Below are 115,343 nucleotides of genomic sequence, written 5' to 3' on the forward strand. Positions count from 1 at the left end.
GTTCAGGCCAAAGCTCTGCTGGGCCTCGTCGGCGATCAGTGCGCGTTGACCGGCCAGGTTGTGTGGGTTGCCATAGACCTCGTCTGCCCGTTCACATAAGCGTTCCGGTAGCTGATTACGGCGCATCATCACCAGGGCGCGCTGCAGATAGTGTGCAACGCCTGCCTCATAGGTGCTGCCCTGGACGAAGCAGGCTTGCAATCCGCGCAGGTGCGCCGAGACAGCCACGCTGACGTATTGATTTTCGCCAAGATGAGCCGCCAGTTCATCGGCCTGGAACCCGAGAAACTCGGTCAGTAGCGGCCAGCGCTCTTCAAGGTGACTGACCAGCACGTCGTGAATATCGATGTAGGTCGTGCGACGACAGGCTTCAAACTGTTCTGCCGGACGCCAGGCCTCCTGGCCGTAGTCGGCATAAAACGCCTGATAACAGTCGCTGCCAAATTCATCGAGCAACTTGAACAACCCCCCGTAATCCGCCTCGTGACGGTTCGACGTCGCAAGGCCCGCCTTGGCGGCCGCGCGCTTGAGCCCTTCGATGAATCGCCTCTGCTGGCGCGGTGGGTCGCCACTGACCAAGGCATCGACGCCGTTGTTCCAGCGGGCTATTTGCCCATGGAACTCGCCTATGGCCAGGTACCCGTCGGCCCACAGGTCCAGCGGTCCGTCGACGACGCGACGATGGCCGATCATCAGCAGGTTCGTCCGATTGGATTCACGTCCGGCGCTGGATACAGGTGCCTGGTGATCGAACGGCAGTACCTCCCTGTTATCAACCATCAGCACTTCGACCCGGGGATCGTCGTAGACGAACAAGGCGTTGTAGCTGTGATGGATGTTATCCAGCGCCAGTTGGCTCATGCCATTGAGCCGCAGGGTCGCTACCCGCAGCTGGAATGTCGAGGGTGCCCGAGTGGCGATCGTCAACTGCGCGGCCCGCAGCAGGGCCAGGGTGTAGCAACTGTCACGCGATCCGCACTGGACCGCCAATACCTTGTAGTCACCAATCCGATCCATCCCTCCGGCGGCGACAGCCAGGCGCTGGATCAACAACTGCAATGCCGTGCGCTCGGCCCGTGAAAAAAAGCTCAACAAACGTTGCAGCACTTGTTGATAGACATAGTTCATCGCCTGATCATGGATATGGGTCATTTCTATTACCTGATATTCAAAGTTCGATATAGCGCAAACAACTGCACGCAAAGCGCAAGGGATGCCCGAAGGGAGATTAATTACTGAACTTTATTACCAAATGCTAACAATTAAGTTTTTTGTCATCATTTGAAATAATTGATCACTACAGGCTACGCAGGCCAGCAAGGGCTGACCCACAGCACCTTGGCGGGGGCTTGTTGCGATTGCCTTCGGCATCCTAGGAAATGTCCGACAGCGTCCCACAGACATTTAATACAAAAAATGAGGAAAGTAGCTTCTCGTAATAATGTGGCGACCACACAAAAAATCACTAGTTGTCGAACATGCGTCAACGACGCGCATTGAAAAGTATCGGCTAGATACCTGGCCATGACTCATTCCTTGAGATGAAAGTAATCATGCAATTATCAGTACTTGGATGTTGATTAGAAGCTACAGATCGAGAGCAAAAACCGGTTCAGTTGCTGAACCGACCCACCTTCTGGCTGGTGGGACGTCTCATGTCGGGGGCAAAGAGCGCAAAACGCAAGAGTCCGTGCACGCACGGACTCTTAGGGAGGGGTCAAGCAGGTTCGACTTGCAGGGCAACCCTTTCGCGGCATGGGCATTCGTCCATGTAGCGGTGCGCTTCGACAAACTCGGCGAACGGGAAGACCCGGGTCTTGAGCGGCAGCAGCACGCGATCGGCGGTCAGCTGGTTGATGTCGCGCAAGGCACGTTGCAGTGCGACCTGGTCCTGGATGATGCCCAGTTCCGGCTTGCCGGTGAAATTGCCGATGCAGTGCACGAAGAACTGAATGTTCTTCTGGAACGCCGCACACGCCGGGAATGGCGTCTGGTTGCCGCCCTGCAAGCCGTACAGTACCAAGCTGCCACGAGGCGCCAGTACGTCGCCGAGCAACGACATCTGCGGGCCACCCAAACCATCGAACACCACATCCACACCGCGGTTGTCGGTGATCTTGTTGATCCGCATCAGCAGATCTTCTTCCTCGGTGACGATGACTTTCTCGGCACCCAGCGACAGCAGGTATTCACGCTCGTCTGCAGTTTTGGTCGCGGCGATCACTCGAACACCCAAGGCCTTGCCCAATTGTACGAACGAAGGGCCGGCGCAGTGGCTGGCGTCGGTGACCAGGGCAAATTGCCCGGGTTTAACCCGCGCCAAGTCGACGTAGCCAAAATAGGCAATCAACAGCGGTGTGTAATGCACGCTGGCTTCGATCGGGCTGAGCACGTCCGGGTAACGGGACACCGACGAACGCGGCAGCACGATCAGCTCGCCGTAGACCGGATAATCGTTCGGGCTTTGCGCCGGGAAACTGGCGACCTTGTCACCGACCGCCAGGTCGTCGACACCCTCACCGACAGCGGTGACGATACCGGCCATTTCCTGGCCAATACCGGCAGGCAGCCGAGCGTGGGACGACGCCAGGTTCTGGCGCCAGAGTGTGTCATACCAGCTGATTCCAATGGCTTCGACGCGCACCTGCACTTCGCCCGGAGCAGGCAGAGCCGCCGCATGCTCTTCGCATTTGAGCACCTCGGCTGGACCAAACTTGTGAAAACGGATCGTGCGGGACATCGCAAACCTCGCCAATTGAACCTCTAATGCCTTGAACTCTAGCTGGGCTTTCAACCCAACACTATCAGTGGCTATTAATAGTCGACATGCCTGTCATTGATTCCGCAGCTGCAGCAACATCGTCAAATGTTGTAGGAAACTGAAGCAGCCGATGTGGGAAAATTGAATTACTCGGTGCAGAGTACCAGCCTTTCCCCGTAATATTCCTGCTGGCCATTGTTCTCATATGGCCGCTCACGTCAAGTTTGCTGACTCTGCCAGGACTCAAGATGAATCGTAATGACCTGCGTCGTGTCGACCTGAACCTGTTGATCGTATTCGAAACCCTGATGCACGAACGCAGCGTGACCCGCGCCGCGGAGAAGCTGTTCCTCGGCCAGCCGGCTATCAGTGCGGCGCTCTCGCGCTTGCGCGGGCTGTTCGACGACCCGTTGTTCGTGCGCACCGGTCGCAGCATGGAGCCGTCCGCGCGGGCGGTCGAAATCTTCGCCCTGCTCTCTCCGGCGCTGGATTCGATTTCCACCGCCGTCAGCCGTGCCGCCGAGTTCGACCCGGCCACCAGCACCGCGGTGTTTCGCATCGGGCTGTCGGACGACGTCGAATTTGCCCTGCTGCCCATGCTGCTCAAGCGCCTGCGCGCCGAGTCGCCGGGCATCGTCCTGGTGGTGCGGCGGGTCAACTACATCCTGATGCCCGGCTTGCTGGCCTCCGGCGAAATTTCCATCGGCGTCAGCTACACCACCGACCTGCCCGCCAATGCCAAGCGCAAAGTGTTGCGCCGCAGCTCGCCAAAACTGTTGCGCGCCGACACCATGCCCGGGCCAGTGAGCCTGGATGACTTCTGCGCGCGCCCCCATGCGCTGGTGTCGTTCGCCGGTGACCTGAGCGGTTTTATCGATGAAGAGCTGGAAAAGCTCGGTCGCAAACGTCATGTGGTGCTGGCAGTACCGCAGTTCAACGGGCTGAGTTCGCTGTTGAGCGGTACCGATATTGTGGCCACCGTACCGGACTATACCGCCGATGCACTGACAGCAGCTGGCGGGGTGCGGGCTGAAGACCCACCGCTGCCGGTGCGCAGCTTTGAATTGCACATGGCGTGGCGTGGGTCTCAGGATAATGATCCGGGGGAGCGCTGGCTGAGGTCGCGGATTCAGATGTTCTTTGGGGATCCGGATAGTCTGACCTGATCCTGATTATGTGTTGAGGTCGATGGCCTCTTCGCGAGAGGCTCGCTCCCACATTTGACTTGTGTAATTCCTGTGGGAGCGAGCCTGCTCGCGAAGGGCCACGACTCGATCCCAAACCAGACCATTGCCAATCTGGAAACACACAATTTCCATCAATCCAGTTGATCACCGCCCGACACAAGGCGCAGGCTAGAGAGCTGGCCAGGCCTCTCATATCATTCCGAATGATAGTTACCTTCGCCTCATTCGATTCGTGCGATACAACCCTGCCGAGCATCATTCGCCCAATCTCAATACATTGGCGGATGCATCCATGGAACAGTCACTCAAACATTTGCGCTTGCCGTTGGCCGTGTTGGCCGTAGTGGTGATGAGCGCTTGCGGCAAGGCGCCAGAGACTGCCGCCACCCTGCCCGCAGCCAAGGTCAGCGTGGCCAAGGTGCTGGAGCAACCGGTCAACGAGTGGGACGAATTCACCGGGCGCCTTGAGGCGCCGGAAACCGTAGAAATTCGTCCACGGGTCTCGGGCCAGATCGATGAAGTGGCCTTCACTGAAGGCGCCCTGGTCAAGAAAGGCGACCTGCTGTTCCAGATCGACCCGCGTCCGTTCCAGGCTGAGGTCCGTCGCCTCGAAGCGCTGGTTGCCCAGTCCCGCGCCAACGCCACCCGCAGTGAAAATGAAGCCCAGCGCGGTGAGCGCCTGCGCACCAGTAATGCGATCTCTGCCGAACTGGCCGACTCGCGTACCAGTGCCGCACAAGAAGCCCGCGCCGCCGTCGGTGCCCTGCAGGCGCAGCTGGATCTGGCCAAACTGAACCTGAGCTTCACCCGCGTCACCGCACCGATCAGCGGTCGCGTCAGCCGTGCCGAAATCACCGCCGGCAACCTGGTGACCGCCGATACCACCCCACTGACCAGCGTGGTTTCCACCGACAAGGTCTACGCCTACTTCGATGCCGACGAGCGTGTGTTCCTCAAGTACACCCAGCTCGCCCGCCAGGGCAAACGCGGCGCCACCACCCCGGTGTACATGGGCCTGTCCAACGAAGACGGCAACCCGCACCAGGGCCAGATGAACTTCGTCGACAACCAGGTCAACCCGAAAACCGGCACCATCCGCGGTCGCGCCGTGTTCGACAACAGCGACGGCAGCTATACCCCGGGCCTTTACGCGCGCCTGAAACTGGTGGGTAGCGGCACCTACAACGCCATGTTGATCAACGATGAGGCGGTGGGTACGGACCTGGGCAAGAAGTTCGTGCTGGTGATGGATGCCGACAACAACACGGCTTATCGCGCCGTGGAGCTGGGTCCGAAAATCGAAGGCTTGCGCATCGTGCGTAACGGCCTGAACAAGGACGACACCATTATCGTCAAGGGTCTGCAGCGGGTACGCCCAGGTTCCCCGGTCACCCCTGAAGTGATCCCGATGGCCACCGAGCAAACCCTCGCGGCCCTGGCCCAACAACGACAAGCGCTGGAAGCCAGCAACCTGCCCCAAGTCGCGCCTGCCAAGGTCGCGCCGGGTGTGGTTGTGAAAGTGGCTGCTGCGACCCCACGCGGTTAAGGGATAACGACTCCGATGAATTTTTCCCAATTCTTCATTTCACGGCCGATCTTCGCCGCGGTGCTGTCGCTGCTGATCCTGATCGCCGGTGCCATCTCGCTGTTCCAGCTGCCGATCAGCGAATACCCGGAAGTGGTGCCGCCGACCGTTGTGGTCCGTGCCAACTTCCCGGGTGCCAACCCCAAAGTCATCGGTGAAACCGTGGCCGCTCCCCTGGAGCAAGCGATCACCGGCGTCGAGAACATGCTGTACATGTCCTCGCAGTCGACCGCCGACGGCAAGATCACCCTGACCATCACCTTCGCCCTGGGCACAGACCTGGACAACGCCCAGGTACAGGTGCAGAACCGCGTGACCCGCACCGAGCCGAAACTTCCCGAGGAAGTGACGCGCATCGGTATCACCGTGGACAAGGCGTCGCCCGACCTGACGATGGTCGTGCACTTGACCTCGCCGGACAAACGCTACGACATGCTGTACCTGTCCAACTACGCGATCCTGAACATCAAGGACGAGCTGGCGCGCCTGGGCGGTGTCGGTGATGTGCAGCTGTTCGGCATGGGCGATTATTCGCTGCGCGTGTGGCTCGATCCCAACAAGACCGCTTCGCGCAATCTGACCGCTACTGATGTGGTCACTGCCATTCGCGAGCAGAACCGCCAGGTCGCGGCCGGCCAACTGGGCGCTCCCCCTGCCCCGAATGCCCAAAGCTTCCAGCTGTCGGTCAACACTCAGGGCCGTCTGGTTTCCGAGGAAGAGTTCGAGAACATCATCATTCGCTCTGGCGATGATGGAGAAATCACTCGCCTCAAAGACATCGCTCGCGTCGAGCTGGGTTCCAGCCAATACGCCTTGCGCTCGCTGTTGAACAATCAACCGGCGGTGGCGATCCCGATCTTCCAGCGCCCGGGTTCCAACGCCATCGAAATCTCGAACGAAGTTCGGGGCAAGATGGAAGAGCTGAAGAAGAATTTCCCGCAAGGCATGGACTACAGCATCGTCTATGACCCGACAATCTTTGTGCGAGGCTCCATCGAGGCCGTGGTTCACACCCTGTTCGAAGCGCTGATCCTCGTGGTGCTGGTGGTGATCCTGTTCCTGCAAACCTGGCGTGCCTCGATCATTCCGTTGGTGGCGGTACCCGTTTCGCTGATCGGTACGTTTGCCGTGATGCACTTGTTTGGCTTCTCGCTCAACGCCCTGTCGCTGTTCGGGCTGGTATTGGCCATCGGTATCGTGGTCGACGATGCGATCGTGGTGGTAGAAAACGTCGAACGGAACATCGGGCTGGGTTTGACCCCGGTTGAAGCGACCAAGCGCGCCATGCGTGAAGTGACCGGCCCCATCATCGCCACGGCGCTGGTGCTGTGTGCGGTGTTTATCCCGGCGGCGTTCATCTCCGGGTTGACCGGGCAATTCTATAAGCAGTTCGCCCTGACCATCGCCATTTCCACCGTAATCTCGGCCTTTAACTCGCTGACCCTGTCGCCAGCACTGGCGGCGGTGTTGCTCAAGAGCCACGACGCGCCGAAAGACCGTTTCTCCAGAGTTCTGGACAAGATCTTCGGTGGCTGGCTGTTCCGTCCGTTCAACCGCTTCTTTGACAAGGCCAGTCATGGTTATGTCGGCACCGTTACTCGCGTGATCCGCAGCAGCGGTATTGCCCTGCTGCTGTACGCCGGCCTGATGGTCCTGACCTTCTTCGGTTTTTCCAGCACCCCGACCGGTTTCGTGCCCGGCCAGGACAAGCAGTACCTGGTGGCGTTCGCACAACTGCCGGATGCGGCGAGCCTGGACCGTACTGAAGACGTGATCAAGCGCATGTCCGACCTGGCCCTGAAACAGCCTGGTGTGGAAAGTGCGGTGGCCTTTCCGGGCCTGTCGATCAACGGTTTCACCAACAGCCCGAACGCCGGCATCGTGTTCGTGACCCTCAAACCGTTCGACGAGCGTAAAGACCCGAGCATGTCCGCCGGGGCGATTGCCGGTGCATTGAACGGCCAGTTCGCCGGGATCCAGGAAGCCTACATGGCGATCTTCCCGCCGCCGCCGGTACAAGGCCTGGGCACCATCGGTGGTTTCCGCCTGCAAATCGAGGACCGGGGCAACCTGGGCTACGATGAGCTGTACAAGGAAACCATGAACATCATTGCCAAGAGCCACAGCGTTCCGGAATTGGCCGGGTTGTTCACCAGCTACACGGTGAACGTGCCCCAGGTCGATGCCGCCATCGACCGGGAAAAAGCCAAGACCCACGGCGTGGCCGTCAGCGACATCTTCGACACCCTGCAGATCTACCTGGGTTCGCTGTATGCCAACGACTTCAACCGCTTCGGTCGCACCTATCAGGTCAACGTCCAGGCCGAGCAGCAGTTCCGCCTCGAATCCGACCAGATCGGTCAGCTGAAAGTGCGTAACAACAAGGGCGAGATGATCCCGCTGGCGACCTTTATCAAGGTCAGCGACACCTCGGGTCCGGACCGCGTCTCGCATTACAACGGTTTCGTCACCGCAGAAATCAACGGTGCAGCAGCCCCCGGCTACAGCTCTGGCCAGGCGGAAAAAGCCATCGAGAAACTGCTCAAGGAAGAACTTCCGAACGGCATGACCTACGAATGGACCGACCTGACCTACCAGCAGATTTTGTCCGGCAACACTGCGCTGTTCGTGTTCCCGCTCTGCGTGCTGCTGGCGTTCCTGGTGCTCGCGGCGCAGTACGAAAGCTGGAGCCTGCCACTGGCGGTGATCCTGATCGTACCGATGACCCTGCTGTCGGCCATTACCGGGGTGATTGCCTCCGGTGGCGACAACAACATCTTTACCCAGATCGGTCTGATCGTATTGGTGGGGCTTGCCTGTAAGAACGCGATTCTGATCGTCGAGTTCGCCAAGGATAAACAGGAAGAAGGCATGAACCCGCTGGCGGCGGTGCTCGAAGCTTGCCGCCTGCGTCTGCGGCCGATCCTGATGACCTCCTTCGCGTTCATCATGGGTGTGGTGCCACTGGTGTTCTCCAGCGGTGCCGGTGCCGAAATGCGTCACGCCATGGGTGTAGCGGTGTTCTCCGGGATGCTCGGGGTGACCTTCTTCGGTCTGCTGCTGACGCCGGTGTTCTACGTACTGATCCGCAACTTTGTCGAACGCGGCCAAGCGCGCAAAGCCGCCAAGGCGCTGAAACTGGATAAGCAGCTGGAGTCGCATTCATGAGTTTGAAAGCTTTCCTGCCGAGCCTGCTGGCATTGGCGCTGAGCGCCTGTGCCGTGGGTCCGGACTACAAGACCCCAGCCACTGCGCCTGCGAATATCACCACGGCCACCGATGGTGCTGCCGGCCAGAAGAACTTCGACCGCTCGCGTTTCGAAGGCATCTGGTGGCAGCAGTTCGAAGACCCGACCCTCAACCAGTTGGTGACCGAGTCCCTCAAGGGCAACCGTGATCTGCGCGTCGCGTTCGCCCGCTGGAAGGCGGCCCGGGCGATCCGCGACGACGTCAGCAATGACGCCATGCCAACCATCACCAGCCGGGTCAGCAGTGACCTGGGCAAAGGGCAGATCCCTGGCCAGACCACCGACCGGGTCAACAGCGAGCGCTACGACCTGGGGCTGGACATGGCGTGGGAGATCGACCTGTTTGGCCGAATCCAGCGCAATCTGGAGTCGGCCAACGCCGAGCAGCAGGCGTTCGAAGCCGACCTGTACCAATTGCAAGTGACCATGATTGCCGAACTGGTGGATGCCTACGGTCAACTGCGCGGTGCGCAACTGCGGGAAAAGATCGCCCTGGCCAACCTGCAGAACCAGCAGGAGTCGCGCAAGATCACCATCAGCCTGCGTGATGCCGGTGTCGGCGATCAGCTCGATGTGGAACGTGCCGATGCGCGCCTGGCCTCGGTCGAAGCCAGCGTGCCGCAGTTGCAGGCCGAACAGGTCCGGCAGAAAAACCGCATCGCCACGCTGTTGGGCCAGCGCGCGGACAAGTTGACCGTGGACCTGGGCCCGAAAGACTTGCCGGCGATTGCCAAGGCCCTGCCGATTGGTGATCCGGGCGAGCTACTGCAACGCCGTCCGGACATTCGCAGTGCCGAACGCCAACTGGCCTCGGCCACGGCGCGTATCGGCGTGGCCAAGGCGGATCTGTTCCCCCGCGTCAGCCTCAGTGGCTTCCTCGGTTTCACTGCCGGGCGCGGTTCGCAGATTGGTTCCTCGGCGGCGAACGCCTGGGCACTTGGCCCGAGCATCACCTGGGCGGCGTTCGACCTGGGTAGCGTGCGCGCCCGTTTGCGCGGCGCCGATGCCGATGCCGAAGGCGCCCTGGCGAGCTACGAGCAGCAAGTATTGCTGGCCCTGGAAGAATCGGAAAACGCCTTCAGCGACTACGGCAAACGCCAACAGCGGCTGATTTCGCTGATTCGCCAGAGCGAATCGAGCCGTTCTGCTGCCGACCTCGCCGAGATCCGCTACCGCGAAGGCACCGCCGACTTCCTTGTGCTGCTCGATGCCCAGCGTGAGCGCCTGGCGGCCGAAGACACCCAGGCCCAGGCCGAAGTCGACCTGTATCGCGGCATCGTCGCAATCTACAAGGCCCTCGGTGGCGGCTGGCAGCCACAGACGGTCGCCAGCAAGTAACAGTCTTTAAAGCGCTCCTTTGGTTGGCCGCAACCAACCAATTCTTTGCCCTGCGCCCCATTCGGTCGCGGGGCTTTTTTTTGCCTGTCTGAAGACACTGTAAATCCCTGTGGGAGCGAGCCTGCTCGCGAAGAGGCCATTACATCCAACATCAATGCTGACTGACCCACCGCTTTCGCGAGCAGGCTCGCTCCCACATTTGGTCAGCGGTGATCTTGGGAATTGTGGTTTTCCCGGACGGTCACGGTGGCCGTTGTCCCCGCCCGCAATTTGTCTTTACCAGCATAATCCTCGTCGATCCTGATCCGCACCGGCACCCGCTGCGCCAGTTTGACCCAGGTGTAGCTGGGGTTGATGTTCGCCAGCAAGCGTCCGCCCGGCAGGTTTTCCCGGTCGGCAATGGCGAAGGCGATGCTTTGCACGGTGCCACCGAAACGTTCGCCGCTCATCAACTCGATGTCGACCCGATCACCCTCGCCGATTCGCGGCAGTTTGGTTTCTTCGAAATAGCCGCTGACGTAAAACGAATCGCTGTCCACCAGTGCCACCAGTGCACCGCCTGCGGTCGCGTAGTCGCCCTGGCGGGTCAGCAGGTTGGTGACGTAGCCGCTGACCGGCGATTCGACCCGGGTGCGCGCAAGGTCGTGTTCAGCCTCGGCCAAGGCGGCAATGGCCAGTTGCACGTTGGCCTGGGCAAACCCCAGGTTGGCCTGGTTGCGCAGCAAATCGGCCTCGGCCACCGAGACATCGGTGCTGGATTTTTCCCACTCTTCACCCGAAATTGCCGAGCGCTCCTTGAGGGTCCGCCGGCGCCGCTCCTCGCTCTGACGCTGCTTGAGCAGGGCCTGGCTGGCAACAATGGTTGCCTGCGATTGCCCCAATGATGCCTTCGCCACTTCCACTGAACGTTTGGCATGCTCCACCGCCAGGACGTAACGCGAGGGATCGATTTCCAGCAGCAACTGGCCCTTGTCCACATGCTGGTTGTCGTGCACACCGAGTTTGACGATGCGGCCCGCAACATCGGCGGACAAGGTCACCACATCGGCACGCACCCGTGCATCGCGGGTCCAGGGGGCGCGGGTGTAGTGCTCCCAGGCAAACCAGCCGAGCACAAAAGCCAGCACCACCACCGCCACCGTGGTGAGATGGGCAAGGATCTTCTTCACGGCATCAGGCTCCCATCACCAGGATCAACGTCGCGCACACGCAGACGTACAACGCGCCTTCGAACAAGGCCTCATGCCAGACGAACTGCAACACGCCGAGGCGCCGCAGAATCCAGTCCAGCACCAGGAAAACCGGCACCCCCAGCAGCAATGCCTGGGCGATCGGCGGCAGGTAGACGCCGCCTATTTCCAGATCAATGGGCAAGCTCGGGGACTCCTTGCAAGGTGGCGGGTTCGAAGTGGCCACGGTGGCGTTCCAGGAACGACACCACGATCAACAGCGCCACGCGCATGCGAAACACCGACCAGAGGTGTTCATGAACGCTGGAATGCAGCGCGTCCAGTTGATCGCCCAAGGCGTGCAGGCTATCGACCACGCGGTCCACCTCAATGTCGGGCCGGCCTGCGACCAGCCTCCCGGTTTCGCGCACCGTGGCGAACAACCGACTTTGCATCTGCGGGCTGAGCAATGTGTTTTTCTGCCCCTGTTGCCGGAGCTGGTTCAAGGCGATGCCCAGCGCCATGCACCCCAGGCTGACGTCGAACAGGTCGCGCGATGGCTTGTCCTGGATGGCGGGCAACAGTCCCAGCATCGTGGTCAGGCGGTCAACCATGCGGCTCTCGAAGGCAAACTGGTTTTCATCGGTGGCCGGGGTTTTCAGCAAGGCGTAGACCTGCTCGCGGTTCTCCTTGAACAACCGGCGAATCCGCAGCACCGGCCTGAAGGGGAAGATCAAGGCATAGACACTCAACGCCAGTGTGGCGGCGCACACATAAGCGCCCGCAAACTCGAACCACTGGATTGCGCTGTTTTGCCCTGTCCCGGTGTTTTGCGGGCCCAATAACAGAAACGTCATCAGCCCCAGTCCAATCCCCGTGCCCGTAGTGGCCGGGCTGGACAACCCCACCGCGACGGCATACAGCAATGGCGCCAGCAGCAGCGCCAAGAGCTCAAAACTGCTGATCATCGGCACCAGCGCGAACTGCAGCACCGACGACAACACCAGCGCCAGCGCCAGCCCCCGGGCAAAGCTCTGGGCAGCCAGCAGTGGCCGGGGAAACGTCGCCATCAGCGAGCAAAGAATCCCCACCACGACCATCCCGCCCCGGGCGCCGTCCCATCCGGTTTCGATCCAGATCAGCCCGGCCACCATCAGTGCGCAGTAAGCGCGGATGGCATTCATCGTCGCCAGGGTGAAATCCAGGTGCAACGGGTTGGCCTGACCGCGAAAAACGCTACTGGCCTTGCGCCCGCTCTGGATCACATCGCTCAATTCCAGAATCGTTTCAAGCTGCTGCAGCATTCGCGCCTGTTCCCAGCGCAACGACCATGACAACGAGCGCAAGGTGGCCTTCAAGGGCTCGATCAATTGCTCCGAGCGGTACGCCAGTGCATCGAAACGCTGTTGCAACGCAGCAAACTGGCGCCGCTGCTCGCTGGGCATCGCACGCCCCTGCCGGGCCAGTTCATCGAGCAAGACCAGTTCTTCGCTGAGCAACTGCTGGATTTCCCCGGGTATCTCGCCTTCCCAGCGTTCGAGCAACAGTTCGCGCTGATGGCGCAATGCGGTGAGCCTTGCCGTCAGTAGCACCAGTTGGTTGCCGAGCAATTGCACCAGGTCGTCGGCGCTGCGCAAACGCGGCGCGTCGTAATACAGATGCCGGCGCACCCCCTCCAGCGCACTGATCTGCCCCAGCAACTGCATTTGCCGACGGTGGAAGTCGGCCTCGCTTTCCTCGGTACGGATGACGGCGCTGGCATGGGTCGCCAGCAGCTTGATCACCTGGTCGATCCTGTCGAAATACTCCTTGGCCACGGCCTCCGGGCGCGCGGTCAGCAGGCTGACGACGCAGACGCAGGCCACCGCCAGCAGCGTCTCGGTCACGCGGGTCACGGCCAGCAGGAAGGTACCGTCCTGATCGGGGACCGCCAGCAGTCCCACGACCACTGCCGTATACCCGCTGAGGACAAATGCCTGGGAACTGGTATAGCGCAACAAGGTGCCACCGGCGGTGCACAGCGCCAGCCACAGGGACAAGGTCATGATGAAAGGCAGCGGCGCCTGGGGGAAGATCGCCATGATCACCACGGCCACCGCCGCCCCCAGGGTGGTGCCGATGACCTGACCGAAACTGCGGGCCAGCACCATGCCGGCCAAGGGTTGACTGATGATGACCACGGCCATGATCGACCACTTGGGTTGCTCGAGGTCGAATACAAACGCCAGGTACAGGGTCAACAGCCCGGCCGCGATGGTTCTCAAGGCGAACAGCAGCACGCCGCGCCCGGGGTTGAGCATCGCCTTGAAGTATTGCAGCAGCGCTTGCATGGGAACGCCCGTCCAATCCACTCCAGCAAGCGTAGTCACAGCCGCGGGGTCTGGACAGGTTTGAGTATCGCAGTCAGGGTTTGACTCCAGGCCCTGCCTGACCGAAGCTGACAGCTTTGCCAAAGCCTGCCAGCTTCCGGATTCTGCATGCCCCAGTCCCGCCGCTACCTGCTCATCAGCCTCTGTGTCCTGTTTGCCATCGGCCTTGCCTGGATGTTCCTGCGCAGCAGCACCCCCGTGGTGCCCGAAGCGATCAAGCGCGGTTACAGCGAAGCACTGGCGGCGGCCCGAAACGGCCAACCGGGGGCCGCGCGGGTGCTCTACCAGCAATTGGCCCGCCCAGACATTTCGCCCAAGCGGCGCGTCTGGCTGCATGCCGAACTGCCCAACTACCCTAGTTCCGTAGCGCTGAAACTGGCGGATGCGGACTTGCAGCATGAGGCGCCCGAGGTCCGTATCGCGGCGATCAAAAGTATCAGCGGGCTGGTGCCCAGCGGCCAGCGCAGCCTGTTGCTTGGGCCGTTGCTCGATGACAGCGAGCAAAACGTACGCCTGGCCGCCGTCAATGCGCTGCTGGGCTTGTCGCCCGATGATCTCGGCCTGTATTTCGGCGCGCTGGAGCAGGCCATCGACGCCTGGCAGCTGGTTCTGAAAAACGCGCCTGAAAGCGCCGACAACTACTTTCAGCTGGCGCGGCTGCATCTGCACAACGCCCAATTGAAAGAGGCGCAACAGGCGCTCGACCACTCCTTGCGCCTGGCCCCTGGCAATCTACCGGCACTGGTGATGCAGATTGATGTACTGGACAAACTGGGCCAGAGCGACGCCGCCCGCCAACTGTTGGCCAAACAGCTCAAAGCCCAACCCGACTCGGCCTATCTGCAACATGCGCTGGGGCTTTGGTTGCTGCATCACGGCCAAAGCGAGTTCGCCCTCCTCGGATTATCCAAGGCCGTGGAGCTTGAACCGAACAACAAGGATTACCGCTACGACCTGGCCACCACGCTGCATGGCGAGCAGGAATTGGAAGCGGCGCAGAAACAGCTGCAGGAAATCGTTCAGCGGCATCCGAATGATCGCAAGGCGCGGGTATTGTTGATCAATTACTGGAAGGAAAGCGGACAGCTACAGAACGTGCAGATTCTGTTGGCGCAGCTCGAACAAATGAATCCGGATGATCCCGCATTGCAGCAAGGGCTATAGAAGATCTCTGTGGGATCTGGCCTGCCGGCGATGGCAGCCTGACAGCCGACCTGGATTCTGTTGACCGTGTACATATCCATAGCTGCGGTAACGGCCACTTATGGTTTCGCCCTTACGGCGAGTCACTTGGAAAAACGGAACGCCGCCCGGCCTGTAGGAGCGAGCCTGCTCGCGATGGAGGTCAACGATGACGCGGGGAGCCTGACACCCCGTGGTGCTCTCAGGTTTTTCGCGAGCATGCTCGCTCCTACAGGGCCCGCCGCCATCGGCCATCCATGGCCGGCGGCGGCTAACCCGGCATCCATGCCGGGTTGCCCACTGCGCAGAACCTCCACTCGGCCTCTCGGCAAGAAAATCAAAAGCCAAAGCAAGGCGAGGCGGCCTTAAAGCCGACCTGATTGCAGGTCTGTCCGCGATCCAACTGTGGGAGCGAGCCTGCTCGCGAAAAACGTCCAGACAACGTGTTCATCCAGACAGGGCGCGTTATCGTTGACGTCCATCGCGAGCAGGCTCGCTCCCACAGGGTGTTGGGGGTATCCGCAAAAGTCAGGTCGGCTGTCAGGCCGCCTCGCTTTAGCTTTAGATTTGGACGCCCCGTTAAACCACGATGGCCGAACGCAGGCATTGCTCCGTGGGTAAACCGGCAGGACGCCGGTTTACCCACGGAGCAATGCCGGAGAGAGGGCATGCCGAGCCACAGCGAGGCACCGAGTGGTGGGGCAAAGCCTTTTGCTTACTTTTCGCTGGGCCGGCATTCCGGCGTTTGGAAAAGTGAGTCTCCGTAAGGGCGAAACCCTAAGTGGCCGTTACCGTAGCAATGGATATGTACGCCAAAAAAATCCAGCAAAAAAAACCGGTCCTCTCAGGCCGCATGCGCAGAACCTGCGCTCGGCCTCTCGAGGAGCAAGAAGATCAAAGCCAAAGCAAACGGCCGGCCTGTTCGCAAGCTGTACGCATCCCCCCTGTGGCAGCTGGTTTGCCGGATCGCCGCATCGCCGCATCGCCGCATCGCAGCGATGGCGTCATTCAGATCGCCCCTCAACAAAAAGTTGAACGCTCATTGCCGCCAAAGGTCAAGAGAACAGGCAGCCCGTCACGCGTCGCCAGCTGCCTCGTTTCCCCTAGTCATGAGAGGGCATTTTTTGTCTACATCCAACGAGTTGATCAGCGTAAAAGCCGCCACAGGGATTGATGGTCTCGATGACATCCTCAATGGCGGACTGTCCCGCGGCCATGTGTTCTTGCTTGAGGGAGAACCCGGGACCGGCAAAACCACGGTCGCCTTGCACTTTTTGTTGGCCGGCGCCCGAGTCGGCGAGCGCTCGTTGTACATCACCCTGTCCGAAACCGAACGCGAATTGCGCCAGGGTGCGCGCTCCCATGGCTGGGAGCTGGACGATAACGTCCATATCTTCGAACTGACGCCCCCCGAAAGCCTGCTGACTGCCGAGCACCAGCAATCGCTGCTGTACTCCGCGGACCTGGAACTGGGCGAGGCCACCAAACAGATTTTTGAAGTCGTCGAACGCGTCAGGCCGACCCGCGTGGTGCTCGATAGTCTCTCGGAGATTCGCCTGCTGGCGCAAAGCTCGCTGCGCTACCGTCGGCAGATCCTCGCCATCAAGCACTACTTCGTGCGCTACGAGGCCACGGTGCTGCTGCTCGACGACCTGACCACCGAATCCCTGGACAAGACCGTGCACAGCGTTGCCCACGGAGTGATTCGCCTGGAGGAACTGACGCCCAACTATGGCGCCGAGCGCCGACGCGTTCGTGTGGTGAAATACCGTGGCCAGAAATACCGCGGCGGCTTTCATGATTTCACCATCATGGGCGACGGCGTACACGTGTTCCCGCGCCTGGTGGCCGCCGAGCACCGTGGGGACTACTTGCGACAACAGTTGACCAGCGGCATCCGCGAAATGGATGCGCTGCTCGGTGGCGGTATCGAGACGGGGTCAAGCACGCTGATCCTTGGCCCGGCCGGCACTGGCAAGTCGCTGATCTCGATGATTTTCGCCGCCGCTGCCGTGGCCCGAGGTGAAAAAGCGGCACTGTTTATCTTCGATGAAGAGCTTGGCCTGCTGTTCGCACGCATGAAGAACATCGGTATTGATTTGAGTGTGCTGCAAGACAGCGGCAATCTGCTGATCGAGCAAGTGGATGCCGCCGAACTCTCCCCCGGCGAGTTTTCCCACCGGGTCCGTCGCTGCGTCGATCAGGGCGACATCAAGACCGTGGTGATCGACAGCATCAACGGCTATCAAGCGGCGATGCCGGAAGAAAACGCCCTGGTGCTGCACATGCACGAGTTGCTGCTGTACCTCAATCGCAAAGGGGCGGCGACATTCATGACAGTCGCCCAGCATGGCCTGGTCGGTGACATGCAAGCCCCGGTAGACATCACCTACCTGGCCGATACGGTCGTTCTGTTGCGCTACTTCGAAGCCGTGGGCAAGGTACGGCGAGCCATTTCGATCATCAAGAAACGCACCGGCAGCCATGAATCGACCATCCGCGAATACAAAATCAGCGCCAACGGCATGACCATCGGCGAGCCGCTGGAAACCTTCCAGGGCGTATTGCGCGGTGTCCCGACCTACCTGGGCGCCAGCAATCCCCTGCTTGGGGATGAAATACCGTGACAGTCAATGAAGCGACGTCCGAGCGTGCGATCATTCTTGCACCCTTAGGAAGGGACAGTCAGATCGCCTTGATGCTGCTCAATGAAGCGGGCTTCAGCGGTGTCGTCAGTACCGACCTGCCGGGGCTTTGCCACGAACTGGAGCAAGGCGCCGGCTTGTTGCTCATGTCCAGCGAAGCCTTGCTGCGCAGCGATCTTGAGCCGCTGCTGGGCCTGATCGAGCAACAACCGGCCTGGTCCGATTTGCCGATCGTTCTGCTGACTCACCATGGTGGCCCGGAACATAATCCGGCGTCACGCTTTGGCCCCCTGTTGGGCAATGTCACGTTCCTCGAACGCCCCTTCCACCCGGAAACCTTGATCAGCCTGGTAGGGGCCGCCCTGCGCGGTCGCCGACGACAGTATGAAGCCAGGGATCGGCTGGTCGACTTGAGCCAGAGTGAACTGCGCCTGCAAACCACCCTCGAGACCCTGGAGCAACAGGTCGAAGAGCGCACCGCGCAACTGCGTCATAACGAGGAGGTACTGCGTCAATCGCAAAAGATGGAAGCGGTCGGCCAACTCACCGGTGGCATTGCCCACGACTTCAACAACATGCTGACCGGCATCATCGGCAGCCTGGAGTTGTTGCGCCGGCGTCTGGCCCGTGGGCGTACGGAGGATCTGGACAGCCTGATCGACCTCGGCGTGACGTCCGCCAATCGCGCGGCAAGCCTGACTCACCGTCTGCTGGCGTTTTCCCGTCGCCAGTCGCTCGACTCCAAGCCCGTGGAAATGAATAACCTGGTGGTCTCCATGGGCGAACTGTTGCAACGCAGCATCAACGAAAGCATTCACTTGGACATGCAGTTGAGCGAGCAACTATGGGTCGCCGAAGCCGACCCCAATCAACTGGAAAGTGCCCTGCTCAACCTGGTCATCAATGCCCGTGACGCCATGCCTGATGGTGGAAAACTGCTGGTGCAGACCTCGAACCGGCAGTTGGACGCCGATTTCACCAGGCCCCACAGTAACCTCGAGCCAGGCGACTACGTGGTGCTGAGCGTCACCGACAATGGCTGCGGGATGCCGCAAAACACGATCAATCGAGCCTTCGACCCGTTCTTTACCACCAAGCCCATCGGCCAGGGCACCGGCCTCGGCTTATCGATGATCTATGGCTTCAGCAAACAATCGGGCGGGCATGTCGCCATTCAAAGCGAAGTCGGCGAAGGTACCACGGTGAACCTGTATTTGCCGCGCTTTGGCGGTGACCTGCCCCAGGACAACCTGATCGACATCGAACATCCCCCCTACGCGCAAAATGGCGAGACCGTGCTGATCGTCGAGGACGATCCGGCGGTGCGGCTGTTGGTCAGCAACGTGTTGAGTGATCTGGGATATGCCTTTGTCGAGGCCAGCGATGCCGACAGTGCGATGCCGATCCTCGACTCGGCCCAGCGCATCGATCTGCTGATCAGCGACGTCGGCCTGCCCGGAATGAATGGTCGGCAACTGGCGGAAATCGGCCGACAGCTGCGGCCAGACCTGAGGGTCTTGTTCATTACCGGTTATGCCGAACATGCCGCGGTGCGCGGCGGGTTCCTGGATCCGGGCATGCAGATGATCACCAAGCCGTTTACTTTCGATCTGTTGACGGCGAAGGTGCAGGAGATGATTCGCGTCTGAAGGATTGCGTGTTGAATGTGATGACGCCATCGCGAGCAAGCTCGCTCCCACAGGGTAGAGGTAACGACGCCCACCCAATGTGGGAGCGAGCTTGCTCGCGATGGTGTGCCGGCCAGCATCAATGCAGGATGATTCGCATCTGTCAGGAGAGCATGTCCTGCATCAGTTCCTGCAACCTGTCCAGATCGAATGGTTTCTCCAGAATCGGCGCCGTACGTGTAATCGGGCTGTCCGTCTCGCGGATTTCCTGGGCGTAGCCACTGATGAAAATCACCTTGAGCTCGGGCCGCAGTTTCACCGCGGGCTCGGCGATCTGCACGCCAGAGATCCCGCCGGGCAGGCGGAAGTCGGTGATCATCATGTCCAGGTGTGGTTTGCTGGCGAGGATCTCGAAGGCCTGCTCGCCGTTTTCGGCTTGCAGGACCCGGTAACCCTCCCCCGACAGATAGGCCGACAGCACCATCAGGATTGAGGGATCGTCCTCGACGACGAGGACTACATCTTGTGCATCTTCACTCATGGGAAGCCTTTGTTCGGTCAATAGCTGCTGATACGACCCTGGGGTCGATCAGAGGTTGCGTTTATCTGGCTGTTTTCCTACAGCGGCAGACAAACGCGAAACAGGGCGCCTTCGCCAATCCGGCTTTCGACGGTAATGGTACCGCCATGGGCGGTGACTATCTGTTCGGAAATAAACAACCCCAAGCCCAGCCCGGCAGCAACATGGTTGGCCGAGACGCGCTCGAATTGCTGGAAAATCCGTTGCTGGTTCTCTTCACTGATGCCGATTCCGAAATCACGGACTTCCACCCGTGCTTCACCGTTCTCACTGTACACCTTCAGGGTGATCGGGCTCTTGGCGCCATAACGCAGGGCGTTGGTCAGCAGGTTGGAAATCACCTGTTCAATACGAAATTCATCCCAATCGCCCATCACCGGGCGCTCGGCCTCCAGGCTGACCGACGCTTCGGCGGCTTCGATCTGCTGGGCGAAATTGTGCAGCAAACCGCGAGCCAGCGCCGCCAGATCAAAGTGTGTGGGGCGGATCGACAGCTTGCCGGTACGAATGCGTGACACATCGAGCATGTCTTCGATCAGGCGGATCAGGCTTTTGATCTGCCGTTCGTCGCGATCGACCATGGCGTGCATCTTGTCGAGGGTAAACGCCGCGGCGTTGTCCCGAGCCAGATGCATCTTGCGCAACTGGGTTTCGAGAATCAGACCGTTAAGCGGCGTGCGCACTTCATGGGCAACGATGGACATGAAGTCATCGCGCATGCGCACCGCCTGCTCCAGCTCAAGCTGGGTACTCTGCAACTGCTTGAGCAGCGCTTCCTGCTCCCGGCGGCTCTGCTCCAGCGCTTCGACCTGTTGCTTCATGGCCTTGCTCTGGCGATAGAGGTCGACGAAGACATTGACCTTGCTCTTGACCGCCTGGATATCCAGGGGCTTGTGCAGGAAATCGACGGCGCCGCTTTCGTAGCCCTTGAACGCGTAGTTCAGTTCGCGACCGGCGGCACTGACGAACACGATCGGGATGCTCCTGGTCTTTTCCGTGCCTCGCATCAACTCGGCCAGTTCAAAACCGTTCATGCCCGGCATCTGCACGTCGAGGATGGCCATGGCGAATTCGTGTTGCAACAACAGCGACAAGGCTTCGTCGGCTGACAGCGCCTTGTAGACGATGCGATCTTCACGCTTGATCAGCGCTTCAAGTGCCAATAGGTTTTCTGGCAGATCATCGACGATCAGCAGTTTGGCCTGGATATTTCTTAGCATGCGATTCTTTCCAGCTCGACTAGCAAACGGCCGATGCCGCGTATGGGGAGTATGTGATCGGGTTGCACGATATCCAGCGCCGCTTGGGGCATGGTCGCGACTTGGGCGTCGTCTGGGTCCTGGACGATGGTCAGCCCGCCACGCTGCTTGACTTGGGACAAGCCCTTCGCGCCATCCTGGTTGGCACCGGTTAGCAACACCGCGGCCAGGGTCGGTCCGTAGGCATCGGCGGCCGATTCGAACAGATAGTCGATGGCCGGCCGCGAATGATGCACACGGTCTTCCAGGCTCAGGGAAAAGCTGCGGTCCTGTTCAACCGACAAGTGATACCCGGGTGTGGCGAAATACAGGGTTCCGGCTTCGACCGGGGTTTTGTCCCTGGCCTCCAGGACCGGCAGCGACACTCGCCGGGCGAAGACTTCCGCCAGGTGGCTGCGGCGCTCGTCGGGCAGGTGCAGGACCACGATGATCGGCAGTACGAAACCCACCCGCAGCGGACCGAGGATGTTGAGCAGCGCCTCTACTCCGCCAGCCGATGCGCCGATCACAATCGCTTCTATGGAAGGTAAGCCCGTTGCGCTGTTCATGATTTGCGATAGATCCGTTCCTGTTTGACCAACGGCTCGAACTGGTTGCCGAAGGCTGAAAAATCCGGGGTTTCCTTGCTGCCAAGCACCAGGAAGCCGCGGTGGCAAAGCGACTCATGAAACAACCCGAAAGCGCGATCCTGAAGCTTTTTATTGAAGTAAATCAATACATTACGACATGAAATTAATTGAGTTTCTGAGAACACGCTGTCCGTTGCCAGGCTGTGATCGGCGAAGGTGACGTTTTCACACAACGACTTGTCGAAAATCGCGTACCCATAGGCCGCCGTGTAGTAGTCGGCGAAGGAGCACTTGCCCCCGGCCTGCTGGTAGTTGGAAGTGTAGGCGCGGACATTCTCCATGGAGAAAATCCCTTGCTTGGCTTTTTCCAGCGAACGCGGATTGATGTCGGTAGCGTAGATAATGGTGCGCTCGAGCAGGCCTTCCTCGCGCAGCAGGATGGCCATCGAATAGACTTCTTCACCGGTGCTGCACCCGGCGATCCAGATCTTGATCGATGGGTAGGTCTTGAGCAACGGCACCACCTCGCGGCGGATTGCCAGGAAGTGCGAAGGGTCGCGAAACATTTCACTGACCGGAATCGTCAGCAGTTGCAGCAACTGCATGAACGCCGTCGGGTCGTGCAGGACCTTTTCCTGCAACGCCGAGATGGTGTTGCACTCAAATTGGCTTAAGGCGTGCGCTACCCGGCGCTTGATCGATGCGCCGGAGTAATCGCGAAAATCGTAGCTGTACTTGAGGTAGATCGCCTCGATCAACAAGCGCAATTCGATTTCGCTGCTTCGCTCCCCTGAATGATTGCTCTGCACTTAAATGCGTTCCATTTTCGGTAACCACACACGAATCAGCGAGAACAGGCGATCGAGGTCGATGGGCTTGGCCAGGTAATCGTTGGCGCCGGCCTGCAGGCAGCGCTCCTGATCGTCCTTCATGGCCTTGGCCGTCACCGCGATGATCGGCAGTTTGCGCCAGCGCGGCTCCTTGCGGATCAAGGTGGTGGCTTGGAAACCATCCATCTCCGGCATCATCACGTCCATCAACACCAGATCGATGTCTTCGAATTCATTCAATCGCTCAATCGCTTCACGACCGTTACGGCCGATGATCACGACGGCGCCCTTTTGCTCCAACGCACTAGTGAGGGCGAAAATGTTGCGCACATCGTCGTCCACCAACAGCACCTTGCGTCCCTCGAACACCTTGTCGCGGCTGCGGGCGGTCTTGAGCATCCTCTGCCGGTCATGGGACAACCGCGATTCGACTTTGTGCAGAAAAAGTGTCACTTCGTCCAGCAGGCGTTCGGGTGAGCGCGCGCCCTTGATGATGATCGAGCGCGAATATTTGCGCAGTTCGGCCTCTTCGTCCCGGGTCAGGTTGCGCCCGGTATAGACAATCACCGGCGGGAACGAGCAGATGTCTTCGGTGGACATGCGCTTGAGCAGGTCGTTGCCGAGCATGTCCGGGAGCTTGAGGTCGATGATCATGCAATCGAACACGGTGGTGCGCAGCAGTGCCAGGGCGTCCTGCGCCAGGCCGACGGCGGTGATCTCGATGTCTTCATCGCCGATCAGCCGGGAAATGCTATCGCGTTGCAAGTCGTCGTCCTCGACCAGCAACACGCGCTTGACCTTCTGGGTCAGCTTGGCTTCCAGGCGCGCGAACACGTCCTTGAGTTCTTCGCGGGTGGTCGGCTTGACCGCATAACCGATGGCCCCCATGTGCATCGCCGCTTCGACCCGGTCTTCGACCGAAATCACATGCACGGGAATATGCCGGGTCTCGGCGTGTTCCTTCAGGCGTTGCAGCACAGTCAGCCCGGAGTGATCCGGCAGGCGCATGTCGAGCAGGATGGCGTCCGGAATGAATTGCCTGGCCAGGTCATAGCCTTCGTCGGCGCCATGGGCCACCAGGCACTGGTAACCCAGCTCATGGGCGAGGTCATAGAGGATGTGGGCAAAATTCGGCTCATCCTCTACCACCAGGATACAACGCACGGTGAAGGGTGCCTTGAGACGGTCATCGTTAAAACGCGCAATGTTCTCGACCATCGACGGCGCTGTCGGGACGGGTGCGACACTGGTGGCCGTGAGGGCCGGCAAGGCGCGCAACGGCTCGATGGGTTCGTCGCCCGGTTCGACGTATTGCTGCGGCAGGATCAGGCTGAACGCGCTGCCCTGCCCCGGCGTGCTGGCCACATTGATCGAGCCGCCAAGCAGCGCGGCAAGGTCGCGGGAAATCGACAGGCCCAGCCCCGTCCCGCCGTAACGACGATTGGTGGTGCCATCGGCCTGGCGAAAGGCTTCGAAAATGCTCTCCTGTTGATCGTCGGCAATACCGATCCCCGAATCGCTGACGATAAAGGCAATGCCCTGATTCGGCGCCGCGGTCACGGTCAGGCTGACACGGCCTTTCTCGGTGAACTTCACGGCATTGGACAGCAGATTCTTGATGACCTGCTCCACACGCTGGCGGTCGGTATAGATCATCGTCGGCGCACCGTCCTGCAACTCGACCTGGAACTCCAGTTGCTTGTCCGCAGCCAAGGGCTGGAACATCCCGCGCAAGCCGTCCACCAGGCGCGCAACACTGGTGTTTTCCGGGCGTATCTCCAGTTTGCCGGCTTCGACCTTGGAAATATCGAGAATGTCGTTGATCAGGTTGAGCAAGTCGTTGCCGGCCGAGTAAATCGATTCGGCGAACTTGACCTGTTCGGCACTCAGGTTTTCCTGCGGGTTTTCCGCCAACAGCTTGGCCAGGATCAGCGAGCTGTTCAACGGCGTGCGTAGCTCGTGGGACATGTTGGCGAGGAATTCGGACTTGTACTTGCTCGAACGCTGCAATTCTTCGGCGCGCTCTTCGAGCTGAGCCTGGGCCTGATTGAGCTCGGTATTCTTCAGGTCCATGGCATCGCGTTGTTCGGCCAGCACCTGCGCCTGTTCGGCGAGCTGTTCGTTAGTTTGTTCCAATTCGACCTGCTGGGTTTCCAGATGCGCCTGGGATTCCTTGAGAATCCGCGACTGCTCTTCCAGCTCTTCGTTGGCGGTCTTGAGCTCTTCCTGCTGGACCTGCAACTCTTCGTTGAGTTGCTGGGTTTCGGCCAGCACCTCCTGCAAACGCTGGCGATAACGCGCCGCCTCGATGGAGGTTCCGATATTGCCGGCGATGAGTTCCAGCAAATCGATATCACGGTCGGTCAGCGGGCGCAGGAAGCCCAGCTCGATGACGCCATTGGTCCGCTCGTCGTCGCTGGTCGGCACCACCAGCACGCTGCGCGGCAAACCTTCACCGAGACCGGAACTGACCTTGAAATAGTCGCTTGGCACCTCGTCCAGGCGAATCAGGCGGGCGTGTTGCGCCACCTGGCCGACAATGCCTTCGTCACTGTAGATCTGCTGCTCACGCTCCTGCTGCTCGCGGGAAAACCCATAGGACGCCACGCGGCGCAGACCGCCATGTTCTTCGCGCACATAAATGGCCGCCACGGCACTGCCCAGGTACTGCGCGCAGAACTGAAGAATGTTGCGCCCCAGCAAGTTGAGCGATAGCTGCCCCAACACCTGTTCGGCCAGTTGGGTCTGGCCATTGCGCAGCCAGGCCTGTTGCTCCAGCCGCTGGGCACTGGCCTGTTGCGCCGCCAGGGTCGTGGCGTAGCTTTGCGACAGATTGATCAGATCGCGGCGGCCGATGTACGCCAGCAACCCGCTGATACCGGCAATGAACAACAGATAAAGGGTGATGCTCCAGATCGTGGTACGGCGCACTTCCTCGTTACGCGTGGCGCGCAACTGCTGCTCCATGTCGATCACGTCTTCGTACTGCTTGCGGATTTCATCGGTCAGGCGCTTGCCTTTGCCGGCCTTGACCACCCCACGGTAATCACCGTTGCTGCGCTGCAGTTCGATCATCGATTGCGCGTAACCGGCCCACTCCTGCTGCAAGGACTCCAGCCTGTGCAAGCGGTCGGTCTGGACTGGGTTGTCGGCGGTCAATTCAAGCAAGGTTCTGAGCACGACCTGGATGCGTGGCTTGGCCGTTTCGTAGGGCTCGAGAAATTTATCGTCGCTGGTGAGCAGATAACCGCGCATGCCGGTTTCCAGGTCGACCGTCAGTTTGACCGCCTCATTGGCGTTATTGATCACCCGGTCGGTGTGCTCCACCCACTGGATCGTCGACAGCAGATAAGTGATCAGCGACACGAAGAAAACCGCACTGATGGCACCGACGCCCAGCGGCAGGCTGATGTTGCGGCTCAGGAGCTTACGGAATCGTTGCTCATCAACCGAAGACTCAGAGGTCATAGTTAAGCCTTGTTGAACGGGTGAAAACCAAGGAGTTTGCCCCAAAACTGACGCACTGATCCAATTTTCTCACGGGTCTGGCCGCAAAATGCACATTCGACTGCTGCCGCGTCAAAGCAGCGGTTATCCTTTGCCCATACGCGTGCCGCCATTCTTTTTATAGCGTATCGGGAACTTGTCGGGACCCGTCACTTACTCATGCAAGAGAGCCGGCGATTCTGATCGGCCGAAAAACCCACCCACCCTTCTCTGAGAGCGCCATCATGACTGCCAACGCCCCCACCCTCCTGGTCGTCGAAGACGATAGCATCGTGCGCATGTTGATTGTCGACGTGTTGGAGGAGCTGGAGTTCAAGGTCCTTGAGGCCGATGGCAGCGAGCAGGCGCTGGAGTTGATCCGGGACCAGGACCTGCACATTGACCTGATGATGACCGATGTCGGTCTGCCGGGCATGGACGGCCGGGAACTGGCCATTGTAGCGCGCAACCTGCGTCCTGCCCTTCCGATCCTGTTCGCCAGTGGTTATGCCGAAAACATCGATGTGCCCGAAGGCATGCATCTTATTGGCAAACCGTTTTCCATCGATCAGTTGCGGGACAAGGTCAAGGGCATACTTCGCTGAAAGCTGATGCAACGCGACTTGGATGCACTGCAATTCAGGGCTGCGCAAATTTTCAATCAGGGCGAACGCTGTTGTAGCGGCTGTTATGGACAGACAGCCTACATGAGCAAGAAACAATACGTAGAATATAATCCCTGGCCAATCGTACTACTACAACAGTAACTTAGCGCCTGACCAACCCAAAAATCTCTCATTTAAAAAGGATTTTCAATGAGCACCATACTTGCTTCCGACAGTGACCTGAACACGTTAAAAGCGGACACTCAAAACGTCCTGCTCGCAAACAACACGGAAAAACAATCCGTCATTGCAAAAATCGAACACTGGCTGGCGACCACATTGCAACGCCCTCAAGAATTAAAACTTTCCAGCCTGACGTTCTCGACCACACCGAACAGCTCGCTCACAAGAAAACTTGGGATCAGTGAAAGCAATGTTGAGCAGTGGCTGGGATTTTATGGCCACCCGACCCCTAACACCTCAAACCAATTGAAATACCTCGCCCGCCTTCTCAAGCTTGAATTCCCCAAGACTCCCGCAACCGCTAACTACGGCGAATTACTTGCAAATCCAGAACATAGCCCGAACGCCCTGACTACTCAGCAAAGAAATGAGATCAAGAACATAACACGTCAGTTTGGAAAGTTGAATGGCAAACTCATCAATCATTTGCGTGAGAGTACTCTTGGCACAGTAACTGTTGCCAGCTTGAGAGCATCCCCACACAAGCAAATAGTCCATCTGACAAATAGCTCAATTGCCCGCATCTGGGCAAATGGCTACCTGCAAGCCTTGGGATGGTATGGCTCAATCCCGGGCCAGTCAGCCTTTCAAGGTGACCTTCAGCAACTTCTCATGTCAGCCATGTTGCTGGATATTCATCCAAACACCGGGCTCGATGCACACAAAAGACAAGTACTGGGCTACGAGTTGTACAACCCCAAGAATGCAGAGCGACCAGTTTCCGAGATTCTGCTCGATGTGGAAACACATCTGGTGCAGAAAAAATACATCGATGCCCTGACAGCACCGCTGGTAGCGCATATCTACCTGGCCACCGCAGCCCCCGAGTTTCTCGTTCAAAATCTGCCGCAGACCTTGACAGTAGGTTCGCCAGGCTGGGTGACGCTGACATTTACCGTCGCCAAGCTCGAAGCCATTGCGGCGGGATCTTCGCGCTTGATGACCTATGAGCAAGTCATTGCTTACGCCGACATTGAACCGTTCACTGAAGAACTTGAACAGCTGTTCGGGCTTGCCGTGATGGAGCCCCTCCTGAACTGGGGCGCTATGAACGGCGTAATACCCTATGATGTTTCAGGCGAATATTCGGTCGATGACTACACCGCTGCCAACGCTCGCTACATCGAGTACACCGAAGCATTGCAACAGTGCAGTGATGCGTTGAGCACGCCTCTTCCAACGCGCCAAGAGGTGGCAATGAGGGAACTTGAACGCGTCATGCCAGGCGATGTAGATCTTACCAAAAAGTACTACCAGCATAACGCATATGGTTATAATCACCTCAATGAAAAATATTCGATTTGCGACTTATTCATGTCTGGAGACTTCCTTTCTGAAGGCACAAAGAAAAAAAATATTTCACCATTAATATTCTCCACCAGAAACAACGACCCACTCTACACAGAACAGGCTCAATCCAGCCTGCAAAACTTGAAAAACCCGATAGAGCTCTACGGCAAATGCTTCGATGAGTATTTTAAACAGCTCAACCTCGGTTTTTTAAGCACTTTAAAACTCGCAATTTCCAAAGCAGATCCGATTGATCGAACCGCACTGATATTTGGCTCTGTGGAATTTTACACCGTCCGCAAACAAGCTTTATCAACCAAAGAAACCCAAAGATTTCGTAACAAGTACAGGGGGCGCTTCGGAGTGCTTATCCGCGCCGAATACAAAGGCACACCCTATTATTTTGAGTTTTTTACACTGCGCGCCGAGTTAATCAGGCGCATGGATATTGATCTTGACAATACTTGGTGCACCACTCACTTTGAGTATCCTAGATCCACAAACGACACAAATGAAAAGCAGTGGACAACTAAGCACAGGGAATGGCCCATCGATCTCGACGCCTATTTGAACGGTTCTGCGCCAGTCAAAGGAACGAGGTCTATGGTTGTAGTTGAAAAGGTATGGGAGTTGCCTGCAAACAGTCGCGCCGACCAGACCCCACTCGGACAACTGAATACATTTTATTTCCAGCGCACCGCAGATATCGTTAAAAAGGTACTTGAATACTGCCCACCGGCTACTCGTGAGGAGCTATATCCTGTCGGTTTTGGCGTGACCGCCATCGAGGCCGTGCGGAAGAATCGAGAAGAGAATCTCGAAATCTTGCTTAACTTGATCATACCTTTCAAGAGTTGTATCGAGGATTTGACCTCAGGTGATCCCGATCGTGAGGCCTCAGGTGTTGTCGGTTGCGCATTGGATGGCCTTTCAATGATAGGTGCTATCGCTGGTGCTGTGCCGAAATTTGCAAGTATTGCGCTGAAGTCAACGAGCCTGTTGAACAAATCCCTGAAACTGGTCACGTTCAGCGCCAGTTTTGCGTGCGGCCTGGTGAACCCCCTGGACGGTGTTCCGTGCCTGGTAAAAAAGGGGGCCAAAATCACCAAGGGCGGCGCCCTGCTCCTGACCGGGCAAGGATACAAAACATGCAACAAGGCTTCTGGTCAGCTCCGAGCCTTGAGCGGAACATTTGACACGCTTAATGCAGCCAAATCCGTGAAGTGCCCTGGCGTTGTCCCGGCTCGTTTACAGGACATTGGCGAACTTTCAAACGCGAGCGAAATGTTGCTCTTTAAAAGAGGCGTTGATTGGTACATGTTAGAGCTCGATGGCTTCGAACCTCGGGGGCCAAAAGTTGTGAACTTCCAAAACGCAGATGTCTAAGGGCTTTGTCTTTCATCCGGCAGGTGGTGTAGAGCGCAGGTTTGCTTGACTCACTGCTTGCTGGTGCACATTGCATAGCGAAGGCGATGCCGGGCGCGAGACGACTATCCACTATGGTTTAATAGCGCCCTTTTTTACCCCTTTCCAGTGCCCGCTCCAAGGAATTCCGTTCATGAATCAGCCCCGCGCAACCAAAGTCCTGGTCATTGGTTACGTCTGGCCCGAGCCCCGCTCTTCTGCGGCCGGTGGGTATGTGATGCAACTGCTCGGTGCTTTCTTGCAGCAGGGCTGGGACGTCACCTTCAGCAGCCCCGCCGGGGCTGGTGAGCACCAGGAAGACCTGACGGTGCTGGGCATTCGTGAAGTACCGATCGAGCTGAACAACAGCAGTTTCGATACGTTCATCAGCGAACTGGCCCCGGATATCGTGCTGTTCGAACAATTCATGATGGAAGAGCAGTTCGGCTGGCGGGTTGAAAAGCACTGCCCGAATGCCTTGCGCGTGCTCGGGACCCAGGATTTGCAAAGCCTGCGCCACGCCCGCCATCAACGGCTCAAGGATCGTTTGAAGGCCAGTGACGACGACAATGACTTCAACGAGCTGTTCGCGCCGGCGTTGCGTGAGGAGTTTGAGTTCATGGCCGATACCGATCTGGCCAAGCGGGAAATCGCCGCGATCTATCGCTGCGACTTGAACCTGATGATCTCCGAAGTGGAGATCGAGTTGCTGGTCGAGCACTTCAAGCTGCCGCGCAGCCTGCTGCATTGGTGCCCGTTGATGGTGGATTTGCCCCCCCATGCGCTGACGCCGTTCGAAGACCGGGCGCACTTTCTGCACATCGGCAATTTTCGCCATGCCCCAAACTGGGATGCGGTGCTCTGGTTGAAAAGCACTATCTGGCCAATGATTCGCCAGCAATTACCCACGGCTCAACTGCACATTTACGGCGCCTATACACCGCCCAAGGCGACCGCGCTGCATAACGCGGCACAGGGGTTTCATGTGATGAATTGGGCGCAGGACGCCTTGCAAGTGATGTCAGCTGCACGAGTGTGCATGGCACCGTTGCGCTTTGGCGCGGGCATCAAAGGCAAAATTGTCGATGCAATGCTCTGTGGCACGCCCAATGTCACCACGCCCGTCGGCGCAGAAGCCATGCACGCACACGAACCATGGCCGGGAGCGATCACCCGCACAGCCAGGTCCTTTGCCGATTGCGCCGTGCAGCTCTATCAGGACAAGGCGCAATGGCTCGATGCCCAGGCAATGGGCCTGGACCTGCTGGCGAGTCGTTATCAACCACAGGTTCATGGTCCGGCACTGATTGCACGACTCGAGCATTGCCGCCAGCACCTGACTTCGATCAGAAGAGACAACTTTACCGGCAGTATGCTGCGTCATCATCAACACAAAAGTACCCAATACATGGCTCAATGGATTGAAGCCAAGAATCGTCATACAGCAGTTAGCTGACAGGACAATCGATAACTGCAGCAAAAGACATTTTTTGCATCAAGCCTTAGTTGGTTGAAATCCTGAACGTGGTTATAAGTAGCGGGGAAGTTGTTCAGATCCGTTTGAACGATTTAATCTACTGCTATTTATTACTCCAAGCAAGGATGCAATATGAAGGGCATAACCAATAACGATCTTCGCTACTTCGATGGCGACCCTGATGACATCACGCTCAGCAACTGGATGAGCCACACGCCTTTGATTGATTCCCGCCCCCTTGCCGCCCTGATACTTCCGGGTGCCCACAATGCCGGCGTGGACAAGAAAGCCTCTTATATAGCACCCGGAATCAGTCATTGGGCAGCGTGTCAAAACAACAGCTTTTATTATCAACTGTCTCAGGGTGCGCGGGCACTGGATGTCCGGCTGGAGTATGAAATTGCCGGCAATGGCGTCGGCACGTTCTGGTGCCTGCACAACTTTATCCGGTCCTCTCGATCCCTGGAAAACCTGATCACCGCGGTCATCCGCTTTCTTCAGGAAAACCCCGACGAATTCATTGTTCTCGACTTTCACCAGTTGGAGTGGGGTGACAAGGGGTTTGACTACCGGGAGTTCAACAGGATGATAGTGACCCATTTGGGCGACCTGATCATCCCTTCACGCAACGCTGACCTGCCCCTCGGACAACTCAAGCAGGCCAGTCATGCGCAGCGGGTCCTCGTGGCCGCCGAGCGCCACCCGCACCTCGACTCGAATTACTTCTGCCGATCAATCGCCCATAAATGGAGTGGCATCGATACCACGAGTATCGCCGAGCTGGATGCTCATATCACCGAGGTCATGAAGCACCCACCCCAGGGTTTGATGCCATGGTCTCTTTCCGCGACCAGTTATCATATTGCGGCAGGTCCGGTGAACATCAGTGAAACCCTCGATCAATGGTTTGACCCTGCGAACAACGACTGGATATATAAGTGCAGCATTATCAACGTGGACTTTTTCGAAACGTCGAGACTGGTAAAGCATTGCCGAATCGCCAACGTCATCAAGGCTGATTCCAGTGCGAACTGATGCCAGACGAGAACTGTCGGCAGAAGATCAAGGACCAGCACGTAACACGCTGGCCTATTCGCCCGTGAAAGAGGCATGATCGACGTGCGATAACAATAAAAGCGTCCCGACATGAGCCGATCCACCCGCGTTACCGATCCTTCCTATGAGCTGATGGACGACCATAACGGGTTGTCCATCATCTATCGCCAGCACGGATTCCCCTGCCCCCTGGTGCGCTGGCATTTTCACAAGGAATACGAGCTGCACCTGATCGTCGCCAGTTCAGGCAAGGTGTTCATTGGCGACTACATCGGCAATTTCTATCCGCAAAGCCTGTTTCTCACTGGCCCCAACCTGCCCCACAACTGGATCAGCCAGGTGGCCGAAGATGAAGTGGTGCCCAAGCGCGACATGCTGGTCAACTTCACGGACGAGCTGTTCGACAGCGGCTATCAGGTATTTGCCGAGCTCAAGAGCCTGGCGCCGCTGTTGGAACGAGCGCAGTACGGCATCGAGTTTCGCTGCAAGCACACGATCGGCAAGGCCATGGACCTGATGCAGCGCATCGCCGACACCCAAGGCGTGACCCGCCTCGGGCATTTTTTCATTCTGCTGGAGTTGCTGGCGGCCTCCGATGATTACCAGTTGCTGTCCGGCGCAACGACGCCGCAACTGGCCGACGAGCACAACATCGATCGCACCAACCGCGCAGTGGATTACATCTTCGCCCACTATGCCCGCGAGTTGCCGCTGGAGGAGGTCGCCGAGCATCTGGGTATGAAGCCGACCTACTTCAGCCGCGTGTTCAAGCAGGCCACCGGGCGCTGCTTCATCGAGTTCGTCAATCGCCTGCGCATCAGCAAGTCCTGCGAGCTACTGGCGGATGGCGACAAACCGGTCACGGATGTGTGCTTCGAGTCAGGCTTCAACAATATCTCCAACTTCAACCGGCGTTTTCAGCAGCTCAAGGGCATGACGCCTTCGCATTACCGGCGGTTGGTGGTGCAGCGGTTGACCGAGCAAAACCTGGGTTAACCCCAACCCCCTTCTGTAGGAGCAAAGCTTGCTCGCGATGGCGCCCGCAAGATCGCCATCGCGGGCAAGCCATGCTCCTACAAGACCGGTGAGCCGCTAAAAAACCTGTACGTATTCGATACCGCTCTCTCGCTGAAAAGCCCTTCTCTACGTTCATCACTCCAAAGTCAAGTGCAAAATAGTATCAATCCAAGTGCGATGGATGATTTGTCTCGCCCTCAATTGAAGGCTGTAATCAGCGCACATTCTTCCAGCCGTCGGAAGACACAAAAACAATAACTGTCCTTCTGTGGCCCACCGGGTGCAGAAAAGGAGTGCACGATGCAACCTTCTGTAAAAGCTTTGCTTGCCCTCACCTGCATGACCCTCAGCAGCGTCAGTCTTGGCGCCCAGACCCTGACGATTGCCACCGTCAACAACAGCGACATGATTCGCATGCAAAAGCTCTCGAAAACCTTCGAGACCGAGCATCCGGACATCAAGCTCAACTGGGTGGTGCTTGAAGAAAACGTCCTGCGTCAGCGCCTGACCACTGACATCGCCACGCAAGGTGGACAGTTCGACGTGCTGACCATCGGCATGTACGAAGCAGCACTGTGGGGCGCCAAGGGCTGGCTGGAGCCGATGAAGGACTTGCCGGCCAGCTACGCCCTCGACGATGTCTTCCCCTCGGTGCGTGAAGGCCTGTCAGTCAAGGGGTCGCTGTATGCCTTGCCCTTCTACGCCGAAAGCTCCATCACCTATTACCGTACCGACCTGTTCAAGGACGCCGGCCTGAGCATGCCCGAGCGCCCGACCTGGACCCAGATCGCCGAATTCGCCAGCAAACTCACCAACAAGGATAAAGAACAGTACGGTATCTGCCTGCGCGGCAAGGCTGGCTGGGGCGAGAACATGGCGCTGGTCACCACCGTGGCCAACGCCTATGGCGCACGCTGGTTCGATGAGCAGTGGAGACCGGAATTCAACGGCCCCGAATGGAAAAACGCGTTGAACTTCTACGTCGACACCATGAAAAAATCCGGCCCACCGGGGGCGTCGAGCAACGGCTTCAACGAAAACCTGGCGCTGTTCAACAGCGGCAAATGCGCGATCTGGGTCGATGCCAGCGTCGCCGGCTCGTTCGTCACCGACAAGACCCAGAGCAAGGTCAGCGATCACGTCGGTTTCACCTACGCGCCCCATGAGGTCACCGATAAAGGCTCGGCCTGGTTGTATTCCTGGGCCCTGGCGATCCCCACCAGCTCCAAGGCCAAGGAGGCGGCGAAGACCTTCAGCGCCTGGGCGACCTCCAGGGAATACGGTGCATTGGTCGCGGAAAAATACGGCATTGCCAACGTGCCGCCAGGCACCCGGGCCTCGACTTACAGCGAGGCTTACATGAGCGCTGCGCCGTTTGCCAAAGTCACGCTGGAATCGCTCAAGGCGGCGGACCCGAGCAAGCCGACGCTCAAACCGGTGCCCTATATCGGCATTCAGCTGGTGACCATCCCGGAGTTCCAGGGCATTGGCACCCAGGTTGGCAAATCGTTTTCGGCGGCGCTGATTGGCCAGACCACGGTCGACCAGGCACTGGCTGCGGCCCAGTCAACCATCGAACGCGAGATGAAGCGCGCGGGGTATCCCCAGTAACCCGAACCCTGCTCTCGCCTTCTGTGGGAGCGAGCCTGCTCGCGAAGAGGTCGGTACAACCGGCGCATTTTCGTGACTGAAACATCGCTTTCGCGAGCAGGCTCGCTCCCACAGTTGATCTTCATTGTCTGTACACAATCGGTTTAACGCCATGAATACATCAACTGCCAAAGCTCACATGGACATTGTCCAACCGCAGCGCAAAAGCCGCGCGACCAATCCCGGCTGGTTCCTGGTCAGCCCCTCGGTGGCGCTGCTACTGCTGTGGATGATCGTGCCTCTGGGCATGACCCTCTACTTTTCGCTGATTCGCTACAACCTGCTTAATCCGGGTGAAAACGAATTCGTCGGGCTGGAAAACTTCAACTACTTCCTGACCGACTCCGGTTTCATGCCCGGCGCTACCAATACCCTGTTGCTGGTGGGCAGTGTACTGCTGATCAGCGTGGTGCTCGGCGTATTGATCAGCGCCCTGTTGGAGGCCAGTGAGTTTCTCGGGCGCGGCATCGTGCGAGTGCTGCTGATCTCGCCGTTCTTCATCATGCCCACCGTCGGCGCGCTGATCTGGAAGAACCTGATTTTCCATCCGGTGTCGGGGATTCTCGCCTACGTCTGGAAACTGTTCGGCGCGCAACCGGTGGATTGGCTGGCGCACTATCCGCTTCTGTCGATCATCATCATTGTCTCGTGGCAATGGCTGCCCTTCGCGATCCTGATCCTGATGACGGCGATGCAGTCGCTGGACCAGGAGCAGAAGGAAGCCGCTCGCCTCGATGGCGCCGGGCCGATCGCCATCTTCTGGCACCTGACCCTGCCGCACCTGGCGCGACCGATTGCGGTGGTGGTGATGATCGAAACCATCTTCCTGCTCTCGGTGTTCGCCGAAATCTTCACCACCACCAACGGCGGCCCCGGCTACGCCTCGACCAACCTCGCTTACCTGATCTACAACCAGGCGCTGGTGCAGTTCGATGTCGGCATGGCGTCGGCGGGCGGCTTGATTGCGGTGGTGATCGCCAACATCGCGGCCATCGTGCTGGTGCGGATGATCGGCAAAAACCTGACTGACAAAGCCTGAGGCGCGCACCATGACCCTTCAACAACCCCGTCGTCTGCAAAGCCTGCTGCTGGGCACCCTGGCCTGGGCCATCGCGATCCTGATCTTCTTCCCGATCTTCTGGATGGTGCTGACCAGTTTCAAAACCGAGATCGATGCCTTCGCCGCACCGCCGCAGTTCATCTTCACCCCGACACTGGAAAATTACCTGCACATCAACGAGCGCAGCGACTACTTCAGTTTCGCCTGGAACTCGGTGGTGATTTCGTTCAGCGCCACGGCCCTGTGCCTGCTGATCGCGGTGCCGGCAGCCTACTCCATGGCGTTCTACGAAACCCAGCGCACCAAAGGCACGCTGCTGTGGATGCTCTCCACCAAGATGCTGCCGCCGGTGGGCGTACTGATGCCGATCTACCTGCTGGCCAAGAGCTTTGGCCTGCTCGACACGCGGATCGCGCTGATCGTGATCTACACCCTGATCAACCTGCCGATCGTGGTCTGGATGATTTACACCTACTTCAAGGACATCCCCAAGGACATCCTCGAAGCCGCCCGCCTCGATGGCGCAACGTTGACGCAGGAAATGCTCCGGGTGCTGCTGCCGATCGCCAAGGGTGGCCTGGCCTCGACCGTGCTGCTGTCGCTGATCCTGTGCTGGAACGAGGCCTTCTGGTCGCTGAACCTGACCTCATCGAAAGCCGCGCCACTGACCGCGTTGATCGCCTCGTACTCAAGTCCCGAAGGGTTGTTCTGGGCCAAGTTGTCGGCGGTCTCGACCCTGGCCTGTGCACCGATCCTGATCTTCGGCTGGATCAGTCAGAAACAACTGGTGCGCGGGCTGTCGTTCGGCGCCGTGAAATAAAAAAAACAACAATTGGAGGCCCATCATCATGGCCAACCTGAAAATCAAGAATCTGCAAAAAGGCTTCGAAGGTTTTTCCATCATCAAGGGCATCGACCTGGAAGTGAACGACAAGGAATTCGTAGTATTTGTCGGCCCGTCGGGTTGCGGCAAATCCACCCTGCTGCGCCTGATCGCGGGGCTGGAAGAAGTCAGCGGCGGCACCATCGAACTCGACGGCCGCGACATCACCGAAGTCAGCCCGGCCAAGCGCGACCTGGCGATGGTGTTCCAGACCTACGCCCTGTACCCGCACATGAGCGTGCGCAAGAACATGTCGTTTGCCCTCGATCTGGCCGGTGTGCCGAAAGCCGAGGTCGAGAAAAAAGTCGGTGAAGCGGCGCGCATCCTTGAGCTGGGTCCGATGCTCGAACGCAAGCCCAAACAGCTGTCCGGTGGCCAGCGGCAACGCGTAGCGATCGGCCGGGCGATCGTGCGCAATCCGAAAATTTTCCTGTTCGACGAAGCACTGTCCAACCTCGACGCCGCGCTGCGGGTGCAGATGCGTCTTGAACTGCTGCGCCTGCACAAAGACCTGCAAGCCACCATGATCTACGTGACCCACGATCAGGTCGAAGCGATGACCATGGCCGATAAAGTCGTCGTGCTCAATGGCGGCAAAATCGAACAGGTCGGCTCGCCGCTGGACCTCTATCACCAACCGGCCAACCTGTTTGTCGCGGGCTTTCTCGGCACGCCGAAAATGGGTTTCCTCAAGGGCCAGGTCAGCCGGGTCGACGGTCAGGGCTGCGAAGTGCAACTGGACGCCGGCACCCGCATCAGCCTGCCGCTCGGCGGCATCAACCTGAGGGTCGGCAGCGCAGTCACCTTAGGCATTCGCCCGGAACATCTGGAACTGGCCACACCCGGCGACTGCACGCTGCAAGTCACCGCCGACGTGAGCGAACGCCTGGGCAGCGATACCTTCTGCCACGTGCGCACAGCAAACGGCGAAGCCTTGACCATGCGTGTTCGCGGCGACCTGGCCAGCCGCTACGGCGAGACCTTGAGCCTGCACCTGGACGCCAGCCACTGCCATTTATTCGATGCCGACGGCGTGGCAATGACCCGCCCGTTGCGCGTCGCTGCCTGATTCAGAGAGCCTGTGATGAAACTCGATAAACACAACCTGCAGCGCCTCTCACCCAAGGTGGTCCTGCCCGCCTACGCCCTGAGCGACATTCGACAAGGCATCGCGCACATTGGCGTCGGTGGTTTCCACCGCGCCCACCAGGCGTATTACACCGACGCGTTGATGAACAAGGGTGAAGGCCTGGACTGGGCCATCTGCGGCGTCGGCTTGCGCGGCGAAGATCGCCGCGCCCGGGATGATCTGCAACAACAGGACTACCTGTTCACCCTGTTCGAACTCGGCGATACCGACGACACCGAGGTGCGGGTCATCGGTGCCATTCGCGACATGCTGCTGGCCGATGATGACGCCCAGGCGCTGATCGACAAACTCGCCAGCCCCGAGATCCGTATCGTTTCACTGACGATCACCGAGGGTGGCTACTGCATCGACGACAGCAACGGCGAGTTCATGGCTCACTTGCCGCAGATCCAGCACGACCTGGCGAACCCGCACGCACCGAAAACCGTGTTCGGTTTCCTCTGCGCCGCACTGGCCAAACGCCGCGCGGCAGGCACGCCGGCATTCACCTTGATGTCCTGCGATAACCTGCCGCACAACGGGGCGGTCACCCGCACGGCCCTGCTGGCCTTCGCCGCCCTGCGTGATGCCGAGCTGCGGGACTGGATCGAGCGCAACGTGAGCTTCCCCAACGCCATGGTCGACCGCATCACGCCGATGACCAGCACCCAACACCGCCTGCAACTGGCCGACCAGCACGGGGTCGAGGATGCCTGGCCGGTGGTCTGCGAACCGTTCGTGCAGTGGGTGCTGGAGGACAAGTTCGTCAACGGCCGCCCGGCCTGGGAAAAGGTCGGCGTGCAGTTCACCGATGACGTCACACCATACGAAGAGATGAAGATCAAACTGCTCAACGGCAGTCACCTGGCCCTGACCTACCTGGGGTTCCTCAAGGGTTACCGCTTCGTCCACGAGACCATGAACGACCCGCTGTTCGTGCGCTTCATGCGAGCTTACATGGACCTGGATGTGACGCCGCAGCTGTCGCCGGTGCCGGGGATCGACCTGAGCGAATACAAAAACACCCTGGTGGCACGCTTCTCCAACCGGGCTATTGCCGATCAGCTGGAGCGCGTGTGCTCGGACGGATCGTCGAAGTTTCCGAAATTCACCGTGCCGACTATCAACCGCCTGATTGCCGATGGCCGGGAAACCAAACGGGCGGCGCTGGTGGTGGCGGCGTGGGCCTTGTATTTGAAGGGTGTGGATGAGAATGGCGAGACTTATGCCATTGCGGACCCGAGGGCGGCGTTCTGTCAGGCGCTGGTGGCGGATGATGCGTTGATTACCCAGCGGTTGCTGGCGGTTGAGGAGATTTTTGGGGTGGCGATTGCCCGCTCAGCGGAGTTTGTCGTGGCGTTTGAGTGGTGTTGCAACAGTTTGCGGGAGGTTGGGGTGACGCGCACGCTGGAGCGGATTCTGGCGTGATGTCGGTGGTGTAGCGACTGCCGTCTTCGCGAGCAGGCTCGCTCCCACATTGGATCGTTGTGAAGTACATAATTTGTGTCCGCTGAAGATCTCCTGTGGGAGCGAGCCTGCTCGCGAATGGACTCACCGAAATCGATCTGACACACCAAGGATGTTACATGGCAAACCAACAACTCTACCTCGGCATCGACTGCGGCACCCAAGGCACCAAAGCCATCGTCCTCGATGCGGCTAGCGGCAAGGTCCTCGGTCAAGGCGCCGCCGCGCACACGCTGATCAGCGCCGCCAACGGTCGCCGTGAGCAAGACACCGCGCAGTGGCTGGACGCATTCACCCTCGCTACTCGCCGTGCATTGCTGGCGGCGGATGTCGATGGCCAGGACATCCTCGGCATCGGCGTTTCCGGCCAGCAACATGGCCTGGTGCTGCTCGACGACCAAGGCCAGGTCCTGCGCCCGGCCAAGCTCTGGTGCGACACCGAAACCACCGCGCAGAACGATCGACTGCTCAAGCATCTGGGCGGCGAAAAAGACTCGCTGGAACGCCTCGGCGTGGTGATTGCTCCGGGCTACACGGTTTCAAAACTGCTTTGGACCCAAGAACAGCACCCCGATGTGTTTGCGCGCATCGCACACATCCTGCTGCCCCACGATTATCTGAATTTCTGGCTCACCGGTCGCAGCTGTAGCGAGTACGGCGATGCCTCGGGCACGGGTTACTTCAACGTACGCACCCGCCAATGGGATTTGCAGCTGCTGCGCGACATCGACCCCAGCGGACGTCTGCAAGCCGCATTGCCCGAACTGATCGATGCCCATCAAGCCGTCGGCACCGTGCTGCCGGGCATCGCCGAACACCTGGGCATCAATCCGCATGCGCTGGTATCCAGCGGCGGCGGCGACAACATGATGGGTGCCATCGGCACCGGCAACATCAAACCGGGCGCGATCACCATGAGCCTTGGCTCATCCGGCACGGTGTACGCCTACGCCGAGCAACCGAAAGTCAGCGCGGACGCAGCCGTCGCTACGTTCTGTTCATCCAGCGGCGGTTGGTTGCCGTTGATTTGCACCATGAACCTGACCAACGCCACGGGGCTGATCCGAGAATTGTTCAATCTGGATATCGAGTGTTTCAATGCGCGCGTTGCCCAGGCCCCCATCGGCGCCGAAGGGGTGAGCATACTGCCGTTCCTCAACGGTGAACGCGTCCCTGCCCTGCCCCACGCCACCGGTAGCGTGCTGGGACTGACCATGACCAACCTGACCCAGGCCAATCTATGCCGCGCCGTGGTCGAAGGTACGACCTTCGGTTTGCGTTACGGACTGGACCTGCTGCGCCACAATGGCTTACAAAGCCTGCGCATCTGCCTGATCGGTGGTGGCGCCAAGAGCGCGGTGTGGCGGCAGATCGTCGCCGACACCATGAACATGAAAGTCGTCTGCCCCGAGCAAAGCGAAGCCGCCGCCCTTGGCGCGGCGATTCAGGCGGCGTGGTGCACGTCGCGGGCAAACGGGCATGAGGACAGCCTGGCGGATCTGTGCGAGCGATGCGTGAAGCTCGACCCGGCCAGTGAAACCCTGCCGATTGCAGAAAACGTGGCGGCCTCGCAGTTGGCCTACGAACGCTATCGACAACATGTCGCAACCCTATAAAGAGCGAACAACTATGTATCTGGTGTGTGGCGAAGCGCTGTTCGATTTCTTCAGTGAAAACGACGTCAGCGGCCTGGCTTCAAAAGTGAATTACAAGGCCATCGCCGGTGGCTCGCCGTTCAACGTCGCCGTGGGCCTGCGCCGTCTGGGCGTGGAGGCTGCATTGTTGGCCGGGTTGTCCACCGACTACCTCGGCCGGCGCTTGCTCCAGGTGTTGGAGGAGGAAGGCGTACGGACGGACTATCTGGTGGATTTTGCCGCACCGACCACCCTGGCGATGGTCGCGGTCGGGGCCAATGGCTCGCCGCACTACAGCTTCCGCGGTGAAGGCTGCGCGGATCGACAACTCAAACCCGAGCATCTTCCGGCGTTGGGGCCGCAAGTGCGCGGCCTGCACATCGGTTCGTTTTCGCTGGTGGTGCAGCCGATTGCCGACACGCTGCTGGAGCTGGTGCTTCGGGAAAGCGGCAAACGCCTGATCAGCCTTGATCCGAACGTGCGGCTAAATCCCCAGCCGAACATCGAGCTATGGCGTTCGCGGGTAGCCACTCTGGTCGAGCATGCCGATCTGATCAAGGTCAGCGATGAGGATCTGAGCCTGCTGTACCCCGAGCAGGACCCGGCGCGGGTGATCGAGGGCTGGCTGCAACACCGCTGTCAGCTGGTGTTCCTGACCCGTGGTGGCGAAGGTGCGACGGTGTTCAGTCGGGTCCACGGTTCGTGGTCGGTGCCGGCCTGCGCGGTGGACATCGCCGATACCGTGGGCGCCGGCGATACCTTCCAGGCTGCGTTGATTGCCTGGCTGACCGAACAGCGGCTGGATTCGGTCGAGGGGGTACGGCAACTGAGTCGCGAGCAGATTGATGGGATGGTGAGGTTTGCGGTGCAGGCGGCGGCGCTGACGTGCAGCAAGACCGGGCCGGACTTGCCATATCGGCATCAGATAGAGTTGCGCTGAATTTGATGGCCTTATCGCGAGCAGGCTCGCTCCCACAAGGTCCCCGGTCGTTCACGGAATTTGTGTACGACGCCGGACCAATGTGGGAGCGAGCCTGCTCGCGATGGCAATCTTTCAGGCGCTACAGGATCGAAAAGTTGTAGCTGACGATCAGCCGCGTCTCATCCACATCCCGGGCATATTGCTCGTAGTTGGTGCGGTAGGTCGCATTGCGCAGCCGCAGGCTGACATCCTTGAACGTCCCGCCCTGCACCACATACTTGAGCTCGCTGTCGCGTTCCCACTCTTTGCCTTGCTGATCGCTGCCCGGCACCTTGATGTGATCACCGTTCACATAGCGGGTCAGGAACGTCAGGCCGTTGATGCCAATGGCCTTGAAGTCGTAGTCGTAACGCAGCTGCCACGAGCGTTCCTGCGCCGCGGCGAAGTCGTTGACCTGCACGTAGTTGACCAGATACGGATTGGTACCATCCAGGTACGGCATCGAGTTGTCGCCGTTCATGCGCTGCCAGCCAGCGCTGAACGTATGGCCGCTGATGGTGTAAGCGAGCATTGTGCTCAGGGCGCGGTTGTCGATGGTCCCGGCGCGGGCAGCGCCGCTGTCGGCACTCTTGAGCAAGCGCAGATCGGCCTTGAGCACGCCGCCACCCAGCGGTTGGTTGGCCAGCAAGCCGAGGAAGTGCTGACGGTAGATATCTTCAAGTTCCGCGTAGTGATACTGACCGGTGAGCCGTTCGTTGATCTTGTAATCGAAGCCGTACATGTCGAAATGATCGGCAGTGATGTAGCAGGCATAGCGCTTGTTCTTGCAGTGCACGCGGATGTCCTGGGAATCGGTGGAATCCCGGGCGGTGTACTTGTCCAGGCGCGCGGCCATGAAACTCAGATCCTGCACCTCTCTGGAGGTGAGCATCGCGCCATTGAACAGGGTCGGCAGCAAGCGACCGTCGTTGTACTTGAGCAGCGGCACATCCGGCAGCAGAGCGCCGTACTTCAGCACGCTTTGCGAGACGCGCACCTTGGCGGTCAGGCCGAGCTTGGTGTATTCATCCGCCGAACCACGCGGGTCACTGCCGCTGGACGGCAGCAAGCCGCTGTTGCTGCTGTCAGGGCTGGAATCGAGCTTGAACCCCGCCATGCCCAGTGCATCGACACCGAATCCTAGCGTGCCCTCGGTGTACCCCGATTGCAGGTTGAGAATGAAGCCCTGGGCCGTTTCTTCGCGTTTGGACGCGCCCTGGTCCGTGGAGGTGTGCCCGTCACGAAAGTCGCGGTTGAAATACACCGTCCGTGATTCGATTTTCGCTGTGGTGTCATCGATGAAACCGCTCGCTTGAGCCGGCCCGGTAAAACCGGCGCACAGGACTAAAGCGCCGAAGCCGAGTGACTGGCGCGCGAAGATCAACGTAAATGGGGGACGCATTAAAAAGCTCCAACAATGCAGCGTTTGCGCCAGGACGCAATCAGCCAGAAATAGCCTTCATCCGGTACCGTAAAGGACCGGTCTGAAGTGAACACGCGGGGTGAGCGGCAATGATGGCAGAGGGTTTTTTCTCAATGCAGACGACTTTAGTCTGAAAAATGATCGTAGTTTGTCCGCCGAACGGTAGTGGCTTAACGACAGGTGGCGTTCAGCCGGGTTAACCAATACTTAATCGCGCAGTCCAACACTCTACTGGACCGCACGCCCTCAGAGCTCTCTGACGCCCAGTGCGGCAGGTTCGACGACACGTCGAGCTAACTTGCATCTGCACTGGAGATTGCCCCCATGAACTCGCGCGCCCTGCTCGTTTCAATCGCCCTTGTCTGTGCTTCATCGACCGGCGTTGCCCAGGCTAATGAAACCACCTCTACGCAAAACGTGCCTTCCTATCACTACGGCATGCCGTTGCACGTGGGTAAGGTGATTGCGCTGAGCGAACCCACCACCCTGGATTGCGAGGTTATTACGGCGACGATGAAGTACATCGATTCACAATCGGGCCAACCTGCAGAACTCGCCTACCGAAAACTTTCTGACGCTTGCAGTTATCAGAACTGACGGAAACGTCTGAAATAACGCCTTGCGGTATTCGTGGGGAATCCTGTGGTGAGGGGATTTAACGAAACGTCGCACCGCCCCGTCCGGCTGCGAAGCAGTCGTTAATCCGAACCACTCAGTCAGGTCAGTCTGAATGGACGCAGGGGGTCACTTCGCGACCCAACGGGGATAAATCCCCTCGCCACAAATGTGTGGCCCGCGCCTGACCAATGGCTTTGTGGTGGGCTGCTGGGGGTTGGCGATACTGGGTTTCGGCGAATGGCTCAATGGCCATACCGGTCTGGGCATTCTGCTGGCTGTTGGTGTTGAACTGGCGCTGGGCCTGGCGTTTTTCCAGACCCGGCGCGCATCGGCGGAACTTGAAACTACAGCTTGAACTACTGCTAAAAACAATGGCTTAAAGTGCTTTACGCATCCCCTGGCTATGCCCGGGTTCTGTGTAGTGATTCTGAAGATCGGAACGCAGAACGGCTATCAATTCGTTGATTTCCCGACAACCATTGAGTTGCTGGGCGTTGATTCCGGTTTTCAATAGATCGAGTTGATCGGTTGCATCATCGGCAAACACTTTCACGGTCATCGACAAGTCCGGCGACAGCGTGCATTGACAGCGTTTCGGCAGAAAACTGCTTTCGATAATATTGCGTAGTTCCAAGGCAGAAAGAAACATGGCGACCCTCTCCGTTGTGAGACTGCCAATTAACAATCGATGCTGACTCAAATGGAATCCCGGTCAGCTTAAGAACAGGTACAGCATAAAACATGCCCTGAATTTCGCTATGCAGCTCATCGGTAAATCAAGGGCTTATTGTAAGTGCTCGTAAAAACAACCATGCAAATTGCAAAAAAGGCCTCTTACGGCCCCTGCAAATTGCAATCTCAGGCGAAGGATTTGCATTGACCGGCGACGCCGTCGAGAATGGCGGCCATCAGATCCAGTATCCGCTCACCCCACACATACGCAAGGAGGCATCATGGGTTTATCGACCATCAGCACCACCGTCGGGCTGATCGCTGTCACGCTGTCGGGCATTGTCCACGGGGCAAAACTCGAAGAAGTTGCGCCCTTCCCGAAAGCGCAAAGTGGTTTCACCCGCCAGGTCATCCACCTCGCCCCGCAAACTCGTGAAGACGACTTCCAGGTGGAGATCCTTGCCGGCAAGACCCTGGCAGTCGACTGTAATCGCCAACGCCTGGGCGGCATTCTCGAAGAGAAAAACCTCGAAGGTTGGGGCTATCCGTACTACCGGCTGGAAAAAGTCATCGGTCCGATGAGCACGCTGATGGCCTGCCCGGATGGCAAGACCCAACAGGATTTCGTGCCGGTGGTCGGTGACGGCTTCATGCTGCGCTACAACAGCAAACTGCCGATCGTGCTTTACGTGCCCAAGGACGTCGAGGTTCGCTACCGGGTCTGGTCAGCCTCGAGCAAGGTCGATAAAGCCATCGCAGAGTAACCCTGAAGCGGACCTGATAGCCTCCGCTTGCCGGCCTGACATCTTCAAGCCAGCGTGTCGCATAACGCGGCGCGTTCGGCTACATGGCGCAAACTGTCGAAATTGATATTGGCTCCCGAATCGATAGCCACGAACGTCTGGCCACGGGCAGTGTTTTTCGCCACGTACTTCTTGATTCCAGCCACCGCCAACGCACCGGAAGGTTCTGCGATCGAGCGGGTATCGTCATAGATATTCTTGATTGCGGCGCAGAGTTCGTCATTGCTGACGGTCAGCACTTCATCGACGCAAAAACGGCATACCTCGAAACCATGGGCACCGATCTGTGCGACCGCCACACCATCGGCGAAGGTCCCGACATGGGGCAGAACAACGCGCTTATCCGCCTGTAATGCCGCCTGCAGGCAAGCGGAATGTTCCGACTCGACACCGATGATGCGTACCTCTGGACGAAGGTATTTGACGTACGCCGCGATGCCGGCGATCAAACCGCCACCGCCCACCGGTACAAAAATCGCATCCAATGGACCTTGGTGCTGGCGCAGGATCTCCATGGCCACGGTGCCCTGCCCCGCAATCACATCCGGATCGTCAAAGGGCGAAACAAAGGTCTTCCCGGTTTTTTCGGCCAGATCCAGCGCATAGGCCAGGGCAAACGGAAAACTCTCGCCGTGCAACAACGCATCCGCGCCACGGCTGCGCACCCCGTGCACCTTCAGTTCCGGTGTGGTGGCGGGCATCACGATCGTCGCGTCGATCCCCAGTTCACGCGCCGCCAACGCCACCCCTTGGGCGTGATTGCCTGCCGAAGCCGTCACAACACCCCGCGCCTTTTGCTCGGGGCTCAGTTGTACCAGCTTGTTGTAGGCACCACGGATCTTGAAAGAAAAGGTCGGTTGCAAGTCTTCGCGCTTAAGCAGGATGTGATTGCCCAAGGCTACGGACAGCGCCGGGGCTGGTTGCAGGGGTGTGCGCACCGCCAGCTCATAGACCGGTGCGGCAAGGATTTTTTTGACGTAAAGCTCAAGCAGGGCTTGTTGGGCGGGCACGCTGGTCATGATCGTCTCCTGACATTGATCAGAGCCCAGAGACAGAAAATGAAAACCCGCCTCTAGGGCGGGTTGGGTGCTGCAGTCGTGAGCTAGCCCGCCAAGTGAGGAATGGCGGTAATAATGCTTGGCTGGCAGCGCAATACGGTGGTAGTCATGTCCGGAAAGTAGCCGGGCGCTGCTGGCAAGTCAATGGCCAATGTTCACTCATCGCGGTAGTCTGGCCGACCTGCTCATTGTCCCAAGGAAGGAAACCATGAAGTCAATCGCCCTGCCCCTTATTGCCCTGATCGCCTTCGCCGGCTACACCGTTTCGGTGATGCTCCAGGCCGAACAGTCGCTGATCGATTTTGGCATCAGCCTGATGTCCCGCCCGGATACCGCGCAGGTGGTGATCGACCTTTACCTGCTGGCAACGCTGGCGGGTGTGTGGATGTATCAGGATGCGCGTAAACGCGGGCAGTCGGCGTGGTCGGTGGTGCCGTATCTGTTGATAACGGCGGTTTTTGTATCGAATGGGCCATTGTTGTATCTGGTAGTGCGGGGAATTCAAGATCGCAAGAGATCTGTCGCTACGGCTCAACAGATCTGATCCGGCCCCATTCAGACTCGATCGTTCCCACTCGCGGGAACGATCGGGTGAGCGTTATTTCAGCCCTATCTTGTACAACGCCCCATCCTCTTCGTCGGTCAACACATACAAATACCCATCCGGTCCCTGCCGCACATCGCGGATACGCTTGTCGAGTTCGCCCAGCAAGCGTTCTTCGTGAACCACCTTGTCGCCCTCGAACTGCAGGCGAATCAGCTCCCGGGTGACCAGCGCGCCGATAAACGCGTTGTGTTGCCAGGCTTTGAAGCGGTCGCCGTCGTAGAATGCCAGGCCGCTCAGACCGGGAGATTTTTCCCAGACATGATGCGGCCCGAGGGTACCTTCGGCGGTTTTGCCTTTGGCTTCCGGGATTGGCTGACCCGAGTAATTGATGCCGTGGGTGGCCTGCGGCCAACCGTAATTCTTGCCGCGCTCGATGATGTTGACCTCATCGCCACCCAGAGGACCGTGCTCGTTTTCCCAGAGCGTGCCGGTCCAGGGGTTGAGCGCCGCGCCTTGCGGGTTGCGAACGCCGTAGGCCCATATCTCCGGGCGCACACCGGCCTGCCCGACAAAGGGGTTGTCGTCGGGCACCTTGCCGTCCGGATAGATCCTTACGACCTTGCCTTGCAACTTGTCGAGGTCCTGGGCGGTCGGCCGGTCGTTGTTTTCCCCCAAGGTAACGAACAGATAGCCGTCCCGGTCAAACACCAGCCGCGATCCAAAATGGTTGCCCACCGAGAGCTTGGGCTCCTGACGGAAAATCACCCGGAAATCCTTCAGCGTTGTCAGGTCTTCGGACAGCCGTCCGCGGCCGACCGCGGTACCCGCCTTGTCACCCTGGCCGCCACCTTCGGCATAGGACAGGTAGATCATCCGGTCCTGCTTGAAATCGGGTGACAGCGCCACATCCAGCAAGCCGCCCTGTCCCTTGGACCAGACCTTGGGCACGCCGTTGAGCGGCGCCGACAATTTGCCCGCGGCCGTTACCACACGCAGGTTGCCCGCACGTTCGGTGACCAGCATCCCCTGACGGTCCGGCAGAAAGGCCAACGCCCAAGGGTGCTCAAGTCCGGTTGCGATCGGAGTGACCTCAAGGGTGCCCTGCTCGCTTTGCATGTCCTGGGTAGTTGCTGCCCAAACAGGCGCGCTGACGGCTAACAAGGTGCTGGCGCAAAAAGTGGCCAGGAGGGTTTTACGCAACATGCACGATTCCTTTTGTCATGAAGATGGCGACAGAACTGTTGTCCTACCGTTCAAGGGCTGCGGGGAGGTGGATTGGGGATGAACTTCGGCGGACTGGCGGGGGCCGAGGGATTCTGGGGATAGCGATTGCCAATGCCGCCGTTATCGAGCGTCGGGGGTCGTGGTACCGGCACGGTGTTCGGTCCACGGATAGCCGGGGCACTGGGCTGAGTGCCTTGCATGCTGTTTGGATTGGCCCGGCGGATCGGGCTGTTGTAGGGATTGTTATTCGTGCCGCCCGGCAGGTTTTGCGCCACGGTCAACGGTGCGCCAGACGCAACGACGTCGGCCTGGGCCAGATGACCGAGTACGCCGCTCAATGCCAGCACGATAAGGCCAGGTACGTATCGGTTCATGGGGAAGCCTCGCGACGTGTGCGTGAATACAGTCTTCGATAGCACGCTACGCCTGGGGTTCGGATTTGTTAACCCAAACCTTCCCGGCAAGATGTAACACGAAGTTGATGCGCTGCCGGTACCTGCCTGCAGACCGCTGAAACTTTTGCGCAACGCTCAGGGTCACCTGAACATCACTTTCGGGAAGACGATCATGGCACGGGCAATCTGGAAAGGCGCGATCAGTTTCGGACTGGTGCATATCCCTGTGGCGCTGGTTTCGGCAACGTCCTCCCAAGGGGTGGATTTCGACTGGCTCGACAGTCGCAGCATGGACCCGGTGGGCTATAAGCGCGTCAATAAAGTCACCGGCAAGGAAGTCACCAAAGAGCACATCGTCAAAGGCGTGCAGTACGAAAAAGGCCGCTACGTGGTGCTCAGCGAAGAGGAGATTCGCTCGGCGCATCCCTTGTCGACCCAGACCATCGATATTTTCGCCTTTGTCGACGCCGAGCAGATCCCGTTGCAGAACATCGACACGCCCTACTACCTGGCACCGGATAAACGCGGTGGTAAGGTCTATGCCCTATTGCGCGAAACCCTGACCAAAACCAACAAAGTCGCGCTGGCCCGCGTGGTGCTCCATACCCGTCAATACCTGGCGGCCTTGATGCCGCTGGAATCGGCCATGGTCCTGGTGAAACTGCGCTGGCCGGCGGAAGTGCGCGGCCTGGACGAGTTGGCGTTAGGACCTGACGTAACCAAGGCCGAGTTGGCCAAGGGCGAACTGGACATGGCCAAGCGCCTGGTGCAAGACATGAGTGTCGAGTGGTCGCCGGACGATTATCGGGACGAATTCGAAGACAAGATCATGGCCTTGGTGGATAAGAAAGCCCATGAAGGGAAGATTGAGGATGTGGAAACGGCCACTGGCGAAGAGGAGCGCAAGACGGCGGATGTCATTGATTTGACCGAGTTGCTCAAGCGCAGCCTGGGGGGCAAGGGGGCGAGCAAGGAGACTGCCAAGCCCAAGTCGACTACCAAACCGGCTGCCAGGAAAAAAGTCAGCAAATGATGAGTTGGATGTTCCGGCCACTTCGCCTGTAGGAGCCAGCGGTGCGGCGATCCGACTTGTCGGCGAACAGGGCGCCGCGGTGTATCTGTCTAACCGCGTCATCGTTTTTCGCCGGCAAGCCTGGCTCCTACAAGGCGAAGGCGTGTTCAGACCAGAACGAAGATCGCCAGCAACCCACCAAAGAATGCCCACTTTTGCAGGTAATAAAGCTTGCGATTACGCTTCTTCAACGCTTTGGCGCGCAGGCGAATCTTGTAGATCTTGCCGAACAACCGGTTGATGCCCCCGGTCTTGTCGCCCGCCTCGTTAGGCGCACCGGCAGCCGACATCACGTTGCGGCTGAACCAGCCATTGAACGCGGCCGCCCAGCGGTATTTCATCGGGCGCTCGACATCGCAGAACAGAATGATGCGGTTCTGCTCAGTGGTGTTTTCCGCGTAATGAATGAACGTCTCGTCGAACATCACCGCTTCACCGTCGCGCCAGTGATAGTTCTCGCCATCGACGTTGATGTAGCAACCGGCATCATTGGGCGTTTCCAGGCCCAGGTGATACCGGTAGGAACCGGCATACGGATCGCGATGGCGAACCAGTTTCGAACCCGGCGGCAATTCGGCGAACATCGCCGCCTTGATCGAGCCGATGCTCTGCACCAGTTCGGTGGTGCGCGGGCAGAGTTTTATGGCCGATGGGTGGCTGTCGCCGTACCACTTGAGGTAGAAACGCTTCCAGCCGGTCTTGAAGAAGGAGTTGAAGCCGACGTCATCGAAATCGTTGGAGCGCTTGATCTCCCCCGTCTTCAGCAGCTGCTGGCCTTCGGCGCGAATTTCTTGCCAATGCGTCTGCAGCGGTGTCAGGTCGGGAAAATCCGCCGGGTTGAGAAACGGTTTGTTGGGGATTTTCGAGAACAGATAAAGGAAGCAATTGATCGGCGCCAGGAACGTCGAGTGGTCGCTCAGTTGGCGACCCAACTTGTGGCGCACCCGACCGCGCAGGTGGACATACGCGATGGATACAACGTAGACAGCGGCAATGATGAGTTTCACGGAAATCGTCACACGTCAGAGGTGAACAAACTGCGCTCCCTGGCAACCAATGGCCTGTGAAGCTTGCGCAGCGTCTGAAAACCAGACAGCGGGCCCGGCGGCCCGTCCTTGAGCCGATGCCGACGTTCGGCATCGAGTGAAAGATGGCATTTTAGCCATCGTCTGTAACCAATTGTTAGCTTTCAGATGTGAAAATCTGTCCGTTGATACCGTCAATGCGTCGGTGCGACCTTAATGCCCTATCGTTTATATAGCCAGACCAGTACAATCGCCGCCAAACTTTACGCGCCCCCCTTGGTTGATGACGGGAACGACCCCGACCTCAGCGCACTTCGACTCGGGCCAAGCGCTCCTTATGCTGCTGTCCACTTAATGCCAAATGGATCTTGCGCTGTTGACCGGGATGTACTGCCCATGGTCGAACAGCGTGAACGGGTACTGAATCGGTACTGCCGCAACCCTAGCTACTCTGAATGCTTCGCAGGAAAAACCTTTGATTTCTACAGCTAACATCACGATGCAGTTCGGCGCCAAGCCGTTGTTCGAAAACGTTTCGGTCAAATTCGGCGCGGGCAACCGCTACGGCCTGATCGGCGCCAACGGTTGCGGCAAGTCGACCTTCATGAAAATCCTCGGTAGCGACCTTGATCCATCCGGCGGCCAGGTCATGCTGGAACCGAACGTGCGCCTGGGTAAATTGCGCCAGGACCAGTTCGCCTACGAAGAATTCACCGTAATCGACACTGTGATCATGGGTCACGAAGAGCTGTGGAAGGTCAAGGCCGAGCGCGACCGCATCTACTCGCTGCCGGAAATGACCGAAGAAGACGGCATGGCAGTGGCCGAGCTGGAAACCGAATTCGCAGAAATGGACGGCTACACTGCCGAATCCCGTGCCGGTGAACTGTTGTTGGGCCTGGGTATCGGCATTGAGCAGCATTTCGGCCCGATGAGCGAAGTTTCCCCAGGCTGGAAGCTGCGAGTATTGCTGGCTCAGGCGCTGTTCTCCGACCCTGAAGTGTTGCTACTCGACGAACCAACCAACCACCTGGACATCAACACCATCCGCTGGCTGGAAAACGTTCTGACCCAGCGCTCCAGCTTGATGATCATCATCTCTCACGACCGTCACTTCCTGAACAGCGTGTGCACGCACATGGCTGACCTGGACTACGGCGAGCTGCGCCTGTTCCCGGGCAACTACGACGAGTACATGACCGTGGCGACCCAGTCCCGCGAGCAACTGCTGTCGGACAACGCCAAGAAGAAAGCGCAGATCTCCGAGCTGCAATCGTTCGTCAGCCGCTTCTCGGCCAACGCCTCGAAAGCCAAGCAGGCGACCTCCCGCGCCAAGGCGATCGACAAGATCCAGCTGGCCGAGGTCAAGCCTTCGAGCCGTGTGAGCCCGTTCATCCGTTTCGAACAGACCAAGAAGCTGCACCGTCAAGCGGTCATCGTCGAGCGCATGGCCAAAGGCTTCGACGGCAAGCCGCTGTTCAAGGATTTCAGCTTCGTTGTTGAAGCCGGCGAGCGCGTGGCGATCATTGGCCCGAACGGTATCGGCAAAACCACCCTGCTGCGTACCCTGGTCAACGAACTGACCCCGGATGCCGGCACCGTCAAGTGGACCGACGCGGCAGAGCTGGGCTACTACGCCCAGGATCACGCCCACGACTTCGAAGACGACGTCAGCCTGTTCGACTGGATGGGCCAGTGGACTCAGGGCGAGCAGGTCATTCGCGGCACCCTGGGTCGCATGCTGTTCTCCAACGACGAGATCCTCAAGTCGGTCAAGGTCATCTCCGGTGGTGAGCAAGGTCGCATGCTGTTCGGCAAGCTGATCCTGCAAAAGCCCAACGTGCTGGTGATGGACGAACCGACCAACCACCTGGACATGGAATCCATCGAAGCGCTGAACCTGGCGCTGGAAAACTACCCGGGCACGCTGATCTTCGTCAGCCACGACCGTGAGTTCGTGTCGTCCCTGGCTACCCGCATCATCGAGTTGAGCCCGAACGGCGTGACCGACTTCAGCGGTACCTATGACGATTACCTGCGTAGCCAGGGTGTGGTGTTTTAAGGGCAGCTGCTAGTTTCAAGTTGTAAGCTACAAGTAAAAGCCCTGTCCTTTGTGACGGGGCTTTTTGCATTCAGACTCATGATTTTCTGTGGTGTCGAGACCTTCGCGAGCAGGCTCGCTCCCACAGGGGAATGCATTTCAAATGTGGGAGTGAGCCTGCTCGCGAAGAGGCCTTCAAGAACAGCGATAATTAGTTAGCCTGCTTTCTTTTATCCCACAGCCACGCCATCATGCAGTTCTCCCACCGCCGCCCGCGAACGAGCCCTCATGTCTGCGCAAGAACAGCCACCGCAAAGCTCCATGGCGATCACCTTGCAGATCGTATCCATCGTTTTCTATACCTTCGTCGCCTTCCTCTGCATCGGCCTGCCGATTGCGGTGTTGCCGGGGTATGTCCATGAACAGCTCGGGTTCAGCGCCATCGTTGCCGGCTTGACCATCGGTTCGCAGTACCTCGCCACCTTGCTCAGCCGCCCAATGGCCGGGCGCATGTCGGACAATGTCGGCACCAAGCGCGCAATCATTTACGGGCTCGTGGGGATTGTCTTGAGTGGTGGGCTGACATTGCTGTCGGTGTTGTTGCAAAGCTTGCCCCTTCTCAGCCTGCTGATCCTGATCGCCGGTCGCCTATTGTTAGGGATCGCCCAAGGCCTGATCGGTGTTGGCACGATTAGTTGGTGCATGGGCCAGGTAGGCGCGGAACACACTGCGCGTTCGATCTCGTGGAACGGCATCGCATCCTACGGCGCAATTGCCATTGGGGCACCGGCAGGCGTGGTGATGGTAGACCAGCTGGGGTTCGCCAGTCTGGGCATTGCACTGTCGCTGATGGCTCTGGCGGCGCTGCTATTGATTCGCAACAAACCGTCGGTTCCGGTCATTCGTGGCGAGCGCCTTCCGTTCTGGGCGGTATTCGGGCGCATCGCACCGTTTGGTGCCAGTCTGAGTCTGGCCTCGATCGGCTACGGCACCCTCACCACCTTTATTACCTTGTATTACGTCAATCGTGGCTGGAGCGGCGCGGCGTATTGCCTGACGGTGTTTGGGGTGTGCTTCATCCTGGCCCGGTTATTGTTCATTTCCAGCGTCAGCCGCTTTGGCGGCTTCAATTCAGCCATTGCCTGCATGACCATCGAGACCATCGGCCTGCTGCTGCTGTGGCTGGCGCCTTCGACCGGCTATGCGTTGATCGGTGCCGGCCTGACCGGATTCGGTCTGTCGCTGGTGTATCCGGCGCTGGGCGTCGAGGCTATCAAGCAGGTACCCAACTCCAGCCGCGGTGCGGGCCTGAGCGCTTATGCGGTGTTTTTCGATCTGGCGCTGGCGATTGCCGGTCCGTTGATGGGCGCGGTGGCGTTGAACCTGGGGTATTCGTGGATTTTCTTCAGTGCGGCGTTGTTGTCGGTTGGTGCACTGGGTTTGACACTGTTACTGAAACGCCGCGCGACGGATTGACGCCAACTCCCTGTAGGAGCTGCCGCAGGCTGCGATCTTTTGATCTTGATCTTAGAAAGCAAAATCAAAAGATCGCAGCCTGCGGCAGCTCCTACAGGGGTATGTGATATGGCTATTGATCGGCGGTTTGCATCCCGGCCCGCGTGGACTTGCCCAACGTGCGAGAGAAGAAGCGCCCGGCTTCAGAGATGAGGTTACGGTGAATGTCCGCGCGATCGACACCCTCGGCATCGGTGCACAGGGCCGGCATGATGACGATCTGTTCGTCATTGCACGGTGCCATGAATACGAAGTGCCCGGCCCCGGCGAGCAGCTTGAAGTCGGGGGCGACGGGGAGCTTGCGCGCCAGGGCGGCGGCGTTCTTGTCGGGATACACCAGTTTGTCGCCATCGCCGCTGTAAAGCAGTACCGGAACATGCACATCGGCGAGGGTATGACGGCCGAACTTCAGGCTCAGCGGCGCCATCAGCAGCAATGCATGGACGCGCGGGTCGGCCACCGGTTGCAAATCGTCGCGGTCGACGATCAGTTCGCCCTGGGTATTACAGGCATCACGGTCGTCCGGGCGTTCCTGGCAGTAACGGCGCAGACGATCCAGGTCCGGGGTCGCGCCGGACAGTATCAACGCCGTCTCCCCGCCCGCCGAATAACCGATGACCCCGACCTGCTCGGCATTGACGAAGGGTGCGAGCATGGGGTCGCCCAGCGTCGCGGTAATGGCTTCGGAAATCTGGATCGGCCGTCCGTACAGGTTGCTCAAGGTGCCGAGGCGGCTGTGGTCTTTGGAGTTGTCGCCCGGATGAATCACCGCCACCACCACAAAACCCTTGCGGGCCAGCGACGTGGCCAGGTCATGCAGGGCCAGCGGTGTGCCGGTGTTGCCATGGGACAGCATCAGCATCGGAAAACGGCCCATGGCGACTTTGGTGTCTTCGCCGGCTTCGACGCTGTAACCCTCAAGTATACTGGCGTGTTCCTTTGCGCTCGAAGGATAGAAGGCAATGGCACGCATCGGTTGCAGATCGAGCGGATCGAGAAAGCTCAACTCGTGGAAACCGACGCTCCAGTGAGTATGCGGCGCAGTTGCTGCGTGCACTGAATTCAGGCTGGCGAGCAGACAGATCAGTAAACCTGCACAAAGACGCACCATGGGATGCCCCACCTTGTTACCGGAACGGAGACGTTAAGCCTCGACTGCATAACTCAGGCCACAATTTTGCAACAGCATCTTGCAACAGTCAGAAACAAAAAACTCCGCATCTGCCGCTTGCGTGAACAGAATACAGAGTTTTTTGGGGATTGCCTGCAGCGGCAGTGGGTCTTTACCCAAGCCTTACGCGGCGGCGAACAACTGCTCACTGATTTGCGTCTGGGCATCGCTCATGGCTTTGCCGCGCACTTCGTCACCGTAGGCCAGGCCATGGGCGCGGACGAACTCGATGTCGGTAATGCCGATGAAACCGAACAGCACCTTCAAGTAATCTTCGTGGGCAACACCGGTTGCCTGACCGGCGTGCAGGCCACCGGAAGTCGAGACGATCACGACTTTCTTGCCACCGCACAGGCCTTCAGGGCCGGCTTCGGTGTAGCGGAAGGTCTGGCCGGCCACGGCGATGCGGTCGATCCAGGCTTTCAATTGGGTCGGGATAGTGAAGTTGTACATCGGCGCTGCAATGACCACGGCATCGGCGGCGAGGAACTCGGCCAGGGTCGACGCGCTTAGCTCGGCTTCGTGCTGTTGAGCGGCGCTGCGCAGTTCGGCAGTCGTACCTGCTGCAACCAAGGTGGCCCCGGAGAAATGGCTGATAGCGTCGGCAGCCAAATCGCGGTAGGTCACCACGGCGGACGGCTCGGCGGCTTGCCAGGCTTTTACGACTTCGCTGCTCAGCTGACGGGAAGCCGAGTTGTCACCAAGAATGCTCGAATCGATATGCAGCAGTTTCATATGGGATCTCCAGGTGAGGATCGCCGCCAGGGCGATCTGATGGAAACAATCCTACAGATGAAACCAATAGCTGATTAGTCTGCAACAATGCGATAGTTTGTCTCAGTGATAGAACGATCGAGAAAACGCTTATGCAAGACCTTAATGACCTCTATTACTTCGCCAAAGTCGTCGAGGCCGGCGGCTTCGCGGCCGCCGGGCGTTTGCTGGGGATTCCCAAGTCGCGACTGTCGAGGCGCATTGCCGAACTTGAGGAGCGCCTGGGTGCACGGTTACTGCAACGCACCACCCGCCAGTTGAAACTCACCGCCGTGGGCGAACGTTATCTGCGCCACTGTCAGGCGATGTTACTGGAAGCGGAAATGGCTGACGAAGCCGTGGCCAGTATGTCCAGCGAACCTCGCGGGCGCTTGCGGGTATCTTCCCCGGTCGGCCTTGCACACGAAATGCTGCCAGGGGTGATTAGTAACTTCCTGGAGAAATACCCTCAAGTACAGCTGGAGGTGATGCTGGTCAATCGTCGCGTCGATCTGGTGACCGAAGGCGTGGACGTTGCGTTGCGCGTACGCGAGCCGGGTGATGAAGACCCGCTGCTGGTGACCCGCCGCCTGCGCCAGGCGCAGATGTTGATGGTCGCCAGCCCCGCATTCCTCCAGGGACTCGAGATCAATCATCCCGACGACCTGAAAAACCTGCCGGTGCTCGGCGCCCTCGAACCCGATCGCCTGGTGCACATTGGCCTGGTCGATCGTCTGGGCAAAAAACACGACCTGGCCCTTGAAGCGCGATTGGGCATCGACGACTTCATCGTGCGCAAGACCTGCACCCTCGCCGGCCAGGGTTTTACCACACTGCCGATGATGTATTGCGAGCAGGAACTGGCAGAAGGCTCACTGGTACAGTTACTACCCGAGTGGTCGTTGCCCGGGGGCTGGCTGCAGGCGGTCTACCCTCATCGACGCGGCGTGATGCCGGCCGTGCGTGCCTGGCTCGACCATCTGATCGAAACATTCAATGCCTGTGGGGATCGTTTGATATGAAGGCAGGACGCATGAACGAGGCCGACGTGGCGGCTTTTTGCCTGGCATTGCCAGGTGCCCGTGAAGACTACAAATGGGGTGGCGTGCGGGTGTTTTCGATTGCCGGTAACAAGATGTTCGCCTTGCAGAACCTGCGCGGCGACTCCCTGGCGTTCAAAGTCGACAAAGACCTGTTTCTCGGCCACTGCGACCGTCCGGGCATTCACCCGGCGCCTTATCTGGCGCGGGCACAATGGATCATAATGGCCACGCCCTACCCGCTCGGCGCCGAGGAACTGCAAGGCTTGCTGCGACGCTCCCATCAGCTTGTAGCCTGTAGGTTGCCCAAGCGCACGCAGGTCGGCTTACTGCTCTAGAACCTGCAGGATCAAAACAGTGCGAACAGCTGCGCACCCAGGAACAACCGGTCGATCCAGAACACCTGGTGCAGCAGGACGATGATCCAGAACACCAATTGGAAGGACACCTTGCGCGTCTTGTGCCGAAACACTTGCTGCGCGAGCAAGGCGCCCGGCCAGCCGCCGGCGAATTCCAGCGCATGCAGGACGTTTTCCGGGGTACGCCTTTGATCGGCGCGCGCCTTACGCTTGTCGCTCCAGTACAGCAAGAACGCCAGCACGCTGACGATGCTGTAGGCCGCCAGGGGAATCAGCGAAACCCCTTGCAGCCACAACGACATCGAACCGAACAGCGGCAGCGCGCACAACATCGCGAACACCAGCACTTTCAGGCGCAGGTTTTGTATTTCTCCCCCGGATTGGCGTCCGGAGTTGTTGCGCGCGCTGACATCGTTCATGGCTTGGCCGCGGTCCAGTCGACCCAGCCAAACTGCCAGGTGGCCAGGATGAGCAAGCCGAATGCGATGCGGTACCAGGCGAACGCTGCATAGCTGTGGCTGGCGATGAACTTGAGCAAACCTCTGACCGCTATCATCGCGAAAATGAACGCAGTGACGAAGCCGATCGCAAACACCGGGAAGTCAGACGGCACGAACAGGTCGCGGTACTTGTAGCCCGAGTACACCGCCGCGCCCACCATGGTCGGCATGGCCAGAAAGAAGGAAAACTCGGTAGCGGTCTTGCGCGACAGGCCGAACAACAAGCCGCCGATGATCGTCGAGCCGGAGCGCGAGGTGCCCGGAATCATCGCCAGGCACTGGGCCAGGCCAACTTTCAGGGCGTCTTTCCAGGTCATGTCATCGACGCTTTCGGCATGGACTTCGTGCTGGCGCTTTTCAGCCCACAACATGACGATCCCGCCCACTACCAATGCCGTGGCCACCGTGATCGGGTTGAACAGGTAGTGGTGAATCAGGTCGGCGAAAATCACCCCCAGTACCACCGCCGGCAGGAACGCAATCAGCAGGTTGGCAGTAAAGCGCCGGGCACTTGGTTGCGTCGGCAAGCCGACGACCACGTCGAAGATCTTGCGGCGAAACTCCCACACCACCGCCAGTATCGCACCCAGCTGGATAATGATGTTGAACGCCATGGCGCGCTCGCCACCGAAGTCGAGCAAGTCGGCGACAATAATCTGGTGCCCGGTACTGGAAATGGGCAAGAACTCCGTCAGCCCTTCTACAACGCCAAGAATCAAAGCCTGGAAGGCCGTCCAAAGATCCATCAATCCCCCAAAAGGCTATGCGCCGCCGCATGCCTCGTTAATATATTCAAAGCCGTTTACTGCAATCAGCGTCGTTAAGTCCCGCGCGCACAAGCCTACCCAAAAAACTATCAGAGTCTTGTGAAAAATCAGTTTGATTTCAGGTTTTTGCGTGCGGGGGCGAAATCCTAGCAGACAAGTTCGCTTTACGCTGCCGAGTTACCGAGTTATCGGCACCGAGGGAATCGCTGCAACAAGCCTCTTTGCCATAATCCGGTTACAATCCGCACCCTCTTCGATTTCCCCCAAGGAACCTGCATGTCCGGGCTTGAACTGTTTGCCGCCACCCTCGGCGTCATCGCCGTCTGGTTGACGGTCAAACAGAACCCCTGGTGCTGGCCGATCGGCCTGGTCATGGTGCTGATCTACAGCTGGATCTTTTTCGAGGTCAAGCTGTATTCGGACATGTTGCTGCAAGTGATCTATGCCGCGCTGCAGGTCTACGGCTGGTGGCAGTGGACCCGCGCTGGCCAGGCGCATCATGGGCGCGAAGTCAGCCGGCTGGACGCAAAAGCGGTGGCGTCGGGGCTGGCCCTGGGCGCGCTCGGCAGTCTGTTGCTGGGCGCCGCTATGGCGCACTGGACCGATGCTGCGCAACCCTGGCTCGATGCCGCCCTCACGGGCTTCAGCCTGGTGGCGCAATTGTGGATGGCGCAAAAACGCCTGCAGTGCTGGCCGCTGTGGATCGTCCTGGATTGTGTCTTCGTCGGCTTGTTCCTCTATAAAGGGATGTACCTGACGGCTGGCCTCTATGGCCTGTTTACCCTGCTGGCCATTCAAGGCTGGCGCACATGGCGCAGCGATCCGCTGCTGTGCCCATGAAGGTGCTGGTGCTGGCAGGACCGGAATCGAGCGGCAAAAGCTGGCTTTCGAACGAGATTCACGCCAATTTCGGCGGCATATTGGTCGGTGAGTACGTTCGGTATTTCATCGAAAATGAAGCCCGCGTAACCTGCTACGATGACATTACGCCAATAGCACTTGGCCAGCTGTCTTGGGAGGATCAAGCCCGTGCCAAACAGCCGTCCCTGTTGATTCTCGATACGCACCTGTTAAGCAACATCCTTTGGAGTCAGACTCTGTTTGGCGCTTGCCCGTCGTGGATCGAGCAGGCATTGCTGGTACGTCACTACGACCTGCATCTGCTGCTGAGCGCTGAGACCGTGGACTGGCATGACGATGGGCAACGTTGCCAACCGCAATTGGCAGAACGCCAGGCGTTTTTCCAGGCCAGCCGCCAATGGCTTGACCTGCATGACCAGCCTTACCAGGTAATGCAAGGTGACTGGCAACAGCGCAAGGACGCGGCATTCGAGGCAGTGACGCGCTTGCTCAAGGCCTGACAGGGCGGCCCCGCCCTGCAGAAAATGTCCATTCCTGAAACACCCTCCCCTGCGCAAACCCGCGAGCTAAAGCGGTCCAAGCATTTTCGCAAGAAAATGTTAAGCCACTGATACAAATTGCCTTAAACGCCCTTAACTAGCAATGCCGCCTGCATGGAGGGCGCTTTTGCGTGGTTCTGTCTCAGCGCCGTTACAAAGTGTTTTTCACCACCTCAACAGTTAAAGCCAAACCACTGTTATTCAAAGCAAAACGAAAACCGGCACACCTTCTGCTCTCTTCCCCTGCAACGCTGATAAGGGCCAGCGTTCCACTTACAGAAGGAATTGCCGTCGTGGGGAAATTTGACAACAGTATCTATAGCCTCGTGCTGGTCGGATGTGCACTGAGTTCAACGGTTTGCCTGCCTGTACAAGCGGACAACGGCATCATCATCATCAAGCGTGATGTCCAGGTGCGTAACGCGACGATTCCGCCGCTGGTTCCCGATCCTAACCCCACGACCGTCAACGCCAACCCGTCCAAACAAGTCCTCGCTCAAACCAACGAGTTGAGCGACGGTGACTTTGCCGGCGTCGCCAGTGGTGCAGGCATCTCCCGCCTGGTGACGCAAAACACCAACAACCTGGGCGGCAACATAAGCACCCAGAACCAGCTTTCCAACCAACCCGCCGGGCGGTCGGGCAATTCCGGCAGTGGTATTGCCAACATGGTCAATTCAAACGTCCAGCAGGGCCTGGGTGCTCTGAGAATGATAACGGGAGACCGTTAAGATGAATCGTTCGCTGCTGATGATCGCCATGTTTTGCAGTGCATCGACCTTCGCCCAATCCCCCGTCATCAACAACGCCGACATCGACGGTTCGGGCGCGCAGTACCAGGGCAACTTCGCGGTCAACCAGGCGGCCGGCGACCTGCAGCAACAGGCCAACGCCCGGGCCATCGCCGCTGGTCATAACGCCAGCGCGACCACAGAGATTCGCCAACGGTTGCGCACCATTGTCGACCCCAATATGGATGCCCACTCCAGCATTCAAGGCGATTCCTTCAGTCATGGCAATGGCGTGTTGGGCGTCAACCAAAGCGCGGGCGCCAGCAACCAGCAAGCCAATGCGCTGCGGATCAGCACCAGCGCACAGCCGCAAAGTATCGATGACAGCGTCCTCAGGCAACAGAACGTGACGCTGCTCAACAACTCCGATCCAACTGACTCTGCACCAGGCTATCGCCAGGTCACTACCAGTGACCAGGCTTTCACCGGTAGCCGTGGGGTAATTCAGTTGAATCAGAGCGCCGGGGTGGGAAACCGAATGGCCAACACCCTGAGCGTACGGGTCGTGGATTGACCCAAACAGGTAATAACAACACTTAACCTAAAATAAGTACGGAGAATCACCATGAAACCTTCGATGGCATTAAAGCCTCTGGTTTTCGCAATTGCTGCGGTCATGGCTGTTGCTGTACAAGCTGGGCAAAACGATAGGCGTGGCAACCACCATAACAACGGTGGCCAACAACAAACCCCTCCTGCAAGGATGGTCCCCATCAGCGCGACTGCCAATGCTAACGACAGACAGAGCAATACCGGCAACCGCATCTGGAATGAAGGGGTAGAAAACTCGGCCGAGATGAGTAGTTCGGCCGCAGGCGCGAGCGGCAACGTCGGTGTCAACGTGGCGGCAGGTAACGGCAACCAGCAAGACAACGCCGCCGCCATCGCCAACGCAGCTTCCGACAACGCCGCGATCGATAACAGCTTCGTGTTCGGCACTGCCAGTGCCACCGCTGACGTCAGGCAAACCAGCAACCGTAACGTCGTCAACAACTTCGGCGTAACCAACTCTGCCGTGATGAGTGGGTCTGCCGACGGCAGCAGCGGTAATGTGGGTGTCAACATTGCTGCCGGCGATCTGAACCAACAGAAAAACACCATGGCAATTGCCAATACCAATGCTCCACTCGGTAGCGCAAGAGCCACTGCCTCCGCCAATCAAGACGGTCCTGGCTTGATCGTGAATAACACCGCTGACCGGACCTATCGCGTGGATACCATTACGGTTACCAAAACCGCTAGCGGTAGTTCCTCTCGCGAGAAGTCCTTCGAAGCCAGCGGCAGTCAAAGCAATTCGTCTAGCTGGGCCGCTGCCGGGTCCAGGAGCTCTGAGGCCAGCGGTTCCTTCAGCCTGGATGCAAGTGGTTCCAAAAGCAGTAATGCCAGCGGTTCCAACAGCAGCAGCGCAAGCGGTTCCAACAGCCTTGCTGCAAGCGGGTCCAATAGCAGCAGTGCAAGCGGGTCCAACAGCAGCAATGCGAGCGGGTCCAATAGCAGCAGTGCAAGCGGTTCATCGAGTGCTTCTCTGAATGCTTCCCTGGATGCTTCCCTGGACGCTGCTGCGGCGGCTTCCAGCTCCACTACCTACAACAATGGTTTTGGCGATCGCACCCGCAGCAGAGAGTCCGACGCATCGCTTACCGCTTCGCTTAGCGCAACGCTTGACGTGTCAGTAGACAAATCGTTCGACAAATCGCGCGAATCCTCGTACGACAAGTCTCGCGATTCGTCGTTCGACAGGTCTCGCGATTCCTCGTTCGACGTAACTCGCGACTCCTCGTACGACAAATCCCGTGAATCGGCGTACGACAAATCGCGCGATTCCTCGTTCGAAAAATCGTTCGATACTTCGTTCGAGAAAGCGAACGCGTCGTCGTACGATAAATCGGGCAGCAAGTCGTCCGAATCCGAGTATGCAAAAGCGAAAAGCTGGAGTGAAAGCAGCTCTTATGATTTGAGCAACACCTACTCTTATCAAGTGCTGACTCCAACTGGCTGGGCCAACCCTGTGACCAACACTGCAACCCTGAGCGGTTCGGTGAACGGCGGCAGCGGCAACCTGGGCGTCAACGTGGCTGCTGGTGTGGGCAACCAACAAAGCAACTCGCTGGCCATCTCCAACCAATCGTTCTAATGCTGTCTGTGGAGGCCCCCTTTCGGGGGCCTTTTTCAACCCGACCAGAAGGCGTCCCCACCATGCGTATTATCGCCTTGGCAGTTTTGCTTTGCGTGGCCAGTGTGATCGAGGCTGCACAGCTGCCGCTGTCCGTCCTGCCGGGCGGTGCGTTGGTGTACAAGCCGATCCAGAGCGTACGCGAGCGCAAGTTTGCCGACCTGGTGCAACAGAAAACCGACTTCAGTTGCGGCGCCGCGGCGCTGGCGACCATCCTGCGCCAGGCCTACTGGCTGGACGTAGACGAAGAACAAATCATCGAAGGCATGCTGTCACACTCCGATCAGGATCTGGTCCGCGTCCAGGGCTTCTCCATGCTCGACATGAAGCGCTACGTGGAAAGTATCGGCATGCGGGCCCGTGGCTACCGGGTATCACCGGAGTCCTTGAAGGAGATCAAAATTCCGGTGGTGGTACTCTTGGACATCCGTGGCTACAAACACTTTGTGGTCATGCAAAGAGTCCACAACGACTGGGTCTATATCGGCGATCCGGTACTCGGGCATAAACGCTACAAAGTCGATGACTTTATCAAAGGCTGGAACGGCATCATCTTTGCCGTCATCGGCCAGGGCTACGACAAGACCAATGCGTTGCTCGACCCGCCCCTGCCACTGACCGCCAAGAACCGCGTCAACACCTTCAGCCCGGTGCAGGACGCCGAGTTGATGGATTTCGGCTTCATACAAAGCGACTTCTTCTAAATAACTCTTCTAATAACAATGGAGCACGATGCTCCGGGAGTATCCAATGAAGACTCCAATCTGGCTGGCCGTGGTATGCCTGGCCGCCAGCCTGCCGACCCATGCAGAAATATTGAAGCCCATTGAACTGAACGACCAGGAATTGGCAAGCCTGCGAGGCCGCTATGTCATGCCGGGACGGATCATCAGTTTCGGCATTGCCATGACCAGCACCTGGCAAAATGCCAACGGTGAAGTGATCGGGGCAACTTCCAGGATGCAGATTCAACAATCGACCATCAAGCCACAGTTCTATGTGACGATGATCGACGAAAAAGGCTATGGCTCAGCGCGTAGTCAAACCACTGGTACTGGCACAGGGACCGTCACGGGCGGCGGCGGCCTCAACAGCACCGAAGGCGTCACTCAAGTCGTGCGGGCTGCCGGCGACAACAACACGGCCTACAACAACGTTGATATCAACGTCACCAAGGCCAACCAGGCCCCGGTAACGCAACAGCAGGGCCAGGCATTGGCCGCAGGCTCGACGTTGGTTGGCGCCAATGGCGCGGGCTCGCTGAGCGTTTCCTCGAGCGGTACGGGTGTGCAACTCAACATCGTGGCCAACAACAACCAGGGCAGTACCGTACAACGCCTGGCCCAGGGCGGACTGATGCAGAACACGACTTTGCTCGGCAGCAGCAACCAGGTCAGGAACTTCACATCCTTCAATGTCGTGCTGCGTGACAACGTGGCAACAGCCGGATCGTTCAACGGCAACCTGGACCAGCTCAAAGGTCTTCGCACTCAAGGATTCTGATCTACGCTCAGTCTCATCATCTGTAGTCAGAAGGGACGGCTAACCCATGCACCGATCGTTAACGTTTAGAGTTATCGTCTGTTTGAGTAGCCTGGCACCGGCCCCATTGCTATACGCAGCACCGGACCCCCAGGTCGAAGCACTAAAACAAGAACTCATGGAGTTGAAACAGCGTTACGAAGCACAACAGAACGCGCTGATGGTACTCGAACAGCGCGTTCGCCAAGTCGAAGAAGCACCGGCGACACCCGCTCCCAAACGCCTGACCAAGTCCCCCGCCGAAACGCCCAGTAGTGGCCAGACGGTGGCTGCCGGCGCGCCCGGAACCACGGGCAGTTCCTACGGGCAGTCGCTCAAAGATGATTCGGAACCGGCACAAAGCGTTTCCAACCTGTACGACGAAGCCAGCGGGTTCTTCGGCGGCGGCAAGTTCAGCGTCGAAACCGGCCTGACCTACACGCACTACGATACCCGTGCGCTGACGCTCAACGGCTTCCTGGCGCTGGACTCGATTTTCCTCGGCAACATCAACCTTGACCGCATCAAGGCCGACAACTGGACACTGGACCTGACCGCCCGCTACAACGTGGCCCAACGCTGGCAGTTCGACATTAACGTCCCCGTGGTCTATCGCGAATCGACGTATTCCTCCGGTGGCGCCGGTGGCGCGGCCAACGGGATTTCAGACGCGAGCGTTACCCGCGACCCGGCCATCGGCGATGTGAACGTTGGCGTTGCCTACAAGTTCCTGGATGAGTCGGCCAACCTGCCCGACGCGGTGGTGACACTGCGCGTCAAGGCGCCGACCGGGGATGACCCTTACGGCATCAAGCTGGTCGAGGTCCCGGGCAACGATAATCTCGCAGTACCCGAAGACTTGCCTACCGGTAATGGTGTCTGGGCGATCACCCCGGGTATCTCGCTGGTCAAGACCTTCGATCCAGCCGTACTGTTCGGCAGCCTGTCCTACACCTACAACATGGAAGACTCTTTCAGCGACATCAGCCCCACGGTCAACACCAAGGTGCCCGGGGACGTGAAACTGGGCGATTCCTGGCAGGTCGGCGCCGGCATTGCCTTCGCCTTGAACGAGAAGATGAGTATGTCGTTCTCGTTCACCGACCAGTTCGCCCGCAAGAGCAAGATCAAGCCGGACGGCGGCGATTGGCAATCGATCTCCAACAGCGACTACAATTCGGCAAACTTCAACATCGGCATGACCCTGGCCGCCTCCGACAATCTGACGATCGTTCCCAACCTGGCCATCGGCCTGACCGACGACTCGCCAGACTTCTCCTTCAGCCTGAAATTCCCGTACTACTTCTGACCCACAACAAAGCCCCGTTGCGACTTCAATCGTAACGGGGCTTAGGTATTTATTATTTGTAGATCAAAAGATCGCAGCCTGCGGCAGCTCCTACAGGGGGAACGCATTCACTTGAGATCAGGCCGGCCGGCAGGCCGCCTCGCTTTTGCTTTGGCTTTTGATTTTCTTGCCCCCTCACGCCCTGAGCCTGTCTGTCAACCTGTGACGACCGCCATCGGCGCCTCTACCAAAGTTGATCCATGCCGCGTCGAAGCCTCTGGGAGATTGTTGTCGGAGTACATATCCATTGCTGCGGTAACGACCACTTAGGGTTTCGCCCTTACGGCGACTCACTTTTCCAAACGCCGGAATGCCGGCCCAGCGAAAAGTAAGCAAAAGGCTTTGCCCCACCACTCGGTGCCTCGCCTAGGCTCGGCATGCCCTCACTCCGGAATTGCTCCGTGGGTCGCCGCGATGGGCCATCCATGGCCCAGCGCGGCTAAACCGGCGTCCTGCCGGTTTACCCACTGCGCAATGCCTGCGTTCGGCCATCGTGGTTTAACGGGGCGCCCAAATCTGAAGCCAAAGCGAGGCGGCCTGACAGCCGACCTGACTTTTATGGCTGTACCTGATCCCCTGTGGGAGCGAGCCTGCTCCGGGCGGCGTTCCGACGATGGACGTTAACGATAACGCGCCCTGTCTGGATAAACGCGTTGTCTGGACGTTTTTCGCGAGCAGGCTCGCTCCCACAATGGGATCGCGGACAAGCCTGCAATCAGGTCGGCTTTAAGGCCGCCTCGCATTTGCCGTTGCTTTGGCTTTTGATTTTCTTGCCCCCTCACGCCCTGAGCCTGTCCGTCAACCTGTGACTACCGCCATCGGCGCCTCTACCAACGTTGATCCATGCTGCGTCGAAGCCTCTGGGAGATTGTTGTCGGAGTACATATCCATTGCTGCGGTAACGACCACTTAGGGTTTCGCCCTTACGGCGACTCACTTTTCCAAACGCCGAAAAGTAAGCAAAAGGCTCTTGCCCCACCACTCGGTGCCTCGCTTAGGCTCGGCATGCCCTCACTCCGGCATTGCTCCGTGGGTCGCCGCGATGGGCCATCCCTGGCCCAGCGCGGCTAAACCGGCGTCCTGCCGGTTTACCCACTACGCAATGCCTGCGTTCGGCCATCGTGGTTTAACGGGGCGCCCAAATCTAAAGCCAAAGCGAGGCGGCCTTAAAGCCGACCTGACTTTGCAGATACCCCCCAATTCCCTGTGGGAGCGAGCCTGCTCGCGATGGACGTCAACGATAACGCGTGCTGTCTGAAGGATCGCGTTGTCTGGACGTTTTTCGCGAGCAGGCTCGCTCCCACAATGGGATCGCGGACAGACCTGTAATCAGGTCGGCTGTCAGGCCGCCTCGCTTTTGCTGTTTGCTTTGGCTTTTGATTTTCTTGCCCCCTCGAGAGGCCGAGTGGAGGTTCTGCGCAGTGGGCAAACCGGCATGGATGCCGGTTTAGCCGCGCTGGGCCAAGGATGGCCCATCGCGGCGGGCCCACGGAGCAGGACCGGAGCGAGGGCATGCCGAGCCACAGCGAGGCACCGAACGCCAGGGGCAAGAGCCCTTAGTTACTTGGGGCTCTTCCAAGTGACTCGCTGTAAGAGCGAAACCATTAGTGGCCGTTACCGCAGCAATGGATATGTACACCTGAAAGAGAATGGTCGGCTGTCCGGCCGCCTTCGCCGGCAAGCCTGGATCCTACAAACGGTTAGCGGATCTGATGCTTGTGCAACAACCGGTAGAAGGTCGGCCTGGAGATCCCCAGCACCTTGGCGGCGATGCTCAGGTTATCGCTGTGGCGGTTGAGGACATCACACAAGGCCTGGCGCTCTGCCCGGTGCTTGTAGTCTTCCAGCGTGCCCATTGGCGCGGCAATGGCCTGATGGCTGATCAACCCCAGGTCTCGCGCTTCGATCTGCCGGCCTTCGGCCAATACCAAGCCGCGACGTACCCGGTTGGCCAGCTCGCGCACATTGCCCGGCCAGTCATGTTTGCCCATGGCTACCAAGGCGTCTTCACTGAAGCTGCGCGGACGGCGGCCGGTTTCATGGCTATAGAAATGGGAAAAATGGTTGGCCAGCATCGACAGATCGCCATTGCGCTCACGCAGGGGCGCGGTCGCGACTTGCAACACGTTCAAACGATAATACAGGTCTTCGCGAAAGCTTTTCTTCTCGATCGCCGCCTCAAGATCAACATGCGTCGCAGCCAGCACCCGCACATCCACGGGAATCGGCTGACTGCCGCCCACCCGCTCGATGTGCTTATCCTGGAGGAAACGCAACAGGTTCGCCTGCAGCTCCAGGGGCAGATCACCGATCTCGTCGAGAAACAGCGTGCCGCCGTTAGCCGCCTCGATCCGCCCGACCTTGCGTTGATGGGCGCCCGTAAAGGCACCCTTCTCGTGGCCGAACAGTTCGGACTGGATCAAGTGCTCGGGAATAGCCCCGCAATTGATCGCGACAAAGGGTTTACTGTGGCGCAGGGATTGTCGATGCAGCGTGCGGGCCACCAGTTCTTTACCTGTGCCGCTTTCACCGCGAATCAGCACCGGTGACTCGGTGGGCGCCAGCTTGCTCAGTAACTTGCGCAATTCGCGTATAGGCTTGCTGTCGCCCAGCAGTTCGTGCTCGGGCTGATTGATATGAACCGTGCCCTGCCCGCGCAGGCGCGCCATGCCAAAGGCCCGCCCCAGTGTGACCTGGACCCTGGAGACATCGAACGGCAAGGTGTGAAAATCGAAAAACCACTCGCAGACGAAGTCCCCGACATTCTGAAGCCGCAGGACATCCTGATTGAGCACGGCGATCCACTCGGTTCCGCTACGGCTGATCACCTCTTTGACAGTATCCGGGTGCTCAAGGTGAAAGGGCTGTAATCGTAACAAGCCCACGTCACAGCTACGATCGGCGGCGTTCTCCAGCGAGCAGCTGTCAACGTCCCAACCCACGGAGCGTAATCCCGGCAATAGACGATGGCAGTCGTCGCAGGGATCCACCACTAGTAAACGACGTAAAGCAGGCGCTTCGCTCATGAGATTTCCTTGACGCCAAATTTAAGGATTTTTTATTAAAAACAGTCATTTGGCGGACCTGGCTGTAACATTAGCAAGAATTTGACGGGCGCTTGTACCGTTTGACTATAGGCCTGCTACGCAAAGAGTTATAAGAAGCGGGCTTTTCCAGCGACCTGACGAATGTTTTCTTTCATTACGCTTTCAACGCGCGCCTGTTTTCCCAGGATATAAAAGAAAGTTGAATTTTCTTTTGATTGTGTGTGACCTGAACCCCGGTTGCGGGCATCAGTACAAGTAACCAGCCGAACGGTTAGCCCAACCGACGGCAATGGACTTGATTGGGCCTATAGAGAGACGACCTATGAACGCCCCGCTCCGTGTCAACGAAGCTCTTCTGATTGCCGACCGTGCATTTAAACCTTTCAAATGCGTGGCCTGGGCCCCACAGGATGGTAATGGCGAACTGACCCTGACCGTTATCGACCGCACCAGTAACAATATAGGGCGCAAGCAGATCCCGAGCAGTGCCTATACCGATCCAGCGCAGCTTGAATGCTTGCTGGAACAGGCCCGCGCCGAATTGAGCGAAGAAGGCTACACGCTGCAATCGTGGTCTATGCCACAATAATTTTATTGCGGATTACTCCGGGGTAATCCGCGCCTCCCGCTGTCGTTAGTTGGCTGGTTTTTCATGCCAGTTGCACTGAAGACGCTTTCTTACTGGAACTTCGGCGCGCCCCGGATTCTTTGCTGGCTTGCCTTTGGTTCGAAAAGACACTGTTGTGGCACACAACGACTCTCCGCCTGTTAGTTCTGACAGTTGTACATTCAATCATTCAGGGATTGAATATTCTCTTAATAGTCGCCGCCGCCCAACTTCTGGATCAGGACGACTCGCAAGGAGATGCGTGCATGTCAATCCAGTCCGTTCTGGCTTTCCCCGCAACAGTCCATCATGCCGGAAAGCTCGACACCACCTTCGCTGCCAAAGGCACCGCCCAGGTGTATTTCTTCGGCAGCACTTCAAGCCTGGCCAACGACATCGCGATTGATTCACAGGGCCGGGTACTGGTGGCGGCAAAGGTCGCAATGCCTGGCGGCAGCCGCTTTGGCCTGGCGCGTTTGCTGAAGGACGGTTCGGCGGACCTGGCCTTTGGCAATCAAGGCAGCGTCATCGGGCAATTCGAACCGGGCTTCGAAGCGATGGCGGGCAAGGTGCAGGTGCTGCCCGATGGGCACATTGTGATCGCCGGCCTGCATTATGAAAGCGAACATCGCACGCTCCCCGCGCTGGCGCTGTTTGACCCGCAGGGTCAACCGGTCCAGCGGTTTGGCGACAATGGCCGCTGTGTGGTACGGCTGCCAGGCAATTTGTCCCGGGGCATGCGCGACCTTTGGCTGCCCCCGGGCGTACCAGGCGCCGAGGCCTGCAGTGTCGACGTTCAAGAGGACGGTCGAATACTGCTGGTGGCCAATCATCACTTCGAACTGGCCGATCATGCCGCCGTGTTGATACGGCTGAACGCCGATGGCACGCTGGACAACACCTTCAATGGCCGCGGGTTTGTAATGGTCAGGCACCTGCTGATGAATACCTGGCTCAGCAGCGTGACGGTGCAACGCGACGGTCGCATCCTGGTGGGTGGTTCGATCAATTTCCCGGAAGAAGGCCTGCTGGCCCGCTATCACGTCGATGGCAGCCTGGACACCAGTTTTGCCCTGGACGGCTTCATGAGTTTCAAGGCAAGCGGACACGGTGCCCAGGTCAGCCAAATCGTCCAGCAGGGCAACGGCGACATACAATGTTTTGGCAGCAGCCGCGACCCCATGCGCTGCCTGGCCCTGAAAGTGCACGCCAATGGTCGCCCGGATCATCATTGCAATGGCGGCCAGGCGCAATTGCTGGAAGTCGGCCACAGCGGCAGCCAGTGGACCGCCGCCCAACTGCAACCGGACGGCAGCGTGTTGACAGCCGGCGCCACCATTGGCGGCGTCGAGGCCGACTTTGTAGTGGGTCGATACCTGCCAGGCGGGCAACTCGACAGCGATTTTGGCAACGGCAGCGGCTGGGTGCGCACCCGCCTGGGTCGTAGCCTCGACACAGCCACTTCGGTCGCGGCACAGGACGACGGTAACATCCTGGTAGGCGGCTATTCGCTGGACGGTAGCTATCGGGCGATCGTCGCACGCTACTTGGGCTAATTCGATGGACTTTTCCTACGCTTGATCTTCTGTCCGGCTTACGGCAAGTTGCGCGCTTCTTACATACAAGGAGTAGCCGATGTCCGGCTCGATGGCCCAGGCGTTCGCGCACAATTTTCTCGGCAACTCACCGCGCTGGTACAAGGCCTGCATTGTCGGTTTTCTGCTTCTCAACGCCGTGACGTTATGGACCGCCGGCCCGGTGGTGGCTGGCTGGTTGCTGGTGCTGGAGTTCATTTTTACCCTGGCCATGGCACTCAAATGTTATCCGCTGATGCCCGGCGGCTTGCTGTTGGTCGAAGCGCTGCTGCTGAAAATGACCACGCCCCAGGCGCTCTATGACGAGTTGCTGCACAACTTCCCGGTGATCCTGCTGCTCATGTTCATGGTCGCGGGTATCTACTTCATGAAAGACCTGCTGTTGTTTCTGTTCTCGCGCCTGCTGCTCGGGGTACGCAGCAAGGCCCTGCTGGCGCTGATGTTCTGCTTTTTGTCGGCGTTCCTGTCGGCGTTTCTCGATGCCCTGACCGTGACCGCGGTGATCATCAGCGCCGCCGTCGGGTTTTACTCGGTGTACCACCGCGTCGCCTCGGGTAGTGATCCGCGTCAGGACAGCGAGTTCAGCGATGACCAGCACCTGCCCACCCTGCATCACGCTGACCTCGAGCAGTTCCGCGCGTTTTTGCGCAGCCTGCTGATGCATGGTGCCGTGGGTACGGCACTGGGTGGTGTGTGCACGCTGGTGGGCGAACCGCAGAACCTGCTGATTGGCCATGAAATGGGCTGGCACTTCGCCGAATTCTTCCTGAAGGTCGCGCCGGTTTCCTTGCCGGTGCTGGTCGCGGGCCTGGTCACCTGCTTCCTGCTGGAAAAACTGCGCTGGTTTGGCTATGGCACGTTGCTGCCGGACAACGTCCGCACCGTGCTGGCCAACTATGCCGCCCAGGACAATGCCGAGCGCACCTCACGCCAGCGTGCAGCGTTGCTCGTGCAAGGTGTGGCTGCACTGATCCTGATTGCCGGGCTGGCCTTTCACGTGGCGGAAGTGGGCCTGATCGGCCTGATGGTAATCGTGCTGATCACGGCGTTCACCGGCATCACCGACGAGCACCGTCTGGGCAACGCGTTCAAGGACGCCATGCCCTTCACGGCGTTGCTGGTGGTGTTTTTCGCCGTGGTGGCGGTGATCCACGATCAACAGTTGTTCTCGCCATTGATCCATTGGGTGTTGGCCCTGCCGGCCGACCAACAACCGGGCATGCTGTACATCGCCAACGGTCTGCTCTCGGCCATCAGCGACAACGTGTTCGTGGCGACCATCTACATCACCGAAGTGAAACAGGCCTTCCTCTCCGGGCACATGAGCCGCGAGCATTTCGAGACGCTGGCGATCGCGATCAACACCGGCACCAACCTGCCCAGCGTGGCGACGCCCAATGGCCAGGCGGCGTTCCTGTTCCTGCTGACCTCGGCGATTGCACCGCTGATTCGCCTGTCGTATGGGCGCATGGTGTGGATGGCGTTGCCGTATACGGTGGTGATGGGGGTTCTTGGCTGGTACGCCGTGAGTTATTGGCTGTAACCGCAATCCCCTGTAGGAGCTGCCGCAGGCTGCGATCTTTTGATCTTGTTTTTAAAAAGCAAAGTCAAAAGATCGCAGCCTGCGGCAGCTCCTACAGGGGATCAGCGTTTCAGGATGTATTGCTCGATCGCCTGCGCTGCACCGTCTTCGTTGTTGGTGCCTGTGACCACATCGGCCTGATGCTTCACCGCTTCCTCCGCCTGCCCCATGGCAATCGACAACCCGGCCACGTGAAACATCGCCGGGTCGTTGCCGCCGTCGCCCATGGCCGCCGTCTGTTCCAGCGGCACACCGAGAAACTCCGCCAGCGTCGCCAACGCCTGCCCCTTGTTGGCCTGCATCGCAGTCACGTCCAGATACACCGGCTGCGAGCGCGAGACCTGGGCCTGCCCTTGCACTTTGGGCAATAACTGCGCTTCCAGTTCAATCAGCAATTGGGTGTTGCTGCTGGCCGCGACGATCTTGTCGATGCGTGACAGAAAAGGCTCGAAGCTTTCGACCGTCACCGGCGGATATCCCAGGCCCTGTTGTTCCCTTGGCACCATCGGGCCGCCCGGATCTTTCACCAACCAGTCGCCGCCACTGAACACCCAAACCTCGATGTCCGGTTGATCGGCAAACAATGCCAGCGTGGTCAGCGCAGCCGTGGCGGGCAAGTAATGCGCGACCAGCAGACTGCCGTCCGGGTTTACCAGGGTGCCGCCATTAAAGGCTGCCGTCGGCAGATCGACACCCAGGGCTTCAATGACCTGCAACATGGCCTTGGGTGGGCGGCCGGTGGCCAGGCTGAACGACACCCCGGCTTCGCGCAACGAGCGTACTGCGTCAATGGTGCGTTGGCTGAGGCTGTGATCGGGCAACAATAACGTGCCGTCCATGTCACTGAGCAGCAAGCGGATGGGTTGTGGCGACACTTCACTCATCCGAGGCCGTGCCAGACGCGACCGTCGCGAGCCAGCAGTTCTTCGGCGGCTTGCGGTCCGTTTTCACCCGCGGCATAGCTCTGCACGCTGGAATCCTGCTGCAAGGCGTCCAGGAAAGGCTGCACCGCACGCCAGCCGTTCTCGATGTTGTCGGCGCGCTGGAACAGCGTCTGATCGCCGGTCAGGCAATCGTAGATCAAGGTTTCATAGCCGGTGGACGGCTGCATTTCAAAGAAATCCTTGTAGGCAAACCCCAGTTCGATGTTGTCCATCTTCAGGGCCTGGCCGGGCCGCTTGGCCAGCAGGTCGAACCACATGCCTTCGTTGGGTTGAATCTGGATCCGCAGGTACGTCGGCGCCAGCTCATCGACTTCGGTATCGCGGAACTGCGCATAAGGCGCAGGTTTGAAGCAGATGACGATCTCGGTGTCGCGCACGCTCATGCGCTTGCCGGTACGCAGGTAGAACGGCACGCCGACCCAGCGCCAGTTGTCGATCATGACTTTCAGGGCGACATAGGTTTCGGTGGTGCTGTCGGGCGCCACCTTGTCTTCCTGGCGATAACCGGGCAGTGGCCTGCCATCGACTTCGCCAGCGGCGTACTGGCCGCGCACCGAATTGGCCCGCGCCTCCTCCACCGACCAGGGACGAATCGCGCCCACCACCTTGGCTTTCTCGCCGCGAACCGCATCGGCGCCAAACGCGGCCGGAGGCTCCATGGCCACCATCGCCAACAACTGGAACAGGTGATTGGGCACCATGTCCCGCAGGGCGCCGGTGTGTTCGTAAAAACTGCCACGGGTTTCCACGCCGACGGTTTCGGCGGCGGTGATTTGCACGTGGTCGATGTAATGATTGTTCCAGAACGCTTCGAACAGGCTGTTGGAGAACCGGCTGACCAGGATGTTCTGCACGGTCTCCTTGCCCAGATAGTGGTCGATCCGGTAGATCTGCTTTTCCGTCATGACCTTGAGCAAGCAGGCGTTCAAGGCTTCGGCGGTTTGCAGATCGGAACCGAAGGGCTTTTCGATCACCACCCTGCGGAACGCCTCGGGGCTTTCTTCCAGCAAGCCGGACGCGCCGAGACGGCGCACCACTTCACTGAAAAAGCGCGGCGCGGTGGCCAGGTAGAACACCGCGTTGCCAGTGCCGCTGGCGGCAATTTTTGCCGCCAGCGCTTGATAAGTGCTGTCGTCCAGGAAGTCGCCCTGGACGTAGCTGATGTTTTTGGCGAGCTTGGCCCACACAGCCGGATCAAGGGCCTGATCGCCCTTGCCGACCTTGGCGGCCACCTCGCTGCGAATGAAGTCTTCGAGTTTTTTCGCGAAGCCTTCATCGCTGATGGCGTTGTGGTCAACGCCGATGATCCGCAGGCCATCCCCGAGTAAACCGTCGCGCTTGAGGTTGTACAGCGCCGGCATCAGCAGGCGCTTGACCAGATCACCGTGGGCGCCGAACAGGAACAGCGTGGTGGGTGGCGCGGGTTCAGTCTTGGATTTCCTGCGGATCCCATGGGTCATTTTTTCGCAGTCTCCACGTGGCCGCCGAAGCCGAAGCGCTGGGCCGAGAGAATCTTGTCGCCAAAGGTGCCCTGGCCGCGGGAACGGTAGCGAGAGAACAGTGCGGTGGTCAGCACTGTTGCCGGTACTGCTTGTTCCATGGCCGCTTCGACGGTCCAGCGACCCTCCCCGCTGTCCGCCACCGAACCAGAGTATCCGTCGAGTTTCGGATCGCTGGCCAGGGCGTCGGCAGTCAAGTCCAGCAGCCAGGACGAGACCACGCTGCCACGACGCCAGACTTCGGCGATGTCGGCGACGTTCAGGTCGAAGCGCTGGTCTGGCGGCAGGATCTCGCTGGACTTGGTTTTCAGGATGTCGAAGCCTTCGGCAAAGGCCTGCATCATTCCGTACTCGATACCGTTGTGGATCATCTTGACGAAATGCCCGGCACCGGCCGGACCGGCGTGGATGTAGCCGTGCTCGGCACGATCGTCATCGGATTTGCGGTCCCTGGTGCGCGGAATGTCACCCATGCCCGGCGCCAGGGTCTTGAACAGCGGATCAAGACGAGTAACCGTCTCGGTATCGCCGCCGATCATCATGCAATAGCCGCGCTCCAGGCCCCAGACGCCGCCGGAGGTGCCGACGTCGATGTAGTGCAGACCTTTTTCCGAGAGGGTCTTGGCCCGGCGGATGTCGTCCTTATAGAAGGTGTTGCCGCCGTCGATGATGGTATCGCCGGCTTCGAGCAAGGTGCTCAAGGTATCGATGGTGTCTTCGGTCGGTGCGCCTGCCGGCAACATGACCCACACCGCTCGTGGTTTGGCCAGGCCAGCGACCAGCGCAGGCAGATCGGCGACGCCGGTGGCTCCCTCTTCACTCAAGGTATCGACGAAGGCGGTATTGCGGTCGTACACAACGGTGGTATGTCCGTTGAGCATCAGGCGCCGCGCAATATTGCCGCCCATGCGGCCCAGTCCAATAATCCCGAGTTGCATGTGCTGATGCTCCCTACTACAAATAAAAGTGTGTCAAAGGTTATAGCCCAACGCGACTCATGAGGTTAGTCCAGAGCGTTGGCATGAAGTTTCCGGGCATTGTGCCCGATCCTGATGGATAACGTCGGGAATCGTGCCGAAGACACAACGACCATGAAAAATAAAAAAGTTCCCTTCGGGGGCAAAAGAAATCAAAATTGGCGCCGATAGTAGATCAGCCACCGATTTCGGCGGCCAACCTACAGTTGAGACACGCCATTTGCGAGGTGAGCAATGGGCACAGTACACAACGCACTGCCAGCACAAACCCTTTACGTCACTATCCGTCGCGATGAATTGCGTCAGTTGAAAGACGAGCGCGACCAGTTGAAACAGGAGCTGGCGCAACTGCGCTTGCTGATCCAGGGCCAACAGCCCTTGCCACTGCCTCAGCGGGCACCTCACGCCTGACCTCCTCGCCGAAATCGGAAGCAGCCTTGCCCTGCTTCCGACACGCCATCTAGCCGTTACCCCCGGCAACTCACAAAGTTTTCACATCCGCTTGTTGATACTCCGGCGCAATCTGCGCCGCTTTGGACCGCGCGCGGCCGCCGTTCTTCGGTGTCCGTGTGGCCTGGCGGCGCTAGTAATTACTGGCTGGAGCGTTGAATGACTTGGTTTAAACGCAGCGATACGTCTGCGAAAGGTTTCGATTGGGCAGGATTTCTCTGGTTATTCCTGTTCTTCTGGTATTTTTCCGGCATCACCCAACTGCTGATCCAGTTGACCGGCACCTCCGGTTTCACCGGTTTTCGCCAGGCGTTCGTGATGAGTGCCATCTGGCTGGCGCCGATGCTGTTGTTCCCCCGGCAAACCCGAGTGATGGCCGCGGTCATCGGCGTGGTGCTGTGGGCGTGCTCGATGGCCAGCCTCGGTTACTTCTTCATCTATCAGCAGGAATTCTCGCAAAGCGTCATCTTCATCATGTTCGAATCGAACGTGTCCGAAGCCGGCGAGTACATGACCCAGTATTTTGCCTGGTGGATGGTCCCGGCCTTCCTCGCGCACACCGCGGTCGGCTATTTCCTGTGGACACGCCTGCGCCCGGTGTACCTGCCTCGCGCCAAGGCCCTGGTGGCGGCCACCGCCATACTGGTCGGCGTGGTCGGTTATCCGCTGGTCAAGCACACCTTGCGCACCGGCAGCTTCGCCGAGGGTTTCGAGAAATTCGAAACCCGTATCGAGCCGGCGGTGCCGTGGCAGATGGCTGTGGCTTATCACCGATACCTCGATACCCTGGCCAACATGCAGCAGATGCTGCACAGCGCGAGCAAGGCTGCGCCACTGCACAACTTCAAGGATTCTACGGCCAATCAGCCCGCCACCCTGGTGCTGGTGATTGGCGAATCCACCAACCGTCAGCGCATGAGCCTGTACGGCTACCCTCGGCAAACCACCCCGGAACTGGACAAGCTCAAGGACCAACTGGCGGTCTTCGATAACGTCATCACGCCGCGCCCCTACACCATCGAGGCGTTGCAACAGGTACTGACATTCGCCGATGAAGAAAACCCAGAGCTGTACCTGTCCACGCCGTCCTTGGTCGCCATGATGAAACAGGCCGGCTACAAGACGTTCTGGATCACCAACCAGCAGACCATGACCAAGCGCAACACCATGCTCACGACCTTCTCCGAGCAGGCCGACGAACAGGTGTACCTCAACAACAACCGCAACCAGAATGCCGCCCAGTACGATGGCGACGTGATCGAGCCGTTCAACAAGGCCCTGACCGACGCGGCACCGCGCAAGCTGATCGTGGTGCATCTGCTTGGCACGCACATGAGCTACCAGTACCGCTACCCTGCGACCTTCGACAAGTTCAAGGACCGCAACGGCGTTCCGGCCGGTGTACGTGACGATCAGTTGCCAACGTACAACAGCTATGACAACGCGGTGTTGTACAACGATTTCGTGGTGTCGAGCCTGATCAAGGACTTCGCCAAGTCTGACCCGAACGGCTTCCTGTTTTACCTCTCCGACCACGGTGAAGACGTGTTCGACTCCCCTGGCCATGGCACCCTCGGGCGCAACGAGAACAAGCCGACGGCGCCGATGTACACCATCCCGTTCATTGCATGGGCCTCGCCAAAATGGCGCGAAACCCACGACTGGAACTTTGCCGGTGAGCTGGGGCGTCCATACAGCAGCTCGCACATGATCCATACCTGGGCAGATCTGGCAGGTCTGAGTTTTGATGAACTCGATCGCAGCAAGAGCGTGGTCAGCGACAGCTTCAAGCCACGGCCATTGCTGATCGGTAACCCTTACGAGCGGAAACAGCGGCCATTGATTGATTTCAGTCTGATCAAGCCAAAAGCGCCAGTCGCGGCGGAAGTCGTGCAAAAGTAATAGAACCTGTGGGAGCGAGCCTGCTCGCGATAGCGTCGGCACAGTCAGCATTGATGTTGATTGATCCACCGCCATCGCGAGCAGGCTCGCTCCCACAGTTGTTTTGTGTTGTAGCAAATATCACCAAAATAATAATTATTCTCGTTTACCCCTAAATCCCCCCCGCCTCCTTCGTCTTTGCATAAACGGATTTTTCCCTCGACGACAAGGAGTCGGCCGCGATGTTCGCGCCTATCACCCGTTCCATGACTTTTACCCTTGGCCTGTGCAGTGCTGCACTGAGCCCGGATCTGCTGGCGGAAACCGAGACCGAGAGCGCGCCATTGGCGCCAACCCTCATGCTCGGTGCCACCAACGTCACCGCCCAGAGCCTGGGCAGCACCACTGAAAATACCGAGTCGTACACCACCGGTGCCATGAGCACGGCCACCCGGCTGCCCATGTCGATCAAGGAAACACCGCAATCGGTTTCCGTGGTCACGCGCCAGCAAATGGACGATTTCAAACTCGGCAGCCTGTCCGAAGCCATGAGCCAGACCACTGGCATAGTGGTCCAGCACAACGACTCGGACCGGGTCAGCTATTCCTCGCGCGGCTATTCCATCAACAATTTCCAGGTCGATGGGATGCTGAATACCTTCAGCTACATGAAGTCCGATTCCGACACCATCATCTACGACCGCATCGAAGTGGTACGCGGCGCAACGGGCTTGACCACCGGCGCGGGCGATCCTTCGGCGACCATCAACATGGTGCGCAAGCGGCCGACTTCGCAGTGGGAAGCCAAGACCGGTGTCAGCGGCGGCAGCTACGACGACTACTACAGCTACCTGGACGTCGGCGGTCCGCTGGCCTTCGACGGGCGACTGCGCGGTCGTGGGGTGGTGGCCTATCGCGATAGCGATTCGTTCCGGGACAAATACCAGCAGCAGCGGGAAGTCGGGTACGGGGTGCTCGAGACCGACCTGACCGACGACACCCTGCTCGCGGTGGGTTACGACTACCAGAACAAACACGTGCAAGGCACGTCATGGGGCACGGTGCCGTACTGGAATTCCGACGGCAGCAAGGCCAACCTCGGGCGCTCGACCAACATGGCCACGTCCTGGAGTTCCTGGCCGATCAAGGACAAAACCGCGTTCGCCAACCTCGATCACCAACTGGGCGGTGGATGGCAGCTCAAGGCGGCGTACACCCACCGCGAAAGCGATACCGATGGCAAGATCTACTATGGCGGTGGCGGCTTCCCGAATGCCGATCGCAGCGGCATGATCGCCAATGTCAGCCATATGATCGGCACGCAAAAAATGAAGGCCTATGACTTCAACGTGTCCGGTCCCTACACGCTGCTGGGGGGCGATCACGAAATGATGGTCGGCTATGGCGAGGCCGAACGCAGCGATGAAAGTCCTTACACGCAAGACGGCCTAAGAGCAGCGGATTACGAAAACGTCCCTGACTGGAAATACATGGGCAACATCGGCAAATTCCCCGACACCGTGACCAGCCTGACCGGCTCGAAAGACTATACCCGGCAGAAAGCTGGCTACCTGGCCACGCGCCTGAACCTCACCCATGAACTGCACGCCGTCCTCGGCAGCCGCTACGGCAGCTGGAAAACTTCGACCACCACCAACAGCTACGACGCCAACCTGCAACTGAGCGGCGTCGATCACAGCAGCCAGCAACAAAACGACATGTGGACACCCTACGCCGGACTGCTCTACGACCTGACCCCGGAGTACACCGTTTACGTCAGCTACACCGACATTTTCAAACCGCAGACCAACCGCGACAGCAGTCGCCAATACCTCGAACCGGTGGTGGGCAGCAATTATGAATTGGGCCTCAAAGGCAGCCTGCTCGAAGAGCGATTGAACCTGGCCACCGCGTTGTTCTGGAGCAAGCAGGACAACGTTGCGGAACTGGACGACTCGGTGCCGCCGGACCCGGTGACCGGCGAGGAGTTCTACAAATCCAGCGGTAAAGGCAACAAGGTGCAAGGCTTCGAAGCCGAGCTGTCAGGCGAAGTCATGGAGGGCTTGAACATGACCGCCGGTTACACCTATACCCATTCGGTCGACGGTGAAAAACAACGAATCAACACGGTTCAGCCGTTGAACATGTTCCGTTTCTCCACGGCCTATCACTTGCCCGGCGAGTGGCAGGCGCTGACCGTGGGGGCTGCGGTGAACTGGCAGAGCGACATTTACCGCGGCGCCAGTCGCCCGGTCGGACGCCGCGCCGATGGCAGCCTGATCACCGAGCGCACGGACATCCAGCAGGAGGCCTACACCGTGGTCAACCTGATGTCGCGCTACGAATTCGACCGGCACCTGTCGGCCTCGTTGAACGTCAACAACCTGTTCGACAAGAAGTATTACGACAACGTCGGGTTCTACAACGGTGTGTATTGGGGCGACCCGCGCACGGTGACCCTGAGCCTGGACTGGAAACTCTAGGCGATGGTAATTCCCATTTAACGGAATCGGCGGATAATGAGCGCTCGACTTTGATTCATTGACTCATGGACGAAAGGCATCCGACATCTGTAAGTGGGAGGCACACCATGAAAAGATCTACCTTGATCCTCGCTGTCCTGATGACACTGGGCTCTGCCAGCGCCTTTGCCGAAGGCGGGGCCGAACGCATGCGCTACTACTACGAAACTTTGCACTACAACCAGCAAGTGGCGCTGGGCAACATCACGCCAAACCAGGCGAATGAGCTGCGGGTACCGGACGATCAAACCGCACAAATGACCGAGTCCTACAGACCGAAAGATTGACCTCTGACCGCATGTCTGTCTGTAGGAGCGAGCATGCTCGCGATGGATTCAAGGATAACCAGGGGTATCTGGTGCCCCGCGTCATCGTTGACCTCCATCGCGAGCATGCTCGCTCCTACACAGGAGAATTAAAGTGGCTTGATCCAGAACATCATGCGCCCGTGCGCCGGATCGAACTCGCCCGGGGCAAAGCCGAACTTGGCGTAGGACGACTGCGCAACCGCATTGCCTTCCAGCACCTCCAGGGTGATCTTGCAGCAGCCACGCTGACGGGCGATGTCCTCTACCTTGTGCAGCATCCGCTGACTCAGACCCAAGCCGCGAAACTTCGGCACCACCGCCACGTCGTGCACGTTGACCAATGGCCGGCAGGCAAAGGTCGAAAACCCTTCAAAGCAATTGACCAACCCGGCCGGCTCGCCGCCGACGAAGGCCAGCACGCTGAACGCATGGGGGCGCTTAGCCAACTCACCCGGCAGATGTTCCAGCACCGTAGCAGGCAGGGAGTGACCACCGCCCATTGGATCTTCGGCGTAACTGTTCAATACCAGGCCAATCGCCTCGGCATGCACCGGATTGGTGTAGCTGGCTTGAAGCACAAGAATTTCTGCGGAATCCATTTCCATCCTCGATCACATGAAGTAGTCCCGATGCATAATTGGCATCGGACTGCGACCCTATCCTGAGCGCTACGCGTGTTGCAAGATCAAAAGATCGCAGTGTAGGAGCTGCCGAAGGCTCGGGCCGCGTTCGGACGATCTTTTGATCTTAATGCCCCCAAATCAACGCTTCAGTCCATCCCAGCTCAGCAAAATCCTCTGCTCGCAAGCGCGACTCGCTGGCACAGAAAAATTCGTCCAGCTGTGGCGGCTTGACCGAAGTACCGCTGAGCATCGCGTGGACCTGCCCGCGATGGTGAATCTGATGTTCGAAAAGATGCGACAGCAGGCGCAAGCGGGTGTCGTATTGCGGCGTGTCCCGGGCGATGGTCACGATCCTGCCCAGGTCGGCATCGCGCATTTGCTCGCAGTAGGCAATCAGGCGTCGGTCGACCTGCGCCTGTTCGCGCTTGAGGTCGGTCGCATGGGTGAACGGCTCGTCGTCCTTGAAGAACACGTAGCAATCAGGATGGGGATCATCACCGCGCAGCTCGCGCTCAAGGGCATCCACGTAGAACCAGTCGCAGGTCAGGATGTGGTTGAGGGTCGCGCCGAGACTGGGAAAGAAGCTGACCCGGGGCGCCGCCAACGCCTCCTGGCCCAGCTGACACCAGGCCTTGGCCAGTCGGTGATTGGCCCAGGCATTCTGATAGGCCATGGTCAACAAATGGTGCGACAGAGGTTGATTCATGTTCACTCCTCCTGGATTTCACGCCTCGGCGAAACGTTGCAGCTGCATTTCCTGCAGGCGGCTGAGGGTTCGGCGGAATGGAAATTCCAGGTAGCCCTCAGTGTAAAGCGAGTCCATGGGCACCTGGGCTTCGAGGTACAGCGGCACTTTGCGGTCGTAACACTCGTCCACCAGCGCGATGAAACGCCGTACACCGTCGTCGTGCACCGACAACTGCGGCAGTTCGCGGTCGCCTGCCACCACGCGCTCGACCCCGTCCTCAGTGCCCCGGGCAATGCGCCCTGCACGCTTTTGCGCGCTGAGGTTGGGCACGTCACCTAGAAGAATAGCGCTGAAGGTGTCGCAGAGGGTCATGAAATCCATCGCGGCGAAAGGCTGTTCACAGAGATCAAAGTATCGGCACCAGAGCACGGTCTGGCTGGCCTGCACCACATCGAGCGAACGAAAACCGACCTTGATCGGCGCGCTGGAAACCGTTTGGCCCAGGGTCAGCACCTTGAATACGTCACCCAGTGCACTGGGCTGTCCCGGCGCGGCCACCCAGTAACGTTGCAAGCCCTGCCCCGGATGCAGGCGATGATCTTCGCCGCCGTCGACCGCGATCACCTGCATGTGCTGCTTGATCGCGGCGATGGCAGGCGTGAAGCGGTCGCGGTTGAAGCCGTCGGCGTACAGCTGGTCCGGGGGAAGGTTGGAGGTGCACACCACTACCACGCCCTGTTCGAACATCACCTGGAACAAGCGCCCGAGAATGATCGCGTCACCGATGTCATTGACGAACAACTCGTCAAAGCACAGCACGCGCACTTCTTCGCTCAGTTCGCGGGCCAAGGCCTGCAACGGGTCGGCGGTGCCGGTCAGCTGAAATGAACGCTGATGCACCCAACTCATGAAATGATGAAAGTGCTGACGCCGGGCCGGCACCCGCAGGTGTTGGTAGAACTGGTCCATCAACCAGGTCTTGCCACGCCCGACCGGGCCCCAGAGGTACACGCCCATGATCGGCTTGCGACCTTCATGCAGCGCTTCATGGCATTTCTGCAGGGCCCAGACAGCATGTTCCTGGGCTTCGTCCTGGACGAAACCCTTCTGTTCGATCGCGTGCTGCCAGGCACTGAGGGGAGAGTCGACATTCATGCGCGGCAGTATGCCATCCGTCGACGCCGCCTTCTGTGAAATTTCACGCCGTTTCGGGGCTTTTCAGCCGAGAAAAAAGCGCCTTGACGGAAGTAATGCTGTTCACTTTAGGTTGGGGTGGCATATTTGGATTGGGTGTATATCCGTCGCTGCGGTCACGGCCACCTAGGGTTTCGCCCTTACGGCGAGTCACTTGGAAGAGCCCCAAGTAACCAAGGGCTCCTGCCCCTGGCGTTCGGTGCCTCGCTAGGGCTCGGCATGCCCTCGCTCTGGTCCTGCTCCGTGGGCCCGCCGCCATCGGCCATCCATGGCCGGCGGCGGCTAAACCGCCATCCATGCCGGTTTGCCCACTGCGCAGAACCTCCACTCGGCCTCTCGAGGGGGCAAGAAAAGCAAAAGCAACAGCCAAAGCGAGGCGGCCTAATAGCCGACCTGATTACTGGTCGATCCGCGATCCCTGTGGGAGCGAGCTTGCTCGCGATGGAGGTCCGAACGACGCGATCATTCAGACAGGGCGCGTTATCGTTCATGTCCATCGCGAGCAAGCTCGCTCCCACAGGGAACAGGTACACCCTTAAAAGTCAGGTCGGCTATCAGGCCGCCTCGCTTTGGCTTTGGATTTGGGCGCCCCGTTAAATCACGATGGCCGAACGCAGGAATTGCGTAGTGGGTAAACCGGCAGGACGCCGTTTAGCCGCGCTGGGCCAGGGATGGCCCATCGCGGCGACCCACGGAGCAATGCCTTCGTTACGGCATGCCGAGCCTAAGCGAGGCACAGAGTGGTGGGGCAAGAGCCTTTTGGTTACTTTTGGCTGGGCCGGCATTCCGGCTCTTTTCAAAAGTGACCCGCCGTAAGGGCGGAACCAATAGCGGCCGTTACCGCAGCAATGAATATCCCCCCCAATCCAGTTCTTACATTCAACCCCATGCTTAACTGAAAAGCATTACCTTGACGGATGATATTATTAGCATCATATTTAATAGATTACGCACAACATCCAAGTTCATTCAGACGTTTCCACAGGAGTCTCCCCCCATGCACTACAAAGTTTTTGGCCGTAAAACCGGCTTGCGGGTTTCCGAACTGGCGCTGGGCGCCGGCAACTTTGGCACCGGCTGGGGTCATGGTGCCGAGCGCGATGAAGCCAAGGGCATTTTTGATGGTTACCTTGCCGCTGGTGGGAATTTCATCGACACCGCCAACGGCTACCAGGCTGGCCAGTCGGAAGCAATGCTCAGCGAATTCATCGCTGCGGAACGCGATCATTTGGTCATTGCCAGTAAATACACGCTGGGCACGACGCCGGATGCCGGCATTTCCCACACCGGCAACAACCGCAAGAACATGGTTCGCGCCGTGGAAGAGAGCTTGAAGCGGCTGAAAACCGATCACCTGGATCTGTTCTGGGCGCACATGAGCGACGGCGTGACGCCGATGGAAGAAATCCTGCGCGGTTTCGACGACCTGGTCCGCGCCGGTAAGATTCATTACGCCGGGCTGTCGAATTTTCCGGCGTGGCGCATCGCCCGTGCCGATCTGCTGGCCGAGGTGCGCGGCTTTGCGCCGATTGCGGCGATCCAGGTCGAGTACAGCCTGGCCGAACGCACCGCCGAACGCGAACAACTGCCCATGGCTGAAGCCTTGGGCCTGGCCGCGACCCTGTGGTCGCCGTTGGGTGGAGGCTTCCTCACCGGCAAATACCGCACCGGCGATGGCGACAACCGCGCCAGCAAACTGGGCATGCTGGTTCACGCCGAGAAAAGCGCCCGCGAAACCGCCCTGCTCGACACCCTGCTGGCCGTCGCCGCGGAACTGGGTGCGAGCCCGACCCACGTGGCCATTGCCTGGCTGCGCGAACAAGCCAAGCGCTCGACCACCACGCTGATTCCGATTCTGGGCTCGCGTACCCGTGAACAACTGGATGCGACCCTGGGGGCGTTGAACGTGGAATTGAATGCCGAGCAGTTGTCGCGGCTTGATCGCGTCAGCCATGTGCCCAAAGGTGTGCCGCATGAATCCATTACCGGGTCGACCGCGCGGTTTAGCGGTGGCGTAACGCTGGATCTGCCGATAATCCCCGTGGCCTGACACCCATTAACTGTAGGAGCGAGGCTTGCCCGCGAACCGGACACCTCGGTGCTACTGCTGGACCGAGGCGATCCCTTCGCGGGCAAGCCTCGCTCCTACAGGGTGTGTGTGTTACCGATCGACCTTATGCCTGGCCGCATACAGGCACAGCATCTCCATCGCCAGCGTCGCCGCCGCCAATGAAGTGATGTCCGCATTGTCGTAGGCCGGCGCCACTTCCACCACATCCATGCCCACCAGGTTGATCCCGCGCAAGCCGCCAAGGATTTCCAGCGCCTGCACCGTGCTCAAGCCGCCACACACCGGAGTGCCGGTGCCCGGTGCGAACGCCGGGTCGAGGCAGTCGATGTCGAAAGTCAGGTACACCGGGTTGTCACCCACCCTTGCGCGAATGGCTTCGACAATCGCATCGACGCCACGCCGGTGCACTTGCCGTGCATCCAGCACCTGGAAGCCCTGGTGATCGTCGTTGGTGGTGCGCAACCCGATCTGCACCGAACGCGACGGATCGACCAGTCCCTCTTTGGCCGCGTGCCAGAACATGGTGCCGTGGTCGATTCGCTTGCCCTCTTCGTCCGGCCAGGTGTCGCTGTGGGCATCGAAGTGAATCAGCGACAGCGCACCATGCTTGCGCGCATGGGCCTTGAGCAGCGGATAGGTGATGAAGTGATCGCCGCCGAAGGTCAGCATCGCGCTGCCAGCATTGAGGATGTGCTCGGCGTGGGCTTCGATACTTTCGGGTGTCGACTGCGGCGAACCGTAATCGAAGTCGCAATCACCGAAGTCGACTACGGCCAGATGATCGAAGGGGTCGAAGGTCCACGGCCAGTGGCGCTCCCAGGCAATCCCGGTGGAAGCGGCGCGGATCCCCCGTGGCCCGAAGCGGGCGCCGGGGCGGTTGCTGGTTGCGGTGTCGAACGGCACGCCGCTGACCGCTACGTCGACGCCGCGCAAGTCGCGGCTGTAGCGTCGACGCATGAAACTGGTGATGCCGGCGTAGGTGCTTTCAGCGGCGGTTCCATAAAGGCTGTCACGGGTGATGGCCTGATCGTTCTGCATGGGGACGTCCATTGAAGGATCCTTGTTATTGGCGGCTACGGAAAGTGGTCCACAGGCGGGTACGCTGGCGCATGTCCTTGAGGCTCATACTGCGGTCGGCGTACAGGCGCTGACGAATGTCGGCGGGTGGATAGATGTCCGGATCAGTGCGCACCGCCTCGTCGACCAGCGGCGTCGCGGCCTGGTTGGCGGTGGCGAAGAACAGGGTGTTGGTCAGCGCGGCGACGGATTCGGGGCGCAACATGAACTCGATGAACTGGCGCGCGGCTTCAGGGTGCGGCGCGTCCTTGGGGATCGCCAGGTTGTCCTGCCACACCAGGGTGCCTTCCTTGGGAATCCGATAGGCGATTTCATAGGGTTTGTTGGCCTTGCGCGCTTGATCGGCGGCCATGCTCGCATCACCGTTGTAAGCCAGCGCCAGGCAGACGCTGCCATTGGCCAGGTCGTTGATCTGCCGGCCGCTGGCAACGTACAGCACCGAAGGCTGCAGTTGATGCAGCAACGCTTGCGCCGCGTCGAGATCCTTCTTGTCGGTGCTGTAGGGATCCTTGCCCAGGTAGTGCAACGCCAGGCCGATCACCTCCTGGGGTGAGTCGATGATCGCAACGCCGCAGTCCTTGAGCTGGCTGGCGTATTCGGGTTTGAACAGCAGGTCCAAACTGTTGAGCGGTACGTTCGGCAGGCGTTTTTGTACCGCCTCGACATTCATCCCCAACCCCAGGGTGCCCCAGGTGTAGGGCACACCGTATTGATTACCGGGATCGACAGCAGCCAGTTTCTCCAGCAGATCCGGATCAAGGTTGGCGTAGCCCTTCAGACCCTCGTGGGGAATGGCCTTCAGGGCGCCTGCCGCCAGGCCACGGGCCAGGACGCTGGACGACGGCACCACCACGTCATAGCCACTGCCGCCGGTGAGCAATTTGGTTTCCAGCACTTCCGGCGCATCGAAGGTGTCGTAGCGCACGTGAATACCGGTTTCCTGCTCGAAGCGCTGCAAGGTCTCGGGGGCAACGTAATCGGCCCAACTGTAGAGGTTGACTACCTTTTCCTCGGCCTGGGCCGCGGCGGCCATGGCAAGGAACAGCGTGGGGACACACAACTTAAACACGGGAGCCATGACGAACACCTGACCGGGGGAAGTGGTTGCAGGATGCGTCGTCGGTTACATTGGTAAAATATCAAGTTTATTAACCTGACATTATCTCGGAGTAATGTTTGATGCTCGGTCAACTGCATGATCTGGACCTGCAACTGCTGCGCCTGTTTGTCAGCGTCGTCGAGTGCGGCGGTTTCAGCGCAGCCCAGGGTGAACTGGGACTGAGCCAGTCGAGCATCAGCCAGCAAATGGCCAAGCTGGAGACCCGCCTCGGCTATCGCTTGTGCAGCCGTGGCAAGGGTGGATTCCGGATCACCGCCAAAGGCGAACAATTACTCAGCGCGACGCGAAGCCTTTTCCAATCCATCGAAGCGTTCCGTCACCAATCCAACGGCGTGGCCGGGCGCTTGATCGGCGAGGTTCGCCTGGGCGTGTCCGAAGCGCTGGATCAATCGGTGCTGCAGCGGGTGGCCGAGGCGATCCGGCGTTTTCGCGAGCGTGACGAATCGGTGCGCATCGAGTTGATGAGCGCCATGCCCGGCGACATGGAGCGTTTGCTGCTACAGCAGCGGCTGGACCTGGCCATCGGCTATTTCTCGCAGATCCAAAGCGCTTTTGACTACCGCGAGCTGTTTACTGAAACCCAGCACCTGTACTGCGCCGTTGGCCATCCGCTATTCACCGATGAGGCGCCGGATGACCAGGCACTCCAGGCCTGCGACCGGGTCGATCACCCCTACCGTTTCCTTCGCAGCGACGAGCCCTTTCAAGGAAAGATCTGCTCGGCGCGTGCGGAGCAGGTCGAAGGCACCCTCGCCTTTATCCTGTCCGGCAAGCATGTGGGGTATTTGCCCAGTCACTTTGCCCGCAGCTGGGAAGACAAGGGGTTGCTGCGGGTGGTACGCCGGGAAGGCATGAGTTTCGAGGTGGCATTTCATTTGGCTCGTCATCGCGCGCAAGTGCCGGGGGATGCGCAGAAGGCGTTTGAAGAGGATCTGCTGGCGGCGTTTGCCTGATCACCCCGTGGCGAGGGGATTTATCCCCGTTGGGCAGCGAAGCGGCCCCAAATCCATTCAACGCAGTATATCTGACAAAACGAGCCGCCTGGGTTTAGGGGCGCTGCGCACCCCAACGGGGATAAATCCCCTCGCCACAGATAAATCCCCTCACCACAGATATATCCCCTCACCACAGATGAATCCCCTTACCACAGGGTTGGGCCAAACCCGAGTTTCTGTTTCAGAGTCTTTCTGGCATCCTGCGCCTCCATTTTCTGACCCGGCCCCGCCTCCCGGCACACAAACCACCATGACTTCCCCTGAAAAAACCCCGCGCCACAGTGACCTGCTCTACGGTCTCGACGACCGTCCGCACCTCACCGCCACGGTGTTCGCCGCCCTGCAACACGTGCTCGCCAGCTTCGTCGGGATCATTACCCCGACTCTGATCATGGGCAGTGCCCTGGGTTTGCAGAGCGAAATCCCCTACCTGATCAGCATGGCGCTGTTCGTCTCCGGCCTCGGCACCTTCGTCCAGGCGCGACGCTTCGGTCCGGTGGGCTCGGGCCTGTTGTGCCTGCAAGGCACCAGCTTCTCGTTCATCAGCGTCATCCTCAGTGCCGGTTTCATGGTCAAGGCCCGGGGCGGCGGCACCGATGAAATCCTCTCGACGATCTTCGGCGTGTGCTTCTTTGCCGCTTTCATCGAAGTGGTATTAAGCCAGTTCATCGGCAAGCTGCGGATGCTGATCACCCCGGTAGTGACCGGCACCATCATCACCCTGATGGGCCTGTCGTTGATCAAGGTCGCCATGACCGACATCGCCGGCGGCTTCGGCGCCCCCGACCTCGGCGCGGCCAGTCACCTGGGCCTGGCGGCCCTGGTGCTCGGCACCATCGTGGTATTGAACCGGGTGGACGTGCCGTTTCTGCGCCTGGGCGCGATTGTCATCGGCCTGACCCTCGGCTACGCCGTCGCCTGGCTGCTGGGCCACGTCGATTTCGCCAGCCTGCCCGCCGTGCCGCTGATGAGCGTGCCGGTACCGTTCAAGTATGGCTTCGCCTTCGACTGGGTGGCGTTCGTCCCGGTGGCGGTGATTTTCCTGGTGTCGCCGCTGGAAGCGGCCGGTGACCTGACCGCCAACTCGATGATTTCCCGTCAACCGGTCAAAGGCCCGGTCTACATTCGAAGGATCAAGTCCGGTCTGCTTGCCGACGGCCTCAACTCAGCCATGGCCGCGGTGTTCAACAGCATGCCGATGGTGACCTTCGCGCAGAACAACGGGGTGATTCAGCTGACCGGCGTGGCGAGTCGTTATGTGGCATTTTTCATTGCCGGCCTGTTGGTCGTGCTGGGGCTGTTCCCGATGATCGGCGCCGTGCTGCAGCTGATGCCCAAACCGGTGCTCGGCGGTGCGGAGCTGGTGATGTTCGGCACCGTCGCCGTGGCCGGGATCAAGATCCTCGCCGAAGCCGGATTGCATCGACGCAACATGCTGATCGTGGCGATTTCCATCGGCATGGGCCTGGGTGTGGCGGCCGTGCCGGAGGTGTTGCGCGAGCTGCCGAAAGCGCTGCATAACATCTTCGAATCGCCGATTACCGTTGGCGCGTTGTGCGCTATCGTGCTGAATATCTTTCTGCCCGAGGAATTCATCGAACTGGAAGAAGACGATTTCGACCCGGAAGCCTCGATTCTCCAAGTCATGGAAAATCCGGATGTGCCGGCCAAAGCTGACCCCACCACGCCAGCGGTTGTCGCACAGTTGAACCGCTAGACAGGCTCAAGGCCGAGCCAGCGGTGGTTCGGCCTTTTCTTCAAGAGAGCATGCATTCGCGTGCAAAACCCCAATGGCACCAACATCAACTACAACGGCGTCGCCCTGGACCTCAACGGCCAGCCCTTCGCCTCTGGTGTCAGTGATCAATCCGGGTCGATGGGCGTTTCTCCGACGCCGTGCTGAGTGTGCCGGTGAGCGTGTCGGCATTCTCGGTGTTTCGCCAGACCATTGGCCTGAGCCAGACCCAAGACCTGAACAACATGCCCTACGTTTTGCGCGGAAAACTGGGCGCAGGCTTGTTCGGCACCAGGCGTTTCGTCGATAGTGGCAAGCTCAACCTGCCGGGGCCATCCACCGGTAGCCGCTGAGGCCGATGTCAAGGAGCTGTAAACACATGGACCCGATACCCACGCTTTACACCGCGCGGTTGATTCTGCGCCCGCTGGAACTGGCCGATGCCGACGTCATCCAGCAGCAATTCCCGCACTGGGAAGTGGTGCGCTACCTGAACGCCCTCGTTCCGTGGCCCTACCCCGCCGACGGCGCATTGGTTTACCTGCGCGACATTGCCTTGCCGGCGATTGCCCGTGGCGCAGAATGGCACTGGTCAATCCGCTTGAAGTCGGCGCCCGAGCAACTGATCGGCAATGTCAGCCTGATGAATGAACAGGACAACAACCGCGGTTTCTGGCTCGGCCCCAAGTGGCAGGGTCAGGGGTTGATGACTGAAGCCAGCGAGGCTGTCACTGCGTACTGGTTCCAGATCCTCGATCGCGCCGTGCTGCGTGTCCCCAAGGCGGCCTCCAACATCGGCTCGCGCATGCTTTCGCAACGTACCGGCATGCGCTTGATCCGCACGGAGGAAGGAAACTTTGTCAGCGGTCGCTGCGCGAAAGAGATCTGGGAAATCACCCGCGAAGAGTGGCAGCAGCGGCGCTGATGACTCTGTATGTACCGTCTTGAGACTGATCGTGTTGCTGCGGCCATTTTCTTGCGGGTGCCCATTCCATTGCTGCGGTAACGGCCACTTAGGGTTTCGCTCATAGCGAGTCACTTGGAAGAGTCTGTAGGAGCGAGCATGCTCGCGATGGAGGTCAACGATGACGTGGGGCGCCTGACACCCCGCGGTGCTCTCAGGTTTTTCGCGAGCATGCTCGCTCCTACAGGGCCAAGCGCGGCTAACCCCTGTAGGAGCCGGCTTGCTGGCGATGGCGCCCGAAAGAGCAACGCAATACTCAAGGACGCCTTCGCCGACAGACCAGCCCCTGCAAAGATTTACGAAGTGAATCTAACGCCTGGTTTAGCCCGCTCATCCACGGTTAACTCGAACACATCCGGACGCGCGTAATGCCCTACTACATCGAAATCGTAGCGAGCGCGGACCAGATCGTCGGTGTCAATTTCAGCACAAAGCAGACCTGGGCCATCCCGCAGCGGTCCGGCCAGAACATCCCCCATCGGCCCGACGATCACGCTGCCGCCGGCAATCAGCGGCCGGTCCGCCGGCCAGTTGGCGATCTCCACGCCCAAGGCTTGCGGCGAGTCCTGGACCTGGCACGCGCTGACCACGAAGCAGCGCCCCTCATGGGCAATATGGCGCATGCTCACCTGCCACATCTCCCGCTCGTCCACCGTTGGCGCGCACCACACCTCCACGCCTTTGGCGTACATCGCGGTGCGCAGCAGCGGCATCATGTTTTCCCAGCACACCACCGCGCCGATCCGCCCGACCTGGCTGTCGATTACCGGCAAGGTCGAGCCATCGCCCTTGCCCCAGATCAGCCGTTCGGTGCCCGTGGGCATCAGTTTTCGGTGTTTGGCGACCAGTCCAGCCTGCGGATCAAAGTACAACGCGGTGCAATACAAGGTGCTGCCGGCGCGTTCGATCACACCGATCACCAGATTAGCGCCCGTACGCGCCGACAGCCCGGCCAGCGCTTCGGTTTCCGCGCCAGGCACATCGATGGCATTGGCGAAATACCGGGCAAAGGCTTCACGACCTTCCGGCAGTCGATAACCCAGTTGGGTGCCAAAACCTTCACCTTTGGGGTATCCGCCCAGCAATGCTTCGGGCATGACCACCAGCCCCGCGCCTGAATCAACAATGGCGTTTTCATACGAGAGGATCTGTTCCAGCGTCTGTGCCTTGCCGCCGGGCAAGGCGCCGATTTGCAGTGCAGCAACGATTGACTTGGGCATCGCGGTCACTCCGTTCACATCAGGTGTTGCCCATTGTCAGGCGTCACGGGATCATGAATAAAGCCCATCCTGCTGATGAATGATATGAGCCAAATGAATATCGCCGCCGTTGATCTCAACCTGCTCAAAGTCTTCGAAGCCTTGCATGAAGAGTCCAGCGCCAGCCGTGCGGCATTGCGTCTGGGCGTGACGCAGTCGGCGGTGAGCGCGGCGTTGCGCCGGCTGCGCGAGGTGTACGGCGATCAATTATTCGTACGCACTGGCCGAGGCCTTGCGCCGACGCTCAAGGCCAATCAGTTGAAACCTGTGGTCAGCGACGCCCTGAACAAATGCCGACAGAGCCTGGCGATGGTCGATCCGACCGCCAATCACTACGACGGCCGCTCGGTCACGGTGGGTTTGTCAGATGATTTCGAAATCGCCTACGGACGTCGCTTGATCGAGGAAATCGCCCGCTGCGCGCCGAAGCTGCGGCTGATCTTCCGCCAGACTCACAGTCAGATCGTCGCGCAGGCGTTGATGGAGCGCAGCATCGATCTGGCAATCACGGCCGGCGGGTTTGCCGAGCGGTTGCTCAGTCGTCAGGTATTGGGTGAAGGCGATTATCTGTGTCTGGTTGACCCGATGAGTCTGGCCGCGGGACAGCAAACCATCGACCTTGAAGAGTTCGTCAGCCGTGAACATATTCTGGTGTCATCGGGTGGCTTTATCGGGATCACCGACGAAGGATTGGCCGCGTTGGGCTTGAGCCGGCGGGTGTGCGCTTCGACCACGCATTTCGCAGCGTTGCCGCATCTGCTCAAGGGCAGTCAGGCTCTGGCGACCATTCCGGCCCATGCCGCCCGAAGCATCGCAGCGCTCAGCGGCCTGGCGCTGCTGCCCTGCCCTTTGGCGCTGCCGCGTTACCCGATCGAACTGGGTTGGCGCACCAGCACGCAACTCGATCCGGTGGTGTTGAAAGTGCGAGAGGCGATTGTCGCGAGCTTTGCGTGAAGCCCTGGGTTATTTAGCCGCCATCAATCGATTGACTTCACTTCGCACCATGTTCGCGAATTCCGGGGGCGACATACCGTCGAGTTCGGAACGGACCCACTCGGCCCATTTGCCCTTGCGCTTGGCGCGCTCGCCGAAAAGACGCGCGGCTTCGCCCTTGGCTTTGCCCAGGTTGTTTTGCCAGAGATCGAACAGACGGGATTTCTCGTCTTCAAGCGCCGCGCGCTCGGCAAGGGGTTTGTCGGCCAGATTGAAGCTCATGGGAAGTTACCTGCTGCGTAAATAGGCTACATCTTACACTGTAGGAAGAAATGTCCTGCGCTGGATTTTTCGACACGATGGCGTCCGCACGCAAAATCACTGCAACTTTTTCCGTCGCGGCAGACTCCATTGTTCACTGCTTATTCACTTGCAAGGAGTACCTCAATGGCCCGGAAAACCGCCGCACAAATCGCCGAAGACCAAATCAAGGACCAGGCTTTCAGCGATCTTCAGGCGCTGATCGAAGAGTCGGAAAAGCTGCTCAAGAGCAGTGCGTCACTGGTCGGTGAAGAAGCCGACACGCTTCGCGGACAAATCGCCCAGAAACTCCAGCAGGCACGGGACTCGGTCACCAGCGTCCGCGACCGGACCCTGCCGGCGGTCGAAGCCACTGAAACCTTCATTGGCGGGCACCCATGGCAGACCGTGGCCATTTCCGCCGGTTTTGGCTTGGTGGTTGGGTTGCTGTTGAGTCGTCGTTAATCCGCCTCGGGTTTTTAACGGGGGGTACTGGCTAGACGTAATCCACTGTAGGAGCCGGCTTGCTGGCGATGGCGTCCTTGAGAGCGCTATCGCCAGCAAGCCGGCTCCTACAAAGTTCGTGTTCGACGCTAAATTCCTGCCAACTCCCGCAAATTCGCCAGCGTATCCGCATCAAGCGCAATGCCATCCGCGCTGGATTTCGCCCGCTGATGATGCCGCCGATCCCCCGGCAATCGCTTAAGCCCCACACCATGCATCTGCCGCACCAGCTCCTGGCTGCGCTCGGCAAAGCTCTGCCCGGCCGCCTTGCTCGGATCGATCACGATCAACAGTTGGCCGGTCCATGGTGTCTTGGCCCCCGGGTGGTTCTTCCAGTCGAACTCGAACGAGAAGTTGCCACCGGTCAACGCCGCCGCCAACAGCTCCACCATCATCGACAGCGCCGAACCTTTATGCCCGCCAAACGGCAGCAACGCGCCCCCCTCCAGAATCGCTTTCGGGTCCTGGGTCGGCTGACCGAGGCCATCCACGCCCATGCCTGCGGGCAAGCGCTCACCCTTGCGTGCGGCGATCTGCACATCGCCATGGGCGATGGCACTGGTGGCCAGGTCGAAGACAATCGGATCACCGTCTGCACGCGGGGCGGCGAAGGCAATCGGGTTGGTGCCGAACAGCGGGCGATCGGCACCGTGCGGCACCACGCAGGTCATGCTGTTGACCACGCTCAATGCCACCAGCCCTTCATAGGCGAACGGCTCGACATCCGGCCACAACGCCGCAAAGTGATGGGAATTACGAATTGCCAACACCGCAATGCCGGCACTGCGAGCCTTTTCCACCAGCAAGGCGCGTGCGGCGGCGAGTGCCGGTTGGGCGAAGCCATTGCCGGCGTCGACCCGGACGAAACCCGAGGCCACGTCCTCGACCACCGGCACGGCCTGGCCATTGACCCAGCCGCTCTTCAGCGTCGACACGTAACCGGGAATGCGGAACACACCATGACTGTGGGCACCATCGCGCTCGGCACCGGCGCAGTTGAGGGCCAGTGTCCTGGCGACCTTGGTGGAGGTGCCGTGACGAACGAAAATGCGTTCGAGCAAAAGGACGAGAGAATCAAAATCCAGGGTTGAGTTGGCCGAACTGACTGCCATTTCAGGCGAAGCGGTCATCTGAAGCTCCAGTTTTATTTTTAGAGGCGGGCGACAGGTTGATTAAGCCCTTTCTTACCGGCGTCCTGTCAAGTCTCTCGCAGAGCAATATGTACCGCACCCCGCCTTTTCCCCGCCCCTATTGTTGCTCCTCGACCCACCGCCCTGCGCTGGACACCGTCGCAGCCCAACGAGGAAGCATCATGACGACACCTGCATTGCCGTATTTTTTTGACGAAGCCGAGCTCGCCGCCGCTGCCAGGCAACCGGGAGAGCGGGAAAACGCGCTGGGCTTTACCCTGGACGACCTGAACTGGTTGAAGGCGGTTTATCTGCCGACCCAGGCCGCCCGCAAAACCCATGTAAAACCGATGCAGGCCTTCCAGTTGCTGTTGTCTTTGACCGGCAAGGCCGGCATTCCATTGGCCGGCGCCTTTGCCATGAGCCGGCCCAACGATGGCGAAGTCACGCTCTATACACCGTGGAAAGGCTTGATCAAATTCGCAGACATGGCTGACCTCAAAAGCAAACTCAAAGAGTGGTTGGCGCAGGCCACTGGCAAACGTGAACTGTTGCGCTTCCTTTCCATCGAAGAACGCCTGCCCTTGGCCGCCGCCTCGGCACTCGACCTCTCCACCCGCGAGATCGAAGGCGGGGTATTCGAAGATCAGGAACTCACTCTCAAGCAACAGCAGGAGCAAAACATCAAGTCGATGGCGGGCGAGCTGGTCAAGATGCCCACCTTGCAATCAATGCTGGACGACACCCTCAAGCACGCGTTGTACAAGCCGTTCCCCAAACTGGACCAGCGCCTGACGCGGCTGAAAAGTTTTGTCAGTACAGGTTCTGCGTTTGATGACCACGAATCGCCGCATACGATTGTATCGATGCCACTGAGCGAGGCCCTGCTGCATTTTTACCTGACAAATCAGTGGCCGACGGGCGACTCCAGGGTGTTTGCCCATCCCGAGCACGTCATAAGCAGCGATGCCGACAACCAGACCTGGGAAAGCGCTGTAAAAGAAATCGCGCAAAGTTTTACGCCCCACCTGAACAGCCTGCTTGAGACGTTCTGGAACACGCCCATGGGCAATGGCTTGTCGCGCCAGGCTTTTTTCGCCGAGGGCCTGCGCGACACTTTTCACACTACGCTGTTACGCCAGCGCCAACAGCGCACTTTGACGACCGAGGAATACCTGCGACTGATGAATGTCAGCCTCGCCCCGGCCAAGGACGATCCCCTTCGCATCGAAAAAGTGAGGGTCACCGCCCCCTTCAAACATTTCGCGGAGCTTGCCTCGACCTTGATGATCGGCGGCGCGAACACGCTGGGTTTCCTGTACAGCCCGTCCCGAGGCATCGAGGCCACGAGCAACCTGCCAGCGGTGAAAGAAATCGTCCTGCAAATGCTCAAAAGCGAAGGGCATGAAGACACGCTGCTCAATTTCATGTCATTGGACGAACGCGGCACTTTTCTTGGGCTGGAACCGGACGATCGGGTGATCGTCGGCGAACCCATCGTCGGCTCGGTGTTCGCGCGCGTGATGTCTGACATCATTGATAAACAAAGGCAAAACCTCAGCCATGCCTTGAGCCGTTACCGTGAAAGCGAAGGTATGCTGGACCCTCACGCCTTGCTCGACAATGCCCTGGACGTCCGGGGATTGATCGATCACCTCTTGCTGCTGGCGCAAACCGCAGGACGCTGGAGTACACGACCGGACCGACGCGTGAACGCGCGACCGGCCACCGTGCGCGCGGAGTCGGCCAAACACGAGCTGTCGCTGCTGAACTCGGTCGAACAGGCGCTCGATCAACTCCTTGAAAAACACCCGGCCATTCCCACGACAACCCGCACATTCGCCGACGCGAAAAGCCTCGTCAGCTCATCATTGGCGGGTTTGCAATCGAGTTTTACCCATACCCTGTCAACGGCACTGCGCAGTGAATTGAAGCTTCGCGCCGTCTCACGCACCCTGGGTGCGACGGAACAGGCAATCATCAAAACCGTGCTCGATACCCCAATACACTTGCAGCGAGCGGCATTCAACGGTTTTTTACCCGAGGTCTTTTCCCTGGCTTTGAAGGCTGGCGCCGCTGCAACCCCGCTGAAACTGGCCAGTTGTTTTGTCCTGACTGAACGGGGCGGCCAGGACCCGGTGCACTCGGGCAAGGCCATTTTGTGGACACCGGCACTGGGATTTGAAGCCTTCAAGGCACTGACACCGCTACTGGAGGAGCTTGAGCAACGTCTCAAGGACGATACTCATCGCTTGATGCTTCTGGAAAACCTCGGCCGTAGCCAGCGATCGCCAGGCAAGGCTTACACGCTGGCGCCACTGCAACGGGTTCATGAGCATTTTCTCGATGATGTGCAAAAAACCTTTGTCGAACTGGACCAGACCTCCGTTACCCGAGCGCTGACCACCCCGCTCTCTCCCGCGCCGCTGGCCAATCTGCTGAATCTGGTGGCCCTGCGTGAGCCGATGACCGGGCTGAGTCGTGCGACCGACATCGCCCAGTCCCTGACCACCCAGCAAAAACTGCCGGCCTGGCTGGCCAAGGCGCCGATCAAAGAGCTGATCCTGCATGGCGAACTGCTTGAGCAATACCTGAAAAACGTCAAAGACGACCAGGATTACCTCACCGGCATCCGCTCATTGCAGCGCACCGCCCACCATGAACTGGAAAAACAACTCAAGGCAGACGACTTCAACATTGATCCGGACAAGGTCCAGATCGAAATCAGCGCGAGCCCCAGGTCTGCGTCCAGCAGCCAGACCCTGACCGATTTTGCGTTGGCTCACCTCAAGGACCTGGACACTGTCTTGCTCAAACTGACGTCGCTGGACACCACGGTCATTCCAGAGGGCATGGACGAACGCTACATCAAGGACCTGATACGCAACCTGAAACCGGGTGAGCATCAGCAGAAAATACTCAGTAATGCCCTCGCAGACACCGTGGCAAACGCGGATCGCAGGCAACGTTTTTACACGCAACTGCCCTGGCAGCTGATGCACCACGCCCACACGGAAAAACTCCAGGAGCGCCTGAGCGAAACCGGGTTTGACCTGATCCGCCAGGTCATGGACATGCCTGACGCCATCGCCCGTGCGGCGGTCGATGGTGCCCACGCAATCATCCGGCCCCTGGAGTTCCTTGGTGTCAGGAGCGGACAAACCGTCAAAGTGCCAGGTGTCTATCTGATCGGTTCATCGGCCGATAGCACAGCGCCGCAGGTGCTTGTCGCCCCTCACAGTCCACGGCACGGGATAAAGGAATACGAAAGCGAAACCCAGCTGCTGGCAGAACTGAAGACGCGCGGCGCACTGCTCGATTGGGTCCTCATGAACCTGGAGAATCCTGACCGGATATTGCTGGAGACCCGGATGGCGACGCGCACCAACCGGGTTGCAAGAGCCGCGTCGGCGACCCCAGGCAATACCGATGCCGAGGTCACGCTGGCGTCCAATCCCGTCAAGGGTCACCTGTTCGGGCACTTGTTCAAGGACAATGCCGCGCTGTTGGGCCGTTTGCTCGGTTGTCAGTCCGACGACAGAAAGCAGAGTGAATGGGCAACCATCAAGCACGTTCTGGGTGAAGACCTGCACGAGGCGTATTCGTTTTTCATGGGCAAACTCGCCTATCCCCTCACGGTGTGGAACAGTTACCGTGACATCAAGCAATCCGCCGAAGACCTGCAAACGCACAAATGGGGTGCGGCCATCAGGGAGTTCATCAGCGGCATTGCTCAACTCGCTTCGTTGCGCCAATCGCTGGACACTCACGCGCTGCCGACTTCTACGCCAGCCGCTGCGGCGCAGGAAAAACCCGAAGCCACCTGCAAATGGCAGGACATCAAGGTCACCGCCCCCGAGCGCACAGGCTTGAAGCGTCATGAAAGCCTCCACGTCGACCTGGCTTCGCTCAAGCCCGACTCAACGCCCGGGCTCTACGTGCACGCGACGACCAAACAACTTTACGGGCCGGTGGAAGGCAAAGTGTTTCCGGTGACAAAACGCGGCACTCGCTGGCGCATCGCCGACACACAGACGCTCGGCCCTTATCTGCGGCAAAACGTATCGAAACAATGGGTGCTCGACCGGAATACACCGACACCGCAATTCGGCCTTATCCGTCGGCTGGATGCTCTGGCAGCGGCTTGGGACGGCATGAACATCGACGCCCAGGGAATGCCGCAGATTCGACGAATTTTCCCGCAAAAGGCTCGGCAGATCGACCAAGCGCTGGACCAGGCAACGAGCTACGCCTGGAACAGTTTTCAAAACCTGCAGTTGCTGAAGAACTCCGACGACACGGACACCCCCGTGCATCAACTCATCAAGGGTTTTATCGATGTGCCAGAGGTGCTGCCCGCGCATGTGGAACAGCTGGAAAAGGTCGTGGGTGACATGTTTACCGCCTTGTTGGACCCAACACTCAGAAATACCAAGTCCGATCGTTTTGTCGTCGGCAGGGTAATCGATGGTGCAGACAGTACATTCGGTTTTATCGTTCCGAAGGATGCAAAGAAAAAAATCTATCTGGGAGAAAGATTCTTCGATCCCGGTTTCGAGCATTACCGCAAACATCTTACCGATACGGCCTTCCCGATCAACACGCATGCCCGGGCGGTAACTCTCCTGCATGAGCTTTCACACATTGCTTGTAAAACCGAAGACATTTCCTACATGGACCCGGGCAGACCTTTCACCGATCTGATCGGCACCACCAGCGTGACCGGCACTGATCTAAAGAATGCATTGACCAACATTCAGGACACTGCACTGTCGATCAAGACACCTTACACACTACTGTTCATGACCCAGGATCCCGACACCGGCGAGTGGGAAGACCCGGGAAGTTCTACTCTTGAAAATACTGATCGGGTAAAAACGCATATTTTGACGTTGACCGCTGCAGAAAACCTGAGCGGTGCTCGCGAAACCTTTAAAAAAAATTCACTGACCAGGCTGGAGGTACAACTCGGAAACGCCGACAGCGTGGCCTGGTTAATCAGTCAGCTCGGACGGGAGTTACACGTCAATACTCCTTGACTACAGAAAATAAACAGCCGTTTGATGGTTAAATGCCATGACGGCTGTTCTCGCAGACTTCCTCTCAAGGTTAGAATGCAGGAAATCAGGATGAGTCAATGACCGACAGCCCTCTCTCGCCAGCCCAATATGACGCCATCACCGATGCCGCAGCGCATTGGTGCATGCGCCTGCATGAACCTGACTGCACCGCTGCAGAGCGGCAGGCGTTCGAGCAGTGGCTGGATGTTCATCCGCTGCATCTGGTCGAATACGAGGCCATGCTGGAAATTTGGGAAGTTGCAGGCGATCTGCCACGACCAGAATCCAGCATTGTGCCAATGGTTCGTCGCACCCCGACATCCTGGCGCACGTTCGGCATGGCAGCGGCGGTGTGCGCACTGGCGCTGCCGCTGGCGGCATACAGTGGCTGGAACCTGGGCTGGCTGCCGAATTCGTACCAACACTTCGAGGCAACCGGCAATGTGCGTCAGATCACCTTGAAGGACGGCAGCCAGGTCGAACTGAACCTGGGCAGCGAGCTGACATACAGCAATTACAAGGATCGACGTCAGGTCACCCTGGGAAAAGGCGAAGCATTCTTCAGCGTCAGTCACGACACGTCCCACCCGTTCGTCGTCAAGGCGGCCGAAGGCCGGATCCGCGTCACCGGGACCCAATTCAACGTCTGGATGTATGAAGACCAGGTGAAAGTGAACCTGATCGAAGGCTCGGTACTGGTCAGCAGCAATGATGACCTGCCGGGGGACGGCTTGAGGCTCGGCCCTTCGATGCAAGCGAGCTATCGCCATGGCGATTACATTCCGCGGATCAGCCAGACCTACGACGACGACAACTCGCTGGCCTGGCGCAGTGGCAAACTGGTGCTCGACGATCTGGCGCTCAACGATGCCCTGCCGTTGATCAACCGTTACCTGGAAAACCCTTTGGTAGTCGCCGACAACAACACCGGCGCGATCCGCATCGGCGGCATCTACAACATCAAGGAACTCAATACCCTGGTAACGTCCCTGCCCAAGGTGCTACCGGTCTACCTGACCCGCAACAAGGATGGCAACCCGGTTCTCAACTCCATTCCGCAGCAAACCCCGAAAAGCTGAAGGCCGCGACCCTTGCGGGGTGCGGCCTTCGTGCTTCGATCAAATACACTAAAGCCTAGTGAGCCGCCACCTTTGCGTCCTGCTCGCGGATGGTTTGCGCCTGATAGGCCGGATCGGACTTGATTTGCTCTTCGGTGAACGGCAACACACTCAGCTGCTTCTTCGAAAAAGCCAGCGTCTGGTCCCGGGAGTATTTCGAGGCCGGATCACTCGACAGCGAGAACGCCAGCAGTCCCTTGGCCTGCGGGCCCTTTTCATCGAACGTCACCACTTGCAGATAGCTGGTACCGCTGACCACTTCGCGTTTGCCGTCGGTTCTCGGCACGCTCTGGATGGCGTTGTAGACGCCCAGCGTTCCCGGCCCGCCGTGGATCGGCGTTTGTTCCCCACCGCTGCTGACCACCTGGACATCGCCCCAGCGAGCATCTTTCTTCAGCCCTGACGCCTTGACCTGCTCTACCGATGCCAGCATCGCTTGTCGCAGCGCCTGCGCTACTGGCGGACGCTCAACCGCCAAGCCTCGCGGTGTGTGTTGCGGATCCAGCGGATCGAACGCCACGCGCCAGACATCGGGCGCCTGTTCCAGCGGCTCCATGAGATTCTGGAAATGCACGAAGCCCAGGCCGCTGTCGAGATTGGCCTTGCGATCCCAGGTCTTGAGGCTGGCACACAGCGGCGCCAGCGCCTGCGCATCGGCACCCAGGTCGGCCGCGCAGAATTGCAACAGGTCCGGCATCACTTGTGCCGCCTGATACACCTGATCATCCATCACCATGTGTTGCAGATCCGCCGCCGCGATCGGCCCGGACTTGGCCAGTGAACCCAGGCGATCGAGGGCGAACCGCGCGCGCAGCCCCAAGGGTTGGCTGTCCTGGCTGATCAAGGGCGAGAACCCGGTGAGCGGCTGCGCCGGGTTGGCCATCCATGCCGAATCATTGGAATGCTGCACGAAGTCCTTGCGCAACAATTGCGGCAATTTGTCCGCGGCATAAATGCCTTTTTGTGCAGCGTGCGGGTCGATATCCCAAGCGCAGGCGCTGCTGGAACCGTCGAGGACGATCATCTGCAAGCCGATCCGTGGATCACTGCACTGCGCGAGCTTTTCGTTGCTGACGTTCGGCACCACCGACAGGTTCATGTACAGCGTTTGCCCCTGATCGTCCGCCGCCAGCGTGTTGACCCACGGGATGCCCTGGAGCTGATGCACGCTGGCCGCAAACGCCTTGAGGCTGTCGGCACGATTCATGGCGTACCACTGCTGCAACACCCGGTCATTTTCCAGGTTGGCGTCGCGCAAGCTGTAGGCGAACTGATTATCCCAGTCCAGTTTGCCGGGCCATTGCACAATCGGGCCGAATTGCGAGCTGTACACCACGTGGGAAACCGCTTTGAGCGAGCCGTCCGACTGCTTGAGGTTAACCGTCAGTGTCTGTTTCTGCATCGGCAGGGATTTGCCATCGAGCAGGTAACGGGTCGGATCCTTGGGATCGAGCTGCAGCCGATACAGCGTGAAGTGCTTGGACGAATCCACGGTGTGGGTCCAGGCCAGGTGTTGGTTGAAGCCAATGTTGATCATCGGCAGGCCGGGCAGCGCGGCGCCCATGACGTCCAGTTTGCCAGGGATGGTCAGGTGCATCTGGTAGAAACGCATCCCGCCGACCCACGGAAAATGCGGGTTGGCCAGCAACATGCCGCGTCCGTTGAAGGAACGCTCGCTGCCCACCGCGACGGCGTTGCTGCCGCGATCGAGGGCGAAGCGCTGCCTGCGCACATCGGCAACCTGGAACGACGCGGACGCGTTCGCGTTTCGAGCGACGGCTGTGGGTGGCATGGCGCCGGCCAGCGCTTCGGCAAATTGCCCGACGCCCCCTTCGACCAGCAGGCGCCGGGTCAGCTTGACCAGATCCATCGCGGTGATTTCCCGCACCCAATCGCCCTGGCACTGCTGTGGCAAGCCCTGGACCCGACGCTCCGTCAGGGAGCGGTTGTAGCCGGCCACATAGCCTTCAATCAGTTCCCGTACTTCAGGGGTTTGCGCCTGCCAGAAAGCATCGACGGCCTGCGCGGTGTTCAACCAGGTGAAAAACAGATCGCTGACGCGATTTTCACGCTCTTCGACAGTGAACTGATCCGGGCCGAAGAACCGTGAGCGTTGACCGTTCACCGTGGCGATCTCATTGGCCAGCAAACACAGGTTATCCTGAGCGTAGGCATAGCCGATCCCGTAACCGAGCCCCCGCTCGTTCTCGGCACGAATATGTGGCACACCGAAACTGGTCCTGCGGATATCGGCACTCGCCTGCTCAGGCTGACTGCGCGCATGCACCGCAAGACTCAGCCCCAGAAACACACCCGCCAGGCTCAACCTGGTCAACTGGCTGGAAATAATCACATTCGCTCCTGATCGAAAAACGATGGTCACAGTTCTGCGTACTGACACGCACTGCGCATCCTTTTAGGGACGAAGCACACGACGAAAATTTAGGAGATTGGATGGCGGTCCTGGACCGCGTTACAACGGCGCTTTACAGAGTGGTCACGCAATGACGACGAAATTTCTACATTTAAGTCTTCATGATTTGTGTCGCTCATACGTCTCATCAGGTAAGAGCGCCCCATTTTTCCCGATCAGGCTCTGAAAAGGAGTTTTTGCAATGTACAACTCGCAACTGCCAACGGACGGTAGCAACGCGCCAAAGAGCACTTCCATTGGGGTCGGTGTTTTCGACCAGCGTACCGAGCGCCACGGCAACGAACGGATCCGCATCCTGCTCAAGAGCTTTGGCCTGCGAACCAGTCTGATTCGTCTGAAAGTCATCGACGCCTTGCTGTCGGCCGCCGAGAACGACCGCAGCCTGGGCGTGCGCGGCGTGCACACTCACCTGCTGGAGCTGGATATTCCCCTGTCGTTCCTGAGTGTGCGCGAAGTGTTGAAACGCCTGTGCGGCGAAGGCGTGATTGTCCTTAATCCGGACAAGAGCTACAGCCTGCACCCGCGGGCCGTCGCCCTGCTGCACAACGACTGATCGAGCCAGGCCCGGGGTTGCGGCTCAGGGCTTGACCTTGCGGCGCATCACGCCGTTGATGACCACCACGACCACCGCCACGCCAATGGCGATGTACTGGAACAGTTTTTCGCTGATGACGCCGGTGTTCTGCAAATACGAAAGGCCAAACATGGTCCCCAGTACCACGAGGGAGATCAGAATCGAGTATTTCAAACGTTGCGACTGAGTCATTGGCAATTCCTGAACCTGAAAAATGTGTGCGCGATGTATCCGCCTGCAGGCCAGGCCCCTAGCGTTTTGTGGGGATGGACGGCTGCGAACGGGGGCTTATGTTACAGCCGATGAAGATTTTTAGCTTTATCGCGGGGACGATGGCCTGACAGCTGACCCTTTTTCGGCGTGCATATCCGTTGCTGCGGTAACGGCCACTTAGGGTTCCGCTCTTACAGCGGGTCACTTTGAGAAGCGCAAAGTAACCAAACGCTCTTGCCCCTGGCGTTCGGTGCCTCGCTTTGGCTCGGCATGCCCTCGCTCCGGTCCTGCTCCGTGGGCCCGCCGCGATGGGCCATCCTTGGCCCAGCGCGGCTAAACCGGCATCCATGCCGGTTTACCCACTGCGCAGAACCTCCACTCGGCCTCTCGAGGGGGCAAGAAAATCAAAAGCCAAATCAAAAGCGAGGCGGCCTTAAAGCCGACCTGATTGCGGGTCTGTCCGCATTCCCCTGTGGGAGCGAGCCTGCTCGCGATGAACGTCCAGACAACGCAATCATCCAGACAGGGCCCGTTATCGTTAACGTCCATCGCGAGCAGGCTCGCTCCCACAGGGGATCCAGGTACAGCCGTAAAAGTCAGGTCGGCTGTCAGGCCGCCTCGCTTTGGCTTTGGATTCGGGCGCCCCGTTAACCACGATGGCCGAACGCAGGCATTGCGCAGTGGGTAAACCGGCAGGACGCCGGTTTAGCCGCGCTGGGCCGGGGATGGCCCTTCGCGGCGACCCACGGAGCAATGCCGGAGTGAGGGCATGCCGAGCCACAGCGAGGCACCGAGTGGTGGGGCAAAGCCTTTTGCTTACTTTTCGCTGGGCCGGCATTCCGGCGTTTGGAAAAGTGAGTCGCCGTAAGGGCGAAACCATAAGTGGCCGTTACCGCAGCAACGGATATGTACTCCGTCAACAAACAACAAGCTGCCAGCCTTACAAACTTGTCATCTTCCCCTCATCCACCTGACAGCCTTGATCTACGATAATAAGGCCGAGCAGCTCTGTAGCACTTCGAAACACACCATGAATATCTGCCCGCAAAAAACGGTCAGAATATATGTTTGCCCGCAATCCGAGACCCCTTCCGTCATGCGAACCCATCTACGTCTGGCTGCCCTGGGCGCCCTGTTCATTTCCTCCCTGGCCCAAGCCGCCGACCTGATCCCGATCGAGGTCCACCGGGATGCCAATTGCGGTTGCTGCAAGAAATGGATCAGCCATCTTGAGGCCAATGGTTTCAAGGTCGAAGACCACGTTGAAAGCAATATGAGCGAGTTCAAGCAACAACACGGCGTGCCACCGCGCCTGGCGTCCTGCCACACCGGTTTGATCAACGGCAAATTCGTCGAAGGCCATGTGCCGGCCGATCAAGTGCTGGCCCTGAGCAAGCGCGATGACCTGCTGGGCGTTGCCGCCCCTGGCATGCCCATGGGCTCACCGGGCATGGAAATGGACGGCATGAGTGATGCCTACCAAGTGATCGGCCTGAAAAAGGACGGCACGGATGTGGTGGTGGCGGACTACCCCGCCCATTGATTTTCGGTGCCTACATCGGTTTGTTCCTGGCTGCATTCGGTGCAGCGACCTTGCTGCCCTTGCAGTCCGAAGCGGTGCTGGTGGGACTGATACTCAGTGATCGGTACTGGCTGTGGTCGTTGTTGGCGGTTGCCACGCTGGGTAACGTCCTCGGTTCGCTGGTGAACTGGTGGCTGGGGCGCGCCATCGAGCGATTTCGGGACCGGCGCTGGTTTCCGGTCAGCGCCAAACACCTGGAACACGCCCGCGGTCACTATCAACGTTACGGCCACTGGTCGTTGCTGCTCAGCTGGCTACCGGTGATCGGTGATCCACTGACCCTGGTGGCCGGCGTCATGCGCGAACCGCTGGTGCGCTTCCTGCTGATCGTGACCTTGGCCAAGGGCGCCCGTTATGGCGTGCTGGCCCTGGCCACCCTGGGGTGGATGGGTTGAACCAAGTGCCGCGACGATTGCCTGTTTAATGTCGCCCTAATCGTGCCGATCCAGCATCGGCGGATTTTCAACGGAGTTCATCCATGCCCCTTACCCGCTCAAGCTGGCTGTCCGGCCTGCTGCTGACCGCCACACTGCCCGCCATCGCTGCCGAAGGCCCGGCCTACGGCCCCGAATTGCAAGGCTTCGAATACCCCTATACGGTCAAGCACTTTGCGTTCGAGTCCCAGGGCAAATCCCTGCAAATGGGCTACATGGACGTCGCCGCCCATGGCAAGGCCAACGGCCGCAGCGTGGTGCTGATGCACGGCAAGAACTTCTGCGGCGCCACCTGGGAGACCTCGATCAAGGCCCTGAGCGATGCCGGCTACCGGGTCATTGCCCCGGACCAGATCGGTTTCTGTACGTCCAGTAAACCGGACAACTATCAATACACCTTCCAGCAACTGGCGAGTAACACCCAGCAACTGCTCAAGGCCCTCGGCATCCAGAAAGCCACCTTGCTCGGGCACTCCACTGGCGGCATGCTCGCCACCCGTTACGCGCTGCAATACCCCGAACAAGTCGAGCAGCTGGCCCTGGTGAACCCCATCGGCCTGGAAGACTGGAAGGCCCTCGGCGTGCCTTATCGCACGGTCGATCAATGGTATGAGCGCGAACTGAAGGTCACCGCCCTTGGCATCCACGACTACCAGCGCAACACCTACTATGATGGCCGCTGGAAACCCGAATTCGACCGCTGGGTCGACATGTACGCGGGCATGGCCAAAGGCCCTGGAAAAACCCAGGTGGCTTGGAACTCGGCGCTGATCTACGACATGATCTTCACCCAACCGGTTTACTACGAGTTCAAGGATCTGAAGGTGCCGACCCTGCTGCTGATCGGCACCGCCGACACCACGGCCATCAACAAGGACATCGCGTCCCCCGAGGTCAAGGCGAAAATCGGTCATTACGACGTGCTCGGCAAGCAGGTGGCGAAACTGATTCCTCAGTCGACCCTGGTCGAATTCCCCGGCATGGGCCACGCGCCGCAGATGGAAGAGCCGGCGCAGTTTCACAAGGCTTTGCTTGGCTGGCTGGACAAAACCAACCCCGTTCGTTGATGAGGTAAGGCTGATGGCGGTACAGATTGCAGTGATTGATGATTGGCAGGATGTGGCCCGCGACGTGGTGGACTGGTCGGCGCTGGAGGTCATCGGCGAGGTCGCATTCATCCATGACTACCCCGCCGACAACGCGACCCTGGCCGCGCGTCTGAGCGGGTTTGAAGTGATCTGCGTGATGCGCGAGCGCACGCGGTTCGACGAAGACCTGCTGCGCCGCTTGCCGAATCTCAAACTGCTGCTCACCGGCGGCATGCGCAATGCCGCCCTCGACCTCAAGGCCGCCGCTGCGCTGGGCATTCAAGTCTGTGGCAGCGACAGCTATAAACATGCAGCGCCGGAACTGACCTGGGCACTGATCATGGCCGCGACCCGCAACCTGGTGGTCGAAGCCAATGCCTTGCGCGCCGGAAAGTGGCAGCAAGGCCTGGGCGGCGACCTGCATGGCAAGACCCTGGCGATCCTGGGGCTGGGCAGCATTGGCCAACGGGTCGCCCGCTTCGGCCAGGCGTTCGGCATGCGGGTCATCGCCTGGAGCGAAAACCTCACCGCCGAACGCGCCGCCGAGTTCGACGTGACCTGCGTCAGCAAGCAGCAATTGTTCGAGCAGGCCGATGTGTTGTCGGTGCATTTGGTGCTCAGTGAACGCAGTCGTGGCATGGTGGACGCCCAGGCGCTGGCATGGATGAAGCCCACAGCGCTACTGGTCAACACCGCACGCGGGCCGATTGTCGATGAAGCTGCGTTGATCAAGGCCCTGCAGAAACAACGCCTGGGTGGGGCGGCGCTGGACGTGTTCGAGCAGGAGCCCTTGCCCGGGCATCATCCGTTCAGAACCCTGGACAACGTGCTGGCCACGCCCCATGTCGGGTACGTCAGCCAGCAAAACTACCAGCTATTCTTTTCGCAAATGATCGAGGACATCCAGGCCTGGTCGGCGGGAAACCCGATTCGCTTGCTTAGCTGATAGCGCCCGGCGACTTGAGTTTTTCTTGCAAACACCGCCGAAAAAAATGAATAAATGTTCACGCTGCGGTGTTTATGTTTCGCTTGAAGGGTCATCAGCCCTTCCCGACGTTTTCCGCCCGTTCGGAGCATTGCCCATGAATCGCCGTCTCTCGATTGTAACTGCGCCGCTGGTCCTTGCCGTCGCGCTGTCCAGTTCCCTGGCATGGGCCAATGGCGAGGAAGATACCCCAGCCAAACCGCAGTGCCCTCGAGGACAGGCGTTCGATAGCAAGGCACAACGGTGCGTCAAACAAACCAGCACGCTCTTGCCGGACGCCGACCGTACCGATTACGCCTGGCAACTGGCCAGGGACGGGCGTTACGAAGAAGCCCTGGCCCTGCTCGATACACTCAAGCAGCCCAACACCGCCAAGGCCCTGAACTATCGTGGCTACGCCACGCGTAAACTGGGGCGCACCGATGAAGGCATCGGTTATTACCTGCAATCGGTCAAACTCGACCCGCAGTATGCGCAGGTCCGCGAATACCTCGGCGAAGCCTATGTGATCAAGGGCCGGCTGGACCTCGCCCAGGAACAGCTGCAGCAGATCAAATCGATCTGCGGCAACACCACCTGCGAGGAATACCAGGACCTGGCCGAAGCCATCAACGATTCATCGAAAACCTGACAACCCGATTGGAGGGAGGTCGCTATCGCCAGCGATCACGAAATTAGGACAGAACTGGGCCAGCATCTGGCGCGCCTGTGGCGCTATGGCCTGCTGTTGTCCCGACAACGGCATGTCGCCGAAGACCTGGTGCAGGCCACCTGCGTGCGGGCGCTCGAACGAGGCGGACAGTTCGAATCGGGAACGCGCATGGACCGCTGGCTGATGAGCATTCTGCATTCGATCTGGGTCAATGAAGTGCGCACCCGCCGGGTACATCAAGGCCAAGGCGTGGTGGATGCCGATCAGGCCTTGTCGTTCGATGGCGAACAGGCGGCACAGACCCATGTCCGCGCCGCGCAGGTCATCCGGCGTGTAGAGGCGCTGCCCGAGGCCCAGCGCGAAACGGTGTTCCTGGCCTACGTCGAAGGCTTGTCCTACCGCGAAGTGGCCGATGTCCTGCAAGTCCCCATCGGCACCGTGATGAGCCGACTGGCCGCTGCCCGGCTGAAACTGGCCGAGTACCCGCCCCTGCACACGGTGCCGAACCCTTCCACCGGAGAACGTCGATGAACGCGAAACTGTCGGATGAGCAACTGGTGGCCTACCTGGACAACCAGCTCGATCCCGAACAACGCACCCGCATCGACGCCGCCATCGCCGAAGACCCGATGCTCGGCCTGCGCCTGCAATGGCTGGACCGCAGCAGCATGCCGTTCAAATCGGCTTACGATGAAGTGACTCGACAAGCCCCGGTGGAGCGCCTGCAAGCCATGCTCGACACCTTGCCCGCGCCGGCACGCCCGGCGCTGAGTCGACGCTGGTTCCTCGCGGCAGCCGCCGGATTGCTGGCGGGCGGTGTGGTGGCGGACCGCTTGTTCCTCGGTTGGCAAACCAGTCAGCAGACCCACAACTGGCGCGGCCTGGTCGCCGATTACATGGTGCTTTACGTACCGGAAACCCTCGACCATTTGCCCAGCGACGAAGCGGCGCAACAGGCGCAGTTGCGGACCATCGATGCACGCCTGGGCCTCAATCTTCTGCCGGCCAAACTGGCTTTGCCCCGCGCCCAATTCAAACGCGCACAAATCCTTGAGTACGACGGCGTAGCCATTGCCCAGATTACTTATCTGGATCCGGTTCACGGGCCGATGGCGCTGTGCATCACGCGTTCCAACAGCGGCAGTCGGCATTTCGCCAAGGAGCGACGGCACGGGATGAACATTGTGTATTGGGCGGATATGGAACATGCCTGGATGCTGATCGGGCGTAACCCAGTGGTGGATCTTGAGGAGATGGCCGCGCAGTTGCGCACCCGGATCAGCGCCTGAGCCCTGCGAGGCAGGCTTCAAGTATCACTGTTGCCGATTCGGACTTTCACCAGGTCTTGAGCCCTGGGAAACTGTCCCACCGCCCCCGTCATCAGCGTGTATTCCACCTTGTCGCCAACAAGGAAGCAGTCCTCGCCATCTGCGGTGACAGTGGGCCTTATACGGATCGCCAACCTGGAACAGAACCCACCATCAGGAAGGACCAGGGCAAAAGTGGTCGATGTCGTGTCAACCTTGACATCCCTGATCGCGTTGATTGTGCCCTGCCCCATAATTCTCGTGATTGGCGCGCCCATTTCTACCCTCCTGCCCTGCCGTCAAATCCTGACTGACAAGGCACAATCAAACGCGAACGCAGCGAATATGGCTACTGTCAGATCTGACAGATGCAGCAGCCGTTTGTCGTAATCAGGTCGGCGTCGGCAACCACAACCGAAACCGCGCCCCGCCCAACGGCGACGCTTCCACGGTCAACGTTCCACCCTGGGCCTCCAGTGCCCGACGGCTGATCGCCAGCCCCAGGCCAAACCCGCCGGTCGCCCGATCCCGGCTGCGATCGAGTCGATAGAACGGCTCGAAAATCCGCTCGCGCTCGTCATCCGGGATACCGATGCCGTCGTCGTCCACCCAGATTTCACAGCCTTTCGGGCACACTTGCACGCCGACCTGAATGCGTTTTTCGCAGTAGCGCATGGCGTTGCGCAGCAGGTTTTGCAGGGCGCGGGCGGTCAAGCGCGGGTCGAGGCTGAAGCGTTCGAGCTGGCCGTGCAGCAGCACGTCGATGACGATGTCTGGCGATTGCTCTTCATCGACGCTGCCCAGGATGCTGTCGATGAATTCATCCAGTGGCACTTCGATGGGCTCCGGTAACCGCGCGGGGTTTTGCAGGCGGCTGTAGGAGAGCAATTCCAGCACCAGTTCATCGAGTTCACGGATGTGAGCGACCAGCCCCTGCAGGCGCTCGCGGCTGGTGGTGGGCAAATCATCCGACAGGGCCAGCGCCAGGCCAAAATCCAGGCGGGTCAATGGCGTGCGCAATTCGTGGGACACCGCGTTGAGCAGATCCCGCTGCTGATTCAGCAGGTTTTCGATGTCGCCGGCCATGGTGTCGAAAACGTTGGCCAGGCTGCCGATGTTGGAGCTGGCGGCAATCTGCGTTCGCTCGCTCAAGTTTCCCTTGCCGAAGCGTTCCGCCGCGCTTTTCAGACGCTCCAGGTCACGCCAGTGCGGACGCAGCCACAGCAACAGACACGCGAGCATGGTCGCGCCGATCAGCACGTTGATGCTCCAGTACAACAGGCTGACGTCCATCGGGTCCGGCGGCACGACCATTTGCACCACAATGCGCTCGTTCAACGGTGCCACCGCCAGGGTGCGCCAGCCCCAGTCGCCGATGCGCACGACGTTTTCGCCGCGTTGCAAACGCTGCTGTTCTTCGAGGGAAAACTCGGCATCGTCGTTACCGCTGAGCACGATGTGCAGCGGATCGAACTCTTTGTCCATTTCCGCCGCCAGGGCCGGCCATTGCTCGACCGGGACGGCTTTGAACTGCTTGACCATGAGAGTTTGCAGGCCACGGGAATAATCAAGGTTGTAGGTGAGGAAGCGCTCGTGGAAGACCTTGATCACCAGGTCCGGCACCAGGTAGATCGCGGCGCTGAACGAAACGATGGTCACCAGGTACAGGCGAAAGAGGATTCTGAACATCGTCTCAGCATTCCCACTCGGATCGGCTGAACAGATAACCCTTGCCCCACACGGTCTTGATCTTGCGGGCCTCGCCGGCATTGTCGTCGAATTTGCGTCGCAGCTTGGAGATGGCCACGTCCACCGAGCGGTCGGTGCCGTTGAACTCGATGCCGCGCAGGCGTTGCAGGATCTGGTCGCGGCTCAACACTTCGCCGGCATGCCGGGCCAGCACCACCAGCAAGTTGTACTCGCCGCTGGACATCTCCACCGGTTGCCCGCGCCAGGACACTGTGCGCTCGGACAGGTCGATGCACAGGTTGCCTATGAGGATGCGGTCATTGGCCGCCAATGGTTCGGTGAGGCTGCTGCGCCGCAGCAGGGTGCGCACCCGGGCCAGCAGCACCCGGGGTTCGCAGGGTTTGGTGACGTAGTCGTCGGCGCCCATTTCCAGGCCCAGCACCTGATCGTGGCTGTCGTCGCGGGCGGTGAGCATGAGGATCGGCAAGGTCGCCGAATCGGCGCGCAGCAAACGGCAGACCTGCAAGCCATCTAGACCGGGCAGCATCAGATCGAGGATCACCAGGTCCGGCGGGCTGGTCCGGGCACGCTCGCGTACCTGGTCACCGCGTGCGATGACGCTGACGGAGTAGCCGTTACGTTCCAGGTAACTGGCGATCAGTTCGGCGAGGGCGGTGTCGTCTTCGACCAGGAGGATGTTGGGCATGGGGTGTTTCCAGAAAGTGCTGTGGCGTTTGATAGACCGCCATCGCGAGCAGGCTCGCTCCCACAAGGGACCTCAAGTGGACACAGACTCTGTGAACACCACCGAACCACTGTGGGAGCGAGCCTGCTCGCGAAGGCGGCCTCACAGTCGCAATAAAATTCAAGACTTGCAGGATATACGCCCTCACCCACACCTGAGCAAAACCCTTACACAATTTCACACAGCACCAACAAAGCTTCACCGCTATCCTCGCCGTCGCCCAGTAGGATGCTGGGAGTCTTTATTGGGGTCATTCATGTCAAAGAATCTGCTTGCCAGGCTCAGCCTTGTGGCACTGGCGTTGGCGCTGAGCGCGTGCGACAAGTCCTCGATCGCCGAAGAACAGCCGCCATTGGCCAGCGTGCGCATCGAAACCGTCGAAACCCGAGCGCTGTCGATCAGCAGCGAACTGACCGGGCGCATTGCCGCGCCGCGCATGGCCGAGGTGCGCGCCCGGGTCGCAGGCGTGGTGCTGCAACGAGCCTTTCGCGAGGGCAGTGACGTGAAAAAGGGCGAGGTGCTGTTCCGCATCGATCCGGCGCCGTTCAAGGCTGATCTGGACAGCGCCGAAGCGGCACTGCGCAAAGCCGAGGCCAACGCGTTCCAGGCGAAACTGCAAGAGCAGCGTTACGCCCAGTTGATCGATGACAAGGCCATCAGCGGCCAGGACTATGACAACGCCCGGGCCAACGCACGGCAAACAGCGGCTGATGTGTCCGCCAGCAAGGCGGCGGTTGAACGCGCCCGGCTGAACCTTGGCTACGCCACCGTCACCGCGCCGATTTCCGGGCGCATCGGTCGCGCGCTGGTCACCGAAGGCGCGCTGGTCGGGCAGAACGAGACCACGCCCCTGGCGCTGATTCAGCAACTCGATCCGATCCACGCCGACCTGACCCAGTCGACCCGCGAACTCAACGACCTGCGCCGGGCGTTCCGCTCCGGCCAGTTAAAGGAAGTGGGTCAAGGACAGGCCAAGGCCACCCTGATCGAGGACGACGGCAGCCTCTACCCGTTGCCCGGCAAGCTGCTGTTCACCGACATCAGCGTCGACCCGGGCACCGGCCAGGTCATCCTGCGCAGTGAATTCCCCAACCCGGACCTCGATCTGCTGCCTGGCAGCTTCGTGCGCGTGCGTCTTGAGCAAGCGGTCAACCAGCAAGGCATCAGCGTGCCGCAACGGGCCATCCAGCGTGACAGCGCCGGCATCGCCCAAGTGTTGCTGCTCGACGCAGAGCAGCGCGTCAGCCAGCAGCCGGTCGAACTGGGTCCGGTGCAGAACGACCGTTGGGTCGTCACCGGCGGGCTGAAACCCGGCGACCGCATCGTCATCGAAGGCCTGCAACACGCCCGCCCTGGTGAAAAAGTGCAGGTCGACGACACCCCTCTTCCACTTGCCCAGGTTTCTGGCCAGTAAGCAGGACGCTTGTTTATGCCGCAGTTCTTTATCGACCGCCCGGTGTTTGCCTGGGTGGTTGCCTTGTTCATCCTGCTCGCCGGTGCCCTGGCCATCCCGCAGCTGCCGGTGGCGC

Annotated in this window: 98 protein-coding genes and 2 pseudogenes (2 of these 100 cut by a window edge); 63 read left to right on the forward strand and 37 right to left on the reverse strand. The window is 59.3% G+C overall.

Features of this window, described 5'->3' with window-relative positions; genetic code table 11:
- Both ACA054_RS16685 and ACA054_RS16690 read right to left on the reverse strand, forming a co-directional pair.
- On the reverse strand, positions 1-1,152 hold the 5' portion of the coding sequence (locus ACA054_RS16685) for a hypothetical protein (RefSeq protein WP_497685228.1). 327 nt of this gene lie to the left of the window's left edge; only the first 1,152 of its 1,479 coding nucleotides appear in the window; the start codon lies at positions 1,150-1,152; the stop codon falls past the left edge of the window.
- 565 nt (positions 1,153-1,717) lie between these two features.
- Positions 1,718-2,740, reverse strand: a complete 1,023-nt coding sequence (locus ACA054_RS16690; RefSeq protein WP_497685229.1) for a zinc-dependent alcohol dehydrogenase family protein — start codon at positions 2,738-2,740, stop codon at positions 1,718-1,720.
- Between the two features lie 269 nt (positions 2,741-3,009).
- On the opposite strand from ACA054_RS16690, the gene ACA054_RS16695 reads away from it, so the two are divergent.
- The 4 genes from ACA054_RS16695 (at position 3,010) to ACA054_RS16710 (ending at position 10,119) form a co-directional block, all read left to right on the forward strand.
- Positions 3,010-3,927, forward strand: coding sequence for a LysR family transcriptional regulator (locus ACA054_RS16695; RefSeq protein ID WP_497685230.1), 918 nt, complete (start codon positions 3,010-3,012; stop codon positions 3,925-3,927).
- A gap of 313 nt (positions 3,928-4,240) precedes the next feature.
- Entirely contained in the window at positions 4,241-5,494 is a 1,254-nt protein-coding gene (mexE, locus tag ACA054_RS16700; protein ID WP_497685231.1) for a multidrug efflux RND transporter periplasmic adaptor subunit MexE, read from the forward strand.
- Positions 5,495-5,509: 15 nt separating this feature from the next.
- On the forward strand, positions 5,510-8,701 hold the full coding sequence (locus tag ACA054_RS16705) for an efflux RND transporter permease subunit (protein ID WP_497685232.1): 3,192 nt from the start codon (positions 5,510-5,512) through the stop codon (positions 8,699-8,701).
- The gene (locus tag ACA054_RS16710; protein ID WP_497685233.1) at positions 8,698-10,119 is read left to right on the forward strand and encodes an efflux transporter outer membrane subunit; all 1,422 of its coding nucleotides are present in this window, start codon (positions 8,698-8,700) and stop codon (positions 10,117-10,119) included. Before ACA054_RS16705 ends, ACA054_RS16710 begins: the two co-directional genes overlap by 4 nt.
- Before the next feature lie 203 nt (positions 10,120-10,322).
- On the opposite strand, the gene ACA054_RS16715 is transcribed toward ACA054_RS16710, so the two are convergent.
- Genes ACA054_RS16715 through ACA054_RS16725 form a run of 3 tightly spaced genes read right to left on the reverse strand, consistent with a single transcriptional unit; the run spans position 10,323 to position 13,618 of the window.
- Positions 10,323-11,288, reverse strand: a complete 966-nt coding sequence (locus ACA054_RS16715; protein ID WP_497685234.1) for an HlyD family secretion protein — start codon at positions 11,286-11,288, stop codon at positions 10,323-10,325.
- 4 nt (positions 11,289-11,292) lie between these two features.
- Positions 11,293-11,493, reverse strand: a complete 201-nt coding sequence (locus ACA054_RS16720) for a DUF1656 domain-containing protein (RefSeq protein ID WP_008061285.1) — start codon at positions 11,491-11,493, stop codon at positions 11,293-11,295.
- Positions 11,483-13,618 (reverse strand): FUSC family protein, encoded by a 2,136-nt coding sequence (locus tag ACA054_RS16725; protein ID WP_497685235.1) that lies wholly within the window; start codon positions 13,616-13,618, stop codon positions 11,483-11,485. Before ACA054_RS16725 ends, ACA054_RS16720 begins: the two co-directional genes overlap by 11 nt.
- Positions 13,619-13,765: 147 nt before the next feature.
- Between ACA054_RS16725 and ACA054_RS16730 the strand changes: the two genes are divergently transcribed.
- The 4 genes from ACA054_RS16730 to ACA054_RS16745 all read left to right on the forward strand — a co-directional run bounded on the left by ACA054_RS16730 (position 13,766) and on the right by ACA054_RS16745 (position 19,133).
- The gene (locus ACA054_RS16730) at positions 13,766-14,821 is read left to right on the forward strand and encodes a tetratricopeptide repeat protein (protein ID WP_497685236.1); all 1,056 of its coding nucleotides are present in this window, start codon (positions 13,766-13,768) and stop codon (positions 14,819-14,821) included.
- Positions 14,822-15,620: 799 nt separating this feature from the next.
- Complete coding sequence (locus ACA054_RS16735; protein WP_497685237.1) at positions 15,621-16,013, forward strand: hypothetical protein; 393 nt, start codon at positions 15,621-15,623, stop codon at positions 16,011-16,013.
- Positions 15,964-17,466: an ATPase domain-containing protein gene (locus ACA054_RS16740; protein ID WP_497685238.1), complete on the forward strand. Its 1,503-nt coding sequence runs from the start codon at positions 15,964-15,966 to the stop codon at positions 17,464-17,466. Before ACA054_RS16735 ends, ACA054_RS16740 begins: the two co-directional genes overlap by 50 nt.
- The gene (locus ACA054_RS16745; protein WP_497685239.1) at positions 17,463-19,133 is read left to right on the forward strand and encodes an ATP-binding protein; all 1,671 of its coding nucleotides are present in this window, start codon (positions 17,463-17,465) and stop codon (positions 19,131-19,133) included. Before ACA054_RS16740 ends, ACA054_RS16745 begins: the two co-directional genes overlap by 4 nt.
- A 142-nt stretch (positions 19,134-19,275) precedes the next feature.
- Here the strand turns inward: ACA054_RS16745 and ACA054_RS16750 are convergent, their stop codons facing one another.
- The 5 genes from ACA054_RS16750 to ACA054_RS16770 all read right to left on the reverse strand — a co-directional run bounded on the left by ACA054_RS16750 (position 19,276) and on the right by ACA054_RS16770 (position 25,818).
- Positions 19,276-19,653 (reverse strand): response regulator, encoded by a 378-nt coding sequence (locus tag ACA054_RS16750; protein WP_497634943.1) that lies wholly within the window; start codon positions 19,651-19,653, stop codon positions 19,276-19,278.
- Between the two features lie 77 nt (positions 19,654-19,730).
- Entirely contained in the window at positions 19,731-20,912 is a 1,182-nt protein-coding gene (locus tag ACA054_RS16755) for a hybrid sensor histidine kinase/response regulator (RefSeq protein WP_497685240.1), read from the reverse strand.
- Positions 20,906-21,499: a chemotaxis protein CheB gene (locus ACA054_RS16760; RefSeq protein WP_497685241.1), complete on the reverse strand. Its 594-nt coding sequence runs from the start codon at positions 21,497-21,499 to the stop codon at positions 20,906-20,908. The genes ACA054_RS16755 and ACA054_RS16760 overlap by 7 nt, the downstream gene beginning before the upstream one ends.
- Entirely contained in the window at positions 21,496-22,329 is an 834-nt protein-coding gene (locus ACA054_RS16765) for a CheR family methyltransferase (RefSeq protein WP_497685242.1), read from the reverse strand. Before ACA054_RS16765 ends, ACA054_RS16760 begins: the two co-directional genes overlap by 4 nt.
- Complete coding sequence (locus tag ACA054_RS16770) at positions 22,330-25,818, reverse strand: response regulator (RefSeq protein ID WP_497685243.1); 3,489 nt, start codon at positions 25,816-25,818, stop codon at positions 22,330-22,332.
- 263 nt (positions 25,819-26,081) lie between these two features.
- Between ACA054_RS16770 and ACA054_RS16775 the strand changes: the two genes are divergently transcribed.
- From ACA054_RS16775 to ACA054_RS16830, 12 genes are all read left to right on the forward strand, one after another.
- Complete coding sequence (locus tag ACA054_RS16775; protein WP_497685244.1) at positions 26,082-26,441, forward strand: response regulator; 360 nt, start codon at positions 26,082-26,084, stop codon at positions 26,439-26,441.
- 210 nt (positions 26,442-26,651) lie between these two features.
- Positions 26,652-29,360, forward strand: a complete 2,709-nt coding sequence (locus ACA054_RS16780; protein WP_497685245.1) for a hypothetical protein — start codon at positions 26,652-26,654, stop codon at positions 29,358-29,360.
- A 172-nt stretch (positions 29,361-29,532) separates the two neighbouring features.
- Positions 29,533-30,834, forward strand: coding sequence for a glycosyltransferase (locus tag ACA054_RS16785; protein ID WP_497685246.1), 1,302 nt, complete (start codon positions 29,533-29,535; stop codon positions 30,832-30,834).
- 153 nt (positions 30,835-30,987) lie between these two features.
- Positions 30,988-31,890: a phosphatidylinositol-specific phospholipase C domain-containing protein gene (locus ACA054_RS16790; protein ID WP_497685247.1), complete on the forward strand. Its 903-nt coding sequence runs from the start codon at positions 30,988-30,990 to the stop codon at positions 31,888-31,890.
- A 111-nt stretch (positions 31,891-32,001) separates the two neighbouring features.
- Positions 32,002-32,907, forward strand: a complete 906-nt coding sequence (locus tag ACA054_RS16795) for an AraC family transcriptional regulator (RefSeq protein ID WP_497685248.1) — start codon at positions 32,002-32,004, stop codon at positions 32,905-32,907.
- Positions 32,908-33,228: 321 nt separating this feature from the next.
- On the forward strand, positions 33,229-34,539 hold the full coding sequence (locus ACA054_RS16800; RefSeq protein ID WP_497685249.1) for an ABC transporter substrate-binding protein: 1,311 nt from the start codon (positions 33,229-33,231) through the stop codon (positions 34,537-34,539).
- 178 nt (positions 34,540-34,717) lie between these two features.
- Positions 34,718-35,617, forward strand: a complete 900-nt coding sequence (locus ACA054_RS16805) for a carbohydrate ABC transporter permease (RefSeq protein WP_497690322.1) — start codon at positions 34,718-34,720, stop codon at positions 35,615-35,617.
- 10 nt (positions 35,618-35,627) lie between these two features.
- On the forward strand, positions 35,628-36,458 hold the full coding sequence (locus tag ACA054_RS16810; protein WP_497685250.1) for a carbohydrate ABC transporter permease: 831 nt from the start codon (positions 35,628-35,630) through the stop codon (positions 36,456-36,458).
- Between the two features lie 28 nt (positions 36,459-36,486).
- Complete coding sequence (locus ACA054_RS16815) at positions 36,487-37,590, forward strand: ABC transporter ATP-binding protein (RefSeq protein ID WP_497685251.1); 1,104 nt, start codon at positions 36,487-36,489, stop codon at positions 37,588-37,590.
- Between the two features lie 15 nt (positions 37,591-37,605).
- The gene (locus tag ACA054_RS16820) at positions 37,606-39,078 is read left to right on the forward strand and encodes a mannitol dehydrogenase family protein (RefSeq protein WP_497685252.1); all 1,473 of its coding nucleotides are present in this window, start codon (positions 37,606-37,608) and stop codon (positions 39,076-39,078) included.
- A gap of 158 nt (positions 39,079-39,236) precedes the next feature.
- Positions 39,237-40,733 (forward strand): xylulokinase, encoded by a 1,497-nt coding sequence (gene xylB / locus ACA054_RS16825; protein WP_497685253.1) that lies wholly within the window; start codon positions 39,237-39,239, stop codon positions 40,731-40,733.
- Positions 40,734-40,746: 13 nt separating this feature from the next.
- Complete coding sequence (locus ACA054_RS16830; RefSeq protein WP_497685254.1) at positions 40,747-41,691, forward strand: carbohydrate kinase family protein; 945 nt, start codon at positions 40,747-40,749, stop codon at positions 41,689-41,691.
- A 121-nt stretch (positions 41,692-41,812) separates the two neighbouring features.
- Here the strand turns inward: ACA054_RS16830 and ACA054_RS16835 are convergent, their stop codons facing one another.
- On the reverse strand, positions 41,813-43,114 hold the full coding sequence (locus tag ACA054_RS16835) for an OprD family porin (protein ID WP_497685255.1): 1,302 nt from the start codon (positions 43,112-43,114) through the stop codon (positions 41,813-41,815).
- A gap of 345 nt (positions 43,115-43,459) precedes the next feature.
- Here ACA054_RS16835 and ACA054_RS16840 point away from each other — a divergent pair, with 345 nt between their 5' ends.
- Positions 43,460-43,732 carry a DUF2790 domain-containing protein gene (locus tag ACA054_RS16840; protein WP_497685256.1) on the forward strand — a complete coding sequence of 91 codons (273 nt, stop codon included), beginning with the start codon at positions 43,460-43,462 and terminating at the stop codon, positions 43,730-43,732.
- Positions 43,733-43,919: 187 nt separating this feature from the next.
- Complete coding sequence (locus ACA054_RS16845; RefSeq protein ID WP_497690404.1) at positions 43,920-44,108, forward strand: hypothetical protein; 189 nt, start codon at positions 43,920-43,922, stop codon at positions 44,106-44,108.
- Positions 44,109-44,129: 21 nt separating this feature from the next.
- Here ACA054_RS16845 and ACA054_RS16850 read toward each other — a convergent pair whose 3' ends face one another.
- The gene (locus tag ACA054_RS16850) at positions 44,130-44,402 is read right to left on the reverse strand and encodes a DUF1652 domain-containing protein (RefSeq protein WP_497685257.1); all 273 of its coding nucleotides are present in this window, start codon (positions 44,400-44,402) and stop codon (positions 44,130-44,132) included.
- Positions 44,403-44,706: 304 nt separating this feature from the next.
- On the opposite strand from ACA054_RS16850, the gene eco reads away from it, so the two are divergent.
- Positions 44,707-45,189 carry a serine protease inhibitor ecotin gene (gene eco / locus ACA054_RS16855; protein ID WP_497685258.1) on the forward strand — a complete coding sequence of 161 codons (483 nt, stop codon included), beginning with the start codon at positions 44,707-44,709 and terminating at the stop codon, positions 45,187-45,189.
- A 62-nt stretch (positions 45,190-45,251) separates the two neighbouring features.
- Here eco and ilvA read toward each other — a convergent pair.
- Positions 45,252-46,247: pseudogene (gene ilvA / locus ACA054_RS16860) on the reverse strand (threonine ammonia-lyase, biosynthetic); the annotation flags it as partial.
- Positions 46,248-46,494: 247 nt separating this feature from the next.
- On the opposite strand from ilvA, the gene ACA054_RS16865 reads away from it, so the two are divergent.
- Entirely contained in the window at positions 46,495-46,830 is a 336-nt protein-coding gene (locus ACA054_RS16865) for a DUF2834 domain-containing protein (RefSeq protein ID WP_497685259.1), read from the forward strand.
- A gap of 54 nt (positions 46,831-46,884) precedes the next feature.
- On the opposite strand, the gene ACA054_RS16870 is transcribed toward ACA054_RS16865, so the two are convergent.
- Together ACA054_RS16870 and ACA054_RS16875 are read right to left on the reverse strand one after the other, a co-directional pair.
- On the reverse strand, positions 46,885-48,036 hold the full coding sequence (locus ACA054_RS16870; protein WP_497685260.1) for a PQQ-dependent sugar dehydrogenase: 1,152 nt from the start codon (positions 48,034-48,036) through the stop codon (positions 46,885-46,887).
- Positions 48,037-48,086: 50 nt separating this feature from the next.
- On the reverse strand, positions 48,087-48,431 hold the full coding sequence (locus tag ACA054_RS16875) for a hypothetical protein (protein ID WP_497685261.1): 345 nt from the start codon (positions 48,429-48,431) through the stop codon (positions 48,087-48,089).
- A gap of 193 nt (positions 48,432-48,624) precedes the next feature.
- Between ACA054_RS16875 and ku the strand changes: the two genes are divergently transcribed.
- Positions 48,625-49,485 carry a non-homologous end joining protein Ku gene (gene ku / locus ACA054_RS16880; protein ID WP_497685262.1) on the forward strand — a complete coding sequence of 287 codons (861 nt, stop codon included), beginning with the start codon at positions 48,625-48,627 and terminating at the stop codon, positions 49,483-49,485.
- A 146-nt stretch (positions 49,486-49,631) separates the two neighbouring features.
- Here the strand turns inward: ku and lpxO are convergent, their stop codons facing one another.
- Positions 49,632-50,531 carry a lipid A hydroxylase LpxO gene (gene lpxO, locus ACA054_RS16885; protein WP_497685263.1) on the reverse strand — a complete coding sequence of 300 codons (900 nt, stop codon included), beginning with the start codon at positions 50,529-50,531 and terminating at the stop codon, positions 49,632-49,634.
- Between the two features lie 493 nt (positions 50,532-51,024).
- Between lpxO and ACA054_RS16890 the strand changes: the two genes are divergently transcribed.
- Both ACA054_RS16890 and ACA054_RS16895 read left to right on the forward strand, forming a co-directional pair.
- The gene (locus tag ACA054_RS16890; protein ID WP_497685264.1) at positions 51,025-52,611 is read left to right on the forward strand and encodes an ABC-F family ATPase; all 1,587 of its coding nucleotides are present in this window, start codon (positions 51,025-51,027) and stop codon (positions 52,609-52,611) included.
- 267 nt (positions 52,612-52,878) lie between these two features.
- Entirely contained in the window at positions 52,879-54,066 is a 1,188-nt protein-coding gene (locus ACA054_RS16895; RefSeq protein ID WP_497685265.1) for an MFS transporter, read from the forward strand.
- Positions 54,067-54,178: 112 nt separating this feature from the next.
- Here the strand turns inward: ACA054_RS16895 and ACA054_RS16900 are convergent, their stop codons facing one another.
- Together ACA054_RS16900 and ACA054_RS16905 are read right to left on the reverse strand one after the other, a co-directional pair.
- Complete coding sequence (locus tag ACA054_RS16900; protein WP_497685266.1) at positions 54,179-55,216, reverse strand: alpha/beta hydrolase family protein; 1,038 nt, start codon at positions 55,214-55,216, stop codon at positions 54,179-54,181.
- A gap of 183 nt (positions 55,217-55,399) precedes the next feature.
- Positions 55,400-56,011, reverse strand: a complete 612-nt coding sequence (locus tag ACA054_RS16905; protein WP_497685267.1) for an FMN-dependent NADH-azoreductase — start codon at positions 56,009-56,011, stop codon at positions 55,400-55,402.
- A 131-nt stretch (positions 56,012-56,142) separates the two neighbouring features.
- Here ACA054_RS16905 and ACA054_RS16910 point away from each other — a divergent pair, with 131 nt between their 5' ends.
- Both ACA054_RS16910 and ACA054_RS16915 read left to right on the forward strand, forming a co-directional pair.
- On the forward strand, positions 56,143-57,051 hold the full coding sequence (locus ACA054_RS16910) for a LysR substrate-binding domain-containing protein (RefSeq protein WP_497685268.1): 909 nt from the start codon (positions 56,143-56,145) through the stop codon (positions 57,049-57,051).
- Positions 57,048-57,407 carry an MmcQ/YjbR family DNA-binding protein gene (locus ACA054_RS16915; protein WP_497685269.1) on the forward strand — a complete coding sequence of 120 codons (360 nt, stop codon included), beginning with the start codon at positions 57,048-57,050 and terminating at the stop codon, positions 57,405-57,407. Before ACA054_RS16910 ends, ACA054_RS16915 begins: the two co-directional genes overlap by 4 nt.
- An 11-nt stretch (positions 57,408-57,418) precedes the next feature.
- Here ACA054_RS16915 and ACA054_RS16920 read toward each other — a convergent pair whose 3' ends face one another.
- On the reverse strand, positions 57,419-57,847 hold the full coding sequence (locus ACA054_RS16920) for a DUF1294 domain-containing protein (protein WP_497685270.1): 429 nt from the start codon (positions 57,845-57,847) through the stop codon (positions 57,419-57,421).
- Positions 57,844-58,674 (reverse strand): undecaprenyl-diphosphate phosphatase, encoded by an 831-nt coding sequence (locus tag ACA054_RS16925; protein WP_497685271.1) that lies wholly within the window; start codon positions 58,672-58,674, stop codon positions 57,844-57,846. The genes ACA054_RS16920 and ACA054_RS16925 overlap by 4 nt, the downstream gene beginning before the upstream one ends.
- A 297-nt stretch (positions 58,675-58,971) precedes the next feature.
- Between ACA054_RS16925 and pnuC the strand changes: the two genes are divergently transcribed.
- The 8 genes from pnuC to fapF all read left to right on the forward strand — a co-directional run bounded on the left by pnuC (position 58,972) and on the right by fapF (position 65,889).
- Complete coding sequence (gene pnuC / locus ACA054_RS16930) at positions 58,972-59,535, forward strand: nicotinamide riboside transporter PnuC (protein WP_497685272.1); 564 nt, start codon at positions 58,972-58,974, stop codon at positions 59,533-59,535.
- A complete protein-coding gene (locus ACA054_RS16935; RefSeq protein ID WP_497690323.1) occupies positions 59,532-60,056 on the forward strand; it encodes an AAA family ATPase in 525 nt (174 codons plus the stop codon). The genes pnuC and ACA054_RS16935 overlap by 4 nt, the downstream gene beginning before the upstream one ends.
- Before the next feature lie 332 nt (positions 60,057-60,388).
- The gene (gene fapA, locus ACA054_RS16940; protein WP_497690324.1) at positions 60,389-60,826 is read left to right on the forward strand and encodes a functional amyloid chaperone FapA; all 438 of its coding nucleotides are present in this window, start codon (positions 60,389-60,391) and stop codon (positions 60,824-60,826) included.
- 1 nt (position 60,827) lies between these two features.
- A complete protein-coding gene (gene fapB / locus ACA054_RS16945; RefSeq protein ID WP_497685273.1) occupies positions 60,828-61,400 on the forward strand; it encodes a fibril amyloid subunit FapB in 573 nt (190 codons plus the stop codon).
- A 51-nt stretch (positions 61,401-61,451) separates the two neighbouring features.
- Positions 61,452-63,020, forward strand: a complete 1,569-nt coding sequence (gene fapC, locus ACA054_RS16950) for an amyloid-like fimbrin subunit FapC (protein ID WP_497685274.1) — start codon at positions 61,452-61,454, stop codon at positions 63,018-63,020.
- 62 nt (positions 63,021-63,082) lie between these two features.
- Positions 63,083-63,763: a fibril amyloid maturation endopeptidase FapD gene (gene fapD, locus ACA054_RS16955; protein WP_497685275.1), complete on the forward strand. Its 681-nt coding sequence runs from the start codon at positions 63,083-63,085 to the stop codon at positions 63,761-63,763.
- Between the two features lie 46 nt (positions 63,764-63,809).
- Positions 63,810-64,562, forward strand: a complete 753-nt coding sequence (fapE, locus tag ACA054_RS16960; protein ID WP_497685276.1) for a fibril amyloid subunit FapE — start codon at positions 63,810-63,812, stop codon at positions 64,560-64,562.
- 46 nt (positions 64,563-64,608) lie between these two features.
- Positions 64,609-65,889, forward strand: coding sequence for a fibril amyloid transporter FapF (gene fapF / locus ACA054_RS16965; protein WP_497685277.1), 1,281 nt, complete (start codon positions 64,609-64,611; stop codon positions 65,887-65,889).
- Between the two features lie 1,739 nt (positions 65,890-67,628).
- Here fapF and ACA054_RS16970 read toward each other — a convergent pair.
- On the reverse strand, positions 67,629-68,954 hold the full coding sequence (locus ACA054_RS16970) for a sigma-54 dependent transcriptional regulator (protein ID WP_497685278.1): 1,326 nt from the start codon (positions 68,952-68,954) through the stop codon (positions 67,629-67,631).
- A 343-nt stretch (positions 68,955-69,297) separates the two neighbouring features.
- On the opposite strand from ACA054_RS16970, the gene ACA054_RS16975 reads away from it, so the two are divergent.
- The 3 genes from ACA054_RS16975 (at position 69,298) to nhaB (ending at position 72,720) form a co-directional block, all read left to right on the forward strand.
- Complete coding sequence (locus ACA054_RS16975) at positions 69,298-69,564, forward strand: hypothetical protein (protein ID WP_497685279.1); 267 nt, start codon at positions 69,298-69,300, stop codon at positions 69,562-69,564.
- A gap of 284 nt (positions 69,565-69,848) precedes the next feature.
- The gene (locus tag ACA054_RS16980; protein WP_497685280.1) at positions 69,849-71,138 is read left to right on the forward strand and encodes a hypothetical protein; all 1,290 of its coding nucleotides are present in this window, start codon (positions 69,849-69,851) and stop codon (positions 71,136-71,138) included.
- 79 nt (positions 71,139-71,217) lie between these two features.
- On the forward strand, positions 71,218-72,720 hold the full coding sequence (gene nhaB / locus ACA054_RS16985) for a sodium/proton antiporter NhaB (protein WP_497685281.1): 1,503 nt from the start codon (positions 71,218-71,220) through the stop codon (positions 72,718-72,720).
- A 101-nt stretch (positions 72,721-72,821) separates the two neighbouring features.
- Here the strand turns inward: nhaB and ACA054_RS16990 are convergent, their stop codons facing one another.
- The 3 genes from ACA054_RS16990 to gnd are packed head-to-tail and all read right to left on the reverse strand — an operon-like array spanning position 72,822 to position 76,140.
- The gene (locus tag ACA054_RS16990; RefSeq protein WP_497685282.1) at positions 72,822-73,643 is read right to left on the reverse strand and encodes an HAD family hydrolase; all 822 of its coding nucleotides are present in this window, start codon (positions 73,641-73,643) and stop codon (positions 72,822-72,824) included.
- Positions 73,640-75,163, reverse strand: coding sequence for a glucose-6-phosphate dehydrogenase (zwf, locus tag ACA054_RS16995; RefSeq protein ID WP_497685283.1), 1,524 nt, complete (start codon positions 75,161-75,163; stop codon positions 73,640-73,642). The genes ACA054_RS16990 and zwf overlap by 4 nt, the downstream gene beginning before the upstream one ends.
- Positions 75,160-76,140, reverse strand: coding sequence for a phosphogluconate dehydrogenase (NAD(+)-dependent, decarboxylating) (gene gnd / locus ACA054_RS17000; RefSeq protein ID WP_497685284.1), 981 nt, complete (start codon positions 76,138-76,140; stop codon positions 75,160-75,162). The genes zwf and gnd overlap by 4 nt, the downstream gene beginning before the upstream one ends.
- Positions 76,141-76,413: 273 nt before the next feature.
- Here gnd and ACA054_RS17005 point away from each other — a divergent pair, with 273 nt between their 5' ends.
- From ACA054_RS17005 to ACA054_RS17020, 4 genes are all read left to right on the forward strand, one after another.
- Positions 76,414-76,590, forward strand: a complete 177-nt coding sequence (locus ACA054_RS17005) for a DUF6026 family protein (RefSeq protein WP_497685285.1) — start codon at positions 76,414-76,416, stop codon at positions 76,588-76,590.
- A 198-nt stretch (positions 76,591-76,788) separates the two neighbouring features.
- Complete coding sequence (locus ACA054_RS17010; RefSeq protein ID WP_497685286.1) at positions 76,789-78,531, forward strand: phosphoethanolamine transferase CptA; 1,743 nt, start codon at positions 76,789-76,791, stop codon at positions 78,529-78,531.
- 221 nt (positions 78,532-78,752) lie between these two features.
- On the forward strand, positions 78,753-80,993 hold the full coding sequence (locus ACA054_RS17015) for a TonB-dependent siderophore receptor (protein WP_497685287.1): 2,241 nt from the start codon (positions 78,753-78,755) through the stop codon (positions 80,991-80,993).
- A 107-nt stretch (positions 80,994-81,100) separates the two neighbouring features.
- The gene (locus ACA054_RS17020; RefSeq protein ID WP_497685288.1) at positions 81,101-81,319 is read left to right on the forward strand and encodes a hypothetical protein; all 219 of its coding nucleotides are present in this window, start codon (positions 81,101-81,103) and stop codon (positions 81,317-81,319) included.
- A 128-nt stretch (positions 81,320-81,447) separates the two neighbouring features.
- Here ACA054_RS17020 and ACA054_RS17025 read toward each other — a convergent pair whose 3' ends face one another.
- From ACA054_RS17025 to zapE, 3 genes are all read right to left on the reverse strand, one after another.
- Complete coding sequence (locus ACA054_RS17025; RefSeq protein ID WP_497685289.1) at positions 81,448-81,939, reverse strand: GNAT family N-acetyltransferase; 492 nt, start codon at positions 81,937-81,939, stop codon at positions 81,448-81,450.
- 148 nt (positions 81,940-82,087) lie between these two features.
- The gene (locus ACA054_RS17030) at positions 82,088-82,669 is read right to left on the reverse strand and encodes a DinB family protein (RefSeq protein WP_497685290.1); all 582 of its coding nucleotides are present in this window, start codon (positions 82,667-82,669) and stop codon (positions 82,088-82,090) included.
- A gap of 18 nt (positions 82,670-82,687) precedes the next feature.
- Complete coding sequence (gene zapE / locus ACA054_RS17035) at positions 82,688-83,806, reverse strand: cell division protein ZapE (protein WP_497685291.1); 1,119 nt, start codon at positions 83,804-83,806, stop codon at positions 82,688-82,690.
- A gap of 1,036 nt (positions 83,807-84,842) precedes the next feature.
- On the opposite strand from zapE, the gene ACA054_RS17040 reads away from it, so the two are divergent.
- The gene (locus ACA054_RS17040) at positions 84,843-85,895 is read left to right on the forward strand and encodes an aldo/keto reductase (RefSeq protein ID WP_497685292.1); all 1,053 of its coding nucleotides are present in this window, start codon (positions 84,843-84,845) and stop codon (positions 85,893-85,895) included.
- Positions 85,896-86,006: 111 nt separating this feature from the next.
- On the opposite strand, the gene speB is transcribed toward ACA054_RS17040, so the two are convergent.
- Together speB and ACA054_RS17050 are read right to left on the reverse strand one after the other, a co-directional pair.
- Positions 86,007-86,966, reverse strand: coding sequence for an agmatinase (gene speB / locus ACA054_RS17045; protein ID WP_497685293.1), 960 nt, complete (start codon positions 86,964-86,966; stop codon positions 86,007-86,009).
- Positions 86,967-86,979: 13 nt separating this feature from the next.
- Positions 86,980-88,071 carry a polyamine ABC transporter substrate-binding protein gene (locus ACA054_RS17050; protein WP_497685294.1) on the reverse strand — a complete coding sequence of 364 codons (1,092 nt, stop codon included), beginning with the start codon at positions 88,069-88,071 and terminating at the stop codon, positions 86,980-86,982.
- Positions 88,072-88,172: 101 nt separating this feature from the next.
- Here ACA054_RS17050 and ACA054_RS17055 point away from each other — a divergent pair, with 101 nt between their 5' ends.
- The 4 genes and pseudogenes from ACA054_RS17055 (at position 88,173) to ACA054_RS17070 (ending at position 91,768) form a co-directional block, all read left to right on the forward strand.
- The gene (locus ACA054_RS17055) at positions 88,173-89,066 is read left to right on the forward strand and encodes a LysR family transcriptional regulator (protein ID WP_497685295.1); all 894 of its coding nucleotides are present in this window, start codon (positions 88,173-88,175) and stop codon (positions 89,064-89,066) included.
- A gap of 292 nt (positions 89,067-89,358) precedes the next feature.
- Complete coding sequence (locus ACA054_RS17060) at positions 89,359-90,825, forward strand: nucleobase:cation symporter-2 family protein (protein ID WP_497685296.1); 1,467 nt, start codon at positions 89,359-89,361, stop codon at positions 90,823-90,825.
- A gap of 54 nt (positions 90,826-90,879) precedes the next feature.
- Positions 90,880-91,196: pseudogene (locus tag ACA054_RS17065) on the forward strand (LEA/WHy family protein); the annotation flags it as partial.
- Positions 91,197-91,222: 26 nt separating this feature from the next.
- Positions 91,223-91,768: a GNAT family N-acetyltransferase gene (locus ACA054_RS17070; RefSeq protein WP_497685297.1), complete on the forward strand. Its 546-nt coding sequence runs from the start codon at positions 91,223-91,225 to the stop codon at positions 91,766-91,768.
- A 335-nt stretch (positions 91,769-92,103) separates the two neighbouring features.
- Here the strand turns inward: ACA054_RS17070 and ACA054_RS17075 are convergent, their stop codons facing one another.
- Positions 92,104-93,027 (reverse strand): carbon-nitrogen hydrolase family protein, encoded by a 924-nt coding sequence (locus ACA054_RS17075; protein WP_497685298.1) that lies wholly within the window; start codon positions 93,025-93,027, stop codon positions 92,104-92,106.
- An 84-nt stretch (positions 93,028-93,111) separates the two neighbouring features.
- Here ACA054_RS17075 and ACA054_RS17080 point away from each other — a divergent pair, with 84 nt between their 5' ends.
- Positions 93,112-94,020: a LysR family transcriptional regulator gene (locus ACA054_RS17080; RefSeq protein WP_497685299.1), complete on the forward strand. Its 909-nt coding sequence runs from the start codon at positions 93,112-93,114 to the stop codon at positions 94,018-94,020.
- Positions 94,021-94,029: 9 nt separating this feature from the next.
- Here ACA054_RS17080 and ACA054_RS17085 read toward each other — a convergent pair whose 3' ends face one another.
- Positions 94,030-94,281: a hypothetical protein gene (locus ACA054_RS17085; RefSeq protein WP_497635085.1), complete on the reverse strand. Its 252-nt coding sequence runs from the start codon at positions 94,279-94,281 to the stop codon at positions 94,030-94,032.
- A gap of 165 nt (positions 94,282-94,446) precedes the next feature.
- Here ACA054_RS17085 and ACA054_RS17090 point away from each other — a divergent pair, with 165 nt between their 5' ends.
- A complete protein-coding gene (locus ACA054_RS17090) occupies positions 94,447-94,764 on the forward strand; it encodes an ElaB/YgaM/YqjD family protein (protein ID WP_497685300.1) in 318 nt (105 codons plus the stop codon).
- A gap of 128 nt (positions 94,765-94,892) precedes the next feature.
- Here the strand turns inward: ACA054_RS17090 and ACA054_RS17095 are convergent, their stop codons facing one another.
- The gene (locus ACA054_RS17095; protein WP_497685301.1) at positions 94,893-95,933 is read right to left on the reverse strand and encodes an Ldh family oxidoreductase; all 1,041 of its coding nucleotides are present in this window, start codon (positions 95,931-95,933) and stop codon (positions 94,893-94,895) included.
- Positions 95,934-96,115: 182 nt separating this feature from the next.
- Between ACA054_RS17095 and ACA054_RS17100 the strand changes: the two genes are divergently transcribed.
- Positions 96,116-100,972 carry a dermonecrotic toxin domain-containing protein gene (locus ACA054_RS17100; RefSeq protein WP_497685302.1) on the forward strand — a complete coding sequence of 1,619 codons (4,857 nt, stop codon included), beginning with the start codon at positions 96,116-96,118 and terminating at the stop codon, positions 100,970-100,972.
- Positions 100,973-101,070: 98 nt separating this feature from the next.
- Positions 101,071-102,072, forward strand: coding sequence for a FecR family protein (locus ACA054_RS17105; RefSeq protein ID WP_497685303.1), 1,002 nt, complete (start codon positions 101,071-101,073; stop codon positions 102,070-102,072).
- 55 nt (positions 102,073-102,127) lie between these two features.
- Here the strand turns inward: ACA054_RS17105 and pvdQ are convergent, their stop codons facing one another.
- Positions 102,128-104,464, reverse strand: coding sequence for a bifunctional acylase PvdQ (pvdQ, locus tag ACA054_RS17110; RefSeq protein WP_497685304.1), 2,337 nt, complete (start codon positions 104,462-104,464; stop codon positions 102,128-102,130).
- Positions 104,465-104,726: 262 nt separating this feature from the next.
- Between pvdQ and ACA054_RS17115 the strand changes: the two genes are divergently transcribed.
- On the forward strand, positions 104,727-105,098 hold the full coding sequence (locus ACA054_RS17115) for a fe2+ zn2+ uptake regulation protein (protein WP_497685305.1): 372 nt from the start codon (positions 104,727-104,729) through the stop codon (positions 105,096-105,098).
- A 24-nt stretch (positions 105,099-105,122) separates the two neighbouring features.
- On the opposite strand, the gene ACA054_RS17120 is transcribed toward ACA054_RS17115, so the two are convergent.
- Entirely contained in the window at positions 105,123-105,311 is a 189-nt protein-coding gene (locus ACA054_RS17120; RefSeq protein WP_008061425.1) for a hypothetical protein, read from the reverse strand.
- 1,117 nt (positions 105,312-106,428) lie between these two features.
- Here ACA054_RS17120 and ACA054_RS17125 point away from each other — a divergent pair.
- The 7 genes from ACA054_RS17125 (at position 106,429) to ACA054_RS17155 (ending at position 111,362) form a co-directional block, all read left to right on the forward strand.
- Positions 106,429-106,875 (forward strand): DUF411 domain-containing protein, encoded by a 447-nt coding sequence (locus tag ACA054_RS17125; protein ID WP_188264514.1) that lies wholly within the window; start codon positions 106,429-106,431, stop codon positions 106,873-106,875.
- Complete coding sequence (locus ACA054_RS17130) at positions 106,875-107,309, forward strand: YqaA family protein (RefSeq protein ID WP_497690325.1); 435 nt, start codon at positions 106,875-106,877, stop codon at positions 107,307-107,309. The genes ACA054_RS17125 and ACA054_RS17130 overlap by 1 nt, the downstream gene beginning before the upstream one ends.
- A gap of 83 nt (positions 107,310-107,392) precedes the next feature.
- Positions 107,393-108,415, forward strand: a complete 1,023-nt coding sequence (locus tag ACA054_RS17135) for an alpha/beta fold hydrolase (RefSeq protein ID WP_497685306.1) — start codon at positions 107,393-107,395, stop codon at positions 108,413-108,415.
- A gap of 13 nt (positions 108,416-108,428) precedes the next feature.
- On the forward strand, positions 108,429-109,382 hold the full coding sequence (locus ACA054_RS17140) for a D-2-hydroxyacid dehydrogenase family protein (protein WP_497685307.1): 954 nt from the start codon (positions 108,429-108,431) through the stop codon (positions 109,380-109,382).
- A gap of 136 nt (positions 109,383-109,518) precedes the next feature.
- Positions 109,519-110,052, forward strand: coding sequence for a tetratricopeptide repeat protein (locus tag ACA054_RS17145; RefSeq protein ID WP_497685308.1), 534 nt, complete (start codon positions 109,519-109,521; stop codon positions 110,050-110,052).
- Between the two features lie 66 nt (positions 110,053-110,118).
- Complete coding sequence (locus ACA054_RS17150) at positions 110,119-110,604, forward strand: sigma-70 family RNA polymerase sigma factor (protein ID WP_497690326.1); 486 nt, start codon at positions 110,119-110,121, stop codon at positions 110,602-110,604.
- The gene (locus ACA054_RS17155; RefSeq protein WP_497685309.1) at positions 110,601-111,362 is read left to right on the forward strand and encodes an anti-sigma factor family protein; all 762 of its coding nucleotides are present in this window, start codon (positions 110,601-110,603) and stop codon (positions 111,360-111,362) included. The genes ACA054_RS17150 and ACA054_RS17155 overlap by 4 nt, the downstream gene beginning before the upstream one ends.
- Positions 111,363-111,379: 17 nt before the next feature.
- Here ACA054_RS17155 and ACA054_RS17160 read toward each other — a convergent pair whose 3' ends face one another.
- The 3 genes from ACA054_RS17160 to ACA054_RS17170 form a co-directional block, all read right to left on the reverse strand.
- Positions 111,380-111,658, reverse strand: a complete 279-nt coding sequence (locus tag ACA054_RS17160) for a hypothetical protein (protein ID WP_497685310.1) — start codon at positions 111,656-111,658, stop codon at positions 111,380-111,382.
- Between the two features lie 112 nt (positions 111,659-111,770).
- Positions 111,771-113,069 carry an ATP-binding protein gene (locus tag ACA054_RS17165; RefSeq protein ID WP_497685311.1) on the reverse strand — a complete coding sequence of 433 codons (1,299 nt, stop codon included), beginning with the start codon at positions 113,067-113,069 and terminating at the stop codon, positions 111,771-111,773.
- A 4-nt stretch (positions 113,070-113,073) separates the two neighbouring features.
- Positions 113,074-113,775 carry a response regulator gene (locus tag ACA054_RS17170; protein WP_497685312.1) on the reverse strand — a complete coding sequence of 234 codons (702 nt, stop codon included), beginning with the start codon at positions 113,773-113,775 and terminating at the stop codon, positions 113,074-113,076.
- Positions 113,776-114,070: 295 nt separating this feature from the next.
- On the opposite strand from ACA054_RS17170, the gene ACA054_RS17175 reads away from it, so the two are divergent.
- Positions 114,071-115,228, forward strand: coding sequence for an efflux RND transporter periplasmic adaptor subunit (locus tag ACA054_RS17175; RefSeq protein ID WP_497685313.1), 1,158 nt, complete (start codon positions 114,071-114,073; stop codon positions 115,226-115,228).
- Positions 115,229-115,243: 15 nt separating this feature from the next.
- Positions 115,244-115,343, forward strand: partial view of a multidrug efflux RND transporter permease subunit gene (locus tag ACA054_RS17180; protein ID WP_497685314.1) — the start only. 2,999 nt of this gene lie beyond the right edge of the window; 100 of the gene's 3,099 nt are visible here — the first part of the coding sequence; it begins with the start codon at positions 115,244-115,246; its stop codon lies beyond the right edge, outside the window.

Source organism: Pseudomonas sp. LBUM1653 (assembly GCF_059716115.1).

Coding starts and splice junctions, on each gene's coding strand:
- ACA054_RS16690 (WP_497685229.1), bottom strand. CDS start 2,740: ATGTCCCGCACGATCCGTTTTCACAAGTTTGGTCCAGCCGAGGTGCTC.
- ACA054_RS16695 (WP_497685230.1), top strand. CDS start 3,010: ATGAATCGTAATGACCTGCGTCGTGTCGACCTGAACCTGTTGATCGTA.
- mexE (WP_497685231.1), top strand. CDS start 4,241: ATGGAACAGTCACTCAAACATTTGCGCTTGCCGTTGGCCGTGTTGGCC.
- ACA054_RS16705 (WP_497685232.1), top strand. CDS start 5,510: ATGAATTTTTCCCAATTCTTCATTTCACGGCCGATCTTCGCCGCGGTG.
- ACA054_RS16710 (WP_497685233.1), top strand. CDS start 8,698: ATGAGTTTGAAAGCTTTCCTGCCGAGCCTGCTGGCATTGGCGCTGAGC.
- ACA054_RS16725 (WP_497685235.1), bottom strand. CDS start 13,618: ATGCAAGCGCTGCTGCAATACTTCAAGGCGATGCTCAACCCCGGGCGC.
- ACA054_RS16730 (WP_497685236.1), top strand. CDS start 13,766: ATGCCCCAGTCCCGCCGCTACCTGCTCATCAGCCTCTGTGTCCTGTTT.
- ACA054_RS16750 (WP_497634943.1), bottom strand. CDS start 19,653: ATGAGTGAAGATGCACAAGATGTAGTCCTCGTCGTCGAGGACGATCCC.
- ACA054_RS16755 (WP_497685240.1), bottom strand. CDS start 20,912: ATGCTAAGAAATATCCAGGCCAAACTGCTGATCGTCGATGATCTGCCA.
- ACA054_RS16760 (WP_497685241.1), bottom strand. CDS start 21,499: ATGAACAGCGCAACGGGCTTACCTTCCATAGAAGCGATTGTGATCGGC.
- ACA054_RS16770 (WP_497685243.1), bottom strand. CDS start 25,818: ATGACCTCTGAGTCTTCGGTTGATGAGCAACGATTCCGTAAGCTCCTG.
- ACA054_RS16775 (WP_497685244.1), top strand. CDS start 26,082: ATGACTGCCAACGCCCCCACCCTCCTGGTCGTCGAAGACGATAGCATC.
- ACA054_RS16780 (WP_497685245.1), top strand. CDS start 26,652: ATGAGCACCATACTTGCTTCCGACAGTGACCTGAACACGTTAAAAGCG.
- ACA054_RS16785 (WP_497685246.1), top strand. CDS start 29,533: ATGAATCAGCCCCGCGCAACCAAAGTCCTGGTCATTGGTTACGTCTGG.
- ACA054_RS16790 (WP_497685247.1), top strand. CDS start 30,988: ATGAAGGGCATAACCAATAACGATCTTCGCTACTTCGATGGCGACCCT.
- ACA054_RS16795 (WP_497685248.1), top strand. CDS start 32,002: ATGAGCCGATCCACCCGCGTTACCGATCCTTCCTATGAGCTGATGGAC.
- ACA054_RS16800 (WP_497685249.1), top strand. CDS start 33,229: ATGCAACCTTCTGTAAAAGCTTTGCTTGCCCTCACCTGCATGACCCTC.
- ACA054_RS16805 (WP_497690322.1), top strand. CDS start 34,718: ATGGACATTGTCCAACCGCAGCGCAAAAGCCGCGCGACCAATCCCGGC.
- ACA054_RS16810 (WP_497685250.1), top strand. CDS start 35,628: ATGACCCTTCAACAACCCCGTCGTCTGCAAAGCCTGCTGCTGGGCACC.
- ACA054_RS16815 (WP_497685251.1), top strand. CDS start 36,487: ATGGCCAACCTGAAAATCAAGAATCTGCAAAAAGGCTTCGAAGGTTTT.
- ACA054_RS16820 (WP_497685252.1), top strand. CDS start 37,606: ATGAAACTCGATAAACACAACCTGCAGCGCCTCTCACCCAAGGTGGTC.
- xylB (WP_497685253.1), top strand. CDS start 39,237: ATGGCAAACCAACAACTCTACCTCGGCATCGACTGCGGCACCCAAGGC.
- ACA054_RS16830 (WP_497685254.1), top strand. CDS start 40,747: ATGTATCTGGTGTGTGGCGAAGCGCTGTTCGATTTCTTCAGTGAAAAC.
- ACA054_RS16835 (WP_497685255.1), bottom strand. CDS start 43,114: ATGCGTCCCCCATTTACGTTGATCTTCGCGCGCCAGTCACTCGGCTTC.
- ACA054_RS16840 (WP_497685256.1), top strand. CDS start 43,460: ATGAACTCGCGCGCCCTGCTCGTTTCAATCGCCCTTGTCTGTGCTTCA.
- ACA054_RS16845 (WP_497690404.1), top strand. CDS start 43,920: ATGTGTGGCCCGCGCCTGACCAATGGCTTTGTGGTGGGCTGCTGGGGG.
- ACA054_RS16850 (WP_497685257.1), bottom strand. CDS start 44,402: ATGTTTCTTTCTGCCTTGGAACTACGCAATATTATCGAAAGCAGTTTT.
- eco (WP_497685258.1), top strand. CDS start 44,707: ATGGGTTTATCGACCATCAGCACCACCGTCGGGCTGATCGCTGTCACG.
- ACA054_RS16865 (WP_497685259.1), top strand. CDS start 46,495: ATGAAGTCAATCGCCCTGCCCCTTATTGCCCTGATCGCCTTCGCCGGC.
- ACA054_RS16870 (WP_497685260.1), bottom strand. CDS start 48,036: ATGTTGCGTAAAACCCTCCTGGCCACTTTTTGCGCCAGCACCTTGTTA.
- ACA054_RS16875 (WP_497685261.1), bottom strand. CDS start 48,431: ATGAACCGATACGTACCTGGCCTTATCGTGCTGGCATTGAGCGGCGTA.
- ku (WP_497685262.1), top strand. CDS start 48,625: ATGGCACGGGCAATCTGGAAAGGCGCGATCAGTTTCGGACTGGTGCAT.
- ACA054_RS16895 (WP_497685265.1), top strand. CDS start 52,879: ATGTCTGCGCAAGAACAGCCACCGCAAAGCTCCATGGCGATCACCTTG.
- ACA054_RS16900 (WP_497685266.1), bottom strand. CDS start 55,216: ATGGTGCGTCTTTGTGCAGGTTTACTGATCTGTCTGCTCGCCAGCCTG.
- ACA054_RS16905 (WP_497685267.1), bottom strand. CDS start 56,011: ATGAAACTGCTGCATATCGATTCGAGCATTCTTGGTGACAACTCGGCT.
- ACA054_RS16910 (WP_497685268.1), top strand. CDS start 56,143: ATGCAAGACCTTAATGACCTCTATTACTTCGCCAAAGTCGTCGAGGCC.
- ACA054_RS16915 (WP_497685269.1), top strand. CDS start 57,048: ATGAAGGCAGGACGCATGAACGAGGCCGACGTGGCGGCTTTTTGCCTG.
- ACA054_RS16920 (WP_497685270.1), bottom strand. CDS start 57,847: ATGAACGATGTCAGCGCGCGCAACAACTCCGGACGCCAATCCGGGGGA.
- ACA054_RS16925 (WP_497685271.1), bottom strand. CDS start 58,674: ATGGATCTTTGGACGGCCTTCCAGGCTTTGATTCTTGGCGTTGTAGAA.
- pnuC (WP_497685272.1), top strand. CDS start 58,972: ATGTCCGGGCTTGAACTGTTTGCCGCCACCCTCGGCGTCATCGCCGTC.
- ACA054_RS16935 (WP_497690323.1), top strand. CDS start 59,532: ATGAAGGTGCTGGTGCTGGCAGGACCGGAATCGAGCGGCAAAAGCTGG.
- fapB (WP_497685273.1), top strand. CDS start 60,828: ATGAATCGTTCGCTGCTGATGATCGCCATGTTTTGCAGTGCATCGACC.
- fapC (WP_497685274.1), top strand. CDS start 61,452: ATGAAACCTTCGATGGCATTAAAGCCTCTGGTTTTCGCAATTGCTGCG.
- fapD (WP_497685275.1), top strand. CDS start 63,083: ATGCGTATTATCGCCTTGGCAGTTTTGCTTTGCGTGGCCAGTGTGATC.
- fapE (WP_497685276.1), top strand. CDS start 63,810: ATGAAGACTCCAATCTGGCTGGCCGTGGTATGCCTGGCCGCCAGCCTG.
- fapF (WP_497685277.1), top strand. CDS start 64,609: ATGCACCGATCGTTAACGTTTAGAGTTATCGTCTGTTTGAGTAGCCTG.
- ACA054_RS16970 (WP_497685278.1), bottom strand. CDS start 68,954: ATGAGCGAAGCGCCTGCTTTACGTCGTTTACTAGTGGTGGATCCCTGC.
- ACA054_RS16975 (WP_497685279.1), top strand. CDS start 69,298: ATGAACGCCCCGCTCCGTGTCAACGAAGCTCTTCTGATTGCCGACCGT.
- ACA054_RS16980 (WP_497685280.1), top strand. CDS start 69,849: ATGTCAATCCAGTCCGTTCTGGCTTTCCCCGCAACAGTCCATCATGCC.
- nhaB (WP_497685281.1), top strand. CDS start 71,218: ATGTCCGGCTCGATGGCCCAGGCGTTCGCGCACAATTTTCTCGGCAAC.
- ACA054_RS16990 (WP_497685282.1), bottom strand. CDS start 73,643: ATGAGTGAAGTGTCGCCACAACCCATCCGCTTGCTGCTCAGTGACATG.
- zwf (WP_497685283.1), bottom strand. CDS start 75,163: ATGACCCATGGGATCCGCAGGAAATCCAAGACTGAACCCGCGCCACCC.
- gnd (WP_497685284.1), bottom strand. CDS start 76,140: ATGCAACTCGGGATTATTGGACTGGGCCGCATGGGCGGCAATATTGCG.
- ACA054_RS17005 (WP_497685285.1), top strand. CDS start 76,414: ATGGGCACAGTACACAACGCACTGCCAGCACAAACCCTTTACGTCACT.
- ACA054_RS17010 (WP_497685286.1), top strand. CDS start 76,789: ATGACTTGGTTTAAACGCAGCGATACGTCTGCGAAAGGTTTCGATTGG.
- ACA054_RS17015 (WP_497685287.1), top strand. CDS start 78,753: ATGTTCGCGCCTATCACCCGTTCCATGACTTTTACCCTTGGCCTGTGC.
- ACA054_RS17020 (WP_497685288.1), top strand. CDS start 81,101: ATGAAAAGATCTACCTTGATCCTCGCTGTCCTGATGACACTGGGCTCT.
- ACA054_RS17025 (WP_497685289.1), bottom strand. CDS start 81,939: ATGGATTCCGCAGAAATTCTTGTGCTTCAAGCCAGCTACACCAATCCG.
- ACA054_RS17030 (WP_497685290.1), bottom strand. CDS start 82,669: ATGAATCAACCTCTGTCGCACCATTTGTTGACCATGGCCTATCAGAAT.
- zapE (WP_497685291.1), bottom strand. CDS start 83,806: ATGAATGTCGACTCTCCCCTCAGTGCCTGGCAGCACGCGATCGAACAG.
- ACA054_RS17040 (WP_497685292.1), top strand. CDS start 84,843: ATGCACTACAAAGTTTTTGGCCGTAAAACCGGCTTGCGGGTTTCCGAA.
- speB (WP_497685293.1), bottom strand. CDS start 86,966: ATGGACGTCCCCATGCAGAACGATCAGGCCATCACCCGTGACAGCCTT.
- ACA054_RS17050 (WP_497685294.1), bottom strand. CDS start 88,071: ATGGCTCCCGTGTTTAAGTTGTGTGTCCCCACGCTGTTCCTTGCCATG.
- ACA054_RS17055 (WP_497685295.1), top strand. CDS start 88,173: ATGCTCGGTCAACTGCATGATCTGGACCTGCAACTGCTGCGCCTGTTT.
- ACA054_RS17060 (WP_497685296.1), top strand. CDS start 89,359: ATGACTTCCCCTGAAAAAACCCCGCGCCACAGTGACCTGCTCTACGGT.
- ACA054_RS17070 (WP_497685297.1), top strand. CDS start 91,223: ATGGACCCGATACCCACGCTTTACACCGCGCGGTTGATTCTGCGCCCG.
- ACA054_RS17075 (WP_497685298.1), bottom strand. CDS start 93,027: ATGCCCAAGTCAATCGTTGCTGCACTGCAAATCGGCGCCTTGCCCGGC.
- ACA054_RS17080 (WP_497685299.1), top strand. CDS start 93,112: ATGAGCCAAATGAATATCGCCGCCGTTGATCTCAACCTGCTCAAAGTC.
- ACA054_RS17085 (WP_497635085.1), bottom strand. CDS start 94,281: ATGAGCTTCAATCTGGCCGACAAACCCCTTGCCGAGCGCGCGGCGCTT.
- ACA054_RS17090 (WP_497685300.1), top strand. CDS start 94,447: ATGGCCCGGAAAACCGCCGCACAAATCGCCGAAGACCAAATCAAGGAC.
- ACA054_RS17095 (WP_497685301.1), bottom strand. CDS start 95,933: ATGACCGCTTCGCCTGAAATGGCAGTCAGTTCGGCCAACTCAACCCTG.
- ACA054_RS17100 (WP_497685302.1), top strand. CDS start 96,116: ATGACGACACCTGCATTGCCGTATTTTTTTGACGAAGCCGAGCTCGCC.
- ACA054_RS17105 (WP_497685303.1), top strand. CDS start 101,071: ATGACCGACAGCCCTCTCTCGCCAGCCCAATATGACGCCATCACCGAT.
- ACA054_RS17115 (WP_497685305.1), top strand. CDS start 104,727: ATGTACAACTCGCAACTGCCAACGGACGGTAGCAACGCGCCAAAGAGC.
- ACA054_RS17120 (WP_008061425.1), bottom strand. CDS start 105,311: ATGACTCAGTCGCAACGTTTGAAATACTCGATTCTGATCTCCCTCGTG.
- ACA054_RS17125 (WP_188264514.1), top strand. CDS start 106,429: ATGCGAACCCATCTACGTCTGGCTGCCCTGGGCGCCCTGTTCATTTCC.
- ACA054_RS17135 (WP_497685306.1), top strand. CDS start 107,393: ATGCCCCTTACCCGCTCAAGCTGGCTGTCCGGCCTGCTGCTGACCGCC.
- ACA054_RS17140 (WP_497685307.1), top strand. CDS start 108,429: ATGGCGGTACAGATTGCAGTGATTGATGATTGGCAGGATGTGGCCCGC.
- ACA054_RS17145 (WP_497685308.1), top strand. CDS start 109,519: ATGAATCGCCGTCTCTCGATTGTAACTGCGCCGCTGGTCCTTGCCGTC.
- ACA054_RS17155 (WP_497685309.1), top strand. CDS start 110,601: ATGAACGCGAAACTGTCGGATGAGCAACTGGTGGCCTACCTGGACAAC.
- ACA054_RS17160 (WP_497685310.1), bottom strand. CDS start 111,658: ATGGGCGCGCCAATCACGAGAATTATGGGGCAGGGCACAATCAACGCG.
- ACA054_RS17165 (WP_497685311.1), bottom strand. CDS start 113,069: ATGTTCAGAATCCTCTTTCGCCTGTACCTGGTGACCATCGTTTCGTTC.
- ACA054_RS17170 (WP_497685312.1), bottom strand. CDS start 113,775: ATGCCCAACATCCTCCTGGTCGAAGACGACACCGCCCTCGCCGAACTG.
- ACA054_RS17175 (WP_497685313.1), top strand. CDS start 114,071: ATGTCAAAGAATCTGCTTGCCAGGCTCAGCCTTGTGGCACTGGCGTTG.